The organism is Legionella sp. 27cVA30 (assembly GCF_024160945.1).
Classification (GTDB): Bacteria; Pseudomonadota; Gammaproteobacteria; order Legionellales; family Legionellaceae; genus Legionella_A; species Legionella_A septentrionalis.
Genome location: NZ_JAMYXK010000001.1, coordinates 692,057 through 807,399 on the forward strand (window position 1 = coordinate 692,057; position 115,343 = coordinate 807,399).

Consider the following 115,343-nt stretch of genomic DNA (forward strand, 5'->3'; position numbering starts at 1 on the left):
ATTTACCAAATTACATAATAAAATCAAAGGCATGAGCTTTCCTGGTTTTGTTGGGAATCGCAAAGCTTCACAATTAACCAGTGTAAGCAGCATGGATTAGGATTTTTTATTTCATTATGGTATATTGGCTACCAAAATGAATAGTAAATAATCATTCTCTAGGAGATTGGACATGATTGATAGCTCGAAAAGCAAAGAATTTATCAGCTTACTCGATCAAACTTTGCAGGATAGTTTCTTTAATTCTCGTCTTGCTCGCGAAACCCGTGAGAAAAAGAATAAGATCATCATTGCGGGCAGAAATTTTATTAGCAGTTTGGAAGAACTCGACTCTCTGGAAGTTCCAGGAGTAAATGAAATCGTACCTCACCGGTATTATAATGAAGAGCACGCTACCCTCTTAAACAAAATCTTAGAGTGTGGAATTCTTGTTTTAGGTAGCCCCAACGATAAAAAAGCCCAAGATAACTTGGCTGTGGAAGTTAATTATCTAAAAGAGCTCATGGCTTCTAACTACGGTAGTAATGCCACAAGAAGCATATTTAGCATCTTGGGCAATTCCTTCAAAGCTGTTGTTGGTGCAGGATTGACTAGCGCGGGACTTCTCATTTTAACAGATCTTGCTTTCTCCCTACCCGTGATTGCAGCTACGGGGCCAGTAGGTATAGTCGGCGCGTTATTAATTGGAATAGCAGCGACCATTATTGGTGTCATTCTTACCGCCTACGCCATCCATCAAATTCATGAAAATGGCAGACTAGTGTTAGATAAACAAATTAAAGAAATTGAAGCTTTTGTTGAACTGGTAGCCCCTAACAGCAGCGTGCAGAATAGCCAAGAGCCTATTTCACAGCAGCAAGCTTATTATAATCAACAACGAAGTGAATATTCTCAACAACATACAGGACAACAATACCCTAATATTTACCCACAGCAAATGTTTTATCAGCCTTCCTATCCGCAGCAGCAACAGCCCATGCAAAATGCCAATATGGCTTTTAATTTTTAAAATAAATAGGGCAGTTGTAATCAGACAACTGCCCTACTTTACTTATTCAATAGTCACTTCAAGCATTATACTTAATACCTGATCTTGGGTTGTCTCATAAGTATTATAGTTTTGACGATTTATATATCCCATCACCACAGAAGTATTTTCTTTAACAGGAAACCTTGCCCCCAGAAAAAAACGATTCTGGCTTAATGTTTTGGATGAAACCCAATCAGGATGATTAAGATTCAAAAAAACTTCATCATAAATAATAGGCGACAATTTATTTTGAATTAATTTATTAAATTGAATTAGAGCACGGTTACGCAGCCTTAAAGCAGTTCCAGCTCCAAATGTGGCAAACCGCTCCTCTAAACGGCTCCTCCAGGTAAATGTCAACTTTTCTACATCAATCAGTTGATACTGCCCCTGCTGCCAAACTCCCTGCACAATTTCTTTAGAGTCATGCAAGGATTGAAAAAAATCATATCCTGCCCACAAGCTTAACTTTTTACTCGCGGAATAGCCGATTGCTGAGCGCGTAAATAACTCATCTCTTACATAGGAATTGTAAAACCTACCTTCTGTTTGAAAATAAAAGAAAAAAGGCTTATGCGGATCCGTAGTCAAGGTAATGCCGTCCCAACTCCCTGTAAACGTCTTACCAGCGAAAAGGGTACTGCTAAACAATAGCATCAGCAATGAAAATAAGTTGTTTATTTTCATTGCCACATCATCCTTGTACTTATGATTAACCCCGAATAATGCTTAAAATTTTTATTTTATAGTTTTTAGCGGTGATTTAAATAGGAATTGATTAATTTATATGGGAATTGTTAATCTCTGTTTGCTGATACATCCTTTTTCTTAAGAGGGTTATATCGAGGTCTGCATTCACCAATGGCGAGAACAGAAAGAACTTGCAGGAAAACCCGACTTGCGCTTGCTAAAATTCTTACCAAAGTATTTTTATACGTAATTATTTTGTTTGATTTAGTGCTCATAAGCATCTCCTTATGCTTAAATAATTCCATTTATTAAGTATAGTCGTCACTAGAATAAACACATAGTTTCGATAATCTTTTGTCGGCGCACTTAAGCATTTGAATTAAAGTTATTGAAGCGTGCTTATTTCCGAAAGCCGGTAAATATTAATTGATATACTTGCTCGCTGGCTTGGGTGACCCCTTTAGCTCGTACGTGTGCGGAAATTTTTTCAGCAGGTGCATTATACAATTGCCTGATGTGGAATAATGAGCCGTAAAGTTTTTGTATCTCGTTTGCATCTACAGAAAAGGGTGGCCCCTCCATTTTCTCAGGATCATAAGTAAAAGAAATTAAAAAAATATTTGCACCAAACTTTAACAAAGAAGAAAAATAATTAACATATTGAATTCTTAGAGTAGGAGGAAGTGCTATTAAAGCAGCGCGATCATAAACAGCATCGACATCGCCAATGAGATCGGCCGTCAGCTCAAAGTAATTACCTGCGTAAAGGGTTAATTTATCCCCCCGGAACTGAATAAAATTGGCCGTTTTATGGGTTTGCACTGGCAGTAAATTTTCTTGAAAAAAATCCCTACATGCAAGTTCGCTTAACTCAACACCTACCACATGATAACCTTGTTCCCGCAGCCACAGCATGTCAATGCTTTTACCGCATAAAGGAACAAAAATGCGGGCGCCTTTTTTTAATTGCAGGTTCTCTAGATAGCGAACTAATAAAGGATTCGGCTGTTTTTGGTTAAAACCGATTTCCCCCGATTCCCATTTTTGCTTCCAATAATCTTGCTGCATAAAGAAATGTTATATGGGCTCTTTGGGAACAACCAGCCACATGATGATGTACACTAAAAAAGCACAACCACCCAAGAGCAGGAACACAATAAAAATTAACCGCATGAGGGTAGGATCCATGTTAAAGTACTCAGCCAGGCCTCCGCATACACCAGCAATCATCTTGTCTTTCCTGGAGCGATAGAGTTTTTTATAGGTTTGCACCGGTTTGGTCATGATATCTTCCTTTTACAGCAGATAATATTAAAGTATAGACTTTTCAAATTATTTATTCTTAAGTTCCCTATTTTGCACCACAGCATTTATTGCCAATAAAACGGATTCTTTAACTGTAGCCTTAAACATGGTGAGCAATCCTGGAGAGCCTTGCTCCCCATAAAGCTGAAACTCCCAACTTCTTTCCTGCTCCCCTTTAGCAAAGGATTCCAATCTTTTTTTAAAATTCTCACTTGGCTCCTTCGCACGCTGTCCAGATATAATAGCCGGCTGTAGATCGGCCTTTTCCCACTTAAGGATATTGTCTTTGCTAAGCACAGGCCCCAAGGTCAAGATTAGCTCTTGTATGACCGTCGAGCCCATTTTATACCACATGTCTTTTTTCGATTCTCCCATCGCCCAAGCATAAGCATCTTTCAAATCCGCCAATGCTTTCATATATTCACTGTAGAAAGCTTCACGTTTCCCTAACCAATGGGTAGCCAAACAAAATCCGATGACAGAAAAAGTAATATTAGGAAAAAGCCAACATGCTGTTCCTAACGTTAGGGAAGCAACGATTTTCTGATCTAGCTGTTTTAATGCCGACAAGGCTTGATTGAAGCGAAGCATCCTGTCTTGCAGAACCTTTAAGTGAGTGTGGCATTGATAATCAAAAATGGTAGTTGGCAGTTCAACTCGTGGAGCCGTAACGGCAGGTGTTTGGAAAAAATGACTCAGCATGCTCACTCCATTGAAGACCAAAACAATCTTTTTATAGCAAGCCAGTAAAAATAGCAAGATTGTAAAAATCGCGATTTATATCCCACGACCCAACTTGCTTAAAAAATGACCATACTTCATTTGCATGCTTACCCAACGGGTTATGAGGCAGCAATAGGGTTCATAAATTTAATATGAATTAGATTGCGGTGTTTTTATACATGAGTTGCTAAACTGATAATAAGTAATTTGAAGAACCTGAATATCATGGCAAGATTAATCACGTTTACTTTCTTTTCTCTCTTTTTTCTCAATGCTCATGCCGAGGACATTAGTCCCGCACAAATTGATGCTCAACAGGATGATCAAGCCTTATGTGTTCAGCAAAGAGTTACGCAATGTACAGCAAAATGTGAACGTGCGGGCGACGAGGATTGTCTACAGCTATGTAAAGAAAATGCGATCCATGAGTGCAGGCAAGCAGGAGAATAATGCTTTGCCCGTCACGTAGGAAACGGGATAAAACAAGCGCTTTGGTGCTGGTTTATGCCAAAACAAATTTGCTCTAACTTCGCATTTTGCCTAAAATTCAACCATTATAGAATACAGATTAATAAGGATTACAAGATGCCTAGTGAAGAAAACCATTCGTTCATCCCAGCAATTAGCGTAATTGAAGATTTAATTAAAAAAAATCGTTCTTTTTTTATAACCCCTTTGGTCAATCAACAAAAATTTGCTTATTTTTTTGAAAAAAATAAGCAACTTGAAGACATTCGGGATTATTCTGATGGATTAAAAAAACTGCTTAAAGAAAGTGGCGCTGAAGAATATAACGAATGGCTGGAAGGAAACTTCACCCCGGCATTAAAACATCCCGAAATTCGCCAATATCTTAATGATAACAGTTATCACATGGCCCTATTGAGTTGGCAACAAAAAGAAAAAGCATTTTCAATCCAAAGCGAGCATGACGAGCAAAAAATAAAAAGAGATTTTAAAAAAAAATATCAGATGAACACACAGGAAACCCTGCATTTTCTTGATGAATTTGCAGCGCGGACTTTTTTTCAACAACAAGCATCTCAACGTCGAAAGTTCATAACCTTCGATGACGATTCTTTAGAACCCTGGTGTTATTCTTTTGGCGATGGTCGTCTTTACAATTGCAATAAATGTGAGTATTTAATTTGGATGGAAGAGGAAGCCATAGATTTTAAAAAAGATTACGACGTTTGCATACAACAAATCATTGGCCATCCTACAGGAATTCAGGATGATGATAACGAAGAAACCATCTTTCCCCTTGAATTTCCTAGCCCGGAACTGATTAGGCCCTTCTTTGCAGCGCAAGCAGAAAAAGGTCGTGAATTTATTGTTGCCGATAAAAACACAAGAAAAGTTCTTTTTTATTCGCGAGAAGAAGAAGGAGAACTCATGGAAGCCAATGAAGAAGATTTCGAAACATTTTTCATTCCGGAAAAGAATAACTTAAGTATGTAGGCAGCTATGGGGCATCATGAAGCCTTATTTTTTAAACTTTCTTTTAAGAGGCTCATGATGTCCACTACTTTTTCGGGGGCTCGCTTTTTGCTGGGCTTTTTACGTTCCACAGTTTTTTTGGCTTTCACTTTTTCAGCAATTATTGCACGCAAATATTCAATATAATCGTCGTGATATTGTTCCGGCTTAAATTTTTTAGTCATTTTATTAATAAGTTTCACCCCTTCGTTAAGCTCTGCCTTGGTAATTTCATTTTTGGAAGGCAAATTTAATGCTTGCAGAGGGCGAATATCTGCTGCATATCTTAGCTTTTCTAATACCAGCAGCTTGCCATAAGGTTTAATAATTACTAGAGCTTCTTTATTTCGCAGTACAAACTCCCCCACTCCTACCGTTTTAGTATCTTCTAAAGCTTGTCGTAATAAGACATAAGCTTTTTGCCCAGATTTTTCGGGTTCAAGGTAGTAAGGCTTTTCAAAATAAATGGTATCAATTTCATCGACATGAACAAATTGCGCAATGTCTATGGATTGCGTTTTTTTGGCATTGGCTAATTTGAAATCCTCAGCTTCAAGAACAATGTAATCGCCATCTTTCCACTTGTAACCTCTTACAATTTCATCCATTGGGACTTCTTTGCCATCAAAGCGACATACTCTGGAATATTTAACGGGACACCCATCGCTTTTACGCATTAAATGTAATTCAGGCCGCTGCTCAATGGTGCCACTGTGAAGTTTCACAGGGATATTGACCAGTCCAAAGCTAATGGAGCCAGACCAAATGGGGCGCATAATTTCCTTATCCCTAACTCTTAAAGTTAAAATTATTGGCTTTTATTTGACTATAGCTTATGGATAGATAAATGCATGAGTTTCCAAAAACATTATGGCCAAATAAATCTCAAGATGGACACTAATTGTTTTGCCATGTAACATTTGCAGCTTATTTGCCAGATGGAAATTAACATGCTTGATTTATCTAAACTTAGCGAATTTAATCATGCTTTGGTTTATAGTTTTGAGCCAGAATCTTCTCCCCAACGCTTGGCAGGCTCACAAACCTACGAAGATGCACTTTATCCTGAAGCAGGACAGTATCATGATATGCTGGATGCTTATTTGTATGCTCAAGAAAACATTCTTCCTCTTATAAAAAAAGAGGGTATCAAAAATATAAAGCCGGAAACGCTTATTCAGTGGGTCAAAAAACTTCACAGTCATCTCGGAAAAACATTGCTACAAATTCACGATAAACAAGCAGGTGAGTTTACCCAAGAATTCATTCTACGATGGCCAGTTGGTTGATCACTTTATCTATTACCTAGCTGGTTTGCACCCGCATAAACCTCGCAGTTCATTTGTATCTTTTTTAAATGAAGATTTTGGGCTCGACAAACAAGCAACGAGCAATTTTATTTCTTTACTGGAAAAAATTGCTGACGATAAAACTTATACTATTCATGAATCACAAATACCTTATATAAATTATAAGCATCCAGCAATCCATGGGATCATCGCTATAAACAAGTTAGCGACCGCGTACAATTTAGACCAATTAACTTACGAACAAAAGAAAATTGTGAATAATATTGTAAAAATCTGCATGCTTCCTAAACTTATTCCCGCAGCCATGGAGCAATGGGCTGGCACTACGGTATGTAAACTTTCTGAGCTTGACACAAACGATATTGGGAAGGTTACCGAGTTTTTGACTTTTGTGTTTTATGAGCTCACAGAAATTCATCCATTTGCCAATGCAAATGGCAGAACCGCAACCTGCCTCATCAATCTATTCTTACGTGCATTTGATTATCCAAGTATTGTACTGCGCCATCCAGGTGAACGAAAAAATCAAAATAGCCAATACCAGCAAGCCTTCGCGCAAATTGATTCCTCTTTACTTCCTCTACAAAAACTCATTCATACCCGTATTGTTGAAGCACAAAAAAATGTCTTTGAGGATAAAAAATTAAAAAAATTAATTGAAATCAGGGTAGGATTCAGTGATTTATTGCAACAAATAAAACGAAAGCATCCAACTTTCGACGTCAATCGGTTTCAGCAAGAAAGTGCTGGTGCTCGGAAACCAAAATGGCCCTAGAAATGGAAAATTTGGTTGACGCATCCACTTTTTTACTTTCCGCCGCTTTAACCAAGCTCGCTCAAATTGAGAAGAAATTGGATAACGAGAAACAGAAAAAATTGATGATGTTTCAACCAGCTCCCCTGGATCGGCAACAAATCCCAGCTATTTTAGATGCTGTGAAAAAAATAACCGGCCTTGAAGGTTGGAAGCAAAATGCAAATAGTGGGGTCATTTGGCTTGAATTTCCGGATATGGACATGCAGAAAGCCAGAAAAGCCGCGTCCAAACTTGAGCAAACCAAAGCCCTCAGAGTTACTGTAGCCCCACGCTTAGACAATAAAATCCCTGTACTCAAATGCGAAAATATCGACTATCAAAAACTTACTCGATTCTCTGGGCAAAACGAGGTGAAAACAAGCCAAGTACTTAACATGTGAGAATAGGAAACCTTGATGGAGAGAACTTTCCATCAAGGTTTCCTATTAATGTGGACCTTTATGAGTTTTAAGGCTAACAAGTTATTTAAGCACCGCTTATCTTTGCTTAAAGAAGTTGTTTTCTAACCGCGCAATCTCGACATAAAGAATGGTTGTTGCTTATCAATTCCATATTTATTCAAAACCTGTGGCGCACTCCATATAACTCCAGCAAACTTTTACATACCTCATACTCCCATCACGATTTTAATGCGTGAATGATATTTTCTTGCATTTTTTCCAGGGTGCTATAAAAAACATGCAACTCAGCTTCACTGATGTTCTTTGTCATTAACTTAAAAATCTGTTTTGAGAGGCCTTGAAGTTCATCAGCAACCTTTTTCCCTGCCGCAGTTAGATGTAATCTGTACGTACGCCCATCGCTCTTATCTCTTTTTCTTATGACCAGGGATGTTTTCTCTAAAGCATTGACTATTGTTGAAGCCGCCATTGCCTTGGCTTCCAGTAAATTGGCCAACTCCACCTGCGATATGCCTTCAAATCTTGCAATATGGCTTATAGCCCTAATTTGTTCAAACGTTAACGGTGAATCCTTTGTTTGACTTTTTACCAAAGCGCGAAGCTGACGCGTTAAATTCACCAGCATGTAGTTAAAATTATTTATTGTCATGGGCTTGGGATTAATATATTTTATTTACTATATTGCTGTAATATTGAGTTATTTACAGTCTTCTTTCTGGCTCTCATTCATCTTTTAATTTGATCAAAGACGCACCGAGTGGGAATTTTACACAAAAATTCTTATGGCGCCAGATAAACTAGTTGAGCTTTAAAGTGATATGGATTTCACACATGAAAAAAAGATACTTGACTCGGTTGGTATTAATTATTTTTTCAACTTGTCTAATCATCGGTTTTTTGATTACTCATAGAAAACATGAGAGCCACAAAAAAGAAATACCGGAAATTTTAATTACGAATCCATGGACTGAAACACTTACCATAGATAACGGTTATGTCGCTCAGATTAAATCCATCCAACACATCCAAGTCCGCTCATTAGAAAAAGGCTATTTGCAGCATATTTACATTGATGAGGGCCAATTTGTGCAAAAAGGCCAGAAAATGTTTCAAATCATGCCATTGGTGTTACAAGTTGAATTGGAAAAAGCAAAAGCTGAATATGAAATCAGCAGAATTGAATATGAGAATACTAAAAATCTAGAATCCAAGCAGGTTGTTTCACCTAACGAATTAGCCTTAGCTAAGGCCAAGTTAGACAAAACACGCACGAAAATGAAACTCGCCGAGATCCACTTGCAATTTACCACCATTACCGCTCCATTTGACGGCATTGTAGATCGCTTTCGCGTGCGCGTCGGCAGTCTTATTGAAGAAGGACAATTATTAACTACCATGTCAGACAACAGCCGGATATGGGTTTATTTCAACGTGTCCGAAGTGGATTATTTGAATTTCATGAAAAAACAAAACGCGGGCAATAATTTTCCTCTCAAGCTTGAACTGGCGAACGGGCAAAATTTTAATCAGGAAGGCCGCATTGACACAGTCGAAGCAGATTTTGATAATGCAACCGGTAATATTGCATTCAGAGCCAGCTTTCCTAACCCGGAAAACTTATTACGGCATGGTCAAACGGGCACAATCATTTTATCCGAGCGGCTGAAAAATGCGCTGGTGATCCCGCAGAAGGCAACCTTTGAAGTACTGGATAAAAAATTTGTCTACGTCGTTGATGAAAAAAATGTGATCAAATCGCGAGAAATTGCCATTGCTCATGAAGTTCCGCATTTATATGTCATCCGCTCCGGTTTAACAAAAGATGAAAAAATCCTTTTGGAAGGCTTGGGAAGAGTTCACTTGGGCCAAAAAATAAAACCGCTCTACCAAAAATCAGCCGAAGTACAGTCCAGTTTAAATTTACCAGTTAAATAATTTTAGGGATTTATGATGTTCAAGCGTATCATTCGAAGACCAGTTCTTGCCATCGTAATCTCTCTATTAATCGTATTTTTAGGTTTTCTATCGATAAGAGCATTGCCAGTCACGCAGTTCCCGCAAATAGCGCCTCCCAGGATCATTGTGGCTTTAGCCTATCCTGGAGCCAGTGCTGACGTGCTAATACGCACGACATTAATTCCTCTGGAGCAAGCCTTAAATGGAGTGCTGGGGATGCGCTACATGATTTCAGATGCAACCAGCGCTGGTGAAGCCACCATTCAAATCATTTTTGACTTGGATACTGATCCAAACGATGCCATGGTAAGAGTAAAAACCAGTGTCGATCAGGCAATCAACCAACTGCCCCCATTGGTGCGTCGTGAAGGCATCATTATTCAACCAGTTCAACCCAGCATGTTGATGTATGTAAATCTTTACAGCACAAATAAAGAGGATGAAGAAAAATTTCTCTTCAATTATGCGAGAGTTAACATTTTGCCTGAACTGAAAAGAATAAAAGGGATAGGACAAGCCAGGATTTTAGGAAACCGTAATTATGCCATGCGGATCTGGTTAAATCCTGACAGGATGCGTGCTTATAATATCTCCACGGAAGAAGTCATGAAAGCAATCAGTGAGCAAAGCATCATTGGCCGGCCCGGCCAAATCGGCAGAAGCTCAGGGAAAAAGGCCCAATCGCTTGAGTACGTGCTCTCTTATGAAGGGAGGTTTGATAAGCCAGGGGAATATGAAAATATAATTATTCGGGCTAATCCTGAAGGTGAAACGCTCTATCTGAAAAATATCGCCAAAGTTGAACTCGACAGCGAATTTTATGATATTTATTCCACAGTAGATGGTTATCCATCCGCCGCCATACTCCTTAAACAAACATTTAATAGCAATGCCAATGAAGTCATCGCGGAAATAAAGGAAAAACTCAAAGAGCTAAGCGCCAACTTTCCGGATGGCATGAGTTACAAGATCAGCTATGATGTCTCGAATTTTCTGGAAGCTTCTATTGAAAAAGTATTGCATACCATTTTAGAAGCATTTGTGCTCGTGACACTCGTTGTGTTTATTTTTCTTGGTGATTGGCGTTCGACTCTTATCCCAGTTCTTGCTGTACCCGTTTCTTTAATAGGCGCTTTTATTTTTATACAACACAGTGGATTGACCATCAATCTCATCACTTTATTTGCAATGGTACTTGCTATTGGCATCGTAGTAGATGATGCGATCGTAGTGGTTGAAGCAGTCCATGCTAAGTTGGACAATGAATCGCTGTCTCCCTATGATGCAGTAAAAAAAGTTCTAAGAGAAATCAGCGGCGCCGTAATTGCCATCACCTTCTTAATGACAGCGGTTTTTGTGCCCATTGCCTTTATGACTGGGCCTGTTGGAGTTGTATTAAAACAATTCTCTATTACCATGGCTTCCGCCATTGTCCTATCCGGTTTAGTCGCGTTAACCCTGACCCCTGTCCTTTGTGCCATGATTCTGAAAAAACACTCACATCATGAGCCGCAGCGAAAAATGCCAGTAGCTTATTTTCTTGAGCGATTCAATCAGGGATTTGAAAAAATTTCCAATTATTACCTCGAATTTTTAAAAGTAATTATTCACCGCAAACTGTTCACATGGGCAACCTTGGCTCTATTTAGCGCCGGTATTTTTTTCATTATTAACTATATCCCCTCCGGGTTTATCCCAAATGAAGATCAAGCCATGATTTATGCCATTATCCGTACCCCGCCCGGCTCAACACTGGAAAAAACATTTGCTGTAGCTCAAAAACTGCAAAAAATGGCTAAAGAGGTAAAAGGTGTTGAATCCGTCTCATCATTAGCCGGATTTGAGATATTGACTGAAGGCAGAGGCTCTAATGCTGGTACGTGTTTTATTAATTTGGATCATTGGAGCAAACGCCATAAATCAGTGCATGAAATTATTGAAGAGTTGGAAGAAAAATCCAAAGAGTTAGGCGCCATCATTGAATATTTTGAGCCTCCAGCAGTTCCAGGTTACGGTGCAGCCGGAGGGATTTCTTTCAGGCTTTTGGACAAAACCAACCAGACGGATTATCACAAATTTGATGAATTAAACACTGAATTCATAAATCATTTAAGCAAACGGAAAGAATTGGCCGGCTTAATTACTTTTTATGCCGCAAATTACCCGCAATACAATATTGAGCTGGATATAAAAAAAGCCATGCAAAAAAATGTTTCCATAGGCAAAGCCATGGAAAATTTAAACATATTAATTGGCAGTACCTACGAACAAGGATTTATCCTTTTTGGGCAGTTTTTTAAAGTATATGTACAATCTTTGCCAGAATTTCGAGACTTACCTTCCGATGTTTTGAAATTTTACATAAAAAATAATCGCGATGAAATGGTCCCCTATTCCGCTTTTATGAAGTTGAAAAAAACCCAAGGCCCCAATGAAATCACCCGTTTTAACTTGTATAACTCATCGGTTATTCGTGCCAAACCCGCAGCTGGCTATACCACAGGGGACGCCATACAAGCAGTGCAAGAAGTAGCCGAACAAATATTACCCAAAGGATATGGTATTGCCTGGGAAGAGCTTTCATATGATGAGGTATCGCGCGGAAATGAAGCAATTTATATTTTTTTAACGGTTATTTTATTTGTTTATCTCATTTTATCTGCACAATATGAAAGCTTCATTATCCCGCTCGCAGTCTTGTTTTCTTTACCCCCCGGGATCATGGGTTCGTTTTTTATGTTAAAAGCTATGGGGGTTGCCAATGATGTTTATGCCCAAGTAGGCCTTATCATGTTGATTGCCCTCTTGGGTAAAAATGCTGTTTTAATTGTGGAGTTTGCCAGGCAAAAACAAGCTCAAGGAATGTCCGTGCTCGATGCAGCCATTGCAGGAGCAAAAGTCCGTTTCAGACCTATTTTGATGACTTCTTTCGCCTTTATGGCTGGTTTAATTCCTCTTGTTACAGCAAGCGGAGCAGGCGCTATTTCAAACCGTACAATTGGTGCCTCTGCACTAGGAGGAATGTTATTCGGCACGCTGTTTGGCGTACTGATTATTCCTGGGCTTTATTATATTTTCGGCTCAATTGCTGAAAATAAGAAACTCCTTCGAGATGAATCGGAGCGGCCATTAACTGAGCGGCGCGAAGACTTTAATGTGAGCAAGACATTGTGATGCAACAAAAAAAATTTTTAATGTCTCTTATGTGTCTTTATTTGCTACAAGCTTGTGTCCCCCCACTGCCGGGAAATCAGGCAAGAAATCCATTGCTTACTGTGCCTAAAGCCTATCCTGAATACGGGGGGCAATCTCCTCATAGCAGCTCATCCATACAAAAAAGCCATAACAGCAGCACAGCTGATGAGAGCTGGCAGAGTTTTTTTGCTGATAACGAGTTAAATGAGCTGATAAAAACTGCTTTAAAGCATAATCAGGAATTAAAAATTTTAGAACAGGAAATACAAATTGCTAATAATAAAATTATGGCTCGTCAGGGAGAATATTTTCCCAAACTAAGCGCAGGCTTTAGCTACCAAGTGGAAAAATTCGGGGAGTTTACTAGCGAGGGAGCAAGCGATGCCGCTACCGAATTCCTGCCTGTTCCAACCGTCCCAGGGGTTTTGCATAATCACCAGGCTGGCTTTTTTACTACATGGGAAATAGATATTTGGAAAAAACTTCGCAATGCAACGCGCTCAACTTATTACCATTATCTGGCTTCGATCGAAGCTAGGAAATTCATGGTGACGCACTTGGTTGCCGAAATTGCCAGTACCTATTATGAACTCATAGCACTCGATAAGCAGTTACACATTATAACGCGGTTTATTCACACATTAAAACGCGCTCAGGAAGTAGCAAATATTCAAAAAAATTCTGCCAGAGCCACTTCTCTTGCAGTGAAACGGTTTGAGGCGGAAGTTTTTAAAAATCAAGGCAGAGTTTACAGAATAAAACAGGAAATCGCTCTTCATGAAAATAAATTAAATGCATTAATTGGACGGTTTCCACAAAAAATACCGCGAAGTGCAAAGCAATTGGATAAGCTTACGCCTATGCAATTCAAAACAGGCGTCCCTTTCAAGCTGCTTGAAAACCGTCCTGATGTAAAACGTTCCATGCTTGAACTGACAGCGAGTAAAATCGATATAAAAGTCGCAAGAGCGCGTTTTTTTCCTTCTTTAGGAATAGATGCAGCGACAGGATACGAAGCATTTTCAGGCAACTATTTTTTAATGACCCCGGAATCTGTATTTTATAATATCGCAGCCAATATAAGCGCTCATCTTCTTAACCGACAAGCAATAAAAGCTGCGTATTTTTCAGCTAATAATAAGCAGATTCAAACCCTTTATAACTATAACCTAACCCTGCTAACTGCCTATAAAGAAGTAACCAACCAACTTGCCACAATTAATAATTTGAATAAAACCTACGAATTGCGCTTGCAACAAGTAAAAGCCCTTATGGAATCAGTAGAAATTGCAAATATGCTATTTAAGGCGGCACGAGTAGATTATCTGGAAATATTACTGACGCAAAGAGATTTACTTGAAGCCCAAATGGAACTGGTAGAAATTAAAAGAGATCAGCTCAATGGGTACGTTGCACTTTATAAAGCGTTAGGTGGAGGATGGCGCAATGCCCCTGCCGAGCGCTGTTAACAATAGTCTACACCAGTAAACTGTTAGCTGCAGCTACCTTCATTCCATGTCAATAAAAAGACATAAAAATACACTTGTTGTCTTAATTTTATTCGACACTTCCTTTGCTCCCATGTATTATAGCGCCTCAATCTGCTTTCTTTTAATAAAAATAAAATGGAGAACTTGATGAAGAATCTTGTGAATAATCAACTGCGCTCAGAAAATATGCAACAATTATTGCAAGCTATGAACCTTGATTTAAATGGTGTCGACGTTGTTTGTCAGGACGAGCGCGTCATCTTGTGCACAACCAAAAATATCAAAAAATTAGCTGTGGATATGCAAAATTTATTACAAGTTAACATGGTTAAATATAATGTAAAACAAGTCACACTTGCCGAATTAATTGAAAACGAAATTAAGCAAGCATCCGGTAAGAACTTGCTCACTCATGAAATAAATAAACAATCCTGTTTAGCCATTTTTAACCTGTTGAAAGCAAGTCTGCAATATAACTTAAATAAGGAAAAAGAATATTTTGAAATTAATTTACCGGAACCGGTTTATGCTGATTTATTTGAAACACTGGAATATAAATACATAAGCGTTGACTCTGGCAAAATAAAATTCAATATTAAAGAATTCTTAAATCAGCATAAAGAAGAATTAATTTTAATAGAAGGGCCATCATCTCATTTATTTATGCATTCAGACTTATTTAAAAATAAACAAATTTTTTATGCAGAGAGAAAAATAAATGAAGATAAAATTGCAGTAACACCTTATTTCTTAATTCCAAATGCCCTTACCCCACCGGAATATCATTTTGTGTTGGATATCAGTGAAAGCATGCATGGAAATCGATTGGAAGTATTAAAGACTAGCGTGATGAGCTTTGCTAAGGCTTTATTTAACTTCCAGCCCAATGCAGTCATCAATATCATTCAATTTAACGATAAAATTGTTAAATTGGGCCAATACTCAAAAGAGCAATACAATAATTTATGCCTTAATGTAAAAGCTATGCAAGCCTCAGGAGGAACATCCCTTTTTAAAGCGGTAATAAATCAAGTAGCGCCGTTACTCACTTCAAGAAAACAAAATAATACTATTGTATTTACCGACGGTGAAAATACACTGGGTAATGAAGCGGAACTTAAAAAGACCTTGCAGCAACAGATTGAAACAGTAAAGAATTTAAAGTTAGCTGCAGCTCGAAATAAGTTTTTTATTATCAGTCTTGGCGCTGCTCAACCAGAAATTTTAAATGAAGTAAGCCAGGCATTTCATTCCAATGTAATAAGTACAAATACTTCAGATTTTATGGAAGCATTATCTGACCAGGGTAAGTTGGAAGCCTGGGCAGCGAGCCGCGAATTATTTACAGTTCGCCTTGAAATCTCTGATAATTCTGATATTGAAGTCAAAGAATACGTTCGTGATATGTCCGGACAATTTGTGTCTTTAGACACCATGGAATGTGAAAAAACCAAATCAATTCATTTAACCATAATGGATAGCAACGGTAGTGTTTTGCTGGATGATACCAGAGATTTTGGCAGTCAATCCAATGCAAAAGCAATGCCTTTTGGTATGTTTGCCATGAATAAAAAATCAAAAGAAGATACTTTGCTAGAAGAACGAACTTTTAGCTATCAATAAGCATTAAAAGAGCATAATTCGTTGCCCTTGCAACCGGATTATGCTTAAAAGATACTTCCCCAATATCTACACTAGTAACTATCTATCTGCCACCCATTTGCATACTCCTTTAGCTAGCTTTTTTAGTTCTGCAATTTAAGAATAAATAGGTTAAGCTGTATATATCGTTCTATCTAAAGGGATTTTTTTCTTTAATGTGGCTAGTTCGCTATGCTTTATCCAAACCTTACTCAATCGGTGCTTTGGCACTCCTTATTTCTATTCTCGGTTTTTTAAGCTTGAATACTTTACCTGTGGATGTATTGCCTACAGTGGATATTCCTGCCGTCAAGGTTATTTGGACTTACAGCGGACTAAATGCCAAAGAGATGGCGGCTAAAATCACTTCTTTTAGCGAATTGGCAATTATGAATAATGTGGATAACGTCCGAGAAGTCCGTTCGCAAACCATGAATGGGGCTGCTATTATTGCCATCGATTTTCAACCGTCAGTGGATATCGATTTGGCCCTGACCCAGGTAACCAGTGTATCTCAAACTATTTTAAGGCGTATGCCTACAGGGGTTACACCGCCTCTGGTCATCCAATACAATCAATCCAGCACCCCGATTCTACAATTGGTTATTGCTTCAAATACCTTATCGGAAGCTCAGTTGTCAGATTTTGCACGCTTGCAGCTGCGCAGCATGATTCAATCCATCCAAGGGATCCGTTTATCCTTACCCTATGGAGGTGCTTCGCGCCAGGTGATGATTGATTTACGGCCCGCATCCCTACTATCTTATGGTTTATCCCCTGCGGATGTGATTACTGCAATCAGCCGGCAAAATTTGACACTGCCTTCGGGGAGCATACGCGAGTCTACACGCGATATTCAAATTTCGGTGGATTCAAGCCTCGCATCCGTAGATGCTTTTAATAACATCCCATTGCAATCTGACGATGGGCGCTTGTTATTATTGCGTGATGTAGCTGATGTACGCGACGGTCCTGCCCTGCAAACCAATATCGCGCGTGTGAATGGACAAAATGCTGTCACTGTATCGTTGATCAAACTGGGCGATGCTTCAACTTTATCCATCATCAATCAAGTCTTAAAAAAACTGCCTGAGATTCAAAAAAGTGCGCCAGAGGGTTTGACTATTTCGCCTATTTTTGATCAATCCATTTTCATCCGCGCAGCAATTTCCCATGTTGGCACTGAAATGATTATTGTAGGCACTCTGGTAGCCACGATAGTGCTGCTTTTTTTAGGATCGTGGCGCGCCACACTAATTGTTTTAACTTCAATTCCCCTCTCTTTATTAACAGCAATTATTGCGCTTAAAATAACCGGCAATACTTTGAACCTTATGAGCCTGGGAGGATTAGCACTCGCCATTGGTATTTTAGTTGATAATGCATTGGTTGAAATTGAAAACATCAAGCGCAATCTCTCTTTTGGCCTTTTGCCAAGGGAAGCAGCTCTAAACAGCGCCCAACAGGTTGCATTCCCAGAATTTGTATCAACGCTTTCCACTTGTATTGTATTTTTGCCAATTTTTTTATTAACAGGCATTGCTGGCTATATATTCCGGCCTTTGGCCATTGTGGTTATTACAGCGCTCGCAGCTTCTTATTTTCTATCGCGTACCATTGTTCCGGTATTAGCCGTCATGTTGCTGCCTGGTGATAAGGTTGAAACGAAAGTGTTTTTAGTCAATCTCATTTACCGTGCACATGCTGTTGTTGAAAACTTGATAGCTAAAGGTCAGAGAAAAATTGGCAATCTAATTTTATTTTTTGTCCGCCATTCTTTGGCGCCACTATTTATTTTAGGAGTTGTTTTAGGAGCAGGAATATTGGCCATATTTTTCTCAGGGAAAGATTTTTTCCCAAAAACAGACGCCGGACTGATGCGTTTGTATGTACGTACAGAACCTGGCCTTCGGATTGAAGAAACAGCCCGTTATTTTGCTGCAATTCAAAGCGGCATCAGGGAGATTATTCCGGCTGAGGAGCTGCAATTCATCGTCGACATCATAGGAACGCCAGAACCCGTTAATCTGGGCTGGGTTGAGAGTTTTAGCATTGGCAGCTATGACGGTGAAATCTTAATTCAACTACAATCCCGGCATAAATCAATCAATTATTATGAACCAGCAATACGGAAAATGTTAAAGACAAAATTCCCACAAATTTCATTTTTATTTTTGCCAGCCGACACAACCAATCAAACATTGGCAGGCAGCACTCCGAGCGCCTTAGACGTGCGTTTTTCCGGAAAAGACAGCGCAGGAAATTATGCTTTAGCACAAGAACTCATCGCAAAAATGCAGCGTGTGCAGGGAGCTACGGATATCCAGCTCCAACAAGTACTTACCTTACCCGAATATTTTATATCAATTGATAGGGATCGCGCCCTGCAGCTGGGGTTGACCACCCAGGAAGTCATGAGCGCCATTTTGGGAATACTCGGTTCTGCAGGCACTGTGAATCCAAACTATTGGGCAGATCCCGATAGCGGCATATCTTATACGGTGCAAGCGCAAACGCCGATAAACCAAATGACGTCTATTGATAAACTGCTCAATTTAAAATTACATTCCAGCAGCAGTGGCAAGGATGTTTTATTAAGGACGATTGCGACAGTGACACCAAGGCTAGTTCCTGCCACAATTGGCCGAGTCACGCTTCAACCCGTTTATGACGTGCTTATCAATACAGAAAATATAGATTTAGGAAGTCTATATAATAAAACAGAATTAATCGTCGAGGCGTTAAGAAAAAAATTAAAACCCGGCAATCAAATCAATATTGTAGGTCAGGCGCAAGCCATGCACACTGCCTATACTAAGCTTATTCAAGGCTTTGCCCTGGCATTGCTTTTGATTTATCTGGTCATGGTATTTAATTTTCAATCTTGGATTATGCCTGTAATCGCTCTTTTTGCAGCACCAGTCGCAATTAGCGGCACCAGTCTATTTCTACTGGCTACATCGACACCCATTAGCGTGCAAGCATTGATGGGTTTTATTATGGTCATTGGGGTTTCCACAGCCAACAGCGTGTTGGTCACTACGTTTGCCAGGGATTTGTGGTTGTCTGGCTATTCTGCTATGAAAGCAGCCCGGGTTGCAGCAGGAAAACGTCTTCGTCCTGTGCTGATGACCGCATTAACTATGTTGATGGGAGTTTTTCCCATGGCACTGGCCATAGGAGAAGGCGGAGAACAAAACGCGCCTTTAGCACGAGCCGTAATCGGTGGGCTAACTTTTGGGACTTTTGCTTCATTACTCTTTGTACCATGGCTTTTCAGCCGGCTTATTCGTAATAAAAACCGCCCCGAAAACCCTGAACTTATGGAGTTCTAACAGAGGACGTGATGAAAAAAACCTACCAAAATATAAGCCTTTTTTTTCTTTTTATAATTCTTTCATCTTTTCTTTTTTATCAATATTTCCACGCCAAGTCTGCACAGGAAGGAGAACAAACCTCAAAGAAGATGCAGGTACGGATTATTCATCCCAAACCCACCGTATTATCTGAACCATTTCTTTTTAGCGCAAGAATTTATCCGATCGAATCCGCGTTAATTTTCGCCCGTGCGAATGGTTTTGTTCAGGAACGCCTGGTTGATATAGGTGATCAAGTGAAAAGCGGCACTCTCTTGGCACGTTTATCCTCACCAGAGCTTGAAGAGCAAATAAAACAGGCAGAGGCACAAGTTAGATTGCAGGAAGCGAGGGTAAAGCTAGCGGATTTAGAATTTCAAAGAGCGCAAAAACTGGTAACCACAGGAGCCGTAGCACGCTCAATTTTTGATGAAAAACAGGCTGAATATCAAGTTGCTTTGGCTACCCTTGATTTAAATAAAGCCCAACTCATGCGCCTTAGAAAAGTATTTGATTATACCAATATCAGAGCCCCTTTTGATGGGATAATTTCGGAAAGAAATATTGAGAAGGGCGACCGAATTAATGCAACAGATGCAACGCCTATGTTCAAATTAATCCGAACTAATCAACTGCGAGTTGTGGTTGATGTGCCTCAATCTCAGTTATTTTCCATTGAGAAGAATGCCGTGGCCAATTTAAGTTTTGCAGAATTACCTGGGCGCACATTTAAAATCAAGTTTTTTCGCCTGGCAAAAGAAGTCGATGAGGATTCAGGGACAATGCGAGTGGAATTCATTTTGGATAATAAAAACAATAAATTGCAGGCAGGATTAAGCGGTGAAGTGAGCATTCAAATCATGGAAAATAAAAATATTTTATTAATTCCTGCAAATGCCTTAAGTGTACGCGACGGAAAATCTTCGGTAGTTTTAGTAGATAAAAATAGTGAAATACAATTTCGTGCCGTAGTGACCGGTAGAATAAAAAGTACCAATAATGTAGAAATCCTGTCCGGCTTGTCTGCAGACGATAACGTCGTAATCAATCCCAATGCTCTGTTATTTCCTGGACAAAAAGTAGAAATGATAGCAGCTACCAATAAATAAACTGATACTTCATCCAGCACATTCATGTCAGTGGCGGGTCGAAAGCAGCAAAGAGCATATTCTTTCTGCTTATTTTTACAAAAGGGTTTTCTTTCGTCTTTACTGCTAGCTGGTTCAATGTTCTCCGGTTGAAAAGTAATCTCACCAAGATCTAACTTTTTTACATGATGCTTAACAACTTGATTAGCAAAATAACTGCCTTACTATACTATACCAAGCGCTACAACCGTTTGAGCAACAGAGCCTGTTTGCCTATACGCTAAACAGCAGTTGCAATAAATAGAAAACACAAAACTACCCTACACTGCGCAGTTATAATTTGACGGTATTTATTGAAAGTCTAATATAACTATATGTCGAATTTTCAAGAGCTAAGATAATGGACATATCTTTTTTGCGCACCCTCTTATTTACTCCAGGAAACGAGCCACAGCGTTTTGAAAAGGCTAAAGAATCAGGCGCTGATGGAGTGGTAATCGACCTTGAAGATGCCATTGCCCTCGCAGAGAAAGACAGCACAAGAGATCTTGTAATTAAATATTTTAAACAAATTTCACCCGTAAATAACTTTTATTATTGTTTGCGGATCAACAGCATAAAAACACAAGCCGGCATTAAAGACATCGTGGCAATCCTTGAAAATAATATTCAACCTGATGCATTAATTTTACCCAAAGTTGAATATTCAGATGAGGTAAAGATTTTAGATGAGCTTCTTAAAAATAAAAATATCTCCTACTTTGCTACCGTTGAATCAGCGCTAGGTCTTCATAATGCGGATGCAATTGCTACAAGCAGTACAAATATTAAGTCAATTTGCTTTGGAGGAGCCGATTTAGCTGCCGACTTGGGAGTAAATGTTGAGTGGGAACCTTTGTTTGTCGCACGCAGTCAAATTGTAAAATCCGCAGCATTGGCAGGTATCATTGCCTTTGACATGCCCTATCTGAAAGTGCATCAAACAGATAAAACGGAACTCTTAAATGAAACCAGAAAAGTAAAATCTTTGGGTTACTATGGGAAATTTTGCATTCATCCGGAACAGATACAATCCATCCTTGAGGTTTTTACGCCAAGCCCGGAAGAAGTAAGTAAAGCTCAGCAAATTGTAGCCGCTTATAAACAATCCAAGGGTGAAGTATGTGAAATCAACGGTAAAATGATTGATGTGCCCGTATTTAGGAGCGCTGAACGAATTCTTGCAAAAGCCACCAAGAACTACAGGGAAGACAGGCATGTTTGAAGAAATGTATAAACAAAAACGAATGCGGGCAGAAGAAGCCGTCAACTGTATCGCCAAAGAAGGCAACATTGCTTTAAGTTGGGGCCCTTCACAACCTCCCAGTTTATTAAATGCCCTGGCGGCGCGTGGCAGAAAAGGAGAAATAGACAAGTTACACGTTTATTACTTACACAGTTACAAATCGGCATTCGACAGTATTTTTGCTCCCGATTTATTGGATATATTCCGGCCTGTACCCATGTCTGGTCTAAGCGAGCTGGATAGAGAAATGTTACAAGCAGGCCTTAAAGAAAACAAAAAATTACTGTCGGTTTTACCCACTAATTTTTCAGAAATACCACGTTTATTTGAAAGTGGAAAAATTCCATTAGATACCTTTATGCTAACAGTGGCACCAATGGATAAAGGTGGCAATTTCAGCCTCGGGATTTCCAACGCCTACAGTCTCATGGCAGCAAGGCATTGTAAGAATCTAATCGTTGAAGTAAATAAATACATGCCTAGAGTTTTTGGCGAAGCAAGTCTGCATATTTCAGAAATTGATGCATTAGTGGAAAATGATCAACCCATCGATGAAATTCCTGCCCGGGCAAATACAGAAGAAGATAATAAAATAGGACAATATATTGTTGAGCGGGTTCCTGACGGGGCCACGATTCAGCTTGGCATAGGCGGCATCCCAAATGCTATTTGTGAATCATTGGTACATCATAAAGATCTGGGCATTCATACTGAATTATTTTGTTCCGGAATGGTTGATCTCATAGAACAAGGCGTGGTAACTGGGCTATGCAAAAAACTTAATCGCGGCAAACACGTATATACTATTTGCCTTGGAGACAAAAGAACGTATGATTTCATCGATGACAATGCTAGTGTTGAAGCTTACCCTGTCTCCTATGTAAACAATTTTAACACTATTTCCCAATTCAAAAACTTTATGTCTATCAATAGTGCCGTCCAGGTTGATTTCTTTGGACAAATAAATGCAGAATTTATTGGCGGCAGGACGTATAGTGGAGTTGGAGGCCAGAATGACTTTGTCCGTGGCGCCTTAGCTTCAGAAGGAGGACGCTCGTTTATCGCGTTCAGCTCGACCGCGAAAAAGGGAACCGTTTCGCGCATCGTCCCAATCATCAATAAAGCAGCCACTGATTTACGGATGGATGCCCACTATATTGTTACGGAATACGGCATAGTCGACGTAAAGGGGTTAACAACCGCACAACGCACCAAAGCATTGATTGGCATAGCCCACCCCAAATTCCGGGAAGAGTTGCTATCCATTGCAAAGCGTGAGCGTTACATTTGAGTTATCATTATAAACCCTTTTAATATAAAATCTTGCGCCCTTATCTGTTTTATATGGGGCGCTTATTCTTCAATTTTTCTTTTTTACCCATTCACCCTTCGTATTTTTTTCATATTCATTTTTTACCGCACTCCAGGCCACTGCATGAGCAGTCTCTTCCCTGCTGCGATCCCCTTGTCTCTCACTTGGCTTGTCATATTGTTCCCATGCACTGTTAAATGCTTCTTTATAAATTTCCTGGGCATGATGAGGCAAATTATCCTTTACATTATTAGGTAATTCATTGATTTTACTATATGGCATCTGCATCTCCTTTCTTAAAGACCGTCTGGGTATAACAATCTATAGTCCAATGCAATTTAAACTGCAAAAAAGCTAAATTAATAACTAATTTAAAAAAAGTATGAAGCCGCGAGCACTCAAAAATAATTTCCGCTACTTTATTTAAGTTATTGGCTATAATTTTTGGTGTTAGGATATTTTAAATTAAGGACAATCATGATCATTTATAAAGCACCCATCAAAATAGCTATTTTTTTTATTTCCTTCTGTTTTTTTACTTTTGCCCATGCTGATAATGATTCAGGCTTATGTGCAGATCGTATTAGTGAAATGAAAACAAACTTAAATTTAACTGCGGAACAGGAAGGGAAAATCAAATCGATTAAGGAAAACTTAGTAAAAGATCAAATGTCGAATTGGAAACAACTGGATGATTTAAATAAAAAGCTTAGAGAGCAAGCTCAATCCAATCAGGTCGACGATGCAAAACTTACACAGTTATCCGATGAAGCAGGTCAATTGATTAGTCAAACAATTAAAGCCAAGACAAAAGCCGAAAATCAAATTTTCATGACCTTAAATGACGAGCAAAAATCAAAGTACAAAGAATTTATTAATAAACGTGAAGATAAGATTAAAGAAATCTTTAAACAATGTCATTAATAGCACCACTGAGAGTAGACTTTAACCAACTACGTTACCTCTTTTAATTCGTTAGTTCTCACGAATAAAGAGGTAACTTTCAAACATTTGCAAAGCAGTATTCTCTTGCCCCTAAAATACCAGAAAATGAAGCCAAACTTATGCACAGTTCCAAATTTATTTTACACTTCGTTTAACTCTAAATAACAAACAAAGCGCTGTAGTTAAATCAGTGCTTCACTGGAAATTCAAATTAGGAACTATTTTATCTTCAACCTCTTTTGCAGCAGAATTTAAATTTGCAAATAATGTTTGAGATGTAGAGATAAGAAGCGCTGCTTCTTTTGCTTCACGTAGTTTTATTTCTTCTTCACTAATAGCAGGATCTTCCGGGGCAAATTTCTTAGCTTGGCTAAGCGCATGTTCAGCACTCTTCCAATCTTTCTCTGCTTTATAAGTACAGGCAATATTTAACCATGCATCAGCAAGCTCTTGTTTATCCTCTGTTTTTTCCAAGATACAAGTAAAATACTTTCTTGCTTCAGGAAAACATGCCAAACGAAAAAGGGACATTCCCATTTGATTAATGATAACCAGGTGTTCCGGAGCAAGATGGAGTGCCTGTAAATATATTTCTTGGGCTTTTTTATAATCTTTATTTTTATAAAAATGATGCCCATATTGACCTAAGCATTCTGTAAGATTAGATAAAATAATATTTCTTAAGACTATATTTTGTTCACTGCATGCTGCTAATGCTTTTCGATAGTATTGTATTGCATAATTAAAATTTCTATCTATATTTTGCTGTACAACTCGCTCATCTTCGACCACTCTCGCCAGGACTTCAATGTATTGTTCATACCAACTGGCTATACTTTGTAAAAATACAGGGTTGTCACAGCATATTTCCAATGCTTTTTTAATGAAACTTTGCGCGCCTTTAAAAAATTTAACGCTGTTTGCCAGATCGGTTTCAAGATAATGCAGTGCAAATTTTATATAAAGCAATCCCATATTGTTCCAGGCCGAAGCTCCAGCTGGATAAATCTTAGTTGCCGTTTGGTAAGATTGTAGTGCTGCAGCATCCTCATTTTTTCCTTCATAACATTGGCCTAATAAATCAAACGCATAAGAAACATTAGCTACTGCATCTAAATTATTTTGTCTTAATTCAATGAATTTTTTTAACGAAGAAACAGCTTGCTCTTTTTCATCACAGAAAAAGTAACATTTTCCTAAATAAAAGTAGCTTTCTGCTACTTCTGGGTTTTTATCAATTGCTTGAAGAAAAAAATCTTTCGCTATTGCATAATTATTTTCATCATATGCTTTTACGCCACTCATATGGAACGAATTAAACATGGTAGTTCCTATTTATCACTGTTAAAAATGCCGTAATTTATCATAGGAAATAATTTATTTGTATAAGACTGCAATAAAGTACCTGCTGCAAACCCACTAAAAACATTTTTCTGCATTTCTAATTCAAGTAGCAAATATTTTTTAGCATGCGTTAATACACTATAAATCTGATGATGCTGAAGAATATTACTTCCTGAACAGTTTCTCGTATCGGGTTTAAAATGTTTTAATGGCGATTTATAAAATATTTAGAAGACAAAATAGTTAATTGCTAGAATAGGCATCCATAATCCCAATTTCACTCAATTGATAGATTATCTTTTCCAATGAAAAAATTAATGGGTTTTAATATTGTCTCATGGTTTCTGATAGCGTTATACGTTGTAACAATATTCATAATAAGTCTGGCAGCAAATAGCCATCTGACTGAAGGATTTATATCTAGCCTGCCATGCATACTTATGGCTATATTTTTATCAGAAAGAGCCTTACCCTTATTAAACCTCAAGTATAAACACTTGACGAAACGTCAAGTGTTTTTTATAGATCTAAGCATTGTTAGTATAAGTTTTTTGTCCGCACAGCTTATTTACATTCTCACTGACTTCAACAATCCTGATGTGAAAGGATGGTGGTCTCTTTGGCTAAACGCTTTATTTATCTTTGAGTTTTTATATGCAGTTATTTATTCTGCTTTGGCATTAATGCTGCCACATCATAAATATTATACGTTTATTTTTTCAGGGACTATTCTTATAGTTTTTTCACTAAGCAAATATTGGCCAAGAATTGACCTTGCAGGAATGGAAGCATTATATGTCTTTTTATTTTCTCTTATTTTTTTCCATTTATTTATATGTTTTTATTATTTAAGTAAAATAAAAATTAATTTACGAAAAAGCCTGGAATAACCTAGTGTATAATAATAATTCTGCCGTTTGTTTTGGTAAATCATCTTTTCTTACATTCTTTACTTAAAAAGCTTACTTTCTTAGTTAATTCCTGGATAAAGAGAATTGTATAGCTCTTAAAATGAAGAAAATATTTTTTCAGTTCCGAATTCATATTTCAATGATTTGTCCGATGAAGAAGCTCCGTGGTTAAAAATAGAATAGGAAACAATTGAGCTTTGCGAAGATTTAGATAATAAAAAATTGATTACTTCTTTTTCGTTTTTAAAACCCATTATTCTCATTAAATCATCATAGGCTTCTGCTTTTTTTAAATCAGGTAAAAATTGTTCGCAGCAATGCAAAAGGCCACGCAATTCTTCAAAGGTTAAAAATACGCTAAAAAATAACATGAAAGCAGTTACCATCGCCAGTATAAGAGTGGGATTATCGTTGAGATCATTTTCCTTGTACATTATTGCGCAATAGAGTAAGAAAGGCAGCGTGATTAAGCTGGCAATGCTGACTCTAAACATAAAATCGTTACCAGGGTCTTTTTTTTGAGGCAGCAGCAAGCTTATACTTTCCTTCCCCGCTTGCAGCATGGATACATTTTTCTTTGCTAGCCTCCTTACTTCATAAAAGTAATAAGGCGAGCCAGATCCATAAAAGCTTGCGATGTAGAACCTCTTAAAATCAAGTTCATTGCAAAAACGAAATACACCATGATTAGGATCCGTGTAGCGAATTTTGCCATCATTTTGCACGGACAAATAGCAAGCATGTTTAACCGAAAATGAACCCAGATAAATTAACAAATCCTCTCCGCGATGATTATTTGCAATTTGAATTAAATTTTGTGCCTGCGTATGAAGCTCAGGACAAAAACACGGAAGAGTTATCCTGCAATGTCGGTAGCCCTCCCCGCTCTTTTGAATGTTGTATATTACTTCATTTAATGGGATCATGGAGCCTGGATTGAGATAGGGACTTAGGTTCTCATCTGCCATAGCAACAGAAAAACCATAGCAGTATCCTTTGGAAGAACCTATTCCCTGAAAAGTCCCTTGGCTTAACTCCGCAATTCGGCTCCCATCATACAAGAATTTACGATAAATCGCGTCTCTTAAGCTATGCGCATCTAAAAAAATATCCTCAAGCGCGTCAGGTTCTTGGCATTGTATGGCTTCATTATCTGCATAAATATCAGCTTCTTCTTCCAGATATTGAAGGTATTTTTCCTGAATTAACTTAAGTTCTTTTTTGACAGGTAAAAGATAATGTTTAGGTGACTGTTCGTAATAACGCTCAATTTCTGCCAACTCATTTTCAAACGTGAGCGTATTGTTTGTAAGCTTTTCTTCTAATTTCTCCAATAAATTATCTAAAAAACACTCCTCATTTGAAATTTCATCAGCCAATAATTCCCCAACGGTAACCTGATTTGCAAGCCCTACTAAACGAGGCTTGCTGATTATTAACTCAATTTTTATTTTTCTTAATAATTTAATGCACCCTATAAGACTCATAAATCCCTTTATTAGTTAGGAGTTAAGCATAAAACTTACCAACACTCGCAACATAATACCAGCATGCACAACCAGGCATCTTTATATATTTTTACATTAACTTGCCATCAAGCCCAATTATTACTACAATAGTTCAATTTAAAACCATAGGAATCACAATGCAAAAAGAGCAATTTCCACCCCGTAAGGATAACCCTGACATTGATAACAAGGATCAAGTCGAAAGAAATCCTGCCTCTCACCAACCGGCTATTCACCAGGAAACACCCATTGATGGAACCAATTATGTTTTAAGAAGTGAATCCCTTGAGGAACTGCTGGAAATTGGCTTAACAAGGGAGTTAGTAAATTCTGAGTCTGTTAGTAATAGCACTTCTCACCAAACCCCTGGTAACCGAGCAAGACCCTTTGTTGGAACAAATTATGCTATAAAGGAAGAATCCCTCGAAGAAGTGGAAATTAGCTTAACAAGAGGACCGATAAATTCTGGACCTGTTGGTAATAGCATAGGATTTTTTGCTGCTCACCAATCTCCTGCTAACCGAGAAATACCTATCGTTGGGACAAATTATGTTTTAAGACAGGAATCTCTTGAGGAATTGCTGAGAATTGGCTTAAGAAGAGAGTTAGTAAATTCTGAGGATAACACTATGTCCCCAGATGCGCAGACAGCCTATAAGCCATCTTAAGTTTAAGCCGTTAAACCAAAGACTGGCAATATTTGCTGCCAATCTTTGGTTGATGTAAATTTTAAAGCCAGCCACTATCATATATGTTCATCAACTGTTAACGTGATCAAGCCTAATTCGTTCTTGCTAACATACATAATTGCAACTTAGATAAACACGGGAACATTATCTGAAAGTACCCTGTCCCTTGCAGTTCCATGCTCACTACTGTTAACAGCAGAGAAAAATCCGAGTTGTCTTCCAGCAGAAGTAAAGACGACAGGGTGTTCTGATAAATCTTCCACCATTGATTCTTGCGATACACCCAAGGAATTTCTTGTCTGAAAACCTAAGGAATTAAGCACTTTTGCAGTTGTTTGCTCAACATGTTCGCCGTTCAATTCGTTTTCTGCAGTATTAGAGACAGGCGACACTGTTTCTTGCTGTTTCAAGCGGTATAAATTTGCTAAAACAATAGCAGATTCCAATATCATCAAGGTAACACCCACCGCAGGATGCAGCGCAAAGCCCAATGCAATAAACAATATTGACGTCACGAGCGTGATAGCCGTGTTATAGGTGAAGCTCACGAATAAGTTTTGGAAAATATTTCGGTTTGTTTTGGCAGACACATCAAATGCCGTTGCTAAAGGAAATAATAACCCTTGCTGGATGACTATTCCGGCATGTTGTTCGGTTACTGTATCACCAATATTCGATTTTACAGCAACCCCTATGTCAGCATGCGCAATAGCGGTAAGATCATTAGCGGCATCCCCTACCATAGCAACCTTGTGGCCACGGCGCTGTAATCCCCGAATATAACTTTCTTTTGATATTTCCGATGTTTCACCTGTAGTTGTTACACCTACCGTATTGGCGCAAATGTTATCATTGGAAATTCCCAGCAATGCAGCATATTGTTCTGCAGTTGCTTTATCAGCACCTGTACAAATATGAATTTGTTTCCCCATTGATTTTAATTGCTTAACCGTTGCAATAGCATCTTTACGCAAAGGATCAGTTAGTGCAATTTGCCCTATTACTGTGGACCCCCGCACCATGTATATTGTGCCGTTTTTAACATCATCATAAGGTGCATTGATATGGTTAATTCCATTTGCAAATAACATCTCTTTGTTGCCAACCATAAAGGTCTCACCGCTGATATCTCCCTTAATTCCTGAGTGATGACTTTTATCAACATGAGTTACCTCTAATGATTCATCAATGGTGATCCCCTGCTGCTCTATGTAAGACTTAATCGTTTTTGCTACTGGATGATCAGATTCGCCCTCTAATAATGCAAAAAACTTCAACAATTTTTCATCTTGAATGCTCAGTCTATTAATTGAAATTTCTCCCTCAGTCAGCGTTCCATTTAAATCAAAAACGACGATATCAATGTCGGCTGCTGCCTGCAGCATTTTACCATTTTTGTAATGAACCCCTTTTTCAGAAGCTTTTTTCATACCAATGCGAACAGCCATTGGGGTGATAAGACTCAACGCACAGGGACATGCACTCACCAGGATGGATATGACGCATTGAACTGCCAAAGCCGGAGGGAATAATAACGAGGTAACCACCCCTGCGATTATGGCGATGGCAAGTAATCCTGGAACAAAATATTTCAATATTTTGCTTGCGACCAGTTCAATAGGGGCTTTTTCATCATTCGCCTTGTTAATATTTTTTGCAATTAAGGATAAGTAAGAGTTTTGGTGTGTTTGTGTTACCCGCATTTCCAATGTAGGAATATGGCTTGCTAAACACATACCAGCCTTTACCGCCTCACCAGGAGAAAACTGTTTGAGATAAGGTGAACCATTGATTCTCGTTGTATACAGGAGCGCTGGTTGCGTTAATACTCCATCAACAGGAATGACCTGCCCTTTTTCAATGACAATCATGTCATTAGGAATAAGTTGCTTGACGGAAACTTGCCGGTCTGGGTTGCCTTTTAACAGAACTGTTTCCGGTGCACAGTCACGTACATCCAGCTCTTCGTTAATTTTGTCCAATAAAGTGTGCTCAATGGCTTCACCCAAATGCCAAAAACCTAAAATAAGAGGTGCTGACTCAAGCATCATTGGTAGACCGGGAACAAATAAGCTTGCAATGGAAATCCCAACGAGCGCTAAGGTGCTTATGGTATACAGCATAGGCATTGCCCATCTTTTTTGTACCAATGCTTGCAAGGCAGAATGGTAAACTTTGTATCCTAAATACAATGTCATTAAAGTAGAGAAGCCTGTGATAGCGTAGTAAGCAATCATCGGAATATTAAAACTTGCGACTGAGAGGATTAATAAACCGATACCACATACTATGCCTAAGGCAGCCTTTAGCCAGTGATTTTCATGGTGGTCATGGTGGTCATGGTGGTCATGGTGGTCATGGTGGTCATGGTGGTCATGATGGTCATGATGGTCATGATGGTCATGATGGTCATGATGGTCATGATGGTCATGATGGTCATGATGGTCATGATGGTCATGATGGTCATGATGGTCATGATGGTCATGATGGTCATGATGGTCATGGTGACAGCCCCCGTGCGTGCAATGAAGCTGAGGATATTCTTCTTCCTCAAGTACTTCATGCTCTATTTTTTCAGTGATAGGGATTTGTCTTTCGTGTAAAAATTTAATCCATTTATTCTGTTCATCGATAACATCTTCTTTCGATTCGCATAAAATGCTGATGCTTTTCTCTGAGCTAATCAAATCCAATGATGCGCGAATCAAACCGAATTTTTTGCCCTCATTTAAAATTAATTGATAGTTCTGAATAGCCTCTTCCTGATTAAGAAGATCAAGATGTTCTGAGTTAGCAAGATAAAATCGAAAATACATAAGCGCCATACAATACCTGCATTTATTAGATTTAATGATTAGAAACTAATGCTTTAAGTGCGTATTTGGGGAATAAACTTACCTGTGTGAATAAGTCATATGCAAAAGAGTAGCCATATAAACTTTTTGCAGTTCCAGATCATGAGTTTTTATAAACCAGAATTCTGATTTAAGCGATTTCACTTCCATATAAACTTAGTCGTATCGTTATTAATTTCAGCACTCTTTATCGCTTCATTATTATGACGTCACTTTCCTGCGCCAAAACGCTGACAAACTCGCCACAGGTACTTTTAAACTATCTACACTGCCCCGAAAAAATGGTATAATATAACACTTTAAAAAGTGTTACAATATAACATATTCAAGTGCTCATAAATGTTTATCCGAAGATGATGTAGAGAATTGGTGCAATTATTTTTGAGTATAAATCTGATAAACTAACCGATAGACCTTCAACACATTCATGCAGTTTATGACTGAAAATTTACTAGAGAAAGCTTATAAACATTGTATCGCCCATGGTTACCGATTTACGAATCCAAGAGAACAGGTTCTCAAGATATTAGCAAATGAAACCAAACCGCTGGGGGCTTATGATATTTTGCAAAGATTGTCCAATGAAATTAATAAACCCAATCCCCCTACTGTATATCGTGCTATTCAGTTTTGGCATCAAGAGGGATTTATTCATTGCATTGATAGTCTTAAATCATATGTTGCCTGCTCAAATGGACATCATCTTGGTCAAACTCAGTTTCTTATTTGTAATCAGTGCGATTTCGTTAAAGAGCTTGAAAATATTATTGATTTTACTCCGGTAACAAAATCAGCAAAATCCATTCAATTTTCTATTATGAACTGCACCGTGGAAATTAAAGGGTTATGTGCAAATTGTAATTCATCCTGAGAGCTGGGCATACTTTTCAAGACGTTTTTTCCTCAACTCTTATAAGCATATCTGCTTATGCTCTCTACTTTTTGATTGCCCTTATAGAATTTTGCCACACTTATAGCTCCAAAACTGGTAAGTACTATCTTGGCCCCATTTTGTGCTGACAGGCAAATAAAAATCTTTTAGTAGTAAATATAATTTTTTTGAATTATAATTAACCAATTTGTATGTATGGGCAATCATTATGAATAATCAACACAAAAGACAAAGAATGGATTCACCGCAAGAAAATCCGCTAAGAGCTTTTTTCTCTGAAGAGTTTTTGAAATCAACATTTTTAATAATCCCCCCAACCACCTCTTTAAGTGCTGAAGACATTTTAGGCCCGTTTATTACACCACAGCGCTTTTCTTATCAAAACCAACAATCTTTCCCGCAATATTTTTCCTTGCCTCAATTACAACCCACTTCGATGGCCCAGGAAGCCGCCATACCACAATTTACTTCCGTACCCAGTTTTCCACCATCGCAACATTTAGTGGAATCTGTAAATAATCAACAATCGCAGCAAACTCCTCGTGTTGGAGAAAAACGCAAGCGCGAAGAAACAGGGCAGTCGTTTAGCCAACAACCTCAAGATAAGAATGAATTATATAAACAACGCCTCAAAGATGAATGCACAATGGATTCAGCAAAATACGATGCACAGCAACGTATTCTACAAAATCTGCCGTGTCCTGAAGACCACAGCCCAGAGTTTGCAAACGCAGATTTTCTTTATAAAGAATCTTATAAAAAGTTTTATCAACAATTTGTTAATGATAGAGATAAACTAATTGCCGATAAAGGAGGGCAATTGGCTAGATACCATGTTAAGATAAATAAACCAAAACTTACCAGGGAAGAACTTTCAGAGTTAGGAGAAAAACCTTACGCAGAGGGTTATTTAGCATCTTACAAAAGAGCGATGCAAAGAAAACAGGAAGAAGCAGCCTCCAAAAGGCAACAAACTCAAGCGGCGGCGAGCAACAGTCAAGCAGAACAACAATCAGTAAGAGCCCCGGCAGCGCGCCAAAGCGTTTTACCCCCAACTTTCCAATTTTTCTCCGATCCAATAGCGATGAATACTAATGCCCATCCCCCAAAAACTACAGAATCAGAGAAAAAACACAATACCCCTTAGCTCAAGAAAGTCTTAGGAAAGGTTGGCCGTGCCTCGCGGCCACCTGTTAAATAAAATTTTCTTGAATTCCATAAGCAAAAACAACCAAATTATGTAATCCTATAAGCCTTTGCAAAAATAAATAATTAGAGCTTTGTATAGAAGTTGAAATTAGGTTCTGTCGACATTGATGATTGTGTATAATCTGCGATAGAAATGACATGGTGGTTTTATGCTTACAGATGATGAATGGAACAGGATTAAAGATTGCTTACCAGGTAAGTCGGGGGATCCTGGTCGGAGGGGATCAGACAACCGGCTTTTTGTAGAAGGTATAATGTGGATGGCTCGGAATCGGTTTCGGGCTGGCGGCCGTGTTGATGGCTGCCGGTACGCTGACACTGTTGCGCGTCAAGGGCAACTGAGCAATGGGCAGGCACGACCCGCGACCGTAGCGTGCCTGTCCATCACGAGTTTCTTTGCGGTGCTTAGCGTACGATTTTTTCCGTTTTCTGAGACGACCCCAAATATCTCTCGCCCAAAATGCATTGAAACAAACTTTGCAGAATCATCCCCTTAAAGCGAAGCTCGTTGGTCAAATTGGCCATGAGCTTTTGGAAAAGCTGAAAGCACAAGCGACCGATTATGATGAAGATGCCATACACTATGAAATGCATCTTATCCTGATAGGTACTTTGGCCACTGCATTATGCGTAAGGGGAGATGAGGGCGCGATGGATTTAGCCTGGGATGAATGTGGTCTGCATGAACATTTTGGCGTGCGCAACCAAGCTAATGAAGAGCCTATATGTGCAGATAACCCCGTGTATACTACGATGATTATGGAATATGGAAGCAAATTTTTAAGAAAAGAACTCATATTCAACCCTCCCTTTCCTCAGACTTATCCCGCTTTAGAGCCAACATTTAGATTTATAGAGGACCATTCCTCTTTTTACACTCCCATCCCCTCCACCAGCCCTATACATAACGCCCGGAAAATTGCAGCAATCTTCGATCAAGCGCTTGATTATTTTGATGATTTAGACGAGGGAAAAACCCTTGATGATTTCGTTACCTCACTGCAAGCAATGAAAGAAAAAACGCTTAAAGAATATAATAAAAACAGCGCATTATTTGACTCTAAAAATTGCCTGATGCTTGCAATGAAATCCAAAGACTTGGCAACAAGAGTATATCGCAGAGAAATTAGCAAAGATGATGTCAAACACTTTGATGAAATTGTTACTCCTTTTAAAAGCTCAGTTGTAGGTAAAATTCTCCTCACCCTGATTGCTTCTGTCGCTCTTATTGCTGCGGGGGCAGCGATTGGCTTTGCTGCCGGCGGTATTCCTGGTGTTGCCATTGGCGCTGTAGCCGGGGGCATTACTTCTGCAGTATTGGCAGGCACCCTGTTTTTTACGCACTCTAAAGATCCTCTGAAATCAACAGTACAAAGTGCCAAAAAAATAGAAGAAGAGTATACAAAAAACCAGCATGAAATAATTTATTCATGACTCACTTAAAATATTTTTAGACTGGTAAACCTCTGGTATTGCTGCCCATCTCAAATGCAGCAATACTGCACAATCCCTATAAATTAAGGTCTTATTGTGAATTTATATCAAGAAATTTATGCAGCCTGCAAGGATAAAAATAGCGATTTGCTAAATGCAATGGTCAACAGGCAAATTGAATTGCTTATTCAAACCTCTCTCTCGTTTAATAAAAAACTGCTAGACGCTCCCAAGCCCGCTTCACTCCACTGGACTGCAGCAGCTCAACTTGCCTACGAAGGCGATGAAGAATCACTTGATTTTCTTAAACAATATGACATCGAGCACAGTCAAATTTTTAGAGGTTATGCCAAGCAGAAAAACTATGCAAAAATAGCTAAACGCTCGGATGCCGAATTAAAAGATTGGATTGCTTGTGGATTTGCTGAGGCAGGAGATCATGAGTCTGTTGAATTTTATCGCACTCATTATAAAAGCAATCCTTCCTTGATAGCTTGCGGCTATGTGGAAGGAGGCTATCATTCCGAAGCAGAAGCTTATATCGCTCTACACCATGTTTCACCAAGCCTTTTAGCCAGGAATCATGCCAGGAAGGGGAATGACGAATGGGTCAAACATTATGAAAATAATTATGCAAACCATATTTTTTTGCCGCATATAATCCTCGGTGCATTAGAGGGAAACAATTTTATGCTGGCCGCCCAATATTATGCAAAACAAAAGATTAGCATGCCTGAGTTGGTAAAATTGTATAAACAGGCTCACCCGGATACCAGCGGGGAAGAAGTGAAGGAATTTGAAGAACTAATACAAAGATTTGCCCATCAAGAGCATTCCAGTAAATTCTTTCATAAAAAAACAGATAAAAAACAGGAAGTGGCTTCCTTTCATAATCCAAGTATTATTTAAATATTTACCCCCAATTTTATGCTTATCCACAAATTCTGTGGATAAAGCTGTGGGTATAAATAAATCATTTCAATAATAAAAATTAGAGATAGCCTTAGGGCAATTTCTTTATGTTTACTGTAATTTAGCTAAAATGAACTTCCTGTGTTTACTCGTCTACCTTATGACCCAAATGCATAATACTAATTTGAACATCCTTACCATAGAACAAAATGAAGCTTACCAAATTCTGAAAACTCCGGCAGCAAACGTCCCCTTTCCCTTGCATCATGAAGATAAACAGTTAATCAGGGCGATGAAAAAAAAATTGTATGAACTGGAAGGAGTAGGATTAGCTGCCCCACAAGTGAATATGAGTAAACGCATCATTGCAATTTATATCCCGGAAAACGCCGCACTGCTGCGGGATAATGCAATCCCTTACCCGATGCACATTCTAATTAACCCCACCTACGAACCTATAAACCCTCACGATATTATCCTTGACTATGAAAGTTGCTACTCTGTCTCCAGCCTGGCGGGAAAAGTGCCACGTTTCAAAAAAATTAAGGTACAGTATCAAAATGAAGAAGGCATTTCACAGCAACAAATAGTACAAGGTTTTTACGCACGTGTTTTACAACACGAAATTGATCACGTAAACGGCTTATTGATAACCGATCGCTTAACAGAAGATTGTGTACAAGGCCCTATACCAGACATCATGGCTAAGCGCCGGGCAGAATTATCGGCAGAAAAGAAAATTCTTTTCGATGAACTCATTGCCAGGAAGTTAAAAAAATAAATTATCCATAAGCTGGAATAAATCTACTTACATTTAAATATAATTTGGCGCTCTTGCGGACTAAACTTTCGGTTTAACTTCTGCACCTGAACTTACCTTGCTTGCAATGATTTTTTAATTCCTATTACTGCTACCTCCCGAGCCTGTTTTTTGTTCATGAGCGATTAACCATGCTTTACGTTTAATCCCACCATTGTACCCTGCAAGCTGTCCATTGTTACGCACTATGCGATGACAGGGAATTAAAATGGCAATTTGATTTGTGGCATTCGCATGTGCAACCGCCCGATAAGCTTTCGGCCTTTCCAGCATGAACGCCAATTCGCTGTAACTTTTTAATGTACCATAAGGAATGGAATACAAAACCTGCCAAACCATATTTTGAAAATCACTGCCTGCCAGCAAGAATGGGGTTTTAAACACGCGAAGCTCGCCTGAAAAATAGGCGCTGAGTTCTTGCTGAATAGCTAATAGCGGCGAGGTCATGCCAAATACAAGCTTGGAACGAGTTTGTTGCTGCAAGCGCCGTATTTTATCGGATAAATCAGTGCAATCAACAAACTCCAGAAGATGCAAAAAACTTTCATCCGCTACAGCTAACATGGTTCCAAGAACCGTAGGAATCTCACAATAATAAAGAGTGTACAAATTAACCGTCCTGCTACAATCCCAACCACCTGATGAAACGATTGGTGGCTTTTAAATTAACTTGCGGTTTTTCTTCGAAAAACACGATATGATTTTTAATATCTTCCAGGGAAGAGCCTGAATTTAATTTTACTTCTTTTATCTTACCCAAAGTGACAATATGCATTTCAGTCGCATAATAACCTCGGCGCATTTTAACGACCGGAATAACAAAGTAAATAGAATTTAAACTGCCAAGCCGTTCATATTCCCCACCCTTTGCAATTAAATCTTTGAATTCGGCATTACTCAACGCAACATATTCCATATTATTTATTTGCCGTCTTAACATGCGCGCTAGCGGGGCTTTTGCATGAAACACACGTTCATAGCTGTCCGCTGGCATAACAATAATGGGCTCATGTTCCTCACGTTGATTATTTTTGTTGATATCAGCAAATAAAATATCTTCACGAAAATCAACCGGTTTGATTTCCGGCTTATTTTCCGCAAGCTGAGAATTATGCACAGCAGGACTGCAATTTAGAAATTTTGATTTTGAAAACCAGCGATCGCTTGGATAATAAACTACAAACAAGGAACGATCTTTTATCGTGTTGATAATGGATTTAGCCAAATGCAGCGGTACGGCAGGACATCCCCAGCTTCGCCCCGCCCTGCCGTATTTTTTAATAAAATCTTCTTCCACATACCAGCCACCGTGCATCACCAGGGCCCGATTAGAGGCATTATCATTAAAGTCTTTATCCAAGCCATTTAATTTAAGCGATACCCCTTCGCGCCCATAATAAGCAGCTTCGGTTTTGTAAACACCGATGCTGCTGGTTTTACTGTCGTATTTGTTGGAAAAATATTCCGAGAGTAAGGCACCTGAATTAATCCCATGCGATACATAAGTATGGAATAGTAATTTTTTTTGCTGCAGGTCAAAAATCCACAAGCGTTTTTCACTGGAGGGAAGCGAATAATCGATAATGGTTAACATGTTATTATGAGTAACGTCGTATTCTTTTGTGCATTTTAAAATAGTTAAAACTTTATTAATCAGTGGCGCTTTCAAGGACGCTTCTTTTTCCAGCATGTTTCTAATATCGCTAAACGGTTGGACGCTCATGGCAGGATAAACTTGGCCAGTGCGGATAAGATTATCCATATAAGCTATGGCTTGATTTTCTTGTCGAACGACTTCGGCGGAATCTTTATTCTGAAACGGCAATAGCAAACCGGTCGACAAGACTGCCAAAAGCACCAGCAACTTGAGCATAGCGATTTCCTTGCATGTATTTAATTTTATTCCCTAAAATTAATATAGCTTAAAAACGCATGCGTGTTTTCACCTAAGTTCACATCTGTGTTGCAACGTGAGGCGGATTTCATGCCTTGAATGGGCTTAAATCATGGAAAGTTAAGCTGGAAAATTTTCCAGCTTAACTTTTATGGGAGAAGGGGTTTATTATTGTGAAGGAGTAAGTGATTGACTCTCGTCTTCTTCTTCGCCTTTGACTGGCTGAGTAGCACCAGGATGAGCATTTTCAAGACCCTCCTCGATCTTGCCCACTTGTTTGGCATACTGACTGCCTTTGCCATGCCAAAGCGTGCCAAAGGTTTGAGAAACTGAGCCGGTTTGCTTGTGCGCTATGGCAGTAATAGCAATGGCGGCAATCACCCCAGGAATCACGCCAAGTAAGAAACCACTGATGGTTAAAGCAACGGCAAGAATAACCAGGGCAACTTTTTGACCTCTTTTATCATCCATTAATGCCTGAAATCTCATGCCATCATCTTCAGCTAAATAAGAGTAGAATTCAGCAACTGCCGTCTTAGCATCTTGCTTATTTATCAATTTATTAAGGTGGGTAGCGTGCCCGTGGAGATCTCTTTTTTCTTTCTTGTCTTTTTCCGAGAAACCATTTAAATAGTTTTCTGTTAGCGCTCTAAGTTTTTTAGCCGCTTCCTCAATTGCCTCATTTTCCTTTACGTCTTTTTGTGTATCTTCCAATTCTCCTTGTTGTACCCCAAGTGACTTTAGATTTTGAGGCTGCTGTTTAACGTTGGGTTCTTGTTGCTGCTCCTGCTGTTGATCTTGAATGCTTCCTTGTTGCTGTATCGGATCTTGATTGTCATTAGCCATTATCGCTCTCACATCGATTAAAGTATTGATAATTATAAGCAAGGAATAAATCAAAAGCAAACTGACCAAATGAAAAACATCAACTTCCAGAAATGAATATTTGCCCTGTTGGTGCTATTGTTCTTCTCCCCACAAAGTTAATTGTGTGTATGATTTTTCTTTTTTTGTAAATTTTTGCGTATCTAGCGCTTGCAAAGGGGTTTGGTTTAATTTAAAACGCTTGCAGGCCAGTTTAAAGCGGGTGGCGAGTAAGTTCGCAAACTCACCTTCCCCCCGCATTCTTTTGCCAAAAGTAGCGTCGTAATCCTTGCCGCCACGCATTTGCTGGATAATACTCATCACATGCTCGGCACGCATAGGGAAGTGTTTTTCCAGCCACTCCCTAAATAAAGTTTTTACTTCATAAGGCAAACGGAGCAAGACATAACTTGCATATTTCGCCCCGGCATCGGAGGCGGCGCTTAGAATTTTTTCAACTTCATTATCGGTAATGATGGGGATAACTGGTGCCACCATGACGCGGACAGGAATATTACCCAGGCTTAACTCCTTTACTATCCCTAATCTGGCTTGGGGCGTTGATGTTCTTGGTTCAAGAATAAGTTTAAGTTTTGGCGATAACGAGGTAATGCTGATTGCAACGTGCAGCAAGTTTTCTTTTGCAAGTTCGCTTAATAAATCCATGTCCCGTTCAATGAGTGAATTTTTTGTAATAATGCTGACAGGATGCTTATGGTGATTAAGCACTTCCAGCAACTGCCGCGTAATTTTAAGTTTGCTTTCTATCGGTTGATAGGGATCGGTATTGGCGCCAATGACAATGGGCTTGCATACATAATTGGACTTATTAATTTCCTTTTCAAGCAGTTTATGTGCATTCTCTTTGTAAAAAATTTTTGTCTCAAAATCAATGCCCGGGGATAAATTCACATAAGCATGGCTTGGTCTTGCATAACAGTAAATGCAGCCGTGCTCGCAACCGCGGTATGGATTGATGGACTGCGCAAAGCCAAGATCGGGCGAATCGTTACGGCTAATAATCGATTTGGCCGCTTCCGGAAAAAAAGCAGTTTCAAGCAAGGGCAATGCTTCTTCTGCCAAATCCCATCCATCGTCAAAATCTTCCTGAGTAATGGTTTCAAAGCGGCCAGGCGGGTTGCTGACGGCCCCACGGTTTTTAATATTTTTTGGTTTCATAGGAATAACAACAAGAAACGAACAACGTCAATAAAAATTTTGCATCCTGTGACTGCAGGGGTACTGACTTAAAATCCCTCGCTTACGCTCAAGTTGGCGATCTTCTACGTTGCACCCGATAATTTTATTAACAAAAGCACCCTTGCTTAAGGCAAGGAGTATATTATTTTTAACCTCTCTCATCCATTGTATCGCGCAATAATTTAACAAACCCCAAGGGATGCTTGCTGCTAAACGCAACATGATCACTGTCAATAATTCTTATTGCTGCGGCGGAAGACATGATTACTCATGAGCCTTGCTTATCAAAAGAAAATTAATACAAAGTGGTGCTTGCCATGCAGTGGGAAAAAATGAGGCAAAGGGCGCCTGCATAGCTTTATAGCGGGTTTTAAATCAACCCGATTTGAGCATGCGCAAGGCGCGCTGCCATCCTTGATAGTCACTCTCTATTTTTTCCTTGTTATTTTCAGGCCGCAGTTCCTTTCCCCCGCACCAATTTTGCTGTAATGCTTGCAGGGAATTAAAGACGCCGCAACCAATTCCTGCAAGGATTGCCGCCCCCAACGCGGTGGTTTCGATATCATGAGGTCTTTGTACGGTTAATCCACACTGGGATGCCAAAAACTGCAAGAACCAGTTATTAGCAGCCATTCCCCCATCCACGTGCAATGTTAATAAACCCAAGCTACTGTCGTGCCTCATACAAGCCAAAACTTCCCGAGTTTGATAACACACGCTTTCCAATGCGGCGCGCGCAAAATGTGCAGACCCGCTCGTGCGAGATAAGCCCACAATTAAGGCACCGTTGGTATTTAACCAATGCGGTGCACCCAATCCTGTAAAAGAAGGAACCAGATATACGCCATCATTACCTGCAAGGGAAGCTGCCAAAGCCTCCGTATCACTGGCATGCTTAAATAACTTCAGTTCATCACGAAGCCATTTAACCGTTGTGCCGGCTTGATATAAACTGCCTTCTAACCCATAAATAGTTTGGCCTTGAATACGATAGGCAATGGTGGTAAGCAACTTATGATTAGACGTTACCGGTGTCTCCCCTGTATTCAACAACAAAAATCCGCCCGTACCGAACGTAGCTTTTATCATCCCCTTTTCAAAACAGCGTTGTCCTATTAAGGCGGCTTGTTGATCACCTGCCATGCCAGTAATAGGGATAGCTGCCCCCAACCATTTTGGGTCCATGATGCCAAAATGGGCATCACAAGCATACACATCGGGCAATATACTTAGCGGGATAGCAAATAACTGTAATAATTCCTCATCCCACCGCTGTTCAGTAATATTAAATAATAAAGTGCGGGAAGCATTCGTTATATCTGTAGCATGGCTTTTACCACCGCTAAGGCGCCATAATATGAAACTGTCCATTGTGCCGAAAGCCAGTTGGTTACGCTTGGCCAGTTGCCGGGCTTTCGGGATATGAGCTAATAACCAATGCAATTTCGTTGCTGAAAAATAAGAATCGGGAAATAAACCGGTCTTCCTATTCAGCAACTCGGCGTATTCGGCTAAGGATAAACAAAATTCTTGTGTCCTGCGGTCTTGCCAGACAATCGCACGAGATAAACACTCACCCGTTTCTTTGTCCCAAATGACTGTAGTTTCACGCTGATTGGTTATACCACACGCCAAAATTTCATTACCTGTAACAGCAGCCGTGACATCGCGTATGGCCTTTAATGTCTTCTGCCAGATTTCTTCCGGATCCTGTTCAACCCACCCTGGATGGGGGTAATATTGAGTCAACTGATATTGACTCATATGTAAAAGAATCCCTTCTTCTGAATACAAGGCAGCTCTTGTACTGCTGGTACCTTGATCGATGGCTAAAAGATAACTCATTGATTTTTAATTCCCAATATAATATATGTCTGAATATCTTTCTGCTGCACTGGCTCATTTCAACAGACGATACTGAAATTTAATTATACCTGGCAGAAGGATTTATGTTTTGCCCTGGTTCAAGGGCAAACAGACGCGTTGCGGAAACAAAAATATATTCTGCCTTATAAAAGGCTTTAATTCGAGTGCAATAATCAGGGACTTAAAAAATGGAGCAGCTTTACGATGTGGCCATTATTGGCGGTGGAATTAATGGCTGCGGCTGTGCGGCGGATGCTGCGATGCGGGGCTTATCCGTTTTTCTTTGCGAACAAGATGATCTGGCCGCAAAAACTTCCTCAAGCAGCACCAAACTGATCCATGGCGGCTTACGCTATCTCGAGTATTTTGATTTCAGTTTGGTTAAAAAAGCGCTGGATGAGCGGCAAACTTTGCTGCATATCGCGCCACATCTGGTGCACCCCCTCCCCATCGTTTTGCCTCATAAAAAGCACATGCGCCCAAGTTTAATCCTGCGCGCCGGCCTTTTCTTATATGATCATTTAAGCCGCAAAAACCGCCTGCCTGCCAGCCAATCAGTCCGCCGCAAGCAAAACCCCGAATATTTTGCACCGCTTGCTAAGGAATTAAGCAAAGGCTTTCTTTTCTATGACTGCATTACTGATGATGCCCGGCTGACGGTGGCGAACGCTCTACAAGCTAAACAGCATGGCGCTGCCATTTTAACCCGTACGAAATTGATTGCGGCCGAAGCGTGTGAACAACAATGGCGCCTTACCTTGCAATCCGGCAAAACGACGCCCTTTCAAATCAGGGCAAAAACTGTCATTAATGCTACCGGCCCATGGGCTGAATATGTTAATACCATGTTGCACGTACCTGCAACGTATAATTTAACCCTGGTAAAAGGCAGTCATATCGTTGTGCATAAATTATATGAAGGGCAACATGCTTATATGCTGCAGCATGATGATAAACGAATTGTATTCGTCATCCCCTATCATGGATATACCCTGATTGGCACTACCGATGTTGCCTTTCAGCAAAAACTGGAGGAAGTTCATATTGATGCGGCAGAAATAAATTATTTGCTCACCTTGGTAAATAAATATTTCAGGCAAACTATCGACGAAAAAGACATCATTCATACTTGGAGCGGCATCAGACCACTCTTATCTGCCGAGGGGAAAAGTTTGAAAGCCTTGAGCCGGGATTATGCTTACTCTTATTACAATGCTCCTGCTCCACTAGTCAGCATTTTCGGCGGGAAAATTACCACTTATCGGCGACTGGCAGAGCAAGCGGTGGAGCAGCTACGCACCACTTTTCCCCATTTAAAACCATCCTGCACCCAAGTGACTCCCTTGCCCGGAGCCCGTTTTAAAGAATTGGATTTAAGCCGCTATGAAGCTTATGCGCTCGACAAATATTTCTGGCTTGATGAAAAGATTCTGCATCACTACTTAAAAAATTATGGCACGCGTACAGAGTTATTACTGGCTGATGCACATACCCAATCCGATTTGGGCTTGAAGTTTACGGATACTTTATATCAAATTGAAGTTAATTATTTAATTAATGAAGAATGGGCCCAAACTGCGGAAGACATTTTATGGCGGCGAACCAAGCTCGGATTTGAAGCTAATGCAGAGACGCAACTGGCTTTACACGATTATTTATCTGATAAAAAAACCAGCCATGCGACTTGCAGGCAGTCGGAAATTTCAGCATAACAGCAAGAAAAGCTCCGGCAAGTGAAGATATTGAAATTTATCATCAACAACTATTTTTCAGCCCTGACCCGTTAAAATCTTCCAGGGGTTTATCTACTTGTTCCACTTGGTACAACCGCTCTGATTTATCATAAAAAAATGCGGCGCGGCCGGTAGTCACCTTCGAATAAATCAATTGTATTCCTACTGCTATTCCCAAAGTAAACAAGGCAGCCAGGATATTAATTACTATGGGTTTCCAAAATGTTTCATGCTGACACATGACATCATCTTGACTATGAAGAAGGCATTCAAATTCTTCACGAAATTCAGAAAAAGACTGCTGCGAGGGCGAATTTTTTTCATGGGTAATGATGAATTCGTCAAGTCTTTGCTGCAGATTTTCTGCCAGTTTAATTGCAGTATCTCCCTGATTATCTGCATGTAACCGCACTCCCAAAATTCTTAATTTTTCAAGTTGTTCATGCACCGCTTTTATAGCATTTACAAATTCGGGATGTGTTTGCTGCAATTGTTCAAGAATACGAACCGCCTGTTCGCCAGAATGTACAGAATATAGGTTTTCAAAAGCTTCCGTATAATTTACCGGGATTTTTTTATTTTCTTCTTTTAGCGCAAAAACAATCTGGTTTAATTTAGAGGCCAAATTATATCCAGGAAAACTTGCCTTGGTACTTTGCAACCAGGTAATAAGCTGCGCGCTTTCCCCAGATGCTGCGTAATTTTCAAGGTCTTCATTCAATTTTTGGATGAATTCTTCCCGCCTGACGGCATCAGCATTTAAAAAAAAGTCTTTAAATTTGTATTTTTCTTTTCGTTCATAAAGATATTGCTGAAGTATTTCGTTAAAATTTTCCTTCAGTTTTTCCCTTGAGCCAATGCGATCGGCTAATTCTCCCAGGAAACCTTTTTTGGTATTCACAGTTGCCTGCAAGGAAGAATATTCCTCAGAAAGATTGAGGACACGGGCATTAGTTGCCGCTAATATTTTTTCAATTTCAGCATTAACTGGCTTAAATGTCTCCAATATCCCTGCAATTCTTTTTACAGGAGAGCTGAGAAGACATTCTGTAGCCAGAGTTAATGAGCTTTTGAAAGACTCATGAAAAGCCTTGCTTTCGTTAAATTGCATCGCCAACGCGGCACGTTTCTCTTTAATGGCGAGTGTATAATGATTAATGGTATTCTCTACGCTCTCCAGTATTTGTTTTTGCAGTGAAGCTTCCTGAGCAGCTGCAGATACTGAAAAATTCGTAAAGCTTGATTGATCATGCTCCAAATCAGCCATTTGCCGTAAATCATTTGCCAGAGAAATGGTAAAGTCTTGATATTGATTTTGGTTTTTTTCCAGAATATCCAGAGTATCGCTTGGCGATGTGAGTTGGTTTAGTGTATGAATATTTTCTAAAAAAGACTCCATTTTTGCGGAAATTTGTTTTGTTTTTTCCTGGGTAAATTTAAGCTTTTTCTCGCGTATTTTACTAGCTGCTTTTGTAGTTTGCGCCCTGGAGTTACTTAAAAGATTTTGCAACGTATTTAAATGCAGTGAATAGTGATTTTTGCTAGGAAATTTTTCCACGTCTTCACGCAATGATTGTAATTTATCCTCCAAATTACCCAGTTTCTTTTCAACGGACTCAAAGTCTTGCTTTATAGAAATTTTTTCTGTAGCCAGAGCTTCAATCGGTTGTTCATCCAGTGTTTCCAACCTGGAGATTTTTGTATCTAAATTTTGTATTTCAACGATAAGATGCGAAATATTATCTAAAATCCCAATTTCAGTTTGCGTAAAAACAGCGGCGTTTTCATGATGCTCCAATTCTTCAGCAAAACCTTTGGAGTCTTGGAGTTCAATGCTAATGGCTAAGATTTTTTCTAATAAGTCTTTAAGTTCAAGTAAATTCTCATCTACGTCGGTAAAGCGTAAAAGTAGTTGCCGTAAAAGCTGCCTACTGCGCACATTGGCTTGCAGAATATTTTCTTTACCGACGTAATTTTCGGCCTTTAATTCTCCCAGGTTTTTAGCTATGGCGACATATTCTTGCTTTTTATCGATTAGACGTCTGACAAAGCCAAGAGCTTTTTTAACATCCTCAGTTTGTTGCATGTTTTGTTGGGTAAAAAGGCTGTTAACTTCACCCGGCTTATCTGTGATAAAAATCAAATCGTCTTTTATAACCACAATTAAATTTAAAACTAAATTAATATATTCTTCTTTTTTAATGTTATTTTTTTCTCTTTGTTCTTCCTGCGATTGAATATGAGTTATTTCCCTTTTAATTTGCTCTAATTCTTCAATTTTTTCAGCTTTTATTTCTTGAATTTTACTGGGGTTCAAAGACAGCATACTCTCAGCAAAGAATTTTGATTTTTTTGTTTTATCAAGCTCAATCTCAAGCCCCCGCTTTCTTGACGCAAGTTCCGCGAGTATTTCTTGCAGCTGCTGCATTAAGCTTAACGATTGTTGTTTGTTGCCGCGATAAATTTGTTTAATTTCTTCTATAATATGGGGGCGTGCATTGCCAAGAGCGTCAGGACATTTCTCCCGCTCATCGAAGTTAGCCTGATGTTCTCTTAATTTCAGCAAGTATTTTTCTGCAATGGTGATTTCTTGCCCAATTTGCGTCAATTGCTCTTGTATTGCTTCCAGACTGTGTTCTTTTTTAATTTTTTTCGACATCATTGCAGAAATAAAATGTGTAACGTCCTGAGTATATTCTGCAGTTTCTTGATTATTTTGCTGATGTCTTTTCAATTCTTCCTTATACCATGTTAAAAAAACTGTGTTGCATTCGTTTTTAAGGTCTTCCTTGCGACTTAACCATTTAGTCTTTATCGCCTGTAAAGAATTTTTCTTGGCTGCAGTAATCTCCTGAAGGTATGGGCGCATTTGTATAACGCCAATGTCCTCTCCAATAATTACATCGGGTAAACGTTTTTTAAGGAATCTGACATCGATAGTTTGCGTATCAATAGTTGCAATGGAGCTTTTTAACGCAGAATTTTCTTGCAGGAGGTCTTGAACCGTGTCTTGCTCATAAGCTGTAACCCGGCCATTGATTTTGAGTAGTTCAGCCTCTATTTTTGAATCTTCTTTTTCTGCCTCTTCAATTTGTCTCTTAAGAAACTCTGCCTTTATTTCAAAAGATGAATCACCACTTATAGTTTGTTCACAATGAGCATCAAACAACGACTGAGCCGCGTTTACCACTTCTTTCCCTAAATCGGATTCCTGCTGTAAAAATTTATACAGCAAATCCATTTTTACGAGTTCACTTTGCACATGCACTGTAGAAGCAAAATTTTTATAATATTTAGAAAGCGCTTTCGCCAGACATCGCGCGCCAAACTGAATCAGCTGGGGATAGTAGACTTCTAAATCATGTTCCTCGGTTTGCGAATCAATTAAAATTTTGAAAATATATTTGCTTTCTTCGCTTTCATGGTGCTGAACTTTAATTTTTGGGAAAAATGGTATCTTCGATAAGTCCAGTTCCAGGGACTTTGGATTAAAAAAATCTAAAAGACTTTGTAAATTATCCGGCAAGGATAACAACTCATTTAAGCAGATTATTGCCCACTCATGGGTTAAGGGATGGGTAATCTCAACTGGCAAACAATCCAAGAAATTATTCTTAAAAATTTCCATAAATTGAGCGCAGAGATTTCGTATGTTTTTACCTTCATCAGATGCCTGCAAAATTTCCTGTAAACAATTTTTTAGCTCGTCAGTTTTCTTAAAAACTGCTTCCAAATCGCCTTCAGAAACGTTTTTAAGCTTTACTAAAGCAAGTTGTTTCTTTAGCAATCCGATTAAGGAAGCTTGCATTTCCTGGAGTCTTTTTTCCTTGCTTCCCACCTGGACCACACCTTTTGCTTTTAAGGCTTGTCCCATTATGCCGGCTAAATTTCCCTCCAAAAAGCTGACAAAAATATACTTTGGTGCAACAATATCTTGGCATAAGTTTTGGATATTTTTAAATTCGGAGCGGATTGAATTTAATTGTATGTAACTGGGAATTTTGCCATCACTAAATATAAGCAATTTACTCGTAGCAATGGATAACAGTTTCAGGAAAGCTTGTATTTGCTGCACAGCCCGTTTTTCTTCAGGCGAAATATGAGCCTCATTAGCAACGGGAAGCTCTGCGATCTTGGCTTGCAGATTTTTTAAACGTATCCCCAATTGGCTGTCTTTAAAAGCAGCAAATTTTTTGGTTAATTTTTTGCCCATCAGAACCTTGACTGATAAATCTTGCGTGCATTTTACCAAAATAATCCTATTTTTTATACAAACTTTACTAAAAGTTTACCAACTCGAATAGATTAAATTTTTACTGCAGAAATTAAAAAAGCTTGCCCATATTCTTCTTCACACCACCATGGATTATGCCCAAAGCGTAGGCGTCTTTCTGCTAAAAGCTGCGTGAAATAATGCACCAAGCGTTCCTCCGCTTCCGGTGGGTTTAATGTAAACGGAAAGGTCGTTGAAGGGGAAAGCATGGGCAAGGGATATACGCCTGCACCATGGATTGCGGTAAGAGGCAAATCTTTCAAAATTTCCAAATACACGCTAATTCCCGTGTTGCTGCGGTAAATTTCCGGTTTCGTCTGAGGGGCAATGGTTTCTTGCTGCATTAATAATTGATAGTAAGAAGCCAAAATATCATTAACCCATTCTTGTTGTGCCTGAACTTTGGCTTTTTTATCAGGAACCACATAAGCCAGTAACAAACCGCCTGGACTTAAAAGGCGAACCTGTTCGGCTAATGCTTTTTCAAGTTCCGGGATATGCTCCATTAAACCAATCGAGACACAAACATCGTAGCTTTCATCAGGAAGGTTGGTCCCTACAGCATCTCCTACCAAATAAGTGGCAGGAAGACCAAATTGTGAAAACGCTTTTTTTGCCTGTGCAAGTGCTGTTTTTGAAGTATCCAACAAAGTACAATCCCAGCCCGCATCCGCAAAATACATGGAAATGGTCCCTCGTCCTGCGCCAAGTTCAATACAACGTTTGCCTCGCACAGGAGATTGGCCAATTAGTTCTTGAAATAATAACCAATGCTGCCTGAAAGCAAGTTGAATTTGGGTTTTGGGAGCGCCTCTGGTCCAATGCAAATAGAGCGTTTCATGCTCGGCGCGCTGTTCCCATGCTTGTTCAAACTGTTCTTTGCTTTGCGAATGAATACACACGACTAATCCTTGTTTAAATGAGTAATAACTTGCCGGGCAATGAATTGTTCTGTTTTATCCCAAGCTTCCCAGGCTGCCCCGCCAATGTGAGGAGAAATAATAACCCGCGGCGATTGCTGCGCAAATTGCCAGAGAGTATTGCATTCTGGGAAAGCAGCATGATGTTCATTTGCCAACACATCGACCGCAACACAAGCAAGATGCCTGTTTATTAACGCCTGCACAACAGCTTGCTCGTCTAAAACAGCCCCACGGGACGTATTGATTAAAACCGCGCCCGGTTTCAATCGTTCCAGGAAGGACGTATTTATATATTTTTCTGTTTGTGCATTAAGTGGCACATGAATTGTTAGGATATCGCATATAGAAAGCATGCTATCCAATTCATCATGCCAGTTTACATATTTAATTTTTCGAGCGGCCACATCGGAATCAAATCCATGGACATGCATTGAAAAAGCCTCGGCATAGCGTGCGATTTTTCGCCAATCCTTCCAACTCCAATAATACCAATATGCTTGGCCGCCAATTCCCGTCCAATAAAATTTTCGCGCTTCCATTCTTTATTTTTTACAGCGTCAATCGCTTGCGGCAGATGACGCATTGCAGCCAATAACAATCCCCAGGTAAGTTCGGCTGTGGCGTGAATACTTCGTAAAAACTCTTTATTTTCCTTTAGTGAAATTAATTGAATGCCTAAGTCTTTTACGTGTTCAACATCAATATGGTCGAGACCTGTGGTATTTGTGGCAATTACCCGCAGTTTTTTAGCTTTTGCTAAAATTTCACTGTTCAACTTCAGCCACAGTCATATCCTCTATACTTTCAAGTACTTGCGAAAAACGCTGCAACGTGCCCGCAACTGTAGCAGTAGTAAATGCCGGAAACTTTTGCATTTTATAATCTTGCCTGGTTCCATAAGATGCCTCTAGCCAATAGTGAGAATTTTCAGTGTGATGGGTATTTATTTCTGATAAACAAAGCATGTGTCTCACAGCAAACGTTACTTTTTTTATAGGAGGAGTTAACGTGTTGAAATGATTGGCGATGCGAACCGCAGCCATATTCTCGCTTAAATTTGCCATATATTCTTCGGCCAGTTTGTTCCTTTTTTCCCTATCATTGACTGGAGGAGCATTTACTATTGCCTCCATTAGCTCATCTTCTGTTTTTATCCTTGTGCTTAACAAAGCAGGTAATTCTGCATCCTGGCTCGTGTCTTCATAAGGCTCATACGAGTAAACAGGCTTACCCAAAAGGAATGCCTCAATTCCAGTAGTACAGCTATTATGGATAACCTGCTGTGCTGCGGCCAGCCATTGGTTAGAAGCACCATGCATCGCAACATGTATGTTGGCAGCATTGGCATAGCGTTGCACATAAGGGAACCAATTTTCGGCAGGAGGCAAATTCAATCGATCATTGCAACACCTCGCTCAATTTATCCGCCGGAGCTAGAAAGTTCAATGTTTTCCGCGGTCTTTCATTTAATTCTCTGGCAATTTTATCCAAATCAAATTGAGAGTGAACACTAAGATCTGTTTTTTTAGGCATGTATTGCCTCAGCAAACGATTGGTATTTTCATTGGTTAAGCTGTCTTCCAATTTCACTCAGCGATCTGCCTTCAGACCACAACGACCATATTGCATTTTGTTGGTGTTCTGTAAAATTCCGTTTTGACAAATTATATATCATCATTACTCCTGAAAAGTTAACTATAACAAATCAGGTGTTGCAATGATCGATTGAATTTGCCGGATGCGGCTTAATAACAATTTTTTGCGAAGAAAATTCTTTAGCTAGCCGATCAATTAAATGCAAGGTTTTATGGTACATAAATTCCTGCTGCTTTACGGAGGCTCGGAATTTCTCATCTTCAGCAGGCGTTTTAATAATTCCCCACGCACCTTTTGCTTTTTGATAGAAAATCTCCCGGCCGATGAAAGGATTGTAGCGTCCGAATTTTGTATTAATTAGTATAAATTCACCCAGTTTATTTTTTAACCAGGTGGATGAGTCCTTATAGCAATTTTGCATGTCCTTTCTTAATAAATCTATCCTCGGATTTCCCGTGATTGTATGTGGATAGTCAATATTTAAAGCTGTGGTAACATCCCCATATTGTTGATTGCCCCAAAAAAAGAATGCATCAGCAGCCATGAAATTAGCCGGGCAAATTTTCCGACGGATATAAGTTTGCGGATCAAGATAGACTAATCCTTCTTCACAGTGGGCCGTGAAATAATCACCCCGACTTTGAGCCTCCATAAGATATTTTTTCATTCCTGCTGCAATGCTTTTGTCGTATTGAATTCCTGAGACAGACGTGGCAATTGCTGAGCGCACCAAATTTTCCTGGCCAATTAGTACGCCCCAACCCTTCCTTGCCAACACATGAGTTAAAAAAAGTTTCGCTTCCAATTCGCGTGCAGCAATTTCGACAGGAATTTTGACCCAGGGCCGGGGTGAAATATTTAGTTTCATAGGTGATATCTTAATTTGAAAGCCTAATGTATTCTTGCACGGCTTTTTAATAAAATAAAAGAATTAACAAGAGCTTATTTATATTCTCATCAACCGCCAATTTAAAATAAAAATGAATGACCTAATCCAGCAATTTAATCATATTACCGACCATTTTTTTTCGCAGGTAAGCACGTGCAAGATAAATTATGGCGAATTCATTTCTTTTACCACAGGCGTGCAAGCTTCGGGATTAAATCCTGTATTTGTAAGAAATATCAGCAGCCGTTTTTTAGATATTTTAAAAAGTTGTGAAATCTACTATATGCAAAAAGGCTTGCCCTGGGCACTTTTGCTTCCTGAGTCTTTATCATCGCCTGAGTTGAAGAATAGTCTGAAACACCATGGTTTTTCCTTAGTTGATAAAGGAATCGTCATGAGTTGCGATTTAACGGGATTAACCCTAAAAACCCCTTCGCCTCCATTGCACATGACAAACATGGAAAAACGGCTGGAGGAATGGGGGCTTCCCATTTTGGAGGGATTTGCATCCACTGAAGACAATATGAAGCTATACATTAAACGCCACCTTACAGCCACGCAACGCTCCAAAGGTATTTGGCATTTTTCTGCTTTTATTAATGGACAAATTGTTAGTTCACTGACATTAACTGCAACAGATGAGCATGCACGCCTAGATGATGTAGCAACCATTCCTTACTACCAAAAGCGTGGATACGCAAGCGGGCTAATCACCCTGGCCTTGCAGCATGCGCATGACATGGGTGTTAAAACCTGCTTTCTTGAAGCGTCTCTGGCAGGCTATGGTTTATACAAACGCCTGGGGTTTAAAGAAATTTTTAATAATTACTATTACGAAAAATGAGTTGCGTCCAGGCGAAGCATTCTCGCCCGGACGATGCTCATCACACGTAAGCTTCGCTATACGCCGCCTCGTGTTAAAAGCAAAATAATTAAAATAAGAAGAATTAAGCCTACTGCGCCGCTGGGATAATATCCCCACCCGCTGCTGTATGGCCAGGTTGGCAGTACTGCAACTAAAATAAGGATTAACAAAATAAGCCCGATTGTGCTCATGATTAATTCCTTTTACTTGGTGAAATCCAATTTTACGTTGAATCTTTCAACGTAGCCCAAATTAATTATGGCAAATAAAGAGTAAAACGCCCAGTTACTTTAGCTCGGCTTCTCATAAACATGCAAGTATTATTTCACCCGTCATCCAGACGTTTTTTATGGTAAAACATGCCTGGCTATATTTAAATTGACTTGATAAATCAAATGGTTATGAATATATTGATCGGGAAATACTCATCGTTGCGACGAATTTTAACAGGCTGAAACATGTTTGACCTAAGTGCAGATATATTGCTCGCCTTGCTGAATAAGCCTGTAATAATAATTATTACTATTCTAGGCGCTTTTTTACTTGGACAGAGACTTATACTGCAAACCCTTTGCCTTATTGCCTTTGGAGTCATTTTAAACGTCGCGCTAAAAGGAACTTTTCAAATACCTCATTCGCCGGAACTTAGCACCACGTATGTTTTTCCCAGTGGGCATATGCAAGTGGGCACCATGTTTTATTTGTGGTGGGCTCTTTATGTTTCCTGGCTTACAAGGAGTGTAATTTTCCTAATCCTCCTCGGCATCGGGCTTTCTTTAATACATTATCATTTTCATACTTTAGTCGACGTGGCCGGCGGTTTTTTCTTTGGCATGCTTGCTATGGGATTATATCGATATATCTTACTAAAAAATTTCACCTATTTTCCTTGGTGTTTTTGGATTCTTGCATCCCTTTTGATGCTTTATAACACACTGGTTTATCACGCAGCCCCACCCCACGCTTGGATGGCTTATTATTATTTATCGATCCTTATATTTATCGAAAGAATGCTGTCCTGGAATGGGCGTTTTTTTTCTGGCTGGCAGCCAGTGCTTTCTAATCCCTATCAACGTACAGCAAGCCGTTCATCTCCAAAGTCCGCCTAAGCATTGATAATATCTGGCCAGTGAAAAGCCTAACTTTGAACTAATATTATGAAAAGGAATAGAGGAACTACTTTATGCCGATCCAAAGACAATTCGTCATTGGTTGTATCGTAGGGACAAGACCAGAACTTATTAAAATGGCTCCGATTATTTTTAAATTAAAAGCATCGGCATGGGCTAAAGTACTTTTCATCAATACCGCGCAACACCGAAGTTTATTAGATGACATGCTTACGCTTTTTGATCTTGCTCCCGATGTGGATTTAGACGTCATGACGGTTGATCAATCATTAGGAGGATTAACTGCATCCTTGTGTAAGAAGCTTGAGAATTTAGTAAACAACCAGTATTTTGATGCACTTCTTGCAGCAGGAGATACTACTACCGTATTTGTTTCATCATTAATTGCATTTTATCATCACATCCCTTTTGGTCATATTGAAGCTGGATTAAGAACTTATAATTCCAAAGAGCCATTCCCGGAAGAAATAAACCGCATTCTCACTGCTCCTTTAGCGGTATGGCATTTTGCTCCCACTGAATTGGAAAAGGTTAATCTTTTGCGTGAAAATATAGCTTCCGCCAAAATTGTTGTTACTGGGAATCCAGTGATTGACTCCCTTTATTGGGTTCTTAAGCATAAACCCGCAGATGATTTATATACCCACTGGCACAATATTGTTCTGGTTACCGCTCATCGCCGGGAGAATTTTGGCGAACCAATAAAAAATATCTGCCAGGCCGTGATTAAATTGTCCAAACAATTTCCTCATGTTCATTTTTTATTTCCTGTGCACCCCAACCCCAATGTCCAAAAAGACATTCATGCAATGCTTAATAAAAAACCAGGAATCCATCTTCTGCCTCCCTTAAGATATGATGAATTTGCTCATCTGATGAACCGTTGTTTATTAGTGTTAACTGATTCGGGAGGAATCCAGGAAGAAGCGCCTGCTTTAAATAAACCAGTTGTCATATTAAGAAAAATAACAGAGCGCCCAGCGGTGATTTCAGAGGGCGTCGGAGTACTCGTTGGAACTAAAACGCAGCAAATAGTAAGCAAGGTGAGCGAGTTGTTAAGCAGTGAAGCGGCCTACTCTAAAATGACACCAGGCAAATCCCCATATGGCGATGGGCATGCTGCAGAACGAATAGTAAATTATGTAAAACAGCAACTTACTGCAATGCAACGCAAATAATTTATTCAATGTCATCAAGGAGTACAAATCGAGCCCGATGGGGGCTTATGCGGTTAATTATCCGCTCGATTAAGTGCTCGTTGGTCGGATCTTCTATACTGATTGTCAGCATATTTCTGATTTCATCAAATGCCAACACATTGGCATTATTTTTTTTCAACCAATCGAGTAATTTGGCAGGCAACGGCAGCTTTTTGATTTTTTTAGCCTCCACAAGGCAGCGCCTTGGTACAATTTTTAATTTATATTGTTCGGATAGTAAATGAATGAGTTCATGCTCGCTGATTAATTTTAAATCGCACAATGTCTTTCCTAAACGCTCTCCTGTTTTTTGTTGCTTAATGATGGCTTCATCCAACTGCTGTTTTGTAATCCTTTTATTTTTGAGCAATAGATCTCCCAATTTTTGTCGATAAGGCGTGAGAATATGGCTGCCTGGAAAATGATGCTCGGTTTTATCCCATGAGGGTTGTTTACTGCTTGTTGCCTGCGTTTTTGGCGTCGTGTAATACACCCGGTAAGCGCGCATTAAGGCATGAAGGTTCAGTATATTGCCGTAAAACGCTCTGGGGAAAGATAAAAGAGCGGGGATCCAGCCATACACTCGTCTCACGGCGATCATCCGCTGCAGCAAGCGCTCAACCATAATCAAGGTAACAATAACAATAAGCCACCACACCCAGGGATGTAAATTAAGTTGCTCTTGCAAGGAAGGATATTCCGGATTCAAGTAAGTCCAGAATGAATAAATTAACCAAAAAAGAAAAACAAAATAACCAAATCCGTTAATAAAATGTGTGATGAATGATTTCCTGTCGTGTGCAAGCGTAAATCTTATTATCCATTCATTAGGCCACTGAGTATGTCGCCACTCTTGGAAAACAATTCCAATAATCCAGCGTGCCTTTTGCCGTACCGCCTTCTTGTATTCCATAGGGAATAAAGCGCGAGTGGCAATGTATTCCTTGATGGGTTTTTGCACATAACCTTTGCGGAAGAATCCTCTGGGTACCCATTTCATACGTACTATGGTTTTAGTCACAAAAATTTGTTTTAAGTGACGGATACGGAGCGCCAGGGATGTGCGGTAGTCTTCTGTCAAGGAATCCGTCGCAAAAGGGACACCTGTTTTTGGATCTTCAAGGAGCTGAAGCGCATGCCGTGCAAATGCTGTGCCCACCCCAGCGGAAGGCACATGTCCATGAATACTCTCTCTCACGATGATATCTTTGGTGTGATTTTCTGAAAATTCATCTGCATAAAGCCAATGGGTAAAACGCCAGTAGTTAACTGCAAGAGGAAACACCGGAATTTGAATCATTTCCTTGCGAGGAATTAAATAATTATAGAGTTTAAATGATAACGGGTGGATGATGTCTTCTGAATCATGAAATACAAAAATATCAAACGGCTTATCTAATGTTTTTTCAAACTCGCGTACATATTCATAAATCGCATTTAAATTGGCTGCCTTATTGGTTGGCCCGGGTGATTTGCCGACTACACAGCGAACATGTTTTATTTGCTCGGCAACTTCCTGCACTTCACGGACTGTCTCTGCATCGTTAGGATAAACCCCGACAAAAAAATAATAATTTGTATAATCAATCGAGTAACAATTATGCCGCAACATCGTACCAATCACCCCAGCTTCATGCCAGCAAGGAACAAGTATGGCAATCATTTGTTCCTCTTTGCTAGCAAGCTGCTCATAAGTCAAGCGATTATAATGCCGCGTTGTCCATAAGCGGAATAAATATCTGATCCAGTAATAAGCATCAAAAAATAAATCATCTATGCCAGAAATAATAAACAAAACGGCTAATGCGATAAGAAAATACCACATTATGAAATAAATAATTAAAATCAAATCACCGGGCATTAGAGTTTTAGATAGAAAAGAAACTGGACAGTATTGTTAGTATAGTATTTACCATAAGGGTTAAAGGATCCTCCTGCGGGTAAATAAGCTCCCTTGATATGTTCAAAGCGGATTTCAACCCGATAGCGATTGGATGGGATAAAACCAATCCCTGGACCTATTTCGGCAATATTATTAAAAAACTCCCGCCGCGTATCTTCAATGATGCGACCCGTGAGATATAAATTAACCATACTGCTATGGTACTGCATAAGACGTATCCCCTGATGGGTTCTAAGCGTACCAATCACATTATTGTCATAGCGTGAAAAATAAATTAAATCGCCATACCATGTACTGTAATAATCAGCACTTATTTTAACCCGATCATAGTAAGCAGGCTTGGCGCCAAATTCATTGTAATACATCAGCCCGCCCCGCAAATCACCACGCCACCGCTCCCTGTTACGGTAAATCAAATCATAAGCGGCCCCTGCTTCCGCAAATGCTATTAAAGGGAAATTGGGAATTGGAGTAATTTGCACCCCGCCACCCATAATACGGACATTATCTTCATAAATTTGCGGTAATTGCCCTGAATTGGTTGATTTATTATCTTCGGTTTGCCGAAATACCAGATATGCTTTCGTCTGCAGTAAACTGGCTGTTTCAATACCCAAACGGGCGTATAGCGGAGTCACCGTCAAGCCAAACCTGCTTTGCGAAAAAGGATCGAAAAATATTTCGCCGAAATAAGGTTCAGGCAATGCTTTTGTTTGTAAACCAGCCAGATTGGTTAGCGAATTTTGGGCACGCAATTCCAATTCCTTGTCTTTGCTGGAAGTGGCTAGATAGAAATAGTGGTAAGCCAGGTATTTATTAGAGGTTTCATCATATAAATACCCAAGTTGCATGGCTATATCCGCTGCAAATGTTAAATTATACGCTTGGGTAAAATAAACAATTGCTTCTTGGCGATAGCCCTTATCAATTGCAAGAAAACCGCCTTCTTTTAACGCAGTAATATTATTTGGATACTGGTTAATGATTTTTTGAATAAGCAACCAGGCTAATTCTTTATTTTTCTTCTTAAGAAGATAAAACTGATCCAACCATACTTGTTCTTCGGAGAGAGATTTTCTTGGGATAGGTAATTGCAACAAAGGTTCTTGTTGTTTAAACCGGACCAATTCATAGCCTCTTAAGGCTGCTTTTTTTATTTGGGGATCATTGGCACGAGCGGCTAGCAAGAAAAATTGCGCAGCTTTTACCTCATCCTTCCCGTTTAAATAAAGGTAAGCGAGTTGCAATGCGAGCCGGGCTGAAGGTTGTTTATTATAAGCTTGTAAAAAATAAGGAATTGCCGCAGTCTCTTCGCCATTTTCCAGTAAAATATAGCCCATTTCTTCCTGGATTAATGGATTCTTTGGATCCATCAAAGCCAGTAAGCTTAATAATTCTCTCGCCTGTTCGCGATGCTCTGTTTTTATTTTATAAAAATAATCCAGCCAAATTTGCCTGACCGATAGAAACGTTGCTGGTTGTACCTCTTTCAATTCAGCAGCAGCATTCATTCTATAGTTGGGTAGCGCAGATGCCATTTTATACAACATCTTAAGGGCATCTTCTCTTATGCCGGGGAATTGTTCTTCTTTAAGTTGTTCAAAAAGGATATGTGCTTTTTGCCACTCGCCACCAGCATAATACATGTGTGCCAGCTGCATGGTTTGATGAAAATTATCGGGCTCTAACTCATGTAATCGCCGCAATAAAGGAAGGGCCGATTTATAATTATTTTCTTTTAAATAAAGTTGGCTCAGTTCATTCAGTGCAGGTAAATAATCTTTATCTTGGCGCAATATGATCATTAAGGCTGTCTTGGCCGCCTCAGGGTTGGATTCCTTTAATAAATAGTAGCGGTTCATCAATACAATGGGATCCCGCTGCAGATGTTTCGCTTGTTTAAAAGCAAAAAATACTAATACTAGGAAACCAAGTAATAAGACAATAATAAAAAAAATAATCTTGCTGCTTTTAAACATTAAGTACCTGTAATCCCTCTGCCAGGCATGTAGCCCATTCCTTTATAAACACATACAAGATACTGCTTTGTTAGGCTACATTTATTATTCTGCGCTAGTCAATCATTATTCTTGCTCAGGCAATGCTCTTGCTTGCTGAGGATAAATAGTGCGCGCGCAATGGCAGCGTCGTGCATAATACGAGCGTGCGCTTAAAGTATATGATTTAAAACTGCTGCCTCTGAATACATGTCGGTCAGGCTGGTAATGTTCATAGACCGCACTCACCCAGCCACCTGCTAGGCGAATGCATTAAAAGTCATTCAGGATTTGTAAGAAGAGCTAAACCACTTGTCCAGCAGCCCATCCAGATGACCAAGCCCATTGAAAATTATATCCCCCGAGCCAGCCTGTTACATCTACGGCTTCCCCAATAAAATAAAGACCAGGTATTTCTTTAACTTCCATGGTCTTGGAAGATAAGAGATCACAATCCACGCCTCCCAAAGTGACTTCGGCCGTGCGATACCCTTCCGTACCATTAGGTCTAATTTTCCAATTGCTCAAGCTCTTGGCAACCGCTTCAACCTGGGAGTTTGAAATATCGGCCAGCTTCTTTTCCAGTATGTCTTTAGGAATGAACACATCAATCAAACGCTTGGGTAAATAGGCAGTCAAAATTGAGCTTAGTAATTTGTTGGGCATTTCCTGACGAGTTTTTTTTAATAAGCTAACTAAATCGCAACCCGGCAATAAGTTAATGGAAATAAATTCCCCCGCATGCCAATAAGAAGAGATCTGCAAGATTGCCGGGCCGCTTAATCCTCTGTGCGTGAATAATAAGTGTTCGCGAAACTCCATGCACTCATTACTTACCAAACTATCTACGCCGATACCAGAAAGTACGGCAAAACGCTCTTTATCCAACGTATCCAAAGTAAGAGGAACAAGAGCTGCGCGTGTGGGCCAGACTTTAAGGCCAAACTGTTCGGCGATCTGATAAGCAAAGGGGCTCGCACCCATGGTGGGAATGGACAATCCGCCGGTAGCTATTACCAGAGCGCGCGTTTGAAATTGACCCATTGAAGTATGCAGTTTAAAGTTGCCCTGCTCTGAGCGGGCAACTTTATTAATCGCACAATTTAAATGAATTTTTGCACCGGCTTTATTATTTTCTGCCAGTAATAAATCGACAATATCTTTGGATTTATTGTCACAAAATAATTGCCCCAGGGTTTTTTCATGAAATGGGATTTTATATGTCCTGACCAACTCAATAAAATCCCACTGGGTATAACGCGACAGGGCAGATTTACAAAAATGCGGATTATGCGACAAATAACAGGAGGGGTTAATATGGTAATTTGTAAAATTGCAACGGCCCCCGCCAGACATTAAAATTTTTTTACCCACTTTATTGGCATGATCGAGGACAACTACTTTCTGCCTTCTTTTCCCCGCTTCAATAGCGCACATCAAACCGGCAGCACCGGCCCCGATTATCACAACGTCAACTTCTTGCATGCAAATTCACAAAACAAATCAATCAAGCAACATTTTAATTAATTTTTGAGTGGATGTATCCTTTTAAAGCTACAAGCAACAACCAATATGCGATATGGAACCGCTGCATTAACTACATTCAATAGAAACTTATAAGAAAAGCTGATTTTATGCTTGATTGCATTGATCATTCTTATTTGAATTATTTTGCTCAATGCTTGCAGCAACTCCATCCCGTGCGGCATCATCCTTGAAGAAAGAAAAATCAGAAGCTCCTGCCTTTCCATTTTTATCAAGCTTGCCCAAGTATTTTTTAACCTGTTGAGCAGGAGTAAGCCTTGCGGCAAAAAAGTCAAAATAGTCAGCCAAAATATAATTTATGGCTTCGATAATTTTTCTAATGATTCCAACCGACAAGACAATTTTAGTTTCGGGTTTAGCATACTCTTCCCTAAATTTTATCAAGATTTTGTCTGCAGAAGTCTTGGCCTCTTCCGTCTTTATAATTTCCTGTAATTTCTGTATGGATTTGTAAGCGTCAATTGCTGAAACCAAGACAGGAGAAGGATTCTCACTTAAAGCAATGCTCGCGTAATCGATAGATTGCCGAGCAGTAGGCATTAAATCTCCTTCCTGCTCCTCACCACCAGCATCCCCTATTTCCTGCCTGATTACCGTCGTCAGGGTATCTCTGGCAGCAGCTAATTTATCATTTATGAAATCAAGGTGAGTTTTTGCGCTTTGTTCACGGTATCTAAAATAGCGCGTTAATTCTTCGGGTAAAGAAGTGCTTAATTTGCTTTCAGACAGTTGCAGAGCATCCACACAGATTTTTAATCCATCGTCATCAAGACTTTTGATGTGCTGAATTGCAGTTGCCGTGTCGATATTTGCTCCCAACCTTTTTACAGCTGCTATTAACCGCCCTTCTGCTATGTGCCGCGCAGCTCTTTCTGGAGTAGTTTTTTCACAATGAACACCTTGCTGGGTTAACTCATCAAGCAAAAAACGAACATTTGCGTCTTCCCAAGGAATGCCTGATGTCAGTTCTTTCGCAGCAGAATTAGCATGATGAATCAATACAGTTTGCTCTTTATTATGATTCATGGCTAACTGTTCCATGGTACTAAGCCCGCCGCCGCGAATGATAACCATATTGCTGCGGGTCATCAGCGATGCTATCTGCTCATCGCCCTGATTACCAAGAGAGATTATCCGATCTTTGTATTCGCAGTGTCTTTCAATTAATTTCTCAATTTTTCCCTTCAGGAAACGGTTGCTTAGACCCCCAAAAATAAACACCTTGTCCATTCCATTTACAAGCAATGTTTCTATGTATTCATACGTATCATTACCAGCTTGGCTACCCAGCATGATTGAGGCGATTTGCTCATGAGGTTTAATGTTAACCGTATAGAACCCTTCTGCATCCGCCAGCTGCAGGATAACCTCTTGATGAAAGCAAGCACTATTATCCAATACCGGATTGCAAAATCCCTCTCTTACCATTGGATTTTCTTTGATGGGTATATTGCATAAAGAAGAAAAATGATTTTCCCCAGGAAAAAAATGCTGGATGATTTCATTGCTCATCCCCACACCATAAAGCTTCATTTGACTCTGTTGCTCTGGTGTTAACATTGCCAGCGCATTGAAGAAATGCACCGCACCCGCTGTAGGTATATCAGTCAAGTATTGATGAATACACATGTCAGGGGCATTTTGTTGCTCGTCAGAAATCCATTTATTGTAGTCTTTAACCGCATCACATAAGGCCGGTAATGCCATAGCTTGCGTGCTTATTACTTCTGTATAAGGAACACCCTGCTGAGCGGCTGTTTTTAGGGTGGTGAGATAATGATTATAAGTGACTGCATAATTATCGGCATCACTCATTTTTTGCAAAGCAATTAATTTGGCAAGTTGTTCAGTTTTATCGTTTCGCTGCAGTACATTCCACGCTGCAGCACTTTCGTAGCCTGCAGGATAAACATCCAATAACATATCAACATATTTACGCTTTTTAGTTTTTTCTTCTTTTAAAGATAAGGAATTTATTTCATCACTTAAGGCATTCTTATCAGGTAAAACCGGAAGGGGAGACAATGAAACAATCCCCCTAGCAAAGATCCCAACTACTGGTGCATGCATGACACCAACAGCGTGCGTAATTTTATTTCGCATAGGCGATGTGTTTTTATTCGCATAAGAAACCACGTCATATTCGGGAAAGACAATATCATTGCCGAATTTTTTTTTAAAATAGCTGTACAATCCTTGAATAGCTGCAACGTGGCCGCCTCCGCCACTGCATCCAATCATTAAGGGTTTTCTTTTTGTACTTACCCTGTGGTTTCCATCATAAGCGCCTAAAACAAACCTACTCAATTTATTTTTCTGATGTATGAACAATTTGAATAATTATATCAAATAAATTGCCAGAAGAACATTTTTTTATCAGACTGGATTAAGGAGAATCGATTGGAGCTAGATTGTTTATAAAGCTAACTCTCTTCATAATCCAGCGTTAACGACGCTCCATGGCAATATAAGTCATTTAGTTAATTAATTTTTATTGAAATAGATAATAAATTTTTCATAAAGCTATTTCTTCACAGGCAATAAACATAAATATTCTGGTGCAAAATCACTTCGAATACTGCAACTCTATATGAGAAGAAGCTTGAAAGCGCCAAACCAAAAGATAAAAGCAAAGACACATGCAAGCGCTGGCACAAACAAGAATAAAAAGCATGGCATGTTCTGTATATGGATGCAGCGCTCTTAAAAGCAACCCGCAAAAACTACCAAAGAGCATTTGAATAAAAAAGAATAATCCTGAAGCAGCACCGGTATTTTTTTCAAATGGCTGCATAACCGAAGCTTGAGTGCAAGGAATAATCACTCCGACACCGACCATAATTAATAACATGGGAACCACAATGAGCATCCAATTTAACTGCATGAGATGAGTCAGTGCCCACATCAATAATGCTCCGGTCAGACAACAAAAAATAGCCATGAAAATGGTTTTATCCCAACCAAATTGAGTCGCATATCGTTTTGTCAATCGCGTACCAACCAGATATCCAAAAACGGTGAGGGCATAAAATCCGCTGAATGCCATGGGAGAAAAACCCAGTTTTTCCTGAAATAAAAAGGGAGAGTCAAGGGTAAATACAAAATAGCAACACCAAGCCATGCTAATGGTTAAACTGTAAGCAACAAACAAACGCTGGCTTAAAAATTTTTTATAATTGCCAAATAATGTTTTCAGGCTAAATGGTTGCGATGCATGCGGCGCCACAGTAGGTATCTGCTTATATGTGACTGCAGCCAATAAGCACGCGAACAGCGTCAATAGATAAAAAATAATTTGCCAACCACCTCCCTTTTGCAGCAGAGCGCCTAAAATAGGGAAAAACAAGGGAGCTACAGCCATTGCAGCCGACAAATTAGCAATTATACGTATTTGTTCATCGCGGCTATAGGTTTCTTTGACCATTAATCTGGCTATAACAGTTCCACTGCAACCCCCTATTGCTTGGAAAAAACGGGCGATGATAAAAAGCGTTAATGAAGTGGATATTGCGCAAATCAAAGTAGAAAAAACATAAAGTACCAAACCCCATAGCATGGTTTTTTTTCTGCCGAATACATCTGATAATGGCCCCATAATCAGCATGGAAATAGCATATCCGAACATAAATACGGTTAAAGTCATCTGCATGCTGTCATGACTTGCATTAAACTCACTGCCCATCTTAAGTAAAGAAGGTAAATATAAATCAATTGACAGGCGTGGCAGAACCACCAATCCAATCAGCAGCGGCATCAACCAGGCGATTTTCCTCATGATTTTCCTTAATAAAATGGGTTAAATGAACAGCAATGAGATGTGCCCTTTTGGCAATCATTTCCAAAGAACTGGTGTAGTAATAAACTCCGGAAGTATTATGGCCGAGTAACCTTATGCGATAATTTATTTTATTTTGTTTATCGATCACTGCTGCGGAATCGAAATCCACCTCTACTCCCCTGTATAAATTGGGTTTGGCCAAACCCTGGGCAATTAAATTGTGCATCAAACTATCGTTTTTTTAGCATCTCAGCTAAATATCCTCCAAAAAAGCTGCGTGATGTATAAAAATAATTATCACTTGGAAAAATTAAATTTTCCTGCTTGGCATGATTAAGCTTTTTTTTCATCCATTGGTAATATTCATCAATTTTATAAATGTTACTGGACATGGTATTCGCAGGCCTGTTTAAAATTAAATTATGCAAATCCATTTGATAAGCCAAGCCAGTGCCTAAAATTGAGGCAGGTTCGAAAATGGTTAAATTGATATTATTAATTTGTTTGATTTTACATTCTTGAATAAAAGAGCGTAGAAATACGACAGCCGAAGCACCACAACCGACTACTGCGAGAGTTTTTCTTTCTTCCATGAGATATCCTTATAGTAACTTGCCTTTTAAAAAGAATAAAGATAATAGAAATTAAGAAAGAGATTATGAAATGATTCCATTAGCTTGGACTTTCCCTGTTATCCTTATTATCCGCTGAAAATGGTAATAAGGATAACAAATGAAGTCAATAAGGACTGATAAATTATGTCAATGATTCAAGAAGTTACTACGGGTTTAGTTAGTATCCTTGTTAAGTTCTGCACGCACTTCATCCATATTGGCTTGTATGGCCTGCTCTACCAATTCCTTTAAAATAGAATCGCGCATGCTGCCGGGTTCAGAATAAATAACAATACCTTGTTTAAAAACGACCAGGTGTGGGATGGAGCGGATTTGAAAAATTTCTGCCAACTCGCCCTCCTCTTCAATATTTACCTTGGCAAAGACCACCTGATTTTCATATTGAGATGCAACGCGTTCATAAACTTTTGCAAATTCCCGGCAAGGTCCGCACCATTCTGCCCAGAAATCCAGAAAAACGATTTCATTTTCACTGATCAGTGCTTCAAATTGGGCGCTGCTTACCGATTGGACTGAGCCGCTTCCTGCCATGACGTCTCCTTAGTTTTGATAGCCGATAAAATTCTTTGAAAAATACTATCGACGCTTCCTGTACCTTCAACCCGATGAAATCTAGGGGCTTCTTTACTAGTTTTAGCCCACTCCCGGTAATAAGCAATCAACGGCTCGGTCTGTTCATGATAAACTTGCAGCCGCTTGCGAATAATCTCTTCCCGATCATCATCACGCTGTACTAAAGGTTCAGCCGTTATATCATCGAGCCCCTGTTGTTTTGGCGGATTATATTCGACGTGATAAACCCGGCCTGATGCAGGATGTGTACGTCTTCCGCAAATGCGTTTTACGATTTCTTCATCATCCACTGCAATTTCAATCACATGATCCAAATCGATATGAGCTTTTTTTAACGCTTCTGCCTGCACAATCGTCCGAGGAAATCCATCTAATAAAAATCCATTTTTGCAATCGGGTAAAGCCAAGCGCTCCTGCACCAACCGAATCATAATATCGTCTGAAACAAGTTGGCCTGCATCCATGATTTTTTTAACGCTTAAACCTATCTCGCTTCCCGCTGCCACTGCCGCACGCAACATATCCCCCGTGGATATTTGCGGAATGCTAAAATGTTTTATCAATCGCTCTGCCTGTGTACCTTTTCCAGCACCGGGACCGCCCAATAACATCAATCGCATTAATCCCATTCGTCAACTCCAATAGTAAGGTGTGCCTCAGTTTTACGAGGTATCATATCGTACCGTTTCAAATTACGGTTGTCACTTAGAAAGTCTCACCAAGGTTTATACCATGATTTTCCATGCAGGGATTTCTGGCATGATGCAAGCTGGGCTTGATAGATTTGTGCACGTGCCTTTACTTTGTGAGCCACTGCCACTAACCATTTTTTCTTCAGGTAAGTTTTACGTTGATACCCGCCCACTCCCTCATGATAAGCCAGGTAAAGATTATAAGGATCATCACGCCGGATCCCCGCTTTGCGATAAGCAAGGTTAGCATACCAACCGATAAAATCGACACCATCACCGAAATCATCACGTGCAGATAATAAACCCCCGTTTGCAGCTTTATAATTCGCCCAAGTGCTTTGCAAGGCTTGAGTATAGCCGTAGGCTGAAGAGGGTCGCGTCCATGGAATGACCCATAACAATTTTGTGCGGGGCGGGCGAGCCCTGCCATTAAATTTAGATTCTTGATGAATAATAGCCATTTGAATAGCAACTGGAACCCGCCAGCGGCGCTCCACATCTTTTGCATCAGCATACCAGCGAGGATATTGTTTAAAAATACGGCAAACGTTATTAACGTCTGCCGGAGGAGGCGTCACACATCCGGTTAATAACAGAAACCCTATTAAAGATAAACCAGCTTTAAAATACATAAACGTCTCCACCCCGAACACGAAACCGGCATAAAAATTTCGGAAAAAATAACACAGATAAAAGAGTTTACAAGACTTTATCATTTTATTTCAGGATGGATGCAACACATTTTGCCTGTTGTCATGTTTTATTTCTGTTGCGGCTTAATTCCCGATATAGGAACCGTGCTGGAGAAATGGCTTGGATGAGATGGCGCGGCAGACTTTCAGGTTCATGATTAATGAGGGAAGCCAACCATTCAGCGCTCAGTGGGATAGTTGTCAATCCTCTCGAGCCAAAACCGGCACAAATGTATAAACCCGGATAGGAAGGGCCTGGAGCCGGGAGCCAACGTTTTGCATTGGTTGCAAAATCTGCAAATTGTTCTTTAAACAGATTTGCCTGCATAACAGGCCCTACCAAAGGCAAATAATCAGGGGTTGCAGCCCTGATACCGGACCAGTGTTTAATCACTCGCCTGGACCAAACATCTGCCAAAGTTAATTGACTTAATTTTTTCAAATTTGCGGCATCATCAACCGCATAGTTGCCTATATCCGTATTGTCCAAATGATAAGTTGCCCCAATGCCATGTTTTCCCTGGTTGGCGGGCAACACATGACCATTCCCACATAATGGCAATTTTAGCTTGGCTGTTTCTTCATTACTTAAAATAGTACTCATTTGGCCACGAATGGCTTTAAGCGGGAGGTATGCAATTTCTGCAAATTGACGTGCCTGATAACCATTGGCAAGAACCAATACTTCAGCACTGTGCCCTTCCGCATGCCATTTACCCTCTGCAAACTGCAATTCCTTGACCCGGATTGGTTCAATCTCATGCACTTCAGCAAGCTGTAATAAATGTCGGCACAAAACCCCAGCATGAATCCATCCGGAATTGGGAATAAAAAGCCCTCCTGTCTTTAGCGCAAGGCCAGCCAAATGTTCTGCTTCATTTTTGGCAACTAATGTCCCAAGTGCGGGGTAATGAGCAAGCCATTCCTGCAAGCTTTGTTGCATGGCAATTTCTTTATCGTTATAAGCAAGTTGTAAAATGCCGTTTAATTCACCGAAAGAACAAGTCTGCAGTAATTGTTGATAAAAACGGATGGCATGGAGAAATGCGCTTAACATAAACTCAGTTAATGGCGAGCGATAAGCAGAAAGTTTAGGGTATAAAACTGCATATTGATTCCCGGAAGCACCCTGCCCGGCTTCTCCACAAGCATCCAGAATCGTTATAGACCAACCCCGCCGGCGTAAGGCATAAGCTATGCAACACCCAGCAAGTCCCGCGCCCAGGATAATTGCCCGCTTTTCTTTATAAAATAACGGCGCACTCGCTTGCCACGGGGTGTGTCGCTTGCTGCTTTCCGCGGCTTTTCCTTGAAAAACTGCTGTCACCATTTCCCGCTTTCGACCATAGCCACCTTTTTTCTTGACTGTAAATCCAACGGACTCCAAACCACGCTTTACAGCACCCGCTGCAGAAAAAGTCGCCAATGTGGTATGTGATCTGGATAAAAGTGCGATGATTTTCAATAATTCAGCATCCCACATATTAGGATTTTTAGCCGGTGCAAAACCATCTAAAAACCAGGCATCCACATAAGCAGTGCGCAGTTTCATTTCCAATGATTTATCCCCACATACCAGCAATTGCTGATAGCAAGCCAAAGCATCTCCCAACATTAAAGTCAATTGCACGCGATTTTCGTCAAATGATAAAAGATGAAATCCCGGCGTTAAAACAGGATAGCTTTTTAGCAAGCTAGAAGCCTCATCGTTTAACTCCGGCCATAGGGCAAGGCATTTAGCCAAGTCTTCATAAGTGAGAGGATATTTTTCGCAAGAAATAAAATGCAGCCGGGCTAAGGGAGGGGCGTATTTTTTCCATAAAAACCATGTCAGCAAAAAATTCAAGCCACTGCCAAACCCGGTTTCTGCAACAATGAAATGAGTCGCCTTGCAATTCGCAAGTTCAGCCCAGCGGGATAATAATTGATTTCCCTCAATAAACACATGCTGGGTTTCTTGTAAGCCATTTTCTGTAGAGAAATAAATATCATTAAAAACAGCAGAGTAAGGAAGCCCTTCTCGCCAAATTAGTTTCGCAGTTTGAATGGGTTGAAAAAATGAACTCACGGTTCCTTATTTCCGCTGTAAAATTTGCAGTAAAACACGTTCTGCCGCTTGCTGCGTCAACTGGATTTCCTTAATTTGGTGGGCACCCGATACAAATCCCGCTTCATACATGGAAGGAGCAAAATAAACGCCCTGTTGCAACATGCCATGGAAAAAAGCTTTAAACAGCATCTCGTCAGAAGAAGCGACGTCCTTATAATGTAAAATTTCCTCTTTATCATTAAAGCAAAAACCGAACATACCGCCGACTGCGGCGCCCCAAAAAGGGATATTAAGAGAAGCAGCTGCCTCTTTCAATGCGGCAATCAAGCTGCTGGAAATAAAAGACAGATTTTCATAAAAACCAGGTTTTTCAATTTCCGTTAAAGTTGCCAGTCCTGCGGCCATGGCCAGAGGGTTTCCGGATAAAGTTCCGGCTTGATAAACCGGGCCTACCGGTGCCAGACAATCCATAATTTCCGCTTTCCCGCCTATTGCACCTACTGGCATGCCGCCGCCAATGATTTTGCCTAATGTGGTCAGATCAGGGGTAATGTCATAAAGTGCTTGCGCGCCTCCTAAACTCACGCGAAACCCAGTCATCACTTCATCAAATATTAATAGGGTTTGATACTGATCACACAAGTCCCGCAACCCTTGTAAAAATTGCATTTTGGGCAGCACAAACCCCATATTCCCGGCAATTGGCTCGATGATTACAGCAGCAATATCATCTTTGAAGGCTGCAAATAATGCAGCTACTTGCTCGAGGTTATTAAAATCGGCAGTCAATGTGTGCTCAGTGATGCTTGCGGGAATGCCAGGGGTTGCCGGTATGCCCAAAGTCAATAAACCGGACCCGGCTTTTACCAATAAGCTGTCATTATGCCCGTGATAGCAGCCGTTAAATTTTATGACTTTGTTTTTATTGGTATAGCCACGCGCTAAACGTATCGCCGTCATTGTGGCTTCGGTCCCGGAATTGACCATGCGCACTTTTTCAATAGCCGGCATTAATTGCATGATCTTTCGGGCCAGCAGAATTTCATGCTCGGTAGGGGCGCCAAAACTCATACCACAATGTAATGCCTGGCTAACTGTCTCGATAACAGCAGGATGGCAATGGCCTAAAATCAGCGGCCCCCAAGACCCTACATAATCAATGTATTGTTGATCATCCACATCGATTATATAAGCTCCCTTTCCTTGTTTGAAAAATACAGGTTCGCCGCCTACACCTTTGAATGCCCGTACCGGCGAATTCACTCCGCCAGGAAGTAATGATAAGGCTTGCATAAATAATTCATGTGAATGGCTCATAATAAACTCCACTTCTTTTGCACGGCATTTTACCTGCATTTAAGGATAATGGCCAAAACTCTGTAATTCTCCTGAATTGATGTCAGCAATTTCATCCCGTGCGATGGAGTTACGCAGCATGTGCATTTAAAACTTGCCATTAAAATTTTTTTCTCATACCCTACGCAGTTTGTTAGAAATTCTGGAGATAAAAAAGTGATTAAAAAAGAATGGAAAAAGCTTAGTTTAGCTTGCCTGGGCATTCTTCTTGCCACCGCTTCCCAAGCAAATACGCGTGAGGGTATTTATGCTGGCGCAGGTATAGGCGCTTCTTTTGACCAATTTAACCTCTCCACTAAAAATACAGTGACCGGCTTCACGATTAAAAGCCCGGTTCAAAAAAATACCAGCGCGCTTGGCAATGTTTTTCTAGGCTATGGCGGAACCATGGATACAGGTTTTTTTCTGGGGGGTGAAGTAGGTACTTATTTTCCCCGCCGCTCCGCAACCATTTATAACCGCCCTGGAGTAAGCGTTACTTCATTAACCTTTAACGACACGTTGAAAGTACACGATTACGTAACGGCCGATATATTACCGGGCTACCGCTTTAATGATGATTGGTTGCTGTATGCACGCGGTGGCTTGACTTATGCCAACTTAAATATTTATCAAGCGCCCGGCACCAGCGGGGTTACTTTTCGCGCGGATGAAAACAAATTCGGGGGACGTATTGGGGCAGGCATAAATTATGCCTTTAACGACAATCTTGGCGTAGGGTTAGATTATTTTTACACCCGCTACCAGGAAATGAATGCTAATTTGCCTGCATTTAATATCCGCTTTAATCAACAAGTTTCTGGCAACTACGTCGGGTTGTCCGCTTTATACACTATTATGTAAATTTATCCTGGTTAGAGCATGTAAGCGATAACCAGGGCAAATCTATCTATATCAGTATCTGCGCATGGCTACCTCTCAAATTTGCTAAAATTAATATAATCTGAGTAGATTTTGAGAGGAACACTCGATGAACGCCAAGGATAAGTCACCTCACCCAGAGGAAAAAAATGCTCTTACAGAGTCTTACAACAAATTTAAAGAATTTGAAGGCAGACGCTACACAGGTATGAAAGTGGGCCGCAGTCATTCCTGGATTTATGATCAAGGAGCCTGGAAGGAAACCAAAATTACCCCGGATGAATGGGAAATTCATTATGCGGTGACTAAAAGAAGAAAAGGCAAAGCACCGGAAGGCTCGGGTGTCCCGGTGGGAACAAAATACCATTGGTATATTTTAGCACATCAAATCGTGGAAAAATTAAATGCCAATGACTATTCGACGGAATTGGCTGGTTTAAAATTCAAGGTTGCCCATCAACGGGCTGATAAAGATGCATGGAATATTTCAGATAAAGCTCAAAAAAAGCGCTTGATTAAAATTTTAAAAGAAGTAACGCATGCATTGGAATCTGAACTTGAAATCGCTGCAGAAACAAGGAAAGCCCGCAAAAGAAAACCAAAAGTTACCTCATCTGCAAAAGTGAAAACTTTCGATGGAAAAATCGCGGCACAACAAGATGCCTCTTTTCACGGACACAAAAAAGAAAAGAAAAAAGCTGCACATCATTAATGCCCAGGTTGCAATTACCCTGAGGATACCTTCCTCAGGGTGAATTTTTTAAATGCGGCCAGCCCCATTGTGGCGTGGGTGGGTGCCATAGTAATTATGAATGTTTTGATGCCATTGAGCACTGGTCATATCAGGCCAATGATTCTTGTCAAATCCTGGTGAATTTTCGAGTTTTTGTTTATCCACATTGATGACGAAGCATTCTTCATTTGGATCATAAGTAAAAATTTCCCAAGGCATAGCAAAAAATTTATCTCCCATGCCTAAAAATCCACCAAATGATAAAACAACATAATGGACATACCCTTCTTCTTTATCAAGAATAATTTCCTCAACGCGGCCTAAATCTTCGCCTTGCTGGTTTTTAACCTTTGTTCCCACTACATCTTTTGATTTCACTACTGATCCATTGGTATGCATAAAATTCTCCTTAATGTTATGAATAGCGATTAGCCTCCTTAAGCGTAGATAGAAAAAAAGAAATTGCCAAGATTCCAGAGAGAAACCTTTACATCGGTCTTGACTCTGGCTAAATTACCACTTTTTTTACTGAGCAGTGATTATGCAACCCTATAAAAAATACATTTGTGTTATTTGTGGTTTTATTTATGATGAAGAGGAAGGCTGGCCAGAAGATGGCATCGCCGCCGGAACCCGATGGGAAGACGTTCCTGAAAACTGGTTTTGTCCTGATTGCGGCGCCGGCAAGGAAGATTTTGAAATGGTGGAAATCTGACCCACTAAAAGGGTTTAACCACAACCAAAAGCACTATTGCTATTAACAAAAGCGTGGGGAGCTCATTAAAAATACGATAAAAAGTTGAGCTCCTGCCATTAATATCATTTGCAAAATTCTTTACAAATTGACCACATACAACATGATAGATCCAAAGACACACCACCAAACTAATTTTTGCGTGCATCCAGCCTGCCCTTAAATAATAGGATGGGTTATAAAAAATCAGGAATATTCCCAAACCAGTCGTCAGCAGCGCAGCAGGCCAGGTAATGCCATAATATAAACGCCGTTCCATAATCTTAAACCGTTCAATGCTTACTCTATCTTTTGCCTCAGCATGGTAAACAAACAAGCGCGGTAGATAAAACAAACCGGCAAACCAGGCAACCACGGCAATGATATGAAATGCTTTTACAACTAACATCATGAACCTATTTCTTTTTTTTATGTCGAGTCCGCTTGATGAGATTAAGCGCCTCCACTCCTAATGAGAATCCCATGGCAAAATACACATAACCTCGCGGTATATGAAAAGCAAAGCTATCTGCTACCAGCACCATACCGATTAGAATTAAAAAACTCAATGCCAACATTTTTACAGTAGGGAACTTTTCGATAAATTGGCTCACGGGCTCACTTGCATAAATCATAACCAGAATAGCACAAGTTATTGCAGCAGCCATGACCCAAAAACGGCTGGTAAGTCCCACGGCTGTCAACACGCTGTCTAAAGAGAAAATAATATCCATCAAAGCAACCTGAACTACTACCGAGCGAAAAGTAGCCGATACTTGGTGGATTTTTTTAAATTCTTTTTCGCCATTTCCTACTTCATAATGGATTTCCTGCGTAGCCTTGGCAATAAGAAACCCGCCCCCTACTAATAGGAACAGATCGCGTACGGAGTAGCTGAAATTACCCATGGTTATGAATGGCTTAGTTAATTTAACCAACCAAACTGCAGAAGCCAGTAATAATAAACGCGTTACCCAGGCAAAAGTTAACCCCCAGCGACGCGCTTTTTTACGTTGAGCTTGCGGTAATTTTTCGGTAAGAATGGACAGGAAAACCAGGTTATCTATCCCCAGAACAATTTCTAAAATGATTAAAGCAGATAAGCTTAAGATAATATCAAGAAGTTCCATTTCATTTCTAACTGAGTGCAAATGCCGTTAATCATACCTTTTATTTCTGGTAAGAACTAGAATATATCTAGCCGTTTCTACTAAAAAGTCTACTTATCAAACAACTGGTTTAATGGTTATCCATTTGCTATAATGCGCAAATAAATGCCATATTGGGCTTTAGTTTATGCATACTCATGTGCTCGAAGTTGGAAAAAGGCTTGGCTACTTTGAAGAAAAAGCCAAGGGGGTTTGCCATGGCTTTTCCGTACGCTGGCTGGAAGCTTGCTTAGCTGGTGAAGAAGATGAAAAAAAATTTTTAGCACGAAGCGAAAAGATAAAAGAATATTACCAACTTGGCGAGGCATTTCCGGAAAAAATTACCACGTTAAAAAAGAAGATCATAGCTTCAAAGAAACCGCCCACTGAAGAAGATTTAAACCAGGAAGAACAGGAAATTTTCGATATTCTGGCTTTCTACGAAAGCCTTGCTCTATACCATCAACCTGGTGATTACCCATTGTTTACAGAAGGTTTGGTGCAGGGAGAAATAGAACAAATTTCTCCAATTGCTGCCTCTGATTCCATCCTTAAAAAAGGTGGCTTGCAGCAGGTTTATTCGCAAGCGATGATACTCTCCAGCACTGAAATGATAAAATATTTCGACGAAATGGCAGCTTTTCTTGATAAAAATCTAAATCCCGAACAAACAGTCGGCTTCATGCTGGGGAATTACAATCATGCCATCGCACTCACCTATCAACAAGGAAAAGGCTGGAGGTTTATGGATATTAACCAATATCCACCTCAAGCTGTAAAAAATGACACAAACTTGTTGACTACCCATATAAGGCTTGCTTTTAATTTTTCATACCATACACCTTTTAATGTAAAGCTATTCACTACAGGTGATCATGCGAACCTCGCACAATTTAAGGGACAATTTGCTGCGTTTAAATCAGCACATAACCTCAGCGCGGAGATGATTCAGCGAACAGGAGCCGATGCAATTGATTTAGCTTATATCGCTGCCCAAGATGGAGATACCGATACTCTCTTAAAGCTTGGTGAGGCAGGGGCGAACTTCAATAAAACCTATGGGAAGGATAAACTCAATCTTGCCTGGCTAGCTGCCCAGAATGGCCATACCGAAGTTCTCAAAATACTTTCCAACTATCAGGTGGATTTACATAAGGCCCGAGATAATAATGGTATGACTCCCATGCATGCCGCTGCTTTAAATGGTAAATGCGAAGCCATTAGGATACTGCAGCAACAAGGAGTTCCTCTTAACGTAAAAGATAAAGATGGATTAACACCTGCCCATATAGCCGCTTTCGGTGGGCAAGATAAAGCTCTGGATACCCTTAAGCAATTAGGGGCGGATTTAAATGAACCCGATGCATCCGGCATGACCCCGCTTCATTATGCAGCATTGGGGAACCAAGTACATGTCATAGTTAAATTATTAAGTGATAACAATGTGGATCCCAATAAAAGAAGCAATGATGGTCGTCACGCCATCCACGATGCAGCGGATGTGGGCAGCGAAACTATCCTGGACCTTTTTAAAGAAAAAGGAGTGGATTTATTGCTTGAGGATGATGATGGGCAAACCATTGCCCATATTCTTGCCGGTAAAGGCCATAAAGAATTCATTGAAAAATTCATGGCTCAGGGGATTGATTTTAATAAGAAAAATAAAAATGGTTTAACACCTCTACACGTCGCAGCCCAAAGCGGACAACTTGAAGTAATTGAATTTCTCGCGGCCAAAGGGTTCGATTTGAATGCAGAAGATAACCAGGGACAAAACATAGCTCATATGGCCGCCCTAACTAACCAGGCGCACCTCATACCTGCATTGGCGGCTAAAGGTGTCAATATGACAAAAAAAGATAAGTGTGGCCATACGCCTCTTGGCTTGGCGACGGGATATGGTTCAAAAGAAACCTTCCTGGAACTTGTTAAACATGAAGTGGTAAGCAATGACACATACCTTTTTGCCATTCTTCGGGATCAACCAACGATTGTTGAAACGCTCCTTGAGTTAAATATAAATTTTAAAGATGAAGCATGGCGACTTAGTTCAGAAAATCAGTTTAGTTCAGAAAATCAGTTAAGGAAATTGATTGCCCCCCACTTAACCCCTGGGGAAGCCATCCCACCAAAAATAGAGGCAAGAATTAAGACATTCCTGGAGCAAAAAGCCAATAAAGAAAACATTCCCATCTCTCCCTACGAGCTTGCCTTCCTTGCAGGAAAGGAAGAGATCGTGCAATTATTCAACCGGCAAGACCCTAAAACTACGGAGTTGTTAACGAGCTTGCAAGCTTTAAGAAAATACGGCGAAACCATTAAAAACAAAAATAAAGAAAATAAAAAGCAAGAGCAAGAAAAAGGCATGCAAAATGCTACCGATAAAAATACCCTGGAAGGGGAAAAAGCCATGGCAGCCGCCGATGCACTGGAAAACCTTGCCTGCCTTTATTTCGCGGCGAAAAATGCCCTCAATCCAGATGACAAAGCCATAGAAACAATCCAAAACAGCTTTAAACAACAACTGGTGCAAACTTATCAAGATTTAAGCACCCACCGGGCCCGCTGGAAACCAATCCTTGCCAACATCCTCATCGCAGCCACAGGCCTCGGCCTTTTGGTTATCGTGGGCAAGCTTTTAATCACTGGCAGCGCATTCTTTGCTGAAACCAGGCGCCAAAAAATGGTCGGGCAAGTGGCAGGCGAGTTTGATAAATTGCTCAATACCAAACCTATGTAGCATTAATTTGCTGCAAGTCAGCAAGCATTTTTTACTATTTGCTATTTCTTTTGCATGCTTTTAATTTTTATAAACAATAAATGCAGCAGGATGAATGGTAGAGAAGAATTCACTTTCTATCTTAGCTTGGGTATAATACGGACGCGATACATATAAGTGCAGGTGGCTACAATCATCACGTTAATTAAAAAACTGTTGCGTAAAACCAGGAAAAAAAAATCTCCGGTTGAATCCACGTTTGCCGTTCCGCGCAACCAACATCAAATTTCCAAGACCGACATAAGCAGCAATGCTCTTAAAGTTCTTAACCGTCTAAGCAGTGCCGGATTTGAAGCTTATTTAGTCGGCGGCAGCGTTCGCGATCTTTTATTGAGAAAAGCGCCGAAAGATTTCGACATTGCCACCAATGCAACACCAAATCAAATTAAAGAATTATTCCGTAATGCGCGCATCATTGGTCGGCGTTTTAAACTCGTTCACATCATTTTTCATCGTGAAATCATTGAGGTTGCTACCTTTCGCGGCCATGAACCAGCGCATTCGCATCAGCTCACCAATGACCGCGGCATGCTTATCCGCGATAACGTCTATGGCACGCTCGAAGAAGATGCCTGGCGTCGTGATTTCACCGTTAATTCTCTTTATTACAATATTGAAGATTTTTCCATTCTGGATTTCACAGGCGGTGTTAAAGACATTGAACAGCGTTTAATCCGGATTATTGGTGATCCCGTAACGCGTTATCAGGAAGATCCGGTTCGTATGTTACGCGCCATCCGTTTTAGCGCAAAATTGCATTTTGAGCTGGCGCAAGATACCGCCGCACCATTAAGCGAATTAAGCGAATTGATACGCCACGTCTCCGGTTCTCGCCTGTTTGATGAAATGTCAAAACTTTACCAATGCGGTGAAGCTGAAACCGTGCACCGTTTATTGGTGAAATATGGTTTGTTTGCTCATCTTTTTCCACAAACGCATCAACTTTTACCAAGCTCTTATCCAATAAATGCCCTGATGGGTATCGCCTTGGAAAATACGGATATACGCATCCGCGATAGCAAACCCGTTACACCGGCTTTTTTGTTTGCCGTTATCCTCTGGTTCCCCATGCTGGATAAAGCGGCCAAATTAAGGGAAACAGGTATGGATCCATTACCTGCCTTGGAAAAGGCCATGTCGCAAGTTATTGCAGACCAAAATCGCTACGTTACCATTCCTAAGCGATACACCCAAGTAATTCGCGAAATCTGGATTATGCAATATCGTTTTCCAAAGCGCAGCGGAAATCGTGCCTTCAATTTGTTGCAGCATCCACGCTTCCGTGCAGCCTATGACTTCCTCGCCCTGCGCGCCCTGGCTGGTGATGAATCAATGGAGTTGGCACAATGGTGGACTACGTTTCAAGATGCCGATTCACAGGGCCAGCAAGACATGATTGCAGCACTCCCCCCTGTTAAATCACGCAAGCGACGTCGGTATAAACCAAAAATTACTTCATGACGATTTGCTATCTGGGGTTAGGCAGTAACTTAGGTTCGCCCCAGCGCCAATTAATGCTTGCTTTAACAAAACTTAACAAGCTACCAAAGTCTGTTCTCACTAAAACATCCAAGTGCTATTGCAGCCAAGTAGCCGGCTCGCGCGCGCAACCTAATTATTACAATTTGGTGGTAGAGCTTTCTACCTCGTTATCGCCTGCTGAATTGTTGCGTTTTTGCCAGCGAATTGAAAAGCAACATGGCCGGGTTAGAAGGAAAAAATGGGGAGCGCGCACGCTTGATGTCGACATCCTAATTTATGGCAAAAGACAGATGCATACCCGACAATTAACCATTCCGCACCCGCGTATGTTGCAGCGTGATTTTGTTCTTGTTCCCTTGCTCAGCATAACTCCGCAAGCAAGTCTGCCAAATAGCACATTAATTTCCACCCATCTTGAGAAATGTAAACGTTACATTATCAGGGAGAAAAGTTGATATTTTTCAAAGAAATCAACTACACTTGAATTGTGGCTGCTTTTCGTACGAGGGAACCTGTGTATAAAAATATCTTGCATCCAACTGATTTAAGCGGAAGCCATTTTCGCATGTGCGCGCAAGCAGCAGAAATCGCAAAATGCTTTCATGCAAAACTCTATTTATTGCACGTTATTGAACCTCCCTCCTCGTTACAATTAGCACAAGGACTTGGTTTTGCAGAATTTGATCAACCGGTCAAAGACGATGCCTGGATGGTCATGAATGTTTTAGGGGAAGCGCTTAATATTCCGGCCTCTCAGCAATTCGTGGAAGTAGGTTCGATTAAAATGCATGTCTTGAATAAGGTAAATGAATTAGGCTGCGATTTAATCATCATTGGCAGCCATACGCCTAACAAACTACCCTCTTTTCTAGGTAGCACGGCACACGCGGTGGTGCACCATGCAAATTGCGACGTTTTAACCTTGCGCGCCGAACCTGCTTAATGCTTGCTTAAAATAGTTGCGGCTGCATGTTTATTATAAATATTTGCTTGGAAATTGAGAGTGGCATTCTTTCATGAAGAACACAATATCCTGATAAGGACTGCACTCCGCAGGAATCTTGCGATTTTTATCCACAATCTCCGTAGAAGCTCCAGCCTCGATAAGTAATTTTATCATTGGCTTATCGCCATTTTTTACAGCTTTGTGTAGCACAGTTTGCCCAGCTTTATCCTGGCGATCCAAAGAAGCCCCTGCATTTATTAATGCTCGCGCGCAATCTAAATTTTTTCTCAAAACAGCCCAATGTAACGCCGTAAACTCATGGACAGCATCTGTTTTATCCAAGTTGGTAACAGGAATGTGTTTAAGCAGCACTTTAAGTTCAAATAACCTATCCCAGGCTGCAGCCCTTCTTAAAGCCTGATCCTCAGCCGGGTTACTTTGTTCTTCTGTCTTGCGTAAAGACGCGCAAATAGTAGCAAATTGAATTTGATCGTTAGTTTGCCGCGCACTGCCTATAAAGCTAAGAAGCCTTGCTGCAATTTTTCCACTAGCCTTCTCAATAATCGTTTGGTTTGCACGAATTAATTTGGAGTTTACTAAAGATATTTGTAATAAATCCCGTGTTCGCTCTGCATCCACCTTGTTCAGTGGTTTACTGGCAAAAAGCAAATGGGACAGTTCTATAATTAACTGCGGCAAGGCACCAAACAAGGAGTCATCACTTGTAATCATGGATTTTACTGCGAGTAAATAAGCTGCCACAAACTCTTGATTATTATCCATATCTTGATAATAGGTAAGCTTACTATCCCGCATGGCTTCCAATGTACTAGTAACTCCAGTTGATAAAACCAAAGAGCCATCTGCATTGGCTACTGCTTTACGCATCACATGATTAGGCAATGATTGATGATATTTAATTTGCGGCAGATATTTGTTGGGAATATCCAACGTTGTATCCTGTTCATAAGCACAACGAATATCATACTGCCTATTACTAAAATCCCCGACAAGAACATACTGATTATGACCGCTTAACTTAATATATTGAGCAATCAGCTTGTAATCCTTGGAACTATCCACAGCAGCAAGGTACATAAAGCCATAGCTTCCTTGCGGCAACATTTCCCTTTCTTCAGAAGATAAAGCACTTAAATTGATCGCTTGGGCAATGGCTGGCAAACCCAGTCGGTCTGGACCAAGACCAGCGCTGCCAATTAGCATGTCTTTTTCATTAAAAGATTCATAGACGCCGGGTTGTTCTTTCTGGGCTTGCATACGGTAGCAGGTTTGATCAAACAAACTTGCAAGAGCTTCCTGATTGACATTTCCTACAAATAAAAATTTACTCTCGGGAGACAATACTCTTTTTACCAGTTCTCCCGCCGAATATTTGCAGCGATTGGCATCAATAAAAGCGACAACTGTATTGTCAACCGCATCGAATTTCTCAAGAGAAGACAAGCCAACGCTGGTACCTTCTATGATAATTCGCCCGTCAACAGCAGTTCCATACAGGCTTTCAAATCGTGATATCCCAGCAATGGTGCTTACTAAAATAACGTCCATGCCTTCTATGGCTTGCCGATTAAATTCGAAAATCAAATCTTTTGCGATATTACCAGCGAAAGCAAAATCGCCTTTAGCCTTAGAGTTATGACAATTGGCATGTATAAGAATGACCTTTCCCATGAGCATATATAAAAGATAAAAGATTGGGAAATTTTAAATCGTTTAGATTAACAAAAAATTAACACGTTATTTTTTTTACAAATAAATCACTTTAACAATAACTAAAACTAAGGAATGGCTATGCAAAGTTAATCTTAACCAATCTAATTGCAACCGTGGTATAAGACAAGCCATGTCCGCAGAAAGTCATGAAGATTTAAAATAGGTTTGTACACCTACTGGCATGCAACAACAACCCCGACCACAACAGCTTTTACCAGCAGGCTGAGTTCCATCCAGCATCATGGCTCCAGGTAGCCAGACAGGGATTATTTTTTGCCAATACTAATGGCAATGTATTCCAGGGCTGCTGACCGCCAATGAGCTGTTGCTGATTGATCCATGTCCCAGGCCATGGTGCTGTTACTTCTATGTTCAACACATCGCCCGCCATGACTGCATGAGGTGGCGTTGCAATAACAGGCTCAGGACCCAGCAGGAAAGCTGACGGCTGTGATTTAGTGCCCCATCCTGCCGCGGCAACCCAGAATTGCCCCATCTTTGCAGCAGAATAAGGTGCATAAGGAGTTCCAGGTGGATAAGGCGTGGTATACAATTTAGGATCGATTTGCAATAACGTTTCTCCTTGCCAGCTACCAGAGGGGGCTGCGAGGATATCAGCGCGCAGCGCCGAATACACACCATAGACTTCAGGCACGGCAAGCTCTTCACCCAGCACGAGGGCAATACGCCCTATTGGTGTCGGAACCACAATGAATTGGTTACCTGCCATAGCCCAGGAACTTGAGCCTAGATGCGTGGCGCGGTAGCGGGCAATGATCTTTCCTGATGGCTCAGCCAGAGCAACCGTATGATAAATAGCCTCATTGGTCCGCTCAGGATAACTGCCAACCACGTACCCCTGCCCTTGCCTGGCAAGATTGCTGAGTATCTTCTCTGATGGCCCGCCTTGCGGCTCACCAAGTTTTCTATATTCTGCAGCAGATAAATTTGGCCCGTAATGAAACAATATGGGCAAAATAGCAAGACCATTCTTTTTGGGTGGTGACCACACTGCCGTAGCGGAGTTTGCAAGATCACCAGCTTCAATAGTCAAATGCAGCGATTGTGGCTGCCTACCACCATTTACTGGATCGGTGGGCGCGCGGTGGAGAGCTAGTATGCCATACATTTCCGGGCGTCGGCGCTTAAGAAGTTTTGCCCGCACCGGCGCAGATTTTGCAGGCATGATCGTCGCCACGGCAACCCCATGAACCCCTGAAGGAAGCACCTGCGGCGGTAGCACAGGCAGCTGGGCAACCTTATTGCCTAAAGGATCCCAGATACTGGAGCCACCATTGTAATATAACTGCTGTTTGGTGATTGGGTTCGTTTCAATTCCATTACGGGTTGCTGCCACCACCCAGGCACCGGTATCAGCTGAAAGGTGTTGCACGCTTGCTATGGTGGAATGATCTCCTTTCGCCTTTGCAGCTGGGGTGCCGGGCATGACCCGGTCGGAGACGCTTGACCAGGCAATGATATCCACTTGATGCAGCAATGCTAAGCGTGCGTACTGCCAATAGGTGTCGTCATAGCATATGAGCAATGAGATGCGTCCAAGCTCGGTATCGAATACCGGGAATCCACCATTTCCGGTAACAGCCCAGCGTTGATCTTGCGCATTGAGTCCATGTTTGCGATATTTGCCAATATAACCTTGGGGGCCAACCAAGGCGGACGTATTGTAAGCCAGCCCACTGGCCGGATCAAATTCACCAAGCCCAACTGCCACATACATATGATACTTGCGTGTTACTTCGGCCAATGCTGTGGTCGCCTTTCCAGGCACCGTATCAAGATATGGGCGTACCATGTCAAAATCAGCAAAGATGTATCCCATGTTTGCAGTCTCTGGTAATACAGCGAGCTTCACGCCTTGCTTGCCCAAGCCTGCAACTCCCTCCACCATGCGCTTGATATTCCCATGCAAATCACCCCAGGCCGGATCGTATGCGACTGCTGCAGCCTTAAAACTCGTGAGTGTTTGCGAAGAATCAGCATGGGTAAGCCTGGCAAATCCCAATAGCAGCAGGGCAAGTAAAAGCAGGCGAACTTTAGAACAACATGAATCCATGGATACACCTCCTGTGCATTAAGCAATGGGCTCCATTGCCGTTATCCTCAGTTTCTAACCAATTCAATGAGCTTGTGGCAGAAAAGATTCGCAATATTGTAAATTATCCTACTAGTCAACTCAAAGATATATAAAAGATATAAATGATTAAGCTTCTAGAGAAAGTCTTAAGGCTCGTGTGAGGGATGAATGGGTAACTATCTGAGGCGGTAATGCTGCCCCAGACAAAAAATTAAGCTTTTAATTAATACCAGCTGTAGCCATAGCCATAGCAGGGATCACAAGTTGCACAACAAGATGTTGTTGTATACGTTGTCACATACCTTGTTGTGGGACAGGTGGTACCGCAACCAGTCGCGTACACCCCGCAACCAGAAAGAGCAACGCTGGCAACAAAGACAAAAGCGGGAATTAGAATCTTTCTCATGATATCATCCTTGTTTGAGAGTTGTACACTATGTATTATAGTTCAACACAAAAAATATTTTTTTAATTTATTTTCATTCTCAAGGAACACTGGTCCAGTTCGTTTCTAAAGCTCAATATCCTATGTTGTTTTTTGCGCAATAATATCTATAATTAAAGAACAATATTTGATCAAAGGAATGAAATTATGGACAACGAGTGTCATTTGAATAAAATGTTTTCATCTTCTCTTTTTCTTTCCTCTTTATTACTGTTGATTGTATCATTTTCTCCAACAGTAAAGGCAGCCCCGTCTACAGGTTATACTACGGGATTAACAGCCTCTCCAATGGTTTTGAGTTATTATTATGGCCCTAACCATCCAAGACGTTACTATAACCGTAATTACCCCCGATATCACTATGGACCAGGCTACGGTGGTTATTGGACAAATTGGTACCGCATTGGCCCACGTTGTCAAAAAAGTTGTTTTGTGAACCGCTGGGGTAATGTTGTACGCTGTTCCCGCCGCTGCTATTAAATAACGAATATCCGCATATACAGTCTTCCAAGAGATCTCCTTCGGCAAGGAGGAGATCTCATGAAAATTTCCTGATTTTCAGCTATGATTGCAGTTTTGAATTCAGGAGCGGTTTTATGAAAGTAGGTCAAGATAGTCTCTCCACCCAAAGCGAACTACAAATTGATGGCAAAACTTATCATTATTTCAGCCTTAAAAAAGCAGAAAGCAAATTTCCAGGAATTAATCAGCTTCCTTATTCTCTCAAAGTGTTGTTTGAGAATTTACTACGTTTCGAAGATGGCACGACGGTTACAACAGAAGATATACAAGCCATCGCAGAATGGATTAAAACCAAGAGTTCCCAGCATGAAATTGCCTATCGCCCAGCACGCGTACTCATGCAGGATTTTACAGGCGTGCCCGCAGTAGTTGATTTAGCCGCAATGCGCGACGCCCTTAAGAAAATGGGTGACAATCCTGAGAAAATTTCTCCTTTATCCCCGGTAGACCTCGTTATTGACCATTCCATCATGGTGGATCGTTTTGCCACAACAGATGCCATGGAAGTAAATACCGCTATTGAAATGCAAAGAAACCAGGAGCGCTATGAATTTTTGCGCTGGGGGCAAAAAGCATTTGCCAATTTTCAAGTGGTGCCGCCAGGCACCGGCATTTGCCATCAGGTTAACCTTGAGTATTTAGGCAAAACGGTATGGAGCAGTGAAGTAAATGGCATGCTGTATGCTTATCCGGATACGCTAGTCGGTACGGATTCACACACCACCATGATTAATGGTCTGGGAGTGCTCGGTTGGGGAGTGGGTGGAATTGAAGCGGAAGCTGCCATGTTGGGCCAACCCGTATCCATGCTCATACCTGAAGTGATTGGCTTTAAACTCACCGGAAAATTAAGGGAAGGAATCACGGCAACCGATTTGGTGTTAACTGTAACGCAAATGTTGCGCCAAAAAGGGGTCGTAGGTAAATTTGTGGAATTTTATGGCCCTGGTCTTGCTGAATTGCCGCTCGCTGATCGTGCCACCATCTCAAACATGGCGCCAGAATATGGAGCTACCTGCGGCTTTTTCCCAGTAGATCAAGAGACAATACGTTATCTGCGCTTAACAGGCCGGGATGAACATACGATTTCCTTGGTCGAAAATTATTGTAAAGCCCAAGGCTTATGGTATGACCAAAATGCGCAAGATCCAGTATTTACAGACACACTGAATCTCGATTTGGCTACAGTTGAACCGTCGCTTGCCGGTCCCAAACGCCCGCAAGACAAGGTGAACCTGCAAAGCTTGTCTGCCGAATTCAATAATTTTTTGAGCCAAGCCGGTAAGGAAATAGAAAAAAATGAAGAATTTGAAGTAAAGGCGGAGGATTTTACCCTGCGTCACGGTGATGTAGTTATTGCTGCTATTACCAGTTGCACGAACACATCAAACCCAAGCGTTTTAATGGCTGCAGGGCTAGTGGCTAAAAAAGCCATAGAAAAAGGCTTGCAACGCAAACCCTGGGTTAAATCTTCCCTAGCCCCTGGCTCCAAAGTCGTCACAGATTATCTAAAGCATGCAGGATTACAAACTTATCTGGATGAATTAGGTTTTAATCTGGTCGGTTATGGCTGCACCACGTGCATTGGAAATTCTGGCCCTTTGCCGCCTCCAATTGCTGATTGCATTAATGAAAACGATGTCGTCGTCTGTTCAGTATTATCCGGTAACCGTAATTTTGAAGGCCGGGTACACCCGCAAGTTCGTGCAAACTGGCTGGCTTCCCCACCGCTGGTAGTAGCTTATGCTTTAAGCGGCACCACGCTTTTGGATTTAAGCCATGATCCGTTAGGAACGGATAGAGATGGCAATCCTGTTTATTTAAAAGACGTCTGGCCAAGTAATGCCGAAGTAGCTGCAGAAGTTGCAAAAGTCAGCGGCAGCATGTTTAGAAAAGAATATGCTGATGTGTTTAAAGGGGACGAACACTGGCAAGCCATTAATACAGGCGCAGGCAAAACGTATAATTGGGATGCAAATTCAACCTACATCCAGCATCCTCCTTTCTTCCAAAATTTAAAAGAAACACCTGAGCCAATTAAGCCAATTCGCAATGCATATATTTTGGCTTTACTAGGCGACTCAATCACCACAGACCATATCTCACCCGCTGGTTCAATTAAAGCCAACTCACCTGCCGGCTTGTATTTAAAAGCAAAAGGTGTGGATGAGGCTGATTTTAACTCCTACGGCTCGCGCCGCGGCAATCATGAAGTGATGATGCGCGGTACATTTGCGAATATCCGCATCCGCAATGAGATGACTCCTGGTGTTGAAGGAGGCGTCACTCGCCATATCCCGACCGATAAAATCATGCCTATCTATGATGCCGCCATGTTATATCAACAGGAACATCAAGATTTGGTTATCATCGCCGGCCAGGAATATGGTACAGGTTCATCCCGTGACTGGGCAGCTAAAGGCACTAATTTATTGGGGGTTAAAGCGGTAATTGCTGAAAGCTTTGAACGCATTCATCGTTCAAACCTGATTGGCATGGGTGTATTGCCTTTACAATTTTCACCGGAAGTCAGCAGAAAAACCCTGGGATTAAACGGAAAAGAACGTATCAGTATTGCTTTGCATGATACGTTAGCTCCACGGGCTTTTCTAAAACTTACCATCACCCGCGAGGATGGCAGTGAGCAGGTAGCGGATGTGCTTTGCCGTATCGATACGGCCAATGAACTGGAATACTACCGGCATGGCGGTATTCTGCAGTATGTGTTGCGTAATTTGAAATAATTTCTGCTTAGAACTGATGCGGCAGCACTTGCTGCTGCATCAGGATTGCATTTGCACTATTAACCTGTTAATTTTCAACGTTGGCCCTATTTTAAACTCTCTGCTTTTATATTAAGGATTTTTCGTGCGTCAATCGAAACGGGTGTTGAGCGTTTTTTCACTGGTGATGATAAATGTCATCGCAGTAGACAGTTTGCGGACCTTACCCCTAACTGCAAAACTTGGCTTATCGCTGGTTTCTTATTATCTATTAGCAGCTTTTGCTTTTTTTATCCCTGTGGCACTGGTAGCAGCAGAATTGGCTACGGCTTATCCAGAAACCGGCGGAATTTATGTATGGGTACGCGAGGCCTTTGGCCGCCGCGCAGGATTTATTACTATTTGGTTACAATGGATTTATAACGTAGTATGGTACCCTACCATTCTTGCTTTTATTGCCGCCACATTTGCCTACCTGTTTGCCCCGCAATTGGCTAATCATAAACTGTATCTTTTAGCTACAATTTTAAGCTTGTTCTGGCTTTTTACCTTGCTCAATTGCTTCGGCATGAAAATTTCGAGCTTGATTAGCATCGTAGGCGCATCACTTGGGACGTTGCTGCCCATGATTGGTATAACCATTTTGGGAGTAATTTGGATAATCCAAGGGCGGCCAATGGAAACCGGATCAGCAAGCTGGCTCCCAGATTTTAGCTCGCTAGGAAACTTATCCCTGTTTTCGGCCGTATTATTCGGCTTATTGGGCATGGAAATGTCTGCCGTCCATGCTGAGGAAGTAAAAAACCCGCAACGTGATTACCCACGTGCGCTTTTTTACTCTACCATCCTCATCTTTTCTACTTTGGTTTTAGGTTCCTTAGCGATAGTGATCGTCGTCCCAAACAGCAAGCTTAGCGTTGTTTCCGGCTTAATTGATGCATATGCCATTTTTTTTAATTCTTATCATGTACCCTGGATGACTTCTGTCACCGCCGCATTTATTATCATTGGTGGTTTAAGTGGCGTTTCAGCCTGGATAATCGGGCCCACTAAAGGCTTATTGGTTTCAGCCCGCGATGGCTGTATACCCCCGGCTTTTGCCCGTATCAACCGCTACGGAGCCCCAGTGAATATTCTGGTTATTCAAGGATTGATTTTTACCGTGTTAAGCAGCGTATTTATATTGCTTGATTCCATCAATGCCGCTTATTGGATATTAAGTGACTTGAGCGCGCAAATGGCTTTACTAGTTTATGTATTTATGTTTTCTGCCGCAATAAAATTGCGCTATAAAAAACCGCATCAAGTAGGAGCGTATAGAATCCCTGGGGGTAACGTCGTGATGTGGCTCGTAGCAGGAATCGGGCTTTTATGTTGCCTTACCGCCATTGGGATTGGGTTTATTCCCCCGACGCAAATTCCTATTCAAAACAAATGGCTATTTGAAGCCTTTCTATTAGGAGGGTTACTATTGTTTGTCATATTACCGTGGCTATTTGCCAAAAAAAATGATGCTTAAACCGTAACTGTTCCTAATCGCCGGGTTTGTAATTTGTGTGCAAATTATCTTCTGCCTCTGATGGATCTTTGTGTTTTTGCATCTCTTGTTTATAAGAAAAAAACCTATCCCTACTATTTACCTTTGCGTCATTGTGGGAAACATTCTTTTCCTCTTCTGTATCTTGGGGAAGCACTTGTTCCCCTACGACTGTCTCATCGTTTGAAATATCATCCAAAAAATCTTCTAAACTGGCTATTGGTATAAGTTTTTCACCAATTTCTTCTTTATATTCCTGAAGTTTTATACATATGTTTTCCTTACTCTCTGCATCCATGTTCGCCTTAAAATCATGAAGTTTCAAAAGCATACTCTTTTTAAACTGCGCATCTTCGATTTCGTTTAATTGTTCCTCCAACTGTCCCACTTCTTGTAAAGCATTTTTTTTGTAATTAATAAACGATATTTGCTGACTCTTGCTTAATTTTTCCTGTAAAAAATTAAGCAAGAGTTTAATTAAAGTACCAATGCCAAGAAATGTTTTTTCTCCACTTTTTTGTTTATAAACATCAGCAACCTCCGCTGAAAAAATCATCCCGCCTGCTTGCAAAGTTCGCAGAATGCTTACATCCATTTGCTGGGCAGCACGGGGAGTTATAATAAATCCTTGCAGTAACAGTGGCGAAATTTTCGGCGAAACATGAATTAACTCATCAACTACATCTGCATGATTATTTTCTATGGCTTTTTTCAGACAAACAATTTTAACTTCATCGGTAAGTTCTTCTTGATATTCTTTAAATTTTTCCATAACTTGTTGAACACAAGCGACACTTCCTTGCTTAACTGCATCCAAAAGAATACGCTCGAGTGTTGCAAAAAATATTTTATATTTTTCTGCAGAACTTTTATCGCTTAAAGCTAAATACTCATCATGGGAACAACCTTTGTGGGATTCTGCAGTACAAAGTGTTTCTTTTACCAGCTCAGGATTCTCACTGATAATGGCGGCTTGCACAAATTTAAACACAGGTAAATCTTCTAATTTATCTTGGTAATGCTCATAAAGCATCTTAAAGCTATCCACCGGCCCTGCTACACAAACTTGTGCAAAAATTCGAGCGATAGTTTCTGCATCCGTCACCGTGAACTCTTTTAAAAGTTTTTTCAAGGCGGGTACATTGTTATATTGGCCAGCCTCTACTATCCAATTTTCCAATTCTTCTTGCTGGAATTCTTTATTTTTTTGCTGAGATTTTGTCTTTTCCAGTAAAACACCAAAGGCAATTTCATCATGCACTGCACGCAGCGCCAAGGCCATGGTATCAAATTTGGAAGAATACGTAGGAAATCCTGAATAAGCTTTGCGATTGTCTGGCTTATAATAGATTTCATAAAGGTCAGCTGCACCGGGAAATGCTCTGGGTTGTACTGCTTCAGGATGTCTTATTATGCGGACATTCAAACCCATGTTACCGAAAGGACGGTATTCAAAAACATTATAATGCAGTTCGCGGATAACGGCTTCTTCATTTTTAAATACTTTAAAACCAAAAAAATAATTTGGGTCATAAATCTTATACGAACCATCTTTTTCACGCGTGATGGCTATGGAGTGATTTGCACTGGAAACAATCATTCCTTCTTTTTCCGTACCGTCTTCACTTTGCAGATTAATCGACTTAAAAATTTCTGCCCAATTTTTATCACCAGTACTTAATGTCAAATTAAAGGAGGGATCTAGCGGCTGCCCATTGATCTTAAGCAATGCAGTGGAGCGTTGTTGCGCTACACCGCTCACATACTCAATTGGTTGATAAGCGAGAAGAACTTGGGTTGCAAAGTAATTGATATTAGACCATGGCTCACCGTCAGTGTTTTTTGCAGTAAATTGCCCCCATGCGATGCGATTGAGTATGTTTTCAAACTCTTTATCTTTATCAAGTATATGATACTTGACGAATACGCTGGCTAATCCATTACAAACCCCACCCGTATCAAATTGTAATTCCGCCTGGTTATTCTTTCTAAAGTGCCTGTTCACTCGCCAAATTAATAAATCTTGTAGCACTAAGCCCACAAAACCACCCGTTTTTTGCACATTTATTATTATTTTATAGCAGTTAGATTAAGGAATACTTAATACATCTAAGAAATTCATGAGAGTATTCCCGGCAAAATTAATGTCAGGATTCTTTACAAGAGTAACTATAGTGACTGTATTAAAAAAACTACAAGCTTATTTTTCGGAGCATCTACAGCCTCAGCAAGGTAATATGGCTCGATATGCATGACCCTTCCTTGCCCGGCTAGCGGTTACAATCCTGTTTATTCTCTTTTTACCACGCCGGTACCCGAACTTAAAGCCAAAGTGGGGCTGCCCTATGGTTTGCATGAGCCAAGGAAATGTGGTGATTAATGCAGGCTATATGGTAATGAATTATTTTGACGCTTTTCACTTTAATGACATCATACTGGCGCCTGTTGAAACCAGGACCAGTACTAATTTTGGCTTATATGGTCCTTAGCACGTATCAAATGGACTGCCATGCATAATCTATTCATCTCAAGATCATCTACCCAGGCCAAGTTGAGAGCCTGGATAGAGCGGGAATAGGATAATTAATCTTCGGGCAAAGACATCAAGCTTGCATTACCACCTGCGGCTGTCGTATCGACAGTATAAGTTCTCTCCAGGCACAAACGCTGTAAATAATGCGGACCACCTGCTTTTGGCCCTGTGCCTGATAAACCTTCGCCTCCAAATGGTTGCAATCCCACCACTGCCCCAATCATATTGCGGTTTACATAGCAATTTCCTGCATGCACTCGCTGGCGGATGTATTCGACTGTGCGATTAATACGGCTGTGGATTCCAAAGGTTAAACCAAATCCAGTGCTGTTTACTTGTGCAATCACTTCATCCAAATCACGGCGTTTGTATTTAATCACATGTAAAACAGGGCCGAACACTTCTTTGCTTAATGCGTTGATGTGTCCGATAGCAATCGCTGTAGGCGGCATAAAGTACCCTGCAGCACAGGTATTATCGAGCTGGCATTGATAAATCAATTCATGGTTTTCAATTATTAAATCAACGTGTTCTTTTAAGACAGCCAAGGCGTCTGCATCGATCACAGGTCCAATATCCGTGCACAACCACTGCGGATCACCAATTTTTAACTCCGCCATTGCTCCCTTGAGCAATTCAACAAAGCGCGGATATACTTCTTCCTGAATATAGAGTACGCGCAGAGCCGAGCATCTTTGCCCTGCAGAACCAAACGCGGAAGTCACGACATCCACCACAACCTGTTCTAACAAGGCAGATGAATCGACAATCATGGCGTTTTGTCCACCGGTTTCTGCAATCAAAGGAATAATTTCCCCTCCACGCGTGGCCAAGGTGCGATTAATATGTGCAGCAGTTTGGGTAGAGCCGGTAAAAATGACGCCTTTTACGCGCGGATCGGCTACCAAGGCAGCACCTATCGTCTCTCCAGGCCCAGGCAAATATTGCAATACACCTTGCGGAATACCAGCTTCCAGCATTAACTGCACAGCAAAATAAGCAATGAGCGGTGTTTGTTCGGCAGGCTTGGCAATAACGCAGTTGCCTGTAACCAATGCAGCCACCACTTGTCCTGTGAAAATAGCCAAAGGGAAATTCCATGGACTAATGCATAAAATAGTGCCGCGCGGATGCAGACTTAATTGGTTCAATTCGCCTGTATAGCCGTGCAGATGTAAAGGTTTGCCCATCAATTTTTCGGCTTGTCTTGCATAATAGCGGCAGAAATCAACTGCTTCACGCACTTCTGCCACCCCATCATTCCAGGTTTTCCCAGCTTCCAGACACGCAAGTGCCAAAAAAGTCGGCATATTTTTTTCTAAAAGGGTTGCAAAGCGATCAAGGCAAGCCGCCCGTTCATTAACGGATGTCGCTGCCCAACCGGGAGAAGCGGCAACCGCTTTGCAGAGCGCCAAATCAACATCTTCTGCAGTCGCATTAATTACCGTACCAGTTTTTTGCTTATGTCGCTGCGGGGAAGTAATGGCTTGGCCACCCTCCTTAAATTGCCGAGTTTGTCCAGCGATCACGGGACTCGCTTGCCAACCGGATAAATCCATTTCTGCATACTGTTGCTGCAATGAGGCAATATTTTTTCTATCTGTTAAATCCAATCCGGCAGAATTTTTGCGTTCGGGAAGGAAAATGGAAGCTGGAAGAGGGATGTTTTGATTTATTTTGCCCAGCAAATGTCTGGCTTTGCTTACTGGATCTTCAACTAATTCGCTAAGAGGCGCATTATCATCCACTATTCGATTCACAAAAGAAGAATTAGCTCCGTTTTCCAGCAGGCGCCGAACTAAATAAGGGAGTAAATCTTCATGGCTACCGACTGGCGCATAAATACGGCAAGGAATACCCATGTGACTGGCAGGAACGACTTGCTCATATAATTCCGTTCCCATGCCATGCAGGCACTGGAATTCAAAATCTCGATAATCGCCAACTAAATTTAGTATCAAGGCAACCGAATAAGCATTATGTGTCGCAAACTGCGGATAAATTACGTCTGTCATCGTCAGCAGTTTTTTAGCGCAAGCTTGGAAAGAAACATCTGTAAAAACTTTTCGCGTAAAGACTGGGTAATCCGGCAACCCCTGGGCTTGAGATTTCTTAATTTCACTATCCCAGTAAGCTCCTTTTATCAAGCGCACCATCATACGCCGCTTTTTCTTCCTTGCTATGTCTGCTACCCAGTCGAGCAGGTAAAAAGCACGCTTTTGGTAGGATTGGATAGCCATGCCAAAGCCATGCCAACCATCCAAGCTATGATCATTAAATACCCGCTCAATAACATCCAGCGAAAGTTCTAAACGTTCGGATTCTTCTGCATCAATGGTTAAGGCAATGTCATATTGTTTTGCTAACTGCGATAAAGCAAGCAGCTTAGGTGTCAATTCGGCCAGGACACGCTCGTATTGTGCCTCTTGGTAGCGCGGATGCAATGCAGATAATTTGATTGAAATCCCAGGGCTTCGATAAATATCAGAATGGTTCAATCTCTCTTTGCCGATTGCCTCAATAGCATTTTTGTAAGCATTAAAATAACGCTGTGCATCAATGGAAGTAAGTGCTGCCTCACCTAACATATCATAAGAATACCGATATCCACGTGCTTCTTTTTTCCTGGCCCGCGATATGGCTTCGTGGATGGTCCGCCCCATAACAAATTGCTTGCTCATAATGCGCATAGCTTTATCCACGGCAGCGCGCACCATACTTTCACTGCCGCGGCTAATGACTTTCATTAATGCCTTGCTCAAAATCGATTCTGCTTTTTCCGGGGCTAAAACTTTACCCGTTAGCATCAAAGCCCAGGTTGTAGCATTGACAAAAAAAGAATCGCTCTGTCCCTGGTGAGACTTCCAATCGGCAGCCACCAGCTTATCTTTTATTAAACTATCCATAGTGGCTTTATCAGGAACGCGCAACAATGCCTCGGCAAGGCACATCAAGGCGATGCCCTCATTGCTCGATAAAGCATACTCAGCCAAAAAAGAATCAATCCCTGTGTTATTTTTTCGCTCGTTACGTACTTTTTCCACCAGCTTTATCGCTGTCTGCCGAATTGCTGCTGTTTGATTCGCACCCAATTCTGCATTTTCCAAAAGGGCGGTGACAATGCTTAATTCTCCCGCACGATACGCCTCATTAATAGTTGCCCTAAGACCTTGCGGGATTTGTAAAGACCGTTTATCAAGCATGGTGCCTCCGAAAAAAACAATATTTCATATGACTGCGAAGAATAATTTAATTTGTCGAGAAAAACAAAACTCTATCTGGATTTTATTACATAAACCGGTATATTTGAGCAGCGTATTTCGCAGTAAAAGTGCAAATTTAATACTAAAAGATTCAATTTTAAGCAAAAAAACAGAATTAAATATAACCTATTTGATCAAAAAATATACCAAATGCCGCAATAATAAGTACAAAAAAAGTTATTTAAGTACTATAACCCTCTGAATTGTTTATTATTTCTCCCCAATGATCAATGAAAAACCTTCTGATTTTACTTTTGCCTAATTTGTCAATATAATTGCCATTTTTCTGAAATCAACAAGGCCTGTGATTTTAATTCGACTTGTTTGCAATGGTCAGGACAAGTCAAAAAACGACCTTGCTTTGTCAATCAAGTTGTGGTTCAAAATCACCTTTCACGAAAAGCCTACTTGGATTCAGATTTACCGCCTAAGGCAAAAACTAACTAGAAAATGGAGCATTATGAATACGATCTTAACTCTAATTTCAGTAGCAATGCTAACTAGCAATATGACATCCAGTGCACCACTTTTTGCTAAACCTGCATTACACCAACCCAAAGCAAGGCAACACTTGCAACCAAAAGCATTGGATATTAACGCTGAAGTAAATCAGTTAAGCCGCAAAGCACCTACACTCAACAAAAAGGTCCTCAAACTGGCCTTGGCAGCCTATCAAAAGGCAAAACAAAAAGGGGCTGTTAAAAAACCAGTACTTACCGTAATTGATTACTCACTCCCCTCTTCCAAACAACGCATGTGGGTATTTGACGTCAGTAAAGAACGTCTTTTATACAATACTTATGTTGCGCATGGTAAAAATTCAGGCTTGGATATACCGCATCATTTTTCCAACAAACCCTCCAGTAAAGCAACCAGCTTGGGTACATTCGTCACCCGCAACACCTACATCGGTTCAAAAGGCTACTCTTTGAATTTACAGGGGCTTGAAAAAGGGTTTAATGATAATGCCTTTAATCGGCGCGTGGTAATCCATGGCGCATGGTATGTAGAACCAAGCTTCATCAAGAAAGCAGGACGCGCTGGCAGAAGTTGGGGTTGTCCATCTATTGCGCAAACTTTAGCAAAGCCTGTAATCAATACCATCAAAGGCGGATCCGTAGTCTTTGCTTATTACCCGGACCGAAATTACCTGTCACGCTCTGGGTTTGCCGTAGCATAAAAAAAGCCAGGGATTTACCCTGGCTTCACAGTCTTCCAATCAAGACATACATGTCTTGAAAAAATCATCCTTGAAAATCAGATCCGTCTGATCAAAAATCCTTTTTTTAACAGACTTCCAATCCTTGAAAGTCTAAAATAAATCTAGCAGCAGTAATGTTCATATGCAACACAGCTTGGCAAATTAGTTTCTGAAAACCAGAGTATTTTCAAAAAAAAATCCCTTATAAATCAATGGGTTAATTAGAAATACAGAAGAAGAAATACATAAAATGAGAAATTTCTTGGGATAAAATGAGACATTTCTTGTTGGTATATAAGACATCCGTTGTGCGTTGTGCATGATACTGGGCTTATGCTAAGTTTAATTTTAATTACCCGGTAGGAAATTAGGAATGCAAACAAATTCAGCTCATGATACCGCTAAAAAAGAAAAACTGAAAACGATCGATTGGTTAATCGAACATTTTCCAGCCGCTTTTTTTAAAAAAGCAAATCAAGTAAGGCCTTTGAAAATTGGTATTTTTGACGACATCATCGATTTTTATGAACGCCTTGACGCGCCGCCATTTAGCAAAAAAACTTTACGTGAGGCATTAAACTATTACAGCGCCTCTCCAGCTTATCTTAATTGTCAAAAGGAAAATACAGCACGCGTCGACTTATTTGGCAACGAAGTAGACGTGGTCACCGGAGAACAAGCGAAATATGCCCAGCAGCGCTATCAGCAACGCTATCTGGACAAAAATCAAAGCTTGCGGCAAGCAAATAAGTAATTAATGGAAACTGAATCCTGCAGGGAAGCTGTACGGGTAAGCGGGTTATAACTCATTCCTGCTATTCCTACAGTTTCCATGCCGGCTTCGCGCACCATGGCCGCCAATTCGCTGGGTTTAATAAATTTTTTGTAGTCATGCGTTTGTCTTGGCAAAAGTTCCAAAACGTATTCAGCGGCAATTACCGCGCCAAGGTATGCTGCGAATGTTCTGTTAATCGTGGATAGGAATAAATATCCGTCTTGCTTTAATAAACGGGCACAATGTTTTATGACCAATTGTGGCTCAGTGACGTGTTCAAGCATTTCCATACAAGTGATTACAGCAAACGGTGCCTGGTCATATTCTTCAATAGGCATACAAAGGTAGTCTATATCTAGCCCGCTTTCCTGGGCATGGGCACATGCAGCATGAATGGCTTCCTCCTCCACGTCTAATCCGGTTACGTCTGCTCCCAACGCCGCCAAACCCTCCGATAAAATTCCTCCGCCACAACCTACATCCAATACGCGTTGTTCTTTAACATTTATAAATTTTTCAATGAAATTAATACGGGCAGGATTGATATCATGCAATGTTTTCAGAGGTCCGTTTGCATTCCACCATTGTGCGGCTAATTGTGAAAATTTAGCCACTTCTGCAGAGTCAATTGTGCTTTTTTTCATGAGACAGTAAATCCAAAGGTTTAAAGAAGGCTACTACATTGGGATTCGTGATAAAACTAAGATTATAAGGATGCTCTGCGATTAAACTGGAAAATAAATCAGATCCAGGGATTTCATTGGCTATCCTTCCGAATAACACCAGTTTCAATGATGGTTTTATTTCCGCCAATTGTAAAAACAACTGTTGAATAAAAGGTTTCCATTTACGCGCATGATAATTAACATCGCCTTTGCTATAAACCAGTGTGGCATTTAATAACAAAAACCCTTTATTCAGGAATGCATTGAATAATTCACTTGCTGTTTGAACATAGGAGGTTTTATTAAGCTTGGCAATTGCATTTTGCGAAAAATCTTGTTGTAAGTCACCGCGCGCGTATAATAACATTTTGATCCAGTTACGCAGCGAAGTTGCGCGGTTGACTTCTTTGCTTAAGCCTGTGCTACTCCATAAACTGCCCACCGCATTATCCCAGAAAGCAAAACCATTTGCAGATTCCGGGCGTGGATAAGGAGACTCACCCAACAATACATATTCGGTAGCAGCAAGTGGTATGCTAAAAGCCCTGAATATACATTCTTTGTTGGGCAAACAACTTCCCATTGTTTCCAATTCCTTTAAATAGTCAGGATCCACGTGACCTAGTGCTTTATCCAAAATGATATGCCACTGCGGATGAGCTTGCTTAAGCAAAGGATGCATGCGCTCTCCAAGTTCGAAATAACAAAGGCATTATATATACTCTCAGTGATTTTGCGAGCGTTAGAACATCGATTTATGCGCAGAGCAGGAAAGTGGATAACTCCTAATCGCCATTACTTGTTTGCGACTGTTGCAGCCACCCCTGAATGATTGCTTTTTTATTGTCCCAATTCAAAATCACATGCTTATTAAGCATTTCGCAATTCTCGGCAAACCACGGTCCAAAAACAAGAAGTATACCCGGCAGCCTTCCTGTAATGCATGAAGCAATTTCCTTGCGTACTTCTTTTAAGCAAACATCGCTTTGGCTTGTACAAGCAGTCACGACATCATCGGCTAACAATTGCCAGTTAGCCGGAGGAGGTACGCCAAGAAAATTTTCGTTCATGACTTGGGGTAAATAGATATTGACCACATCAGCAAAAAGAACGGGCTTTGTTTTTTGCCGGCACACGTCCTGTTCAAACATAGCAATCAAATCCCTGCCAGCTGCCTCAGCCTTTTTCACATTAACACATTGTTCAATTGTTACAGCGGCAAAGCTTGCTGCAGCATTAATACCCAGAACCATCATAAAAATCAATCTTGCCAATTGGATCATGCAAATCCCCGTAATAAAATGAACTTATTGTATAGCATAAACAATTGCGCGCTTGCATTCATGCATACGCAAGACTACTCTTTTGCCTTTAATGGACAATAATTAAGGGGAAATATGAGTACACAACCAACTTTCGGCGAATTTTGTTGGAACGAACTGGCAACATCTGACCTACAAGCTGCCAAAGATTTTTATGGCAACTTATTCGATTGGCAATTTGTCGATCATGACATGGGAAATGGGCAAACCTATACCATGATTAAGGCAGGCGGTGATGAGTTTGCCGGCATTTGGGAGATTTCCAAAGAGAAAGCCGGCCACGTTCCTCCGCATTGGATGAGTTATGTCCTTGTGCGCAGCATCGAAGAAAGCCTTAAGAAAGCGCAACAATATGGCGCTCAAATTCAAGTTCCCAATACACCTGTCGGCGATTTTGGGCAATTTGCCGTAATTATTGACCCCACGGGTGCACGCATTGCTTTATGGGAGTCATTAAGTCAATAATATTCTTAGGCGCTTTCCGGCTACCTGTCCGGGGGCGCACACCCATTTCAAATAATGTTTAGACCCTGACAGGGAGCAAATGGTGCTAAAATCATTATTGGAACTCTCCAAATTCATTCAGCATAACCAGCAAATCATGCTGGAGCAGCTGCATCAACTTTGTGAAATCAATTCAGGCTCATACAATCTTCAAGGCTTGCAACAGACCAACCGTGCCCTGCAATCTCTTTTTGCTCCCTTGGCCGAGGAGATGAATACTCTGCCTCCCATTGCAACTACTATCATTGACATGACTGGGGAAAAGACTGCTCTTATCTGTGGCGAAACATTATTTATAAGAAAACGCCCAGAATTAAAACGCCGCATTCTTCTTTGCGGACATATGGATACCGTATATGGCATTGACCATCCCTTCCAAAAACTGACTCATGTTGACGCTAACCGCTTAAACGGGCCTGGCGTTACAGACATGAAAGGTGGCTTAATCGTCATGTTACAGGCTTTAAACGCATTTGAACAAACCCCTCTGGCACATGAATTAGGCTGGGATGTGGTCATCAATGCCGATGAAGAAATCGGCTCTCCTTCTTCCAGCATTTTTTTAGATCAAATAGCCAATAACTATCAAGCTGCATTCGTCTATGAACCCGCAATGGATGAATTGGGTCAGTTGGCAAAAAATCGCCGGGGCAGTGGAAAATTCACTTTGGTAGCTATTGGCAAAGCCGCGCATGCGGGACGTAACTTTCACGAAGGACGCAATGCTATTTGCTATTTGGCAGAAATCGTGCTTGCCATTGACGCATTAAATGGTACACGGCCAGGCGTTACCATCAATGTTGGCAAAATATCAGGCGGTAGCGCTTTAAATATAGTTCCTGATAAAGCTGTTGCCAAATTAGATGTACGGATAAGCCAAGCAGAAGATGCAAATTGGGTGCATGCAAAACTTGATGAAATCACAAAAAAATTCCGACGCCACGATTATTTCCTGTCATGGACAGGAAGTTTCCATCGTCCGGTTAAACAGGTGAATCGAGCCACGCAGCGTTTATTTGAACGCATACAATCTATAGGAAAGCAGTTGGGATTAACCATCAATTGGCAAGATAGCGGCGGTTGTTGTGATGGGAATAACCTTGCACAGCATGGTTTACCTGTGATAGATACCTTAGGCGTGCGCGGTGGGCATATCCATACACCAGAGGAATTTATATTAATAGACAGCCTGGCGGAACGAGCTTTGTTAAGTGCCTTATTATTAGCCAATCTGGCAGAAGGCGGCCTTGAAGAATTACACGACTGAAGGTGTCACCATGATGTTATTTCGCAGTGCCAAAGAGAAAGATCTCGTCGCGATTTGCCATCTTGCGGAAGAAAGCGGCATAGGCATTACAACCCTTCCAAAAGATAAGGAATTATTGCGCAAACGTCTCTCCTGGGCTACGTATTCGTTCAATAAAACCGTTGAACATCCAGAAAATGAATATTATTTATTTGTAATTGAAGATTTGGATAAAAAAACAGTGGTGGGCACTTCAGCCATTGAAGCTTATATTGGACATGATTCACCTTTTTATTCCTATAAGGTTTCAAAACGCACACGTATGTGCCATTCCCTGAATATAAGAACGGATTATGAAGTATTAAGCCTGGTGAATGATTACCAGGGATGCAGTGAAATTTGCACGCTCTTTTTACGTCCAGATTATCGCCACACCAGCAACGGCTTGTTGCTCTCCCGCGCACGTTTCCTGTTCATGGCACAATATCCCGAGCGCTTCGCCACGACCGTAATTGCAGAAATGCGCGGAATTTCCGATGCTAAAGGCGACTCCCCATTTTGGGATGCAGTAGGCAGTCATTTTTTTCATATGAGCTTTGCAGAAGCGGATCGATTAACACTTTCTACCAATAAACAATTTATAGCGGATTTAATGCCAAGAAATCCGGTGTATATAAAACTTTTGCCCAGCGCTGCGCAAGCAGTCCTTGGTAAACCACATGAAACGAGTCTAGCTGCCATGAATATTTTATTGCGTGAAGGATTTCGTTTTAATCACTACGTTGATATTTTTGACGCAGGCCCAACTTTGGAGGCACCCAAAACCGCAATTCGCAGTACCGCAGCAAGCCGCGTTTACATTGTGAAAAATCTGATTGATGATGTATGCGGCAAGCGTTTTATCGTCGCCAATACGAAGCTCGATTTTCGTGCTACCATTAGTCAAGTTATTTTTAATGAAAACAATCATTGCATCCTCAGCAAAGAAACAGCTGAAATATTAGAAGTCCAAAGCGGTGATTCGGTTCGGATCGTGCCGCTGCAACTTGATGAAAACATCCTGTCAAACAAGGAAGGTTATGATAAACAACCTGCTAAAAAATAAGCCATCGCATTATATCAACGGGACATTTGTTGCAGGTACGGGCATGGCTCTTGATTCAATCAATCCGGCAAATGGCTCCAGTGTTTGGCAAGGCCGATTGGCAGCGCATGAAGAAGTATCCGCTGCTTTTGCAGCTGCAAGGCAAGCCTTGCAACACTGGGCAAATTTTCCTTTCGCCGAACGGGTCAAACGTGTGCAAAATTTTTCCCAGCATGTTGCAGCAAAACGTAAACAACTTGCTCAACTTATATCACTGGAAACAGGTAAGCCGCTTTGGGAATCCGATACCGAAGTCAATGCCGTGATCGGTAAAATTAGCTTATCTATTAAAGCATATGAAGAAAGAACTGCCGAAAAAAAAGTCAGCAATGCTGATGCTACAGGTTATGTTCGTTATAAACCCCATGGAGTGGTCGCGGTTCTCGGTCCATTTAATTTCCCGGCTCACTTGAGCAATGGCCATATTGTCCCGGCGCTATTAGCGGGCAACACCATCGTTTATAAACCCAGTGAGTTAACACCAGGCGTAGCGCAGCTTATTGCTGAATGCTGGCATGACAGCGATTTACCGGCCGGGGTTTTCAATTGCATACAAGGGGAGGCACAAGCCGCGAAAACTTTACTGAGCCAGGATATTCAGGGTGTTTTTTTTACAGGAAGCTATCAGACTGGATTAAAGATTCATCAACAATTCAGTGAGCGGCCTGAAGTGATCCTGGCCTTGGAAATGGGCGGCAATAATCCCTTAATTCTTGATGAAGTTAATAATATTAAAGCCGCACTTTATTATACCCTTTTATCAACGCTAATTACTGCAGGACAACGCTGTACTTGTGCACGCAGGCTGTTAATTCCGGATAGCCAGAAAGGGGATGAATTTCTTGCTAAGTTTATCAAGCTTTGTCAGCAAGTGAAGATAGGTAAGTTTAATGAACAACCTGAGCCCTTTATGGGGCCGGTGATTCGTTATGAACATGCCTTATCCCATCTCGCTGCACAAAAACATCTACAAGAAGCAGGCGGGATCTCTTTATTGCCCATGACTTTGCTGCGTGAAAACACTGGTTTTCTTTCCCCAGGGATTATGGACATGTCCAAAGTCAATAATCCGCCCGATACAGAAATTTTCGCGCCTTTTGTACAAGTTTACCGGTATCGGGATTTTGATGAAGCGTTAACTTTGGCGAATCAAACGCGTTACGGTTTGGCGGCAGGTTTGTTAAGCGATAATGAACACCATTATCAGCATTTTTTTGCCACAATACGCGCCGGCGTATTAAGCTTAAACAGACCGACAACAGGTGCTGCAAGCAATTTGCCGTTTGGCGGTATAGGCCATAGTGGTAATCACAGACCCAGCGCTTATTTTGCAGCCGATTATTGTGCCTATCCCATAGCAAGCCTGGAGCAAAGTGAATTACAACCCCCTGCACAATGGCTGCCAGGCATCCCTGGCGACGAAATACGATGAAGGTATATGAGCTTAATATGGATGGGCTGGTTGGCCCAAGCTATAGTTATGCCGGTTTGGCAGCGGGCAATATTGCTTCTACTGCAAACGCGTTTACCCTTGCTAATCCAGCCGCGGCAGCGCGGCAAGGCATTACAAAAATGCGCTTACTGCATCATTTGGGGATAAAACAAGCCTTGCTGCCCCCACAGCAAAGACCCAATTTGCATTTGCTAAGCCAGTTAGGCTTTACCGGCACTCCTGCAGAGCAAGTGCGCAAGGCCAAAATGACTGATCCAGGCTTATTAAGCGCTTGTTATTCTGCGGCCAGCATGTGGACCGCGAATACAGCCACCGTGAGTTCCAGTCTGGATACAGCAGATCAACGCGTTCATTTTACCGCAGCGAATTTAATTACGAATCTGCATCGCTGCCAGGAAGCTGATTTTTCAGCGAAACTATTAAAAAAGATATTTGCTGATGAACGGTATTTTCAACATCATGAATGCTTGCCACGCACCGTGACCATGGGTGATGAAGGGGCAGCCAACCATAACCGTTTATGCGCCGAGCATGGTGTGGCAGGGATAAATTTCTTTGTGTATGGAAAACAAGCATTGCCTGCTAACAATTCTTATCCTGCACCTTTGCGCTACCCTGCCCGGCAAACCCTGGAAGCGTCGCAAGCCATTGCCCGCAACCACCTGCTTAACCCGCAACGCGTTTTGTTTGCCTGCCAAAACCCCAAGGCCATCGATCAGGGGGTTTTCCATAATGATGTGATTGGCGTTGCGAATGAATTTGTCATGCTCTTGCATGAAGAAGCCTTGCTACACCAAAAGGAAACCTTGCAGCAGTTGAAAACCATGGCTGATTTTCCGCTCTGCCTTATTGAAGTGAATCAAAAACAAATTTCGATAGCGGATGCAGTTAATAGTTATTTATTTAACTCCCAGTTGGTCACTTTGCCTGCTGCCAATACCCGTGAAAAACACATGGCATTAATTTCTCCTATTGAGTGCGAGCAACATACACAAATCAAGTCATTTATTGACGCTTTATTAGCCGATGCCAGCAATCCAATAACCATGGCGCATTACATGGATTTAAAGCAAAGCATGCGCAATGGCGGAGGGCCTGCCTGCCTGCGGCTGCGTGTGCTTTTAAACGAAGAAGAATTGGCGGCCATGCATTCTGGTGTGATTGTAACCGATGCATTACTGGATACCCTGGAGATTTGGATAGACAAACATTACCGCCCGCAATTGCATGCCGATGAATTGGATGATCCAGCTTTAATCACCGAATGTTTTACCGCACTTGATGAGCTAACATCTATACTTGATTTAGGCTCTATTTACCCATTCCAATGCTAATATGTGGAAGACGCTAGCAGGACAATGTATTTTTGCAACGCCAAATGGGGCAAAAGTACATCAGAATTTATTCTATCGGTGGTTAACTTTAGGAAGCGACTCCCTGCAAAGTATGATCAACCGCCGCAACCCGGCAAAGCCTGGTTTAAGCTATATAAAGCATTTAACCTTTGCTGTCCGTACGCAACCTGCCGACTGTTGTCTGCTTGGCTTGGGAGGTGCCGGCGTTGCGCATGCGCTGGCGCCGCTATTCCCATCGCTTAGCATGCTTGCAGTAGAAAACAATCCGGAAGTCATCCATATAGCTTATAAGTATTTTATGGCTGGTGAAATCAAGAATCTGCACGTGTTGCAGGAAGATGCAAACTTGTTTGTGCAGCAACATACGCGGCGTTACCAGCATGTACTCCTTGATTTATATGAAGCCCACTCTTTCCCGTCGCATTGCAATACACCTAAATTTTTCAATGCTTGTTACAATTTACTGTATAAAAACGGCATCCTTGCCGTAAATCTAGCCAATATAAATGAACATTGGAGCATATTTCGTCACATTCATGCACAGTTTAATGGTAATTTAATTGCTTTACCGGTAAAAAACACAGCAAATTTAATTATCCTTGCCTGCCGTACTGCAACCTTATCGCCTTATTTAGAAACGCTTAGAAAAAGTGGGGAATTAAAAAAACTATTTTGGGAGCCTAGGTGGGGACATGTAGCAGAGATATAGCTTCCAGTATGAATATTAGCAAAATTTACAGCCTGGCCAGCTTAGCAGGGATGACCAGTCTGTATGTATTTATTGTATTACCAGATTAAATTTCCATTAAATCTTTTTCTTTCTCCGCCAAGACTGCATCCACTTCGGCAATGTACTTGTCAGTCAACTTTTGCACTACTTCATTGGCACGGCGCTCATCATCTTCAGAAATGGCTTTCTCTTTAACCAAATCTTTCAGTTGGTTGTTTGCATCGCGACGGATATTCCTTATGGAAACGCGTCCTTGTTCTGCTTCCGCCCGGACGATGCGAATCATTTCTTTACGGCGCTCTTCCGTCAAAGCAGGCATGGGAACGCGTATAGCTGTACCAGCAGTAGCAGGATTTAAACCGAGATCTGAATTTAAAATCGCTTTTTCAACTGCAGCAATCATGCTTTTGTCCCAAGGAGTAACCATCAATGTGCGTGCATCGCTGCTGGTTACATTGGCTACCTGGTTTAACGGGGTAAGACTGCCGTAATAATCAACTTGTATATGATCAAGAAGGCTTGCATTGGCTCTTCCGGTACGGATTTTAGCCATTTCATGCTGCAGCGATTCCACGGCCTTTTTCATGCGCTTTTCAGCGTCGCGTTTGATATCCTCACTCATGGTTTGCTCCTATGATAGTTCCAACCCGCTCGCCGGTAACAATTTTCTTTAATGCGTTGGGTTCTGACATATTAAACACTTGTAATGGCATCCCTTGCTCCTGACATAAGCAAATTGCGGTTGAATCCATCACTTGTAAGCCTTGACTTAACACGTCGCGATAAGTTAAGAAATCATAGCGTATCGCTTCCGGATTTTTAAGAGGATCAGCTGAATAAACGCCGTCAACTTTTGTTGCTTTCAATACGATATCCGCCCCTATTTCAATTGCCCGTAAACAAGCAGCCGAATCCGTTGTAAAAAAAGGATTGCCTGTGCCTGCAGCAAAAATGACTGCATGTCCATTACGCAAATGCGTCATTGCTTTACGGCGGTGGTATGGATCGACAACTCCAAGCATTGGGATAGCCGACATAATACGCGCAGGTAAATCAATGCGCTCAAGCGCATCACGCAAAGCCAAAGCATTCATCACAGTCGCCAGCATACCCATGTGATCGCCGGTAACCCGTCCTAATCCTGCCTGCGACAATGCCTTGCCGCGAAATAAATTCCCACCGCCAACAACTAAACCAACCTCAACGCCCATTTGGATAAGCTCGGCAACTTCTTTAGCCATCCTATCCAAAATAGCAGGATCGATACCAAATTGTGCTTTGCCCATCAAGGCTTCGCCGCTGCATTTTAATACTATGCGTTTATATTTTAGTTTTGGTTGATTGTCATTCATGAAAGTTCACTCGTAAAAAAGCCCCAAATTTGCCGCAGAATAATTACCATCTACAGCAAGGGGGCTTAATATCTAAAAAATGTAAGAATCAATTAATGACGAAACTTATTCTTGGTCGCGAACTTGTGCCATTACTTCCGCAACAAAGTTATCTTCCTTCTTCTCGATTCCTTCGCCAACTTCGAAACGCACAAAAGAAGTCACTTCTGCATTTTTCTCTTTTAACAATTGCCCAACTTTCTTGTTTGGATCTTTTACAAAAGGTTGGCCATGCAAACTGACTTCATCGATAAATTTACTGATGCGGCCTTCAATCATTTTATCAACGATCTCTTGCGGTTTACCGCTTTCACGAGCCTGTGCCTGGAATATTTCACGCTCATTTTCAATCGCATCGGCGGGAACCTGCTCACGGCTGACCACAATAGGACGGCTTGCAGCGATGTGCATGGCAATGTCTTTTGCCAGGTTTTCATCTCCACCTTTCAATGCAACCAACACACCAATTTTACTGCCGTGCAAATAATGGCCGATAACGCCATCGCATTCCATCGGATGCAAACGACGCAGTTTGATGTTTTCGCCGATTTTTGCAATTAATTCTTGTCGTGCCTGCTCGACTGTACTGCTACCGCCGGCCAATCCTTCATTCGCTATGGCATCCACATCTTTTGCTTGACTGTTTAACGCTGTTTCTGCAGCCTGGTTGGCAAAATTATTGAAATTAACGTCACGTGCAACGAAATCGGTTTCGCTGTTTACTTCCATCATCACAGCACGGCGACCATCGGCAGCGCGTGCAATTACGATTGCACCTTCTGCAGCAATACGACCTGCCTTTTTATCTGCTTTGGCTTGACCAGCTTTACGCATTTCCGTAATTGCTTTTTCTATATCACCTTCTGTTTCAATCAAGAATTTTTTGCATTCCATCATACCTGCGCCGGTGAGCTCACGCAGCTTCATAACTAATGCAGCACTGATTGTTGCCATATTCTTCTCCGTATCATCAAATTTGTAGCGGAATTGCGTTATTGGGAAAGTTTACATGTATCCCTTCACCCCTAATAAGGTTGCCGGCTACAGTATTTCGTTATCAGTTTAAACTAGTAGTCTAAATGAACAGGGATAATAAAAATTAGACTATGTACATTAGTGAGCATAAGCAAATTATGCTCACTAATGCCGTAGGAAAGAATTATTCTTTTCCTTCCTTTTCAGTAGGAACTTCAACAAATTCTGCATCCGCTGACATGTTACCTACTGTATTGCCCCTTTGCGCATCAATGATGGCATCCGCAACGCAGCGAACATAGATATCAACTGCACGCATGGAATCGTCGTTACCCGGAATGACGTAATCCACATTGTCTGGATCATTGTTGGTATCTACAATACCAATAACGGGGATTTTCAGCCGACGGGCTTCTTCTACAGCAATATGCTCAAAACCGACATCCACTACAAACAAGGCATCTGGTAAGCCGCCCATGTCTTCTATACCACCAAGGCTGCGCTCAAGTTTTTCCAGTTCACGAGTCAACATCAACGCTTCTTTTTTAATCATGTGATTAAACGCACCATCATCACGCATTTTCTTCAATTCTTTCAAACGGAAAATAGATTGGCGAACTGTTTTGTAGTTGGTTAACATGCCACCCAGCCAACGATGATCAACATAAGGCATGCCACAACGTCTAGCTTGTTCGCGGATGCTTTCTTGAGCAGCTCTTTTGGTGCCCACAAATAAAATTTTTGCCTTGTTAGCAGCTAAACGACCAATGTAATTAAGCGCATCGTTTAACATGGGCATGGTTTTTTCTAAATTGATGATGTGGATTTTATTGCGGGAGCCAAAAATGTACTCAGACATTTTAGGGTTCCAAAACCGGGTACGGTGACCAAAATGTGCACCTGCTTCCAATAATTCACGCATACTTACAGACATTTATATTCTCCAGGGTTAGGCCTCCACACTTCCCATACGACACCCGCAAGACTTTGCTAAAGCAAATCCTCAGGACCCTATCGCATGTGACGAAGCGTGTGTGTAGTTAAAGCGCGGGAATCATAGCACAATCAACGGGTGGCAGCAATTTATATTGAAGACAAGTCATTTACATGACCTATAAGTTCTTGCAATGATGGCTTATTACCTCTTCATCACTTATCTGTACCAGCCTTATATCTTGGCAAATCTGGAATTATGTCTATACTAAGTGCGTCACGGTTTACTCTTTGTAATTGCCGTGCAAAGAGATAATTTTATAAAGAATAAATAATCAACCTAAGGAAGATAAACATGATGAAACAAATTATTTTATTGCCATTGCTTGCCCTTTCATTGGCATTTAGCCCGGTTACTTTTGCTAACAAAGGTGATGGTCACTGCACGTGCATGCATATGAAAAAGATGATGCAAGAGCTTAACCTGACGCCCGAGCAGCAAACCAAAATCAAGGAAATTAAAGATAATGCAAAATCCAATATGCAAGCCAAGCGCGAAGAAATGATGTCCCTGAAGAAACAAATGAAAGAGCTTGTTCGTTCAGAAAAAATGGATGAAGCAAAGCTTGATCAATTGATTAACCAGAAAAAAGAATTAATGGCTTCTAAAATGAAAGCTAAGATCATGATGAAAAATCAAATTTACAATGTTTTAGATGCTCAACAAAAAGCAAAATTTGCTGCCATGATGGACAAGTGGGAACAAGAGAAATCCCAAGAAATGGATGATGATTCTCACGACGATTAATCCATCTGTTTAGCGTAGAGGCAGGATTCTGCCTCTACGTGTTTTTTGATTACCATCAGTATATATTGCCAAAATTTCACACCACTGCGACACTTCTCCAGCATCAATTTAGCAAGCAAAGTTGCCGTTGGAATAAAACCAGCATCCATCTACTCTCCCTAAGCTATCAGTTAGGGCTCATGCTGTGGCTTGCTTCTGGTTCGGCATCCACCTTTTTAACCTGAGAAACAGAGAAGAAAGTGTGGCCAGAACTAAAAAAAGATGCAGGACTCTGATGAAATGCCTTCACTTTGGCTTTAAATTCTGGAGTAGATCCGCGTTCCATGTTGCCCAGAATATAGGAAGGATTATCAAAACATGGATATCTATCACAGTTAGGGGGGTATGGCACGAAAGGGGATTCACGATTTGAATTTACCGGTTCATCTTTACATAACCAGCGAAAAAACCGGTTTTTAACTGCTTCACCCTGTGTGCCAATCATCATGTTTATGATTTCGCCATGAGGTTTGATTTCTTTTTCAAATAATTCCACACAAGTGTTAAACATTAACCGCCAGCTATTTTGCAGCGTTCCCTCTTGCATAAACTCAGGGTGTTTTTCAAGTACCCAGTACTCATCATAGCGGACAGCTGTCGGGGGTAACTGCTGGCTAGGCAGAGCAGAGTGAAGCTCTGTATTTTGCCTGCGTAAATTCGGAAAAAAAGATTTACTCCTGGCAAAATGATAAAGCTCCACGAATGCAGAAAAAGCGCCTTCGTGTCCTAAATTTTGATTCTGGCGATGAGTAGAACACAACAAACTATAAGCCACATCTTGCATGCCGTCTTTTTTAACTGCATCTTTAACGGCATGGATGAAATAGAGAAAATTATGAGCTGACTTTGTAAACAATGAATTAAATTCATTAAGCAACTTCGGTTCTTTCCAATCTTCCTCACAAGTAAATTTACTTTGTAATTTTATAACTTCAAAGAATAATTCTTCCTCGGCCCCATGAAATTCTTCCAATTTATCATTCTGGTTATCTGCTATGACATTATTATGTTCCACCAACGCTTGCTGTTGGGGATTAAGGACCTGGAAAGGAAACAATAAATGATTAATTTTTTCAACAATAAAAGCAATCGGATTAAAAAGTAAATACAAAAAAAACAGAGGGATTTTATAAAAAAAATTGTCTATCGGCTCACGCTTTTCAACAGCATAGGAATCTCCGTAAGCCCAATAATGATAATCCAAACCAAAAAGCTTCTCCTTCGGCCATCTTAAAAAACGAATGAACCATTTTTCATAATATTGTCTCATGAGCATTTCCAGAGTTTTTAATAGCTTAATTATAGCAATTTACGTGCAATAGTTAAATATTTGGGCAGAATCGACAAAGATATTTCATACGTGCCTGCGTGGGGGCACAACATAACTCTATTTTAAATATCTTTGGGCCGCTCTTGCACTACTGGCCAAACCACTGATTGCCTTAGACTCGCCGAATTGCTCTTTACTTGCTTTAACCATGAGAATAAGCTGGCAAAGTAAGATTCTGCTGTTCCTTTCATTATGTTATTATTTAAGTTTTTGCGGATTTAACTATGGCAGTAACAATTAAAACAGCGGATGAAATTGAAAAAATGCGGGTGGCTGGACGCCTGGCGGGCGAAGTATTGGAGATGATTGGCCCGCACGTGCAGGAAGGTATTACTACGGATGAATTGAATTCCATTTGCCATGATTATATTGTAAATGAACAAAAAGCGATCCCTGCCCCTTTAAATTATAATGGTTTTCCCAAATCCATTTGTACATCGATCAATCATGTTGTCTGCCATGGCATTCCCGGCAAAAGAGCATTAAAAAACGGTGATATCATTAATATTGATATCACCGTCATTAAAGATGGCTATCATGGCGATACCAGCAAAATGTTCTTGGTTGGCACCCCTTCCATCAAAGCAGCGCATGTGGTTAAAATCGCCCATGAATGTCTTTTTATTGGCATTGACCTGGTAAAGCCTGGGGTTCGCTTGGGAGATATCGGACATGCGATTCAGCAGCATGCGGAAAAAAACCGCTGCTCAGTCGTACGTGAATATTGTGGCCACGGGATTGGCCGTATTTTTCATGAAGACCCGCAAGTCTTGCACTACGGGACGCCAGGAACCGGGGAAGTATTGCGCCCAGGCATGACTTTTACCATCGAACCGATGATTAATGCCGGTAAATATCAAACTCGCCTGCTGCCTGATAATTGGACGGTTGTCACGAAAGATCACAGCCTTTCAGCACAATGGGAACATACTTTACTGGTGACTGAACATGGAGTTGAAATCCTCACTTTACGGAACGAAGAACGATAAACTTTCCTTAAAGCAGCGCCTTAAGCAATTCAAGGAAGAGTTGCGGCAAGAGTTTTTGCAAAAAACAAACATTGTTTCACTTACGCAAAAGCTGGTTACAGGGATTGATGAATTATTGGGAATTCTCTTCCATAAGCATGAACTTGGGCAAAACAATGCGATTTGTTTATTAGCTTTAGGAAGTTATGGTCGGCGTGAGTTGCAACTTTACTCGGATATTGATTTGTTATTGTTGCATGAGGAGCCGACGGATCAAGCTCTCATACAACGAGCCCAATTATTCATCCAGGATTGTTGGGATACAGGACTTGAAGTGAGTCACCAAATTACAACGGTGGCTGCTTGCGCTGAATTGGCCAACGAGGATTTGAGTGTTATTTCAAGCATTCTCGATATGCGCTTGCTGTTTGGGCGCAGCGCTTTAATGGAAGAATTAACATACAAGACTCATCCCCTGCACATGTGGCGAAGCGAAGATTTTTTTTTCGCCAAACAAAAAGAACAGGGGCAGCGTTATGCCAAATACGGAGAAACCGCCTACAACCTTGAACCGAATGTCAAAAACGGGCCTGGCGGATTACGCGACATCCAAGTTTTGGCTCATATCAGCAAGCGCCACTTTGCTGTCAAACACTTCTCAGATGGTATCCACTACGGGTTTATTACTTCGAAAGAATATGAAGAGCTGATGCATTGCCAGCATTTTTTGTGGCGCATTCGCTTCGCTTTGCATTTAATCGCGCAAAAAAAAGAAGATCGCCTGCTATTTGATCATCAAATCAAATTGGCTGCTTTGTTTAATTATCAAGATAATGCCGAATCCCTCGCCATTGAACAATTTATGAAAGCTTATTTTAAAATACTCAAGCGTAGCCGTGAATTAAACGAAATGCTGCAGCAATGGTTTGCAGAAACCATTGTTTACCACCAGAAGCAAAAACTCATTCCTTTAAATGAGTCCTTCCAGCTAGCCAATGATTACATCGAAATAAAGCATGCCAAGCTGTTTGCGCAAAAACCATACACGCTTTTAGAAATTTTCTTGTGGATTGCCAAAACTCCTGACATTGACGGTATTCGGGCCAGTACCGTGCGCCTGATTAGGCAACATCTTTATTTAATTGATAGACGATTTTGTGCATCCACAATTGTAAAAAAAATATTTCTTGAAATCTTTCAAACTGAAAATAATCCTTACAATGCTCTACAGCTTATGAGCCGCTATGGTGTACTGGATTACTATCTTGAAGCGTTTGCCATGGTCACCGGTCAGATGCAATATGATCTTTTCCATGTTTTTACGGTGGATCAGCATACTTTATTCGTTATCCGCAATCTGGGGCGGTTTTTAGAATCAAACTATGCACGGCAATTCCCTTTATGCAATCAGCTTATGTCGCAGCTGCCCATGCGCAATATAATTTATCTTGCCGCCCTTTTTCATGATATTGCAAAAGGACGCGGTGGAGATCATTCTCTCTTGGCTGCCGAAGAAGCAAAAAAGTTTTCGGAACTGCATGGATTAAGTAAAGCGGACAAAGAGCTTTTGATATGGCTGGTTTGCAACCATCTTTTAATGTCACATACTGCCCAACGCAAAGATATTTATGACCCAAAAACCATTCAACAATTTTGCAAACAATTTCCTGAAGAACATTATCTTGATTATCTTTATCTGTTAACCGTGGCAGATATTTGCGGGACAAACCCGGGATTGTGGAACGCATGGAAGGATTCATTGCTAAAAGAATTATATTTCAATACAAAGCAAGCCATGCAGCAGAAAAAAACTTTACTGGATGAAGCAGCTTTAGTTGCTTCGCGCCAAAAAGAAGCATTAACTATTTTATCGGCAGAACCTATTCAGAAAGAAAAGGTAAATCAATTATGGCAATTTTTTAAAAGCAAATATTTTTTACACGAATCTTCTGAAGTGATTGCAAGGCACACAAAAGCTATCTTAACTTGCGAACAATTTCCATTAGTCATGATCATGCCGCATCACAGCCAGGGAGGGACGGAAGTATTCATCTACATGCCGCATCGTGATGAACGCTTCACCGTGACCACTACAGTACTTAACAATCATCATCTCACCATTCAGGAAGCAACCATTTTAACTTGCGACAATCAATTTGATTTAGATACCTACATTATTTTGAATGAAAATGATCAAGCATTCCTCGATGAGCAAAAAACAGTGCAAGTCCAGCACGATCTAACCAAGCAATTGCATGCTAAACATCTTCCCAATATTTCCCAACGGCGGATCTCAAGAATCCAGGCGCATTTTAAATTAAAACCTCAAATTACCTTTACCGAAGATGAAGAAAACAACCTCACGTGCCTGTTTCTAATCACTGCGGATAAACCTGGCTTGCTGGCAAGAATCAGCCATGTGTTTCTGCGGGAAAAAATTCACTTGCACAGCGCTAAAATTGCGACTGCCGGGGAGCGAGTGGAAGACATGTTTTCAATAACGAATCCTCTTGGGATGCTGTTAACCCAGGAAGAACAAAACACACTTCGCCACAAGCTTATTGTGGAAATAAGCAACATGTGAATCATCGGCGTGCTTCAAAAAAATTACTCAGCAAATCAGCGCATTCTTTTTGTAAAAAACCCTCATCAATTTGCACCCTATGGTTTAATGGATACCCATGCAGGAGATTAAAGACAGAACCAGCCGCTCCTGCTTTTAAATCGCGGGTGGCAAATGCCAGGCGCTTAATGCGCGCATGCACCATAGCGCCTGCACACATGCAACAGGGTTCCAGAGTAACGTATAGAGTGCAATCTAGTAAACGATAGTTTTGCAGGCAGCTTGCTGCTGTACGGATGGCCATAAGCTCTGCATGAGCGCAAGGATCCTGGGTTTGTAGAACTTGATTCCAACCTTCCCCTAACAATTCGCCATCCCTGCTGACCAACACAGCGCCTACGGGAATCTCCCCCTGCTCCTTTGCTTTTTGTGCCAATTGCAACGCTTGCCGCATCCAAAAAATATCATCTTTTACCATTATTCCCACTCAATGGTAGCCGGCGGTTTCCCGGAAATATCATAAGTCACTCTGGAAACTCCAGCTACTTCATTAATAATACGATTGGAAACATGCGCTAAAAAATTCCAGGGTAATTCAGCCCATTCCGCTGTCATGAAATCAATCGTTTTCACTGCACGTAAACAAATAACAAAATCATAACGGCGACCATCTCCCATGACACCTACGCTGCGTACCGGTAAAAAAACGGCAAAAGCCTGGCTTACTTCATGGTATAAGCCCGCAGCCCGTAATTCGTCGAGAAATATAGCATCTGCCTGCCGTAAAATATCCGCATAGTCTTTTTTAACTTCGCCCAAAATGCGAACACCCAAACCAGGGCCAGGAAATGGATGCCGATAAACCATTTCATAAGGCAATCCAAGTTCCAAACCTATTTTGCGCACTTCATCCTTAAATAACTCCCGGATGGGTTCCAGTAACTTTAAATTCATCACTTCAGGCAACCCGCCGACATTATGATGCGATTTAATCACTTCGGCTCCACCTTTTATGTGCGTCGCAGCAGATTCAATTACATCGGGGTAGATGGTTCCCTGCGCGAGCCAGCTTATCTTATCAAACCGCTTGGCTTCTTGCTCAAACACGTCAATAAACGTTCGCCCGATAATTTTTCTCTTGGTTTCGGGACAAGTAACCCCCTGCAGGGCTTTTAGGAATTTTTCCTCAGCATTTACCGCTATGATTTTAATGCCCATGTGTTGGCCAAACATGGTCATGACTTGCTCGGCTTCATTGAGGCGTAATAATCCCGTATCCACAAAAACACAAGTCAATTGCTCGCCAAGCGCTCGATGCAACAAAGCGGCAACCACCGAAGAATCGACACCACCGGACAAAGCGAGCAACACATGATCATCGCCCACTTGCTGCCTGATTTTGGCAATTGCCTGTTCAATAATATGATCCGAAGTCCAGTTCGTTTGTGCCTGGCAAATGTCAATTACAAACCTTTGTAAGATACGTGTACCTTGCAATGTGTGCGTAACTTCCGGGTGAAACTGCAATCCAAACCAGGGACGCGTTTCATGCGCCATGCCGGCTATGGGAGCATTTCGGGTTTCGCAAATGACTTTAAACCCTGGAGGCAGCACGGTGACCTTATCGCCATGGCTCATCCATACATCCAAAAGAGCAGCGCCTTCGGCTGTTGCACTGTCTTCAATATGGCTCAGCAACCGGCTATGGCCATGTAACCTTAACTCAGCGTAACCAAATTCTCGAATAGCGGAAGATTCAACTTGCCCTCCCAACTGTACAGCCATGGTTTGCATGCCATAACAAATACCCAAAAGCGGAATACCAGCCGCAAAGATCCAGGATGGCGCGCGCGGATTGGCGTCGTGAATCACAGTAGAGGGCCCGCCTGACAAAATGACTCCGCAGGGAGCTAATGCCTGCAAAACGCTCTCCTCCACGTCAAACGGGTGAATTTCACAATAAACGCCCATTTCGCGAATGCGACGGCCGATTAACTGGGTATACTGCGAACCAAAGTCGAGAATAATAATGGGTTTTTGTTTGATATTTTTCATATTAAAACTTTCTTAAATAAAGGGTGTATTCTCTTAACGTGAGCTTAGGAATCAACCTGATAATTGGGGGCTTGCTTAGTGATACTGACATCGTGAACATGC

At 40.9% G+C, this 115,343-nt stretch carries 104 protein-coding genes and 3 pseudogenes (2 of these 107 running past the window's edge); 51 read left to right on the forward strand and 56 right to left on the reverse strand.

Annotated features, from left to right (window positions below):
• Both NKV53_RS03115 and NKV53_RS03120 read left to right on the forward strand, forming a co-directional pair.
• Positions 1-100 carry the end of a cation:dicarboxylate symporter family transporter gene (locus NKV53_RS03115; protein ID WP_253350671.1) on the forward strand. Its footprint begins 1,139 nt before the window's first position, so the window shows 100 of its 1,239 coding nt (coding positions 1,140-1,239); its start codon lies beyond the left edge, outside the window; its stop codon occupies positions 98-100.
• 72 nt (positions 101-172) lie between these two features.
• Positions 173-1,009 carry a hypothetical protein gene (locus NKV53_RS03120; protein ID WP_126955020.1) on the forward strand — a complete coding sequence of 279 codons (837 nt, stop codon included), beginning with the start codon at positions 173-175 and terminating at the stop codon, positions 1,007-1,009.
• 42 nt (positions 1,010-1,051) lie between these two features.
• On the opposite strand, the gene NKV53_RS03125 is transcribed toward NKV53_RS03120, so the two are convergent.
• The 5 genes from NKV53_RS03125 to NKV53_RS03145 all read right to left on the reverse strand — a co-directional run bounded on the left by NKV53_RS03125 (position 1,052) and on the right by NKV53_RS03145 (position 3,727).
• Positions 1,052-1,717: a DUF2490 domain-containing protein gene (locus NKV53_RS03125; RefSeq protein ID WP_126955021.1), complete on the reverse strand. Its 666-nt coding sequence runs from the start codon at positions 1,715-1,717 to the stop codon at positions 1,052-1,054.
• Positions 1,718-1,827: 110 nt separating this feature from the next.
• Positions 1,828-1,995, reverse strand: coding sequence for a hypothetical protein (locus NKV53_RS03130; protein WP_158615191.1), 168 nt, complete (start codon positions 1,993-1,995; stop codon positions 1,828-1,830).
• Between the two features lie 124 nt (positions 1,996-2,119).
• Positions 2,120-2,788, reverse strand: coding sequence for a thiopurine S-methyltransferase (tmpT, locus tag NKV53_RS03135; protein ID WP_126955022.1), 669 nt, complete (start codon positions 2,786-2,788; stop codon positions 2,120-2,122).
• Positions 2,789-2,797: 9 nt separating this feature from the next.
• Positions 2,798-3,004, reverse strand: a complete 207-nt coding sequence (locus NKV53_RS03140; protein WP_126955023.1) for a PspC domain-containing protein — start codon at positions 3,002-3,004, stop codon at positions 2,798-2,800.
• Between the two features lie 48 nt (positions 3,005-3,052).
• Positions 3,053-3,727 carry a hypothetical protein gene (locus NKV53_RS03145; protein ID WP_126955024.1) on the reverse strand — a complete coding sequence of 225 codons (675 nt, stop codon included), beginning with the start codon at positions 3,725-3,727 and terminating at the stop codon, positions 3,053-3,055.
• Between the two features lie 246 nt (positions 3,728-3,973).
• Here NKV53_RS03145 and NKV53_RS03150 point away from each other — a divergent pair, with 246 nt between their 5' ends.
• Complete coding sequence (locus tag NKV53_RS03150; RefSeq protein WP_126954835.1) at positions 3,974-4,198, forward strand: hypothetical protein; 225 nt, start codon at positions 3,974-3,976, stop codon at positions 4,196-4,198.
• 135 nt (positions 4,199-4,333) lie between these two features.
• Positions 4,334-5,209 carry a hypothetical protein gene (locus NKV53_RS03155; protein WP_126954836.1) on the forward strand — a complete coding sequence of 292 codons (876 nt, stop codon included), beginning with the start codon at positions 4,334-4,336 and terminating at the stop codon, positions 5,207-5,209.
• A gap of 14 nt (positions 5,210-5,223) precedes the next feature.
• Here NKV53_RS03155 and NKV53_RS03160 read toward each other — a convergent pair whose 3' ends face one another.
• Positions 5,224-6,003, reverse strand: coding sequence for a Ku protein (locus NKV53_RS03160; protein WP_253350672.1), 780 nt, complete (start codon positions 6,001-6,003; stop codon positions 5,224-5,226).
• 162 nt (positions 6,004-6,165) lie between these two features.
• Here NKV53_RS03160 and NKV53_RS03165 point away from each other — a divergent pair, with 162 nt between their 5' ends.
• From NKV53_RS03165 to NKV53_RS03175, 3 genes are read left to right on the forward strand one after another with little or no spacing between them, the layout of a single operon-like run.
• Complete coding sequence (locus tag NKV53_RS03165) at positions 6,166-6,516, forward strand: hypothetical protein (RefSeq protein ID WP_253350673.1); 351 nt, start codon at positions 6,166-6,168, stop codon at positions 6,514-6,516.
• Complete coding sequence (locus tag NKV53_RS11990; protein ID WP_233579796.1) at positions 6,473-7,312, forward strand: Fic family protein; 840 nt, start codon at positions 6,473-6,475, stop codon at positions 7,310-7,312. The genes NKV53_RS03165 and NKV53_RS11990 overlap by 44 nt, the downstream gene beginning before the upstream one ends.
• Entirely contained in the window at positions 7,303-7,734 is a 432-nt protein-coding gene (locus NKV53_RS03175; RefSeq protein ID WP_233579795.1) for a hypothetical protein, read from the forward strand. The genes NKV53_RS11990 and NKV53_RS03175 overlap by 10 nt, the downstream gene beginning before the upstream one ends.
• A 238-nt stretch (positions 7,735-7,972) precedes the next feature.
• Here NKV53_RS03175 and NKV53_RS03180 read toward each other — a convergent pair whose 3' ends face one another.
• A complete protein-coding gene (locus NKV53_RS03180; protein WP_126954838.1) occupies positions 7,973-8,404 on the reverse strand; it encodes a MarR family winged helix-turn-helix transcriptional regulator in 432 nt (143 codons plus the stop codon).
• Between the two features lie 182 nt (positions 8,405-8,586).
• On the opposite strand from NKV53_RS03180, the gene NKV53_RS03185 reads away from it, so the two are divergent.
• The 8 genes from NKV53_RS03185 (at position 8,587) to NKV53_RS03220 (ending at position 23,057) form a co-directional block, all read left to right on the forward strand.
• Positions 8,587-9,690, forward strand: a complete 1,104-nt coding sequence (locus NKV53_RS03185; RefSeq protein WP_126954839.1) for an efflux RND transporter periplasmic adaptor subunit — start codon at positions 8,587-8,589, stop codon at positions 9,688-9,690.
• Positions 9,691-9,705: 15 nt separating this feature from the next.
• Positions 9,706-12,885 (forward strand): efflux RND transporter permease subunit, encoded by a 3,180-nt coding sequence (locus tag NKV53_RS03190; protein ID WP_127057347.1) that lies wholly within the window; start codon positions 9,706-9,708, stop codon positions 12,883-12,885.
• The gene (locus NKV53_RS03195) at positions 12,885-14,375 is read left to right on the forward strand and encodes an efflux transporter outer membrane subunit (RefSeq protein WP_253350808.1); all 1,491 of its coding nucleotides are present in this window, start codon (positions 12,885-12,887) and stop codon (positions 14,373-14,375) included. Before NKV53_RS03190 ends, NKV53_RS03195 begins: the two co-directional genes overlap by 1 nt.
• A gap of 345 nt (positions 14,376-14,720) precedes the next feature.
• The gene (locus NKV53_RS03200) at positions 14,721-16,019 is read left to right on the forward strand and encodes a vWA domain-containing protein (protein WP_253350675.1); all 1,299 of its coding nucleotides are present in this window, start codon (positions 14,721-14,723) and stop codon (positions 16,017-16,019) included.
• A 194-nt stretch (positions 16,020-16,213) separates the two neighbouring features.
• Positions 16,214-19,372, forward strand: coding sequence for an efflux RND transporter permease subunit (locus NKV53_RS03205; protein WP_127033272.1), 3,159 nt, complete (start codon positions 16,214-16,216; stop codon positions 19,370-19,372).
• Positions 19,373-19,383: 11 nt separating this feature from the next.
• On the forward strand, positions 19,384-20,502 hold the full coding sequence (locus tag NKV53_RS03210; protein WP_126954843.1) for an efflux RND transporter periplasmic adaptor subunit: 1,119 nt from the start codon (positions 19,384-19,386) through the stop codon (positions 20,500-20,502).
• A gap of 379 nt (positions 20,503-20,881) precedes the next feature.
• On the forward strand, positions 20,882-21,745 hold the full coding sequence (locus tag NKV53_RS03215) for a CoA ester lyase (protein ID WP_126954844.1): 864 nt from the start codon (positions 20,882-20,884) through the stop codon (positions 21,743-21,745).
• Positions 21,738-23,057 (forward strand): acetyl-CoA hydrolase/transferase family protein, encoded by a 1,320-nt coding sequence (locus tag NKV53_RS03220; RefSeq protein WP_158615002.1) that lies wholly within the window; start codon positions 21,738-21,740, stop codon positions 23,055-23,057. Before NKV53_RS03215 ends, NKV53_RS03220 begins: the two co-directional genes overlap by 8 nt.
• Positions 23,058-23,126: 69 nt before the next feature.
• Here NKV53_RS03220 and NKV53_RS03225 read toward each other — a convergent pair whose 3' ends face one another.
• On the reverse strand, positions 23,127-23,360 hold the full coding sequence (locus tag NKV53_RS03225; protein ID WP_127111601.1) for a ChaB family protein: 234 nt from the start codon (positions 23,358-23,360) through the stop codon (positions 23,127-23,129).
• Between the two features lie 195 nt (positions 23,361-23,555).
• Between NKV53_RS03225 and NKV53_RS03230 the strand changes: the two genes are divergently transcribed.
• A complete protein-coding gene (locus NKV53_RS03230; RefSeq protein WP_127111602.1) occupies positions 23,556-24,002 on the forward strand; it encodes a Spy/CpxP family protein refolding chaperone in 447 nt (148 codons plus the stop codon).
• A gap of 216 nt (positions 24,003-24,218) precedes the next feature.
• Here the strand turns inward: NKV53_RS03230 and NKV53_RS03235 are convergent, their stop codons facing one another.
• Positions 24,219-25,346: a lipopolysaccharide assembly protein LapB gene (locus NKV53_RS03235; RefSeq protein ID WP_253350677.1), complete on the reverse strand. Its 1,128-nt coding sequence runs from the start codon at positions 25,344-25,346 to the stop codon at positions 24,219-24,221.
• Between the two features lie 326 nt (positions 25,347-25,672).
• Here NKV53_RS03235 and NKV53_RS03240 point away from each other — a divergent pair, with 326 nt between their 5' ends.
• Complete coding sequence (locus NKV53_RS03240; protein WP_126954849.1) at positions 25,673-26,257, forward strand: hypothetical protein; 585 nt, start codon at positions 25,673-25,675, stop codon at positions 26,255-26,257.
• 116 nt (positions 26,258-26,373) lie between these two features.
• On the opposite strand, the gene NKV53_RS03245 is transcribed toward NKV53_RS03240, so the two are convergent.
• On the reverse strand, positions 26,374-27,765 hold the full coding sequence (locus NKV53_RS03245) for a hypothetical protein (RefSeq protein ID WP_253350679.1): 1,392 nt from the start codon (positions 27,763-27,765) through the stop codon (positions 26,374-26,376).
• A gap of 158 nt (positions 27,766-27,923) precedes the next feature.
• Here NKV53_RS03245 and NKV53_RS03250 point away from each other — a divergent pair, with 158 nt between their 5' ends.
• Positions 27,924-28,454, forward strand: a complete 531-nt coding sequence (locus tag NKV53_RS03250; protein ID WP_253350681.1) for a hypothetical protein — start codon at positions 27,924-27,926, stop codon at positions 28,452-28,454.
• A 146-nt stretch (positions 28,455-28,600) separates the two neighbouring features.
• Here NKV53_RS03250 and NKV53_RS03255 read toward each other — a convergent pair whose 3' ends face one another.
• Both NKV53_RS03255 and NKV53_RS03260 read right to left on the reverse strand, forming a co-directional pair.
• Positions 28,601-30,526 carry a cation-translocating P-type ATPase gene (locus tag NKV53_RS03255; protein WP_253350683.1) on the reverse strand — a complete coding sequence of 642 codons (1,926 nt, stop codon included), beginning with the start codon at positions 30,524-30,526 and terminating at the stop codon, positions 28,601-28,603.
• Between the two features lie 254 nt (positions 30,527-30,780).
• The gene (locus NKV53_RS03260) at positions 30,781-31,038 is read right to left on the reverse strand and encodes a hypothetical protein (protein WP_253350685.1); all 258 of its coding nucleotides are present in this window, start codon (positions 31,036-31,038) and stop codon (positions 30,781-30,783) included.
• A 728-nt stretch (positions 31,039-31,766) separates the two neighbouring features.
• On the opposite strand from NKV53_RS03260, the gene NKV53_RS03265 reads away from it, so the two are divergent.
• The 6 genes and pseudogenes from NKV53_RS03265 to NKV53_RS03290 all read left to right on the forward strand — a co-directional run bounded on the left by NKV53_RS03265 (position 31,767) and on the right by NKV53_RS03290 (position 36,558).
• Positions 31,767-32,201: a Fur family transcriptional regulator gene (locus tag NKV53_RS03265; protein WP_126954852.1), complete on the forward strand. Its 435-nt coding sequence runs from the start codon at positions 31,767-31,769 to the stop codon at positions 32,199-32,201.
• Positions 32,202-32,430: 229 nt separating this feature from the next.
• On the forward strand, positions 32,431-33,369 hold the full coding sequence (locus NKV53_RS03270; RefSeq protein ID WP_253350687.1) for a hypothetical protein: 939 nt from the start codon (positions 32,431-32,433) through the stop codon (positions 33,367-33,369).
• Between the two features lie 211 nt (positions 33,370-33,580).
• A pseudogene (locus tag NKV53_RS03275) lies at positions 33,581-33,703 on the forward strand (transposase); the annotation flags it as partial.
• A gap of 193 nt (positions 33,704-33,896) precedes the next feature.
• On the forward strand, positions 33,897-34,865 hold the full coding sequence (locus NKV53_RS03280) for a hypothetical protein (protein ID WP_126954986.1): 969 nt from the start codon (positions 33,897-33,899) through the stop codon (positions 34,863-34,865).
• A gap of 96 nt (positions 34,866-34,961) precedes the next feature.
• A complete protein-coding gene (locus NKV53_RS03285; RefSeq protein WP_126954985.1) occupies positions 34,962-35,774 on the forward strand; it encodes a hypothetical protein in 813 nt (270 codons plus the stop codon).
• A 163-nt stretch (positions 35,775-35,937) separates the two neighbouring features.
• The gene (locus NKV53_RS03290; RefSeq protein ID WP_253350689.1) at positions 35,938-36,558 is read left to right on the forward strand and encodes a peptide deformylase; all 621 of its coding nucleotides are present in this window, start codon (positions 35,938-35,940) and stop codon (positions 36,556-36,558) included.
• Between the two features lie 114 nt (positions 36,559-36,672).
• On the opposite strand, the gene NKV53_RS03295 is transcribed toward NKV53_RS03290, so the two are convergent.
• The 5 genes from NKV53_RS03295 to glpK form a co-directional block, all read right to left on the reverse strand.
• Complete coding sequence (locus tag NKV53_RS03295; protein WP_126954983.1) at positions 36,673-37,161, reverse strand: methylated-DNA--[protein]-cysteine S-methyltransferase; 489 nt, start codon at positions 37,159-37,161, stop codon at positions 36,673-36,675.
• 58 nt (positions 37,162-37,219) lie between these two features.
• Positions 37,220-38,470, reverse strand: a complete 1,251-nt coding sequence (locus NKV53_RS03300) for a murein L,D-transpeptidase catalytic domain family protein (protein WP_126954982.1) — start codon at positions 38,468-38,470, stop codon at positions 37,220-37,222.
• A gap of 189 nt (positions 38,471-38,659) precedes the next feature.
• Positions 38,660-39,337, reverse strand: coding sequence for a hypothetical protein (locus tag NKV53_RS03305; protein ID WP_126954981.1), 678 nt, complete (start codon positions 39,335-39,337; stop codon positions 38,660-38,662).
• A gap of 114 nt (positions 39,338-39,451) precedes the next feature.
• On the reverse strand, positions 39,452-40,534 hold the full coding sequence (locus NKV53_RS03310; protein WP_126954980.1) for a PA0069 family radical SAM protein: 1,083 nt from the start codon (positions 40,532-40,534) through the stop codon (positions 39,452-39,454).
• A gap of 396 nt (positions 40,535-40,930) precedes the next feature.
• Positions 40,931-42,400: a glycerol kinase GlpK gene (glpK, locus tag NKV53_RS03315; protein WP_253350691.1), complete on the reverse strand. Its 1,470-nt coding sequence runs from the start codon at positions 42,398-42,400 to the stop codon at positions 40,931-40,933.
• A gap of 209 nt (positions 42,401-42,609) precedes the next feature.
• Here glpK and glpD point away from each other — a divergent pair, with 209 nt between their 5' ends.
• A complete protein-coding gene (gene glpD, locus NKV53_RS03320) occupies positions 42,610-44,133 on the forward strand; it encodes a glycerol-3-phosphate dehydrogenase (protein WP_126954978.1) in 1,524 nt (507 codons plus the stop codon).
• A gap of 43 nt (positions 44,134-44,176) precedes the next feature.
• Here the strand turns inward: glpD and NKV53_RS03325 are convergent, their stop codons facing one another.
• The 6 genes and pseudogenes from NKV53_RS03325 to NKV53_RS03355 form a co-directional block, all read right to left on the reverse strand.
• Positions 44,177-48,367, reverse strand: coding sequence for a hypothetical protein (locus tag NKV53_RS03325; protein WP_253350692.1), 4,191 nt, complete (start codon positions 48,365-48,367; stop codon positions 44,177-44,179).
• Positions 48,368-48,459: 92 nt separating this feature from the next.
• The gene (locus tag NKV53_RS03330; RefSeq protein ID WP_158615007.1) at positions 48,460-49,329 is read right to left on the reverse strand and encodes a class I SAM-dependent methyltransferase; all 870 of its coding nucleotides are present in this window, start codon (positions 49,327-49,329) and stop codon (positions 48,460-48,462) included.
• 2 nt (positions 49,330-49,331) lie between these two features.
• A pseudogene (locus NKV53_RS11995) lies at positions 49,332-50,125 on the reverse strand (NAD(P)-dependent oxidoreductase).
• The gene (locus NKV53_RS03345) at positions 50,115-50,744 is read right to left on the reverse strand and encodes a hypothetical protein (RefSeq protein WP_126954973.1); all 630 of its coding nucleotides are present in this window, start codon (positions 50,742-50,744) and stop codon (positions 50,115-50,117) included. The pseudogene NKV53_RS11995 and the gene NKV53_RS03345 overlap by 11 nt, the downstream one beginning before the upstream one ends.
• A gap of 4 nt (positions 50,745-50,748) precedes the next feature.
• Positions 50,749-50,919: pseudogene (locus NKV53_RS03350) on the reverse strand (transposase); the annotation flags it as partial.
• 136 nt (positions 50,920-51,055) lie between these two features.
• On the reverse strand, positions 51,056-51,814 hold the full coding sequence (locus tag NKV53_RS03355; protein WP_126954352.1) for a surface carbohydrate biosynthesis protein: 759 nt from the start codon (positions 51,812-51,814) through the stop codon (positions 51,056-51,058).
• A 112-nt stretch (positions 51,815-51,926) separates the two neighbouring features.
• Between NKV53_RS03355 and NKV53_RS03360 the strand changes: the two genes are divergently transcribed.
• Positions 51,927-52,679 (forward strand): GNAT family N-acetyltransferase, encoded by a 753-nt coding sequence (locus tag NKV53_RS03360; protein ID WP_126954351.1) that lies wholly within the window; start codon positions 51,927-51,929, stop codon positions 52,677-52,679.
• A 56-nt stretch (positions 52,680-52,735) separates the two neighbouring features.
• Here NKV53_RS03360 and NKV53_RS03365 read toward each other — a convergent pair whose 3' ends face one another.
• A complete protein-coding gene (locus tag NKV53_RS03365; protein WP_126954350.1) occupies positions 52,736-52,891 on the reverse strand; it encodes a DUF3309 family protein in 156 nt (51 codons plus the stop codon).
• A 267-nt stretch (positions 52,892-53,158) separates the two neighbouring features.
• Between NKV53_RS03365 and NKV53_RS03370 the strand changes: the two genes are divergently transcribed.
• Both NKV53_RS03370 and wecB read left to right on the forward strand, forming a co-directional pair.
• Positions 53,159-53,809 carry a phosphatase PAP2 family protein gene (locus tag NKV53_RS03370; RefSeq protein ID WP_126954349.1) on the forward strand — a complete coding sequence of 217 codons (651 nt, stop codon included), beginning with the start codon at positions 53,159-53,161 and terminating at the stop codon, positions 53,807-53,809.
• A gap of 74 nt (positions 53,810-53,883) precedes the next feature.
• Positions 53,884-55,008 (forward strand): non-hydrolyzing UDP-N-acetylglucosamine 2-epimerase, encoded by a 1,125-nt coding sequence (gene wecB / locus NKV53_RS03375; protein WP_126954348.1) that lies wholly within the window; start codon positions 53,884-53,886, stop codon positions 55,006-55,008.
• A gap of 1 nt (position 55,009) precedes the next feature.
• Here the strand turns inward: wecB and NKV53_RS03380 are convergent, their stop codons facing one another.
• The 13 genes from NKV53_RS03380 to hemL form a co-directional block, all read right to left on the reverse strand.
• Positions 55,010-56,854 (reverse strand): glycosyl transferase family protein, encoded by a 1,845-nt coding sequence (locus tag NKV53_RS03380; RefSeq protein ID WP_158614991.1) that lies wholly within the window; start codon positions 56,852-56,854, stop codon positions 55,010-55,012.
• A 35-nt stretch (positions 56,855-56,889) separates the two neighbouring features.
• Positions 56,890-58,911, reverse strand: coding sequence for a lipopolysaccharide assembly protein LapB (locus NKV53_RS03385; protein ID WP_126954346.1), 2,022 nt, complete (start codon positions 58,909-58,911; stop codon positions 56,890-56,892).
• Between the two features lie 105 nt (positions 58,912-59,016).
• The gene (locus NKV53_RS03390; protein ID WP_158616437.1) at positions 59,017-59,178 is read right to left on the reverse strand and encodes a hypothetical protein; all 162 of its coding nucleotides are present in this window, start codon (positions 59,176-59,178) and stop codon (positions 59,017-59,019) included.
• A gap of 54 nt (positions 59,179-59,232) precedes the next feature.
• Entirely contained in the window at positions 59,233-60,414 is a 1,182-nt protein-coding gene (locus NKV53_RS03395) for an NAD(P)/FAD-dependent oxidoreductase (protein WP_126954345.1), read from the reverse strand.
• Between the two features lie 147 nt (positions 60,415-60,561).
• Entirely contained in the window at positions 60,562-62,715 is a 2,154-nt protein-coding gene (locus NKV53_RS03400) for a hypothetical protein (protein WP_126954344.1), read from the reverse strand.
• Between the two features lie 325 nt (positions 62,716-63,040).
• On the reverse strand, positions 63,041-64,249 hold the full coding sequence (locus NKV53_RS03405) for a multidrug effflux MFS transporter (protein WP_126954343.1): 1,209 nt from the start codon (positions 64,247-64,249) through the stop codon (positions 63,041-63,043).
• Complete coding sequence (locus tag NKV53_RS03410; RefSeq protein ID WP_126954342.1) at positions 64,182-64,478, reverse strand: hypothetical protein; 297 nt, start codon at positions 64,476-64,478, stop codon at positions 64,182-64,184. The genes NKV53_RS03405 and NKV53_RS03410 overlap by 68 nt, the downstream gene beginning before the upstream one ends.
• Before the next feature lie 4 nt (positions 64,479-64,482).
• Positions 64,483-64,845 (reverse strand): FAD/NAD(P)-binding protein, encoded by a 363-nt coding sequence (locus NKV53_RS03415; protein ID WP_126954341.1) that lies wholly within the window; start codon positions 64,843-64,845, stop codon positions 64,483-64,485.
• A gap of 195 nt (positions 64,846-65,040) precedes the next feature.
• Positions 65,041-65,418 carry a co-chaperone YbbN gene (locus NKV53_RS03420; protein ID WP_126954340.1) on the reverse strand — a complete coding sequence of 126 codons (378 nt, stop codon included), beginning with the start codon at positions 65,416-65,418 and terminating at the stop codon, positions 65,041-65,043.
• A complete protein-coding gene (gene adk / locus NKV53_RS03425) occupies positions 65,388-66,080 on the reverse strand; it encodes an adenylate kinase (RefSeq protein WP_126954355.1) in 693 nt (230 codons plus the stop codon). The genes NKV53_RS03420 and adk overlap by 31 nt, the downstream gene beginning before the upstream one ends.
• A gap of 95 nt (positions 66,081-66,175) precedes the next feature.
• Positions 66,176-66,784, reverse strand: a complete 609-nt coding sequence (locus NKV53_RS03430) for a hypothetical protein (RefSeq protein WP_126954339.1) — start codon at positions 66,782-66,784, stop codon at positions 66,176-66,178.
• A gap of 121 nt (positions 66,785-66,905) precedes the next feature.
• Complete coding sequence (mnmC, locus tag NKV53_RS03435; protein ID WP_126954338.1) at positions 66,906-68,912, reverse strand: bifunctional tRNA (5-methylaminomethyl-2-thiouridine)(34)-methyltransferase MnmD/FAD-dependent 5-carboxymethylaminomethyl-2-thiouridine(34) oxidoreductase MnmC; 2,007 nt, start codon at positions 68,910-68,912, stop codon at positions 66,906-66,908.
• Positions 68,913-68,918: 6 nt separating this feature from the next.
• Positions 68,919-70,211 carry a glutamate-1-semialdehyde 2,1-aminomutase gene (gene hemL, locus NKV53_RS03440; protein WP_199737852.1) on the reverse strand — a complete coding sequence of 431 codons (1,293 nt, stop codon included), beginning with the start codon at positions 70,209-70,211 and terminating at the stop codon, positions 68,919-68,921.
• A 120-nt stretch (positions 70,212-70,331) separates the two neighbouring features.
• Here hemL and NKV53_RS03445 point away from each other — a divergent pair, with 120 nt between their 5' ends.
• Together NKV53_RS03445 and NKV53_RS03450 are read left to right on the forward strand one after the other, a co-directional pair.
• On the forward strand, positions 70,332-71,093 hold the full coding sequence (locus NKV53_RS03445; RefSeq protein WP_158614990.1) for an outer membrane protein: 762 nt from the start codon (positions 70,332-70,334) through the stop codon (positions 71,091-71,093).
• A gap of 127 nt (positions 71,094-71,220) precedes the next feature.
• A complete protein-coding gene (locus NKV53_RS03450; protein WP_199737855.1) occupies positions 71,221-71,823 on the forward strand; it encodes a hypothetical protein in 603 nt (200 codons plus the stop codon).
• Between the two features lie 48 nt (positions 71,824-71,871).
• Here NKV53_RS03450 and NKV53_RS03455 read toward each other — a convergent pair whose 3' ends face one another.
• Complete coding sequence (locus NKV53_RS03455) at positions 71,872-72,243, reverse strand: PRC-barrel domain-containing protein (protein ID WP_126954335.1); 372 nt, start codon at positions 72,241-72,243, stop codon at positions 71,872-71,874.
• 142 nt (positions 72,244-72,385) lie between these two features.
• Between NKV53_RS03455 and NKV53_RS03460 the strand changes: the two genes are divergently transcribed.
• A complete protein-coding gene (locus NKV53_RS03460) occupies positions 72,386-72,559 on the forward strand; it encodes a rubredoxin (protein WP_126954334.1) in 174 nt (57 codons plus the stop codon).
• Positions 72,560-72,563: 4 nt separating this feature from the next.
• On the opposite strand, the gene hemJ is transcribed toward NKV53_RS03460, so the two are convergent.
• A complete protein-coding gene (hemJ, locus tag NKV53_RS03465; protein WP_126954354.1) occupies positions 72,564-72,986 on the reverse strand; it encodes a protoporphyrinogen oxidase HemJ in 423 nt (140 codons plus the stop codon).
• A gap of 7 nt (positions 72,987-72,993) precedes the next feature.
• On the reverse strand, positions 72,994-73,707 hold the full coding sequence (locus NKV53_RS03470; protein ID WP_126954333.1) for a TerC family protein: 714 nt from the start codon (positions 73,705-73,707) through the stop codon (positions 72,994-72,996).
• 166 nt (positions 73,708-73,873) lie between these two features.
• Between NKV53_RS03470 and NKV53_RS03475 the strand changes: the two genes are divergently transcribed.
• From NKV53_RS03475 to NKV53_RS03490, 4 genes are all read left to right on the forward strand, one after another.
• Positions 73,874-76,465 carry an ankyrin repeat domain-containing protein gene (locus NKV53_RS03475; RefSeq protein ID WP_126954332.1) on the forward strand — a complete coding sequence of 864 codons (2,592 nt, stop codon included), beginning with the start codon at positions 73,874-73,876 and terminating at the stop codon, positions 76,463-76,465.
• Between the two features lie 192 nt (positions 76,466-76,657).
• A complete protein-coding gene (pcnB, locus tag NKV53_RS03480; protein WP_371923167.1) occupies positions 76,658-77,965 on the forward strand; it encodes a polynucleotide adenylyltransferase PcnB in 1,308 nt (435 codons plus the stop codon).
• Entirely contained in the window at positions 77,962-78,441 is a 480-nt protein-coding gene (gene folK / locus NKV53_RS03485) for a 2-amino-4-hydroxy-6-hydroxymethyldihydropteridine diphosphokinase (RefSeq protein WP_126954330.1), read from the forward strand. The genes pcnB and folK overlap by 4 nt, the downstream gene beginning before the upstream one ends.
• Before the next feature lie 59 nt (positions 78,442-78,500).
• Entirely contained in the window at positions 78,501-78,929 is a 429-nt protein-coding gene (locus tag NKV53_RS03490) for a universal stress protein (RefSeq protein ID WP_126954329.1), read from the forward strand.
• A 33-nt stretch (positions 78,930-78,962) separates the two neighbouring features.
• Here NKV53_RS03490 and ankY read toward each other — a convergent pair whose 3' ends face one another.
• Both ankY and NKV53_RS03500 read right to left on the reverse strand, forming a co-directional pair.
• The gene (ankY, locus tag NKV53_RS03495; RefSeq protein ID WP_126954353.1) at positions 78,963-80,624 is read right to left on the reverse strand and encodes a Dot/Icm T4SS effector AnkY/LegA9; all 1,662 of its coding nucleotides are present in this window, start codon (positions 80,622-80,624) and stop codon (positions 78,963-78,965) included.
• Positions 80,625-80,877: 253 nt separating this feature from the next.
• Positions 80,878-82,740, reverse strand: coding sequence for a carbon-nitrogen hydrolase family protein (locus NKV53_RS03500; protein WP_126954328.1), 1,863 nt, complete (start codon positions 82,738-82,740; stop codon positions 80,878-80,880).
• 773 nt (positions 82,741-83,513) lie between these two features.
• Between NKV53_RS03500 and NKV53_RS11885 the strand changes: the two genes are divergently transcribed.
• The 3 genes from NKV53_RS11885 to NKV53_RS03510 all read left to right on the forward strand — a co-directional run bounded on the left by NKV53_RS11885 (position 83,514) and on the right by NKV53_RS03510 (position 87,970).
• Entirely contained in the window at positions 83,514-83,642 is a 129-nt protein-coding gene (locus NKV53_RS11885) for a hypothetical protein (RefSeq protein WP_256478739.1), read from the forward strand.
• 160 nt (positions 83,643-83,802) lie between these two features.
• Positions 83,803-86,472 (forward strand): aconitate hydratase AcnA, encoded by a 2,670-nt coding sequence (acnA, locus tag NKV53_RS03505; protein ID WP_126954327.1) that lies wholly within the window; start codon positions 83,803-83,805, stop codon positions 86,470-86,472.
• A gap of 124 nt (positions 86,473-86,596) precedes the next feature.
• Positions 86,597-87,970 carry an APC family permease gene (locus NKV53_RS03510; protein WP_126954326.1) on the forward strand — a complete coding sequence of 458 codons (1,374 nt, stop codon included), beginning with the start codon at positions 86,597-86,599 and terminating at the stop codon, positions 87,968-87,970.
• 13 nt (positions 87,971-87,983) lie between these two features.
• On the opposite strand, the gene NKV53_RS03515 is transcribed toward NKV53_RS03510, so the two are convergent.
• The gene (locus tag NKV53_RS03515; protein ID WP_126954325.1) at positions 87,984-90,029 is read right to left on the reverse strand and encodes a hypothetical protein; all 2,046 of its coding nucleotides are present in this window, start codon (positions 90,027-90,029) and stop codon (positions 87,984-87,986) included.
• A 210-nt stretch (positions 90,030-90,239) separates the two neighbouring features.
• Here NKV53_RS03515 and NKV53_RS11890 point away from each other — a divergent pair, with 210 nt between their 5' ends.
• Positions 90,240-90,368, forward strand: coding sequence for a hypothetical protein (locus NKV53_RS11890; RefSeq protein WP_256478740.1), 129 nt, complete (start codon positions 90,240-90,242; stop codon positions 90,366-90,368).
• A 16-nt stretch (positions 90,369-90,384) separates the two neighbouring features.
• On the forward strand, positions 90,385-90,477 hold the full coding sequence (locus tag NKV53_RS12000) for a hypothetical protein (protein WP_371923168.1): 93 nt from the start codon (positions 90,385-90,387) through the stop codon (positions 90,475-90,477).
• A 94-nt stretch (positions 90,478-90,571) separates the two neighbouring features.
• On the opposite strand, the gene putA is transcribed toward NKV53_RS12000, so the two are convergent.
• Positions 90,572-93,724 carry a bifunctional proline dehydrogenase/L-glutamate gamma-semialdehyde dehydrogenase PutA gene (gene putA / locus NKV53_RS03520; RefSeq protein WP_126954324.1) on the reverse strand — a complete coding sequence of 1,051 codons (3,153 nt, stop codon included), beginning with the start codon at positions 93,722-93,724 and terminating at the stop codon, positions 90,572-90,574.
• Positions 93,725-94,244: 520 nt separating this feature from the next.
• Here putA and NKV53_RS03525 point away from each other — a divergent pair.
• Both NKV53_RS03525 and NKV53_RS03530 read left to right on the forward strand, forming a co-directional pair.
• On the forward strand, positions 94,245-94,964 hold the full coding sequence (locus NKV53_RS03525; protein WP_126954323.1) for a murein L,D-transpeptidase catalytic domain family protein: 720 nt from the start codon (positions 94,245-94,247) through the stop codon (positions 94,962-94,964).
• A 394-nt stretch (positions 94,965-95,358) separates the two neighbouring features.
• On the forward strand, positions 95,359-95,739 hold the full coding sequence (locus tag NKV53_RS03530; protein ID WP_127032595.1) for a ProQ/FINO family protein: 381 nt from the start codon (positions 95,359-95,361) through the stop codon (positions 95,737-95,739).
• Here NKV53_RS03530 and ubiG read toward each other — a convergent pair.
• The 3 genes from ubiG to NKV53_RS03545 all read right to left on the reverse strand — a co-directional run bounded on the left by ubiG (position 95,712) and on the right by NKV53_RS03545 (position 97,708).
• Positions 95,712-96,404 (reverse strand): bifunctional 2-polyprenyl-6-hydroxyphenol methylase/3-demethylubiquinol 3-O-methyltransferase UbiG, encoded by a 693-nt coding sequence (gene ubiG, locus NKV53_RS03535; protein WP_126954321.1) that lies wholly within the window; start codon positions 96,402-96,404, stop codon positions 95,712-95,714. The two genes, NKV53_RS03530 and ubiG, sit on opposite strands and share 28 nt — an antisense overlap.
• Positions 96,385-97,107, reverse strand: coding sequence for a uracil-DNA glycosylase (locus NKV53_RS03540; protein WP_126954320.1), 723 nt, complete (start codon positions 97,105-97,107; stop codon positions 96,385-96,387). The genes ubiG and NKV53_RS03540 overlap by 20 nt, the downstream gene beginning before the upstream one ends.
• A gap of 103 nt (positions 97,108-97,210) precedes the next feature.
• Positions 97,211-97,708 (reverse strand): hypothetical protein, encoded by a 498-nt coding sequence (locus NKV53_RS03545; protein WP_253350693.1) that lies wholly within the window; start codon positions 97,706-97,708, stop codon positions 97,211-97,213.
• A 114-nt stretch (positions 97,709-97,822) separates the two neighbouring features.
• Here NKV53_RS03545 and NKV53_RS03550 point away from each other — a divergent pair, with 114 nt between their 5' ends.
• The 6 genes from NKV53_RS03550 (at position 97,823) to NKV53_RS03575 (ending at position 104,158) form a co-directional block, all read left to right on the forward strand.
• Positions 97,823-98,212 (forward strand): VOC family protein, encoded by a 390-nt coding sequence (locus tag NKV53_RS03550; protein WP_126954318.1) that lies wholly within the window; start codon positions 97,823-97,825, stop codon positions 98,210-98,212.
• A gap of 82 nt (positions 98,213-98,294) precedes the next feature.
• The gene (locus NKV53_RS03555) at positions 98,295-99,518 is read left to right on the forward strand and encodes a hydrolase (RefSeq protein WP_371923169.1); all 1,224 of its coding nucleotides are present in this window, start codon (positions 98,295-98,297) and stop codon (positions 99,516-99,518) included.
• A 10-nt stretch (positions 99,519-99,528) separates the two neighbouring features.
• Complete coding sequence (locus NKV53_RS03560) at positions 99,529-100,602, forward strand: arginine N-succinyltransferase (protein ID WP_126954316.1); 1,074 nt, start codon at positions 99,529-99,531, stop codon at positions 100,600-100,602.
• Entirely contained in the window at positions 100,577-102,073 is a 1,497-nt protein-coding gene (gene astD / locus NKV53_RS03565) for a succinylglutamate-semialdehyde dehydrogenase (RefSeq protein WP_127032592.1), read from the forward strand. The genes NKV53_RS03560 and astD overlap by 26 nt, the downstream gene beginning before the upstream one ends.
• A complete protein-coding gene (gene astB / locus NKV53_RS03570) occupies positions 102,070-103,428 on the forward strand; it encodes an N-succinylarginine dihydrolase (protein ID WP_253350695.1) in 1,359 nt (452 codons plus the stop codon). Before astD ends, astB begins: the two co-directional genes overlap by 4 nt.
• Before the next feature lies 1 nt (position 103,429).
• The gene (locus tag NKV53_RS03575) at positions 103,430-104,158 is read left to right on the forward strand and encodes a spermidine synthase (protein WP_126954313.1); all 729 of its coding nucleotides are present in this window, start codon (positions 103,430-103,432) and stop codon (positions 104,156-104,158) included.
• Positions 104,159-104,243: 85 nt separating this feature from the next.
• Here the strand turns inward: NKV53_RS03575 and frr are convergent, their stop codons facing one another.
• The 4 genes from frr to rpsB all read right to left on the reverse strand — a co-directional run bounded on the left by frr (position 104,244) and on the right by rpsB (position 107,479).
• Positions 104,244-104,801: a ribosome recycling factor gene (gene frr, locus NKV53_RS03580; protein WP_126954312.1), complete on the reverse strand. Its 558-nt coding sequence runs from the start codon at positions 104,799-104,801 to the stop codon at positions 104,244-104,246.
• Complete coding sequence (pyrH, locus tag NKV53_RS03585; RefSeq protein WP_126954311.1) at positions 104,794-105,531, reverse strand: UMP kinase; 738 nt, start codon at positions 105,529-105,531, stop codon at positions 104,794-104,796. The genes frr and pyrH overlap by 8 nt, the downstream gene beginning before the upstream one ends.
• A gap of 105 nt (positions 105,532-105,636) precedes the next feature.
• Positions 105,637-106,524, reverse strand: coding sequence for a translation elongation factor Ts (tsf, locus tag NKV53_RS03590; protein WP_126954310.1), 888 nt, complete (start codon positions 106,522-106,524; stop codon positions 105,637-105,639).
• Positions 106,525-106,729: 205 nt separating this feature from the next.
• Positions 106,730-107,479: a 30S ribosomal protein S2 gene (gene rpsB / locus NKV53_RS03595; RefSeq protein ID WP_126954309.1), complete on the reverse strand. Its 750-nt coding sequence runs from the start codon at positions 107,477-107,479 to the stop codon at positions 106,730-106,732.
• 354 nt (positions 107,480-107,833) lie between these two features.
• On the opposite strand from rpsB, the gene NKV53_RS03600 reads away from it, so the two are divergent.
• The gene (locus tag NKV53_RS03600; RefSeq protein WP_126954308.1) at positions 107,834-108,286 is read left to right on the forward strand and encodes a Spy/CpxP family protein refolding chaperone; all 453 of its coding nucleotides are present in this window, start codon (positions 107,834-107,836) and stop codon (positions 108,284-108,286) included.
• Here NKV53_RS03600 and NKV53_RS03605 read toward each other — a convergent pair.
• On the reverse strand, positions 108,283-108,435 hold the full coding sequence (locus NKV53_RS03605; protein ID WP_158614988.1) for a hypothetical protein: 153 nt from the start codon (positions 108,433-108,435) through the stop codon (positions 108,283-108,285). The genes NKV53_RS03600 and NKV53_RS03605 overlap by 4 nt on opposite strands.
• Before the next feature lie 17 nt (positions 108,436-108,452).
• Entirely contained in the window at positions 108,453-109,595 is a 1,143-nt protein-coding gene (locus NKV53_RS03610) for a hypothetical protein (RefSeq protein ID WP_253350697.1), read from the reverse strand.
• A gap of 284 nt (positions 109,596-109,879) precedes the next feature.
• Here NKV53_RS03610 and map point away from each other — a divergent pair, with 284 nt between their 5' ends.
• Positions 109,880-110,644, forward strand: coding sequence for a type I methionyl aminopeptidase (map, locus tag NKV53_RS03615; RefSeq protein ID WP_126953568.1), 765 nt, complete (start codon positions 109,880-109,882; stop codon positions 110,642-110,644).
• Positions 110,604-113,207, forward strand: coding sequence for a [protein-PII] uridylyltransferase (gene glnD / locus NKV53_RS03620; protein WP_253350699.1), 2,604 nt, complete (start codon positions 110,604-110,606; stop codon positions 113,205-113,207). The genes map and glnD overlap by 41 nt, the downstream gene beginning before the upstream one ends.
• A 1-nt stretch (position 113,208) precedes the next feature.
• Here the strand turns inward: glnD and tadA are convergent, their stop codons facing one another.
• The 3 genes in view from tadA to guaB are tightly spaced (at most 44 nt apart) and all read right to left on the reverse strand, a layout consistent with a single transcriptional unit that may run on beyond the window.
• Positions 113,209-113,664 (reverse strand): tRNA adenosine(34) deaminase TadA, encoded by a 456-nt coding sequence (gene tadA, locus NKV53_RS03625; protein WP_126953566.1) that lies wholly within the window; start codon positions 113,662-113,664, stop codon positions 113,209-113,211.
• Positions 113,664-115,241, reverse strand: coding sequence for a glutamine-hydrolyzing GMP synthase (guaA, locus tag NKV53_RS03630; protein WP_253350701.1), 1,578 nt, complete (start codon positions 115,239-115,241; stop codon positions 113,664-113,666). The genes tadA and guaA overlap by 1 nt, the downstream gene beginning before the upstream one ends.
• Before the next feature lie 44 nt (positions 115,242-115,285).
• Positions 115,286-115,343 carry the final stretch of an IMP dehydrogenase gene (gene guaB / locus NKV53_RS03635; RefSeq protein ID WP_126953564.1) on the reverse strand. Its footprint extends 1,415 nt past the window's final position, so only the last 58 of its 1,473 coding nucleotides appear in the window; its start codon lies beyond the right edge, outside the window; it ends in the stop codon at positions 115,286-115,288.

Bases quoted from the DNA above. Each gene is read 5' to 3' on its own strand.
- NKV53_RS03120 (WP_126955020.1), top strand. From the start codon at position 173: ATGATTGATAGCTCGAAAAGCAAAGAATTTATCAGCTTACTCGATCAA.
- NKV53_RS03125 (WP_126955021.1), bottom strand. From the start codon at position 1,717: ATGAAAATAAACAACTTATTTTCATTGCTGATGCTATTGTTTAGCAGT.
- NKV53_RS03130 (WP_158615191.1), bottom strand. From the start codon at position 1,995: ATGAGCACTAAATCAAACAAAATAATTACGTATAAAAATACTTTGGTA.
- tmpT (WP_126955022.1), bottom strand. From the start codon at position 2,788: ATGCAGCAAGATTATTGGAAGCAAAAATGGGAATCGGGGGAAATCGGT.
- NKV53_RS03140 (WP_126955023.1), bottom strand. From the start codon at position 3,004: ATGACCAAACCGGTGCAAACCTATAAAAAACTCTATCGCTCCAGGAAA.
- NKV53_RS03145 (WP_126955024.1), bottom strand. From the start codon at position 3,727: ATGCTGAGTCATTTTTTCCAAACACCTGCCGTTACGGCTCCACGAGTT.
- NKV53_RS03150 (WP_126954835.1), top strand. From the start codon at position 3,974: ATGGCAAGATTAATCACGTTTACTTTCTTTTCTCTCTTTTTTCTCAAT.
- NKV53_RS03155 (WP_126954836.1), top strand. From the start codon at position 4,334: ATGCCTAGTGAAGAAAACCATTCGTTCATCCCAGCAATTAGCGTAATT.
- NKV53_RS03160 (WP_253350672.1), bottom strand. From the start codon at position 6,003: ATGCGCCCCATTTGGTCTGGCTCCATTAGCTTTGGACTGGTCAATATC.
- NKV53_RS03165 (WP_253350673.1), top strand. From the start codon at position 6,166: ATGGAAATTAACATGCTTGATTTATCTAAACTTAGCGAATTTAATCAT.
- NKV53_RS03175 (WP_233579795.1), top strand. From the start codon at position 7,303: ATGGCCCTAGAAATGGAAAATTTGGTTGACGCATCCACTTTTTTACTT.
- NKV53_RS03180 (WP_126954838.1), bottom strand. From the start codon at position 8,404: ATGACAATAAATAATTTTAACTACATGCTGGTGAATTTAACGCGTCAG.
- NKV53_RS03185 (WP_126954839.1), top strand. From the start codon at position 8,587: ATGAAAAAAAGATACTTGACTCGGTTGGTATTAATTATTTTTTCAACT.
- NKV53_RS03190 (WP_127057347.1), top strand. From the start codon at position 9,706: ATGTTCAAGCGTATCATTCGAAGACCAGTTCTTGCCATCGTAATCTCT.
- NKV53_RS03195 (WP_253350808.1), top strand. From the start codon at position 12,885: ATGCAACAAAAAAAATTTTTAATGTCTCTTATGTGTCTTTATTTGCTA.
- NKV53_RS03200 (WP_253350675.1), top strand. From the start codon at position 14,721: ATGGTTAAATATAATGTAAAACAAGTCACACTTGCCGAATTAATTGAA.
- NKV53_RS03205 (WP_127033272.1), top strand. From the start codon at position 16,214: ATGTGGCTAGTTCGCTATGCTTTATCCAAACCTTACTCAATCGGTGCT.
- NKV53_RS03210 (WP_126954843.1), top strand. From the start codon at position 19,384: ATGAAAAAAACCTACCAAAATATAAGCCTTTTTTTTCTTTTTATAATT.
- NKV53_RS03215 (WP_126954844.1), top strand. From the start codon at position 20,882: ATGGACATATCTTTTTTGCGCACCCTCTTATTTACTCCAGGAAACGAG.
- NKV53_RS03220 (WP_158615002.1), top strand. From the start codon at position 21,738: ATGTTTGAAGAAATGTATAAACAAAAACGAATGCGGGCAGAAGAAGCC.
- NKV53_RS03225 (WP_127111601.1), bottom strand. From the start codon at position 23,360: ATGCCATATAGTAAAATCAATGAATTACCTAATAATGTAAAGGATAAT.
- NKV53_RS03230 (WP_127111602.1), top strand. From the start codon at position 23,556: ATGATCATTTATAAAGCACCCATCAAAATAGCTATTTTTTTTATTTCC.
- NKV53_RS03235 (WP_253350677.1), bottom strand. From the start codon at position 25,346: ATGTTTAATTCGTTCCATATGAGTGGCGTAAAAGCATATGATGAAAAT.
- NKV53_RS03240 (WP_126954849.1), top strand. From the start codon at position 25,673: ATGAAAAAATTAATGGGTTTTAATATTGTCTCATGGTTTCTGATAGCG.
- NKV53_RS03245 (WP_253350679.1), bottom strand. From the start codon at position 27,765: ATGAGTCTTATAGGGTGCATTAAATTATTAAGAAAAATAAAAATTGAG.
- NKV53_RS03250 (WP_253350681.1), top strand. From the start codon at position 27,924: ATGCAAAAAGAGCAATTTCCACCCCGTAAGGATAACCCTGACATTGAT.
- NKV53_RS03255 (WP_253350683.1), bottom strand. From the start codon at position 30,526: ATGATGCTTGAGTCAGCACCTCTTATTTTAGGTTTTTGGCATTTGGGT.
- NKV53_RS03260 (WP_253350685.1), bottom strand. From the start codon at position 31,038: ATGAAGTACTTGAGGAAGAAGAATATCCTCAGCTTCATTGCACGCACG.
- NKV53_RS03265 (WP_126954852.1), top strand. From the start codon at position 31,767: ATGACTGAAAATTTACTAGAGAAAGCTTATAAACATTGTATCGCCCAT.
- NKV53_RS03270 (WP_253350687.1), top strand. From the start codon at position 32,431: ATGAATAATCAACACAAAAGACAAAGAATGGATTCACCGCAAGAAAAT.
- NKV53_RS03290 (WP_253350689.1), top strand. From the start codon at position 35,938: ATGACCCAAATGCATAATACTAATTTGAACATCCTTACCATAGAACAA.
- NKV53_RS03295 (WP_126954983.1), bottom strand. From the start codon at position 37,161: ATGTTAGCTGTAGCGGATGAAAGTTTTTTGCATCTTCTGGAGTTTGTT.
- NKV53_RS03300 (WP_126954982.1), bottom strand. From the start codon at position 38,470: ATGCTCAAGTTGCTGGTGCTTTTGGCAGTCTTGTCGACCGGTTTGCTA.
- NKV53_RS03305 (WP_126954981.1), bottom strand. From the start codon at position 39,337: ATGGCTAATGACAATCAAGATCCGATACAGCAACAAGGAAGCATTCAA.
- NKV53_RS03310 (WP_126954980.1), bottom strand. From the start codon at position 40,534: ATGAAACCAAAAAATATTAAAAACCGTGGGGCCGTCAGCAACCCGCCT.
- glpK (WP_253350691.1), bottom strand. From the start codon at position 42,400: ATGAGTTATCTTTTAGCCATCGATCAAGGTACCAGCAGTACAAGAGCT.
- glpD (WP_126954978.1), top strand. From the start codon at position 42,610: ATGGAGCAGCTTTACGATGTGGCCATTATTGGCGGTGGAATTAATGGC.
- NKV53_RS03325 (WP_253350692.1), bottom strand. From the start codon at position 48,367: ATGGGCAAAAAATTAACCAAAAAATTTGCTGCTTTTAAAGACAGCCAA.
- NKV53_RS03355 (WP_126954352.1), bottom strand. From the start codon at position 51,814: ATGAAACTAAATATTTCACCCCGGCCCTGGGTCAAAATTCCTGTCGAA.
- NKV53_RS03360 (WP_126954351.1), top strand. From the start codon at position 51,927: ATGAATGACCTAATCCAGCAATTTAATCATATTACCGACCATTTTTTT.
- NKV53_RS03365 (WP_126954350.1), bottom strand. From the start codon at position 52,891: ATGAGCACAATCGGGCTTATTTTGTTAATCCTTATTTTAGTTGCAGTA.
- NKV53_RS03370 (WP_126954349.1), top strand. From the start codon at position 53,159: ATGTTTGACCTAAGTGCAGATATATTGCTCGCCTTGCTGAATAAGCCT.
- wecB (WP_126954348.1), top strand. From the start codon at position 53,884: ATGCCGATCCAAAGACAATTCGTCATTGGTTGTATCGTAGGGACAAGA.
- NKV53_RS03380 (WP_158614991.1), bottom strand. From the start codon at position 56,854: ATGTGGTATTTTCTTATCGCATTAGCCGTTTTGTTTATTATTTCTGGC.
- NKV53_RS03385 (WP_126954346.1), bottom strand. From the start codon at position 58,911: ATGTTTAAAAGCAGCAAGATTATTTTTTTTATTATTGTCTTATTACTT.
- NKV53_RS03395 (WP_126954345.1), bottom strand. From the start codon at position 60,414: ATGCAAGAAGTTGACGTTGTGATAATCGGGGCCGGTGCTGCCGGTTTG.
- NKV53_RS03400 (WP_126954344.1), bottom strand. From the start codon at position 62,715: ATGATTGGATGCAGTGGCGGAGGCGGCCACGTTGCAGCTATTCAAGGA.
- NKV53_RS03405 (WP_126954343.1), bottom strand. From the start codon at position 64,249: ATGAGGAAAATCGCCTGGTTGATGCCGCTGCTGATTGGATTGGTGGTT.
- NKV53_RS03410 (WP_126954342.1), bottom strand. From the start codon at position 64,478: ATGCACAATTTAATTGCCCAGGGTTTGGCCAAACCCAATTTATACAGG.
- NKV53_RS03415 (WP_126954341.1), bottom strand. From the start codon at position 64,845: ATGGAAGAAAGAAAAACTCTCGCAGTAGTCGGTTGTGGTGCTTCGGCT.
- NKV53_RS03420 (WP_126954340.1), bottom strand. From the start codon at position 65,418: ATGGCAGGAAGCGGCTCAGTCCAATCGGTAAGCAGCGCCCAATTTGAA.
- adk (WP_126954355.1), bottom strand. From the start codon at position 66,080: ATGCGATTGATGTTATTGGGCGGTCCCGGTGCTGGAAAAGGTACACAG.
- NKV53_RS03430 (WP_126954339.1), bottom strand. From the start codon at position 66,784: ATGTATTTTAAAGCTGGTTTATCTTTAATAGGGTTTCTGTTATTAACC.
- hemL (WP_199737852.1), bottom strand. From the start codon at position 70,211: ATGAGCCATTCACATGAATTATTTATGCAAGCCTTATCATTACTTCCT.
- NKV53_RS03450 (WP_199737855.1), top strand. From the start codon at position 71,221: ATGAACGCCAAGGATAAGTCACCTCACCCAGAGGAAAAAAATGCTCTT.
- NKV53_RS03455 (WP_126954335.1), bottom strand. From the start codon at position 72,243: ATGCATACCAATGGATCAGTAGTGAAATCAAAAGATGTAGTGGGAACA.
- NKV53_RS03460 (WP_126954334.1), top strand. From the start codon at position 72,386: ATGCAACCCTATAAAAAATACATTTGTGTTATTTGTGGTTTTATTTAT.
- hemJ (WP_126954354.1), bottom strand. From the start codon at position 72,986: ATGTTAGTTGTAAAAGCATTTCATATCATTGCCGTGGTTGCCTGGTTT.
- NKV53_RS03470 (WP_126954333.1), bottom strand. From the start codon at position 73,707: ATGGAACTTCTTGATATTATCTTAAGCTTATCTGCTTTAATCATTTTA.
- NKV53_RS03475 (WP_126954332.1), top strand. From the start codon at position 73,874: ATGCATACTCATGTGCTCGAAGTTGGAAAAAGGCTTGGCTACTTTGAA.
- folK (WP_126954330.1), top strand. From the start codon at position 77,962: ATGACGATTTGCTATCTGGGGTTAGGCAGTAACTTAGGTTCGCCCCAG.
- ankY (WP_126954353.1), bottom strand. From the start codon at position 80,624: ATGGGAAAGGTCATTCTTATACATGCCAATTGTCATAACTCTAAGGCT.
- NKV53_RS03500 (WP_126954328.1), bottom strand. From the start codon at position 82,740: ATGGATTCATGTTGTTCTAAAGTTCGCCTGCTTTTACTTGCCCTGCTG.
- NKV53_RS11885 (WP_256478739.1), top strand. From the start codon at position 83,514: ATGGCCCTAACCATCCAAGACGTTACTATAACCGTAATTACCCCCGAT.
- acnA (WP_126954327.1), top strand. From the start codon at position 83,803: ATGAAAGTAGGTCAAGATAGTCTCTCCACCCAAAGCGAACTACAAATT.
- NKV53_RS11890 (WP_256478740.1), top strand. From the start codon at position 90,240: ATGACCCTTCCTTGCCCGGCTAGCGGTTACAATCCTGTTTATTCTCTT.
- NKV53_RS12000 (WP_371923168.1), top strand. From the start codon at position 90,385: ATGAATTATTTTGACGCTTTTCACTTTAATGACATCATACTGGCGCCT.
- putA (WP_126954324.1), bottom strand. From the start codon at position 93,724: ATGCTTGATAAACGGTCTTTACAAATCCCGCAAGGTCTTAGGGCAACT.
- NKV53_RS03525 (WP_126954323.1), top strand. From the start codon at position 94,245: ATGAATACGATCTTAACTCTAATTTCAGTAGCAATGCTAACTAGCAAT.
- NKV53_RS03530 (WP_127032595.1), top strand. From the start codon at position 95,359: ATGCAAACAAATTCAGCTCATGATACCGCTAAAAAAGAAAAACTGAAA.
- ubiG (WP_126954321.1), bottom strand. From the start codon at position 96,404: ATGAAAAAAAGCACAATTGACTCTGCAGAAGTGGCTAAATTTTCACAA.
- NKV53_RS03540 (WP_126954320.1), bottom strand. From the start codon at position 97,107: ATGCATCCTTTGCTTAAGCAAGCTCATCCGCAGTGGCATATCATTTTG.
- NKV53_RS03545 (WP_253350693.1), bottom strand. From the start codon at position 97,708: ATGATCCAATTGGCAAGATTGATTTTTATGATGGTTCTGGGTATTAAT.
- NKV53_RS03550 (WP_126954318.1), top strand. From the start codon at position 97,823: ATGAGTACACAACCAACTTTCGGCGAATTTTGTTGGAACGAACTGGCA.
- NKV53_RS03560 (WP_126954316.1), top strand. From the start codon at position 99,529: ATGATGTTATTTCGCAGTGCCAAAGAGAAAGATCTCGTCGCGATTTGC.
- astD (WP_127032592.1), top strand. From the start codon at position 100,577: ATGATAAACAACCTGCTAAAAAATAAGCCATCGCATTATATCAACGGG.
- astB (WP_253350695.1), top strand. From the start codon at position 102,070: ATGAAGGTATATGAGCTTAATATGGATGGGCTGGTTGGCCCAAGCTAT.
- NKV53_RS03575 (WP_126954313.1), top strand. From the start codon at position 103,430: ATGTGGAAGACGCTAGCAGGACAATGTATTTTTGCAACGCCAAATGGG.
- frr (WP_126954312.1), bottom strand. From the start codon at position 104,801: ATGAGTGAGGATATCAAACGCGACGCTGAAAAGCGCATGAAAAAGGCC.
- pyrH (WP_126954311.1), bottom strand. From the start codon at position 105,531: ATGAATGACAATCAACCAAAACTAAAATATAAACGCATAGTATTAAAA.
- tsf (WP_126954310.1), bottom strand. From the start codon at position 106,524: ATGGCAACAATCAGTGCTGCATTAGTTATGAAGCTGCGTGAGCTCACC.
- rpsB (WP_126954309.1), bottom strand. From the start codon at position 107,479: ATGTCTGTAAGTATGCGTGAATTATTGGAAGCAGGTGCACATTTTGGT.
- NKV53_RS03600 (WP_126954308.1), top strand. From the start codon at position 107,834: ATGATGAAACAAATTATTTTATTGCCATTGCTTGCCCTTTCATTGGCA.
- NKV53_RS03605 (WP_158614988.1), bottom strand. From the start codon at position 108,435: ATGGATGCTGGTTTTATTCCAACGGCAACTTTGCTTGCTAAATTGATG.
- NKV53_RS03610 (WP_253350697.1), bottom strand. From the start codon at position 109,595: ATGAGACAATATTATGAAAAATGGTTCATTCGTTTTTTAAGATGGCCG.
- map (WP_126953568.1), top strand. From the start codon at position 109,880: ATGGCAGTAACAATTAAAACAGCGGATGAAATTGAAAAAATGCGGGTG.
- glnD (WP_253350699.1), top strand. From the start codon at position 110,604: ATGGAGTTGAAATCCTCACTTTACGGAACGAAGAACGATAAACTTTCC.
- tadA (WP_126953566.1), bottom strand. From the start codon at position 113,664: ATGGTAAAAGATGATATTTTTTGGATGCGGCAAGCGTTGCAATTGGCA.
- guaA (WP_253350701.1), bottom strand. From the start codon at position 115,241: ATGAAAAATATCAAACAAAAACCCATTATTATTCTCGACTTTGGTTCG.